This is a genomic window from Anabaena sp. TISTR 8404 (assembly GCF_056847745.1).
In genome coordinates this window covers 3,344,708-3,460,050 of record NZ_CP180578.1, presented here as the reverse complement: position 1 = coordinate 3,460,050, position 115,343 = coordinate 3,344,708, and the positions used below count along the sequence as shown (strand labels likewise).

Annotated in this window: 104 protein-coding genes and 1 pseudogene (2 of these 105 running past the window's edge); 72 read left to right on the top strand and 33 right to left on the bottom strand. The window is 40.2% G+C overall.

Features of this window, described 5'->3' with window-relative positions; translation table 11 throughout:
- The 3 genes from ACMX3D_RS14965 to ilvB form a co-directional block, all read left to right on the top strand.
- Positions 1–241 carry the 3' end of a hypothetical protein gene (locus tag ACMX3D_RS14965; RefSeq protein ID WP_482752182.1) on the top strand. It extends 326 nt beyond the left edge of the window, so the window shows 241 of its 567 coding nt (coding positions 327–567); its start codon lies beyond the left edge, outside the window; it ends in the stop codon at positions 239–241.
- 217 nt (positions 242–458) lie between these two features.
- Positions 459–1,721: an MFS transporter gene (locus ACMX3D_RS14960; protein WP_482752181.1), complete on the top strand. Its 1,263-nt coding sequence runs from the start codon at positions 459–461 to the stop codon at positions 1,719–1,721.
- A 243-nt stretch (positions 1,722–1,964) separates the two neighbouring features.
- On the top strand, positions 1,965–3,863 hold the full coding sequence (gene ilvB / locus ACMX3D_RS14955; RefSeq protein ID WP_482752180.1) for a biosynthetic-type acetolactate synthase large subunit: 1,899 nt from the start codon (positions 1,965–1,967) through the stop codon (positions 3,861–3,863).
- Positions 3,864–3,983: 120 nt separating this feature from the next.
- Here ilvB and ACMX3D_RS14950 read toward each other — a convergent pair whose 3' ends face one another.
- The 3 genes from ACMX3D_RS14950 to lepA form a co-directional block, all read right to left on the bottom strand.
- Positions 3,984–5,018, bottom strand: coding sequence for a cyanophycinase (locus ACMX3D_RS14950; RefSeq protein ID WP_482752179.1), 1,035 nt, complete (start codon positions 5,016–5,018; stop codon positions 3,984–3,986).
- A 164-nt stretch (positions 5,019–5,182) separates the two neighbouring features.
- Complete coding sequence (locus ACMX3D_RS14945) at positions 5,183–6,370, bottom strand: glycosyltransferase family 4 protein (protein WP_482752178.1); 1,188 nt, start codon at positions 6,368–6,370, stop codon at positions 5,183–5,185.
- A 373-nt stretch (positions 6,371–6,743) separates the two neighbouring features.
- Positions 6,744–8,555: a translation elongation factor 4 gene (lepA, locus tag ACMX3D_RS14940; protein WP_482752177.1), complete on the bottom strand. Its 1,812-nt coding sequence runs from the start codon at positions 8,553–8,555 to the stop codon at positions 6,744–6,746.
- A 591-nt stretch (positions 8,556–9,146) separates the two neighbouring features.
- On the opposite strand from lepA, the gene ACMX3D_RS14935 reads away from it, so the two are divergent.
- The 17 genes and pseudogenes from ACMX3D_RS14935 to ACMX3D_RS14855 form a co-directional block, all read left to right on the top strand.
- Positions 9,147–9,383, top strand: a complete 237-nt coding sequence (locus ACMX3D_RS14935) for a hypothetical protein (RefSeq protein WP_482752176.1) — start codon at positions 9,147–9,149, stop codon at positions 9,381–9,383.
- A 158-nt stretch (positions 9,384–9,541) separates the two neighbouring features.
- On the top strand, positions 9,542–11,299 hold the full coding sequence (locus ACMX3D_RS14930; protein WP_482752175.1) for an ATP-binding protein: 1,758 nt from the start codon (positions 9,542–9,544) through the stop codon (positions 11,297–11,299).
- A 370-nt stretch (positions 11,300–11,669) separates the two neighbouring features.
- Positions 11,670–11,900, top strand: a complete 231-nt coding sequence (locus ACMX3D_RS14925) for a NifU family protein (protein ID WP_229545212.1) — start codon at positions 11,670–11,672, stop codon at positions 11,898–11,900.
- A gap of 100 nt (positions 11,901–12,000) precedes the next feature.
- On the top strand, positions 12,001–14,235 hold the full coding sequence (locus ACMX3D_RS14920) for a glycoside hydrolase family 57 protein (RefSeq protein WP_482752174.1): 2,235 nt from the start codon (positions 12,001–12,003) through the stop codon (positions 14,233–14,235).
- Positions 14,236–14,519: 284 nt separating this feature from the next.
- Positions 14,520–15,611, top strand: a complete 1,092-nt coding sequence (locus ACMX3D_RS14915) for a protein kinase domain-containing protein (protein WP_482752173.1) — start codon at positions 14,520–14,522, stop codon at positions 15,609–15,611.
- Between the two features lie 61 nt (positions 15,612–15,672).
- Positions 15,673–16,518: an Rpn family recombination-promoting nuclease/putative transposase gene (locus ACMX3D_RS14910; RefSeq protein ID WP_482752172.1), complete on the top strand. Its 846-nt coding sequence runs from the start codon at positions 15,673–15,675 to the stop codon at positions 16,516–16,518.
- Positions 16,519–17,065: 547 nt separating this feature from the next.
- Positions 17,066–17,902: an endonuclease/exonuclease/phosphatase family protein gene (locus ACMX3D_RS14905; RefSeq protein ID WP_482752171.1), complete on the top strand. Its 837-nt coding sequence runs from the start codon at positions 17,066–17,068 to the stop codon at positions 17,900–17,902.
- A gap of 9 nt (positions 17,903–17,911) precedes the next feature.
- The gene (gene cls, locus ACMX3D_RS14900) at positions 17,912–19,354 is read left to right on the top strand and encodes a cardiolipin synthase (protein WP_482752170.1); all 1,443 of its coding nucleotides are present in this window, start codon (positions 17,912–17,914) and stop codon (positions 19,352–19,354) included.
- Between the two features lie 145 nt (positions 19,355–19,499).
- A complete protein-coding gene (locus tag ACMX3D_RS14895) occupies positions 19,500–20,783 on the top strand; it encodes a competence protein CoiA family protein (protein WP_482752169.1) in 1,284 nt (427 codons plus the stop codon).
- Between the two features lie 143 nt (positions 20,784–20,926).
- Entirely contained in the window at positions 20,927–22,156 is a 1,230-nt protein-coding gene (locus ACMX3D_RS14890) for a DUF4336 domain-containing protein (protein ID WP_482752168.1), read from the top strand.
- Positions 22,157–22,218: 62 nt separating this feature from the next.
- On the top strand, positions 22,219–22,896 hold the full coding sequence (gene bioD, locus ACMX3D_RS14885) for a dethiobiotin synthase (RefSeq protein WP_482752167.1): 678 nt from the start codon (positions 22,219–22,221) through the stop codon (positions 22,894–22,896).
- A 220-nt stretch (positions 22,897–23,116) separates the two neighbouring features.
- Positions 23,117–24,376, top strand: a complete 1,260-nt coding sequence (locus ACMX3D_RS14880; RefSeq protein ID WP_482752166.1) for a M20 family metallopeptidase — start codon at positions 23,117–23,119, stop codon at positions 24,374–24,376.
- Between the two features lie 122 nt (positions 24,377–24,498).
- Positions 24,499–25,293 carry a pentapeptide repeat-containing protein gene (locus tag ACMX3D_RS14875; RefSeq protein ID WP_482752165.1) on the top strand — a complete coding sequence of 265 codons (795 nt, stop codon included), beginning with the start codon at positions 24,499–24,501 and terminating at the stop codon, positions 25,291–25,293.
- A 9-nt stretch (positions 25,294–25,302) separates the two neighbouring features.
- On the top strand, positions 25,303–25,956 hold the full coding sequence (locus ACMX3D_RS14870) for a plasmid pRiA4b ORF-3 family protein (protein ID WP_482750093.1): 654 nt from the start codon (positions 25,303–25,305) through the stop codon (positions 25,954–25,956).
- Positions 25,957–25,973: 17 nt separating this feature from the next.
- Positions 25,974–27,395, top strand: a complete 1,422-nt coding sequence (locus ACMX3D_RS14865) for an ISKra4 family transposase (RefSeq protein ID WP_482750092.1) — start codon at positions 25,974–25,976, stop codon at positions 27,393–27,395.
- Between the two features lie 165 nt (positions 27,396–27,560).
- Positions 27,561–28,193 carry a tyrosine-type recombinase/integrase gene (locus ACMX3D_RS14860; RefSeq protein ID WP_482750091.1) on the top strand — a complete coding sequence of 211 codons (633 nt, stop codon included), beginning with the start codon at positions 27,561–27,563 and terminating at the stop codon, positions 28,191–28,193.
- 36 nt (positions 28,194–28,229) lie between these two features.
- Positions 28,230–28,463: pseudogene (locus tag ACMX3D_RS14855) on the top strand (pentapeptide repeat-containing protein); the annotation flags it as partial.
- Positions 28,464–28,467: 4 nt separating this feature from the next.
- Here the strand turns inward: ACMX3D_RS14855 and ACMX3D_RS14850 are convergent.
- The gene (locus ACMX3D_RS14850; protein WP_482752164.1) at positions 28,468–29,673 is read right to left on the bottom strand and encodes a patatin-like phospholipase family protein; all 1,206 of its coding nucleotides are present in this window, start codon (positions 29,671–29,673) and stop codon (positions 28,468–28,470) included.
- A 178-nt stretch (positions 29,674–29,851) separates the two neighbouring features.
- Between ACMX3D_RS14850 and ACMX3D_RS14845 the strand changes: the two genes are divergently transcribed.
- Positions 29,852–30,418, top strand: a complete 567-nt coding sequence (locus ACMX3D_RS14845; RefSeq protein WP_482752163.1) for a sugar O-acetyltransferase — start codon at positions 29,852–29,854, stop codon at positions 30,416–30,418.
- A 19-nt stretch (positions 30,419–30,437) separates the two neighbouring features.
- Here the strand turns inward: ACMX3D_RS14845 and ACMX3D_RS14840 are convergent, their stop codons facing one another.
- Positions 30,438–30,818 carry a calcium-binding protein gene (locus ACMX3D_RS14840; RefSeq protein ID WP_482752162.1) on the bottom strand — a complete coding sequence of 127 codons (381 nt, stop codon included), beginning with the start codon at positions 30,816–30,818 and terminating at the stop codon, positions 30,438–30,440.
- Between the two features lie 406 nt (positions 30,819–31,224).
- Between ACMX3D_RS14840 and ACMX3D_RS14835 the strand changes: the two genes are divergently transcribed.
- The 5 genes from ACMX3D_RS14835 (at position 31,225) to ACMX3D_RS14815 (ending at position 38,147) form a co-directional block, all read left to right on the top strand.
- Complete coding sequence (locus ACMX3D_RS14835) at positions 31,225–31,446, top strand: hypothetical protein (RefSeq protein ID WP_482752161.1); 222 nt, start codon at positions 31,225–31,227, stop codon at positions 31,444–31,446.
- Between the two features lie 313 nt (positions 31,447–31,759).
- Positions 31,760–33,619 carry a CheR family methyltransferase gene (locus ACMX3D_RS14830; RefSeq protein ID WP_482752160.1) on the top strand — a complete coding sequence of 620 codons (1,860 nt, stop codon included), beginning with the start codon at positions 31,760–31,762 and terminating at the stop codon, positions 33,617–33,619.
- Positions 33,609–36,128, top strand: a complete 2,520-nt coding sequence (locus tag ACMX3D_RS14825; protein WP_482752159.1) for a PAS domain S-box protein — start codon at positions 33,609–33,611, stop codon at positions 36,126–36,128. Before ACMX3D_RS14830 ends, ACMX3D_RS14825 begins: the two co-directional genes overlap by 11 nt.
- A gap of 192 nt (positions 36,129–36,320) precedes the next feature.
- Positions 36,321–37,286: an acetamidase/formamidase family protein gene (locus tag ACMX3D_RS14820; protein WP_482752158.1), complete on the top strand. Its 966-nt coding sequence runs from the start codon at positions 36,321–36,323 to the stop codon at positions 37,284–37,286.
- Positions 37,287–37,775: 489 nt separating this feature from the next.
- Positions 37,776–38,147 carry a TSUP family transporter gene (locus tag ACMX3D_RS14815; RefSeq protein ID WP_482752157.1) on the top strand — a complete coding sequence of 124 codons (372 nt, stop codon included), beginning with the start codon at positions 37,776–37,778 and terminating at the stop codon, positions 38,145–38,147.
- A gap of 96 nt (positions 38,148–38,243) precedes the next feature.
- On the opposite strand, the gene ACMX3D_RS14810 is transcribed toward ACMX3D_RS14815, so the two are convergent.
- Positions 38,244–39,497, bottom strand: coding sequence for an HhoA/HhoB/HtrA family serine endopeptidase (locus ACMX3D_RS14810; protein WP_482752156.1), 1,254 nt, complete (start codon positions 39,495–39,497; stop codon positions 38,244–38,246).
- Between the two features lie 364 nt (positions 39,498–39,861).
- Here ACMX3D_RS14810 and ACMX3D_RS14805 point away from each other — a divergent pair, with 364 nt between their 5' ends.
- Both ACMX3D_RS14805 and ACMX3D_RS14800 read left to right on the top strand, forming a co-directional pair.
- The gene (locus tag ACMX3D_RS14805) at positions 39,862–41,538 is read left to right on the top strand and encodes an alpha-amylase family glycosyl hydrolase (RefSeq protein WP_482752155.1); all 1,677 of its coding nucleotides are present in this window, start codon (positions 39,862–39,864) and stop codon (positions 41,536–41,538) included.
- Positions 41,539–41,608: 70 nt separating this feature from the next.
- Positions 41,609–42,352, top strand: a complete 744-nt coding sequence (locus tag ACMX3D_RS14800; RefSeq protein WP_482752154.1) for a hypothetical protein — start codon at positions 41,609–41,611, stop codon at positions 42,350–42,352.
- 307 nt (positions 42,353–42,659) lie between these two features.
- On the opposite strand, the gene ACMX3D_RS14795 is transcribed toward ACMX3D_RS14800, so the two are convergent.
- Positions 42,660–43,097: a TOBE domain-containing protein gene (locus ACMX3D_RS14795; RefSeq protein ID WP_482752153.1), complete on the bottom strand. Its 438-nt coding sequence runs from the start codon at positions 43,095–43,097 to the stop codon at positions 42,660–42,662.
- Positions 43,098–43,197: 100 nt separating this feature from the next.
- On the opposite strand from ACMX3D_RS14795, the gene modA reads away from it, so the two are divergent.
- The 3 genes from modA to ACMX3D_RS14780 all read left to right on the top strand — a co-directional run bounded on the left by modA (position 43,198) and on the right by ACMX3D_RS14780 (position 46,084).
- Entirely contained in the window at positions 43,198–43,992 is a 795-nt protein-coding gene (gene modA / locus ACMX3D_RS14790; protein WP_482752152.1) for a molybdate ABC transporter substrate-binding protein, read from the top strand.
- 590 nt (positions 43,993–44,582) lie between these two features.
- Positions 44,583–45,359 carry an MBL fold metallo-hydrolase gene (locus ACMX3D_RS14785; RefSeq protein ID WP_482752151.1) on the top strand — a complete coding sequence of 259 codons (777 nt, stop codon included), beginning with the start codon at positions 44,583–44,585 and terminating at the stop codon, positions 45,357–45,359.
- A 293-nt stretch (positions 45,360–45,652) separates the two neighbouring features.
- Positions 45,653–46,084: a hypothetical protein gene (locus ACMX3D_RS14780; RefSeq protein ID WP_482752150.1), complete on the top strand. Its 432-nt coding sequence runs from the start codon at positions 45,653–45,655 to the stop codon at positions 46,082–46,084.
- Positions 46,085–46,284: 200 nt separating this feature from the next.
- Here ACMX3D_RS14780 and ACMX3D_RS14775 read toward each other — a convergent pair whose 3' ends face one another.
- The gene (locus ACMX3D_RS14775; protein WP_482752342.1) at positions 46,285–47,223 is read right to left on the bottom strand and encodes a putative 2-dehydropantoate 2-reductase; all 939 of its coding nucleotides are present in this window, start codon (positions 47,221–47,223) and stop codon (positions 46,285–46,287) included.
- 234 nt (positions 47,224–47,457) lie between these two features.
- Between ACMX3D_RS14775 and ACMX3D_RS14770 the strand changes: the two genes are divergently transcribed.
- The 4 genes from ACMX3D_RS14770 to speB all read left to right on the top strand — a co-directional run bounded on the left by ACMX3D_RS14770 (position 47,458) and on the right by speB (position 50,470).
- Positions 47,458–47,859 carry a fasciclin domain-containing protein gene (locus tag ACMX3D_RS14770; RefSeq protein ID WP_482752149.1) on the top strand — a complete coding sequence of 134 codons (402 nt, stop codon included), beginning with the start codon at positions 47,458–47,460 and terminating at the stop codon, positions 47,857–47,859.
- A 196-nt stretch (positions 47,860–48,055) separates the two neighbouring features.
- The gene (locus ACMX3D_RS14765) at positions 48,056–48,391 is read left to right on the top strand and encodes a hypothetical protein (RefSeq protein WP_482752148.1); all 336 of its coding nucleotides are present in this window, start codon (positions 48,056–48,058) and stop codon (positions 48,389–48,391) included.
- A 517-nt stretch (positions 48,392–48,908) separates the two neighbouring features.
- Entirely contained in the window at positions 48,909–49,364 is a 456-nt protein-coding gene (locus tag ACMX3D_RS14760; RefSeq protein WP_482752147.1) for a response regulator, read from the top strand.
- A 68-nt stretch (positions 49,365–49,432) separates the two neighbouring features.
- Positions 49,433–50,470, top strand: a complete 1,038-nt coding sequence (gene speB / locus ACMX3D_RS14755) for an agmatinase SpeB (protein WP_482752146.1) — start codon at positions 49,433–49,435, stop codon at positions 50,468–50,470.
- 32 nt (positions 50,471–50,502) lie between these two features.
- On the opposite strand, the gene ACMX3D_RS14750 is transcribed toward speB, so the two are convergent.
- Entirely contained in the window at positions 50,503–50,775 is a 273-nt protein-coding gene (locus ACMX3D_RS14750; RefSeq protein WP_482752145.1) for a hypothetical protein, read from the bottom strand.
- A gap of 331 nt (positions 50,776–51,106) precedes the next feature.
- On the opposite strand from ACMX3D_RS14750, the gene ACMX3D_RS14745 reads away from it, so the two are divergent.
- Complete coding sequence (locus ACMX3D_RS14745; RefSeq protein WP_482752144.1) at positions 51,107–51,517, top strand: hypothetical protein; 411 nt, start codon at positions 51,107–51,109, stop codon at positions 51,515–51,517.
- Between the two features lie 153 nt (positions 51,518–51,670).
- The gene (locus tag ACMX3D_RS14740) at positions 51,671–52,525 is read left to right on the top strand and encodes an HIT family protein (RefSeq protein WP_482752143.1); all 855 of its coding nucleotides are present in this window, start codon (positions 51,671–51,673) and stop codon (positions 52,523–52,525) included.
- A 7-nt stretch (positions 52,526–52,532) separates the two neighbouring features.
- Here the strand turns inward: ACMX3D_RS14740 and ACMX3D_RS14735 are convergent, their stop codons facing one another.
- On the bottom strand, positions 52,533–53,426 hold the full coding sequence (locus ACMX3D_RS14735; RefSeq protein WP_482752142.1) for a 2OG-Fe(II) oxygenase: 894 nt from the start codon (positions 53,424–53,426) through the stop codon (positions 52,533–52,535).
- A 389-nt stretch (positions 53,427–53,815) separates the two neighbouring features.
- Positions 53,816–54,481 (bottom strand): class I SAM-dependent methyltransferase, encoded by a 666-nt coding sequence (locus ACMX3D_RS14730; RefSeq protein WP_482752141.1) that lies wholly within the window; start codon positions 54,479–54,481, stop codon positions 53,816–53,818.
- A gap of 62 nt (positions 54,482–54,543) precedes the next feature.
- Between ACMX3D_RS14730 and ACMX3D_RS14725 the strand changes: the two genes are divergently transcribed.
- On the top strand, positions 54,544–54,951 hold the full coding sequence (locus ACMX3D_RS14725; protein WP_482752140.1) for a hypothetical protein: 408 nt from the start codon (positions 54,544–54,546) through the stop codon (positions 54,949–54,951).
- 97 nt (positions 54,952–55,048) lie between these two features.
- Positions 55,049–55,822, top strand: a complete 774-nt coding sequence (locus ACMX3D_RS14720; protein ID WP_482752139.1) for a hypothetical protein — start codon at positions 55,049–55,051, stop codon at positions 55,820–55,822.
- Positions 55,823–56,006: 184 nt separating this feature from the next.
- Here ACMX3D_RS14720 and ACMX3D_RS14715 read toward each other — a convergent pair whose 3' ends face one another.
- Entirely contained in the window at positions 56,007–56,441 is a 435-nt protein-coding gene (locus ACMX3D_RS14715) for a SufE family protein (RefSeq protein ID WP_482752138.1), read from the bottom strand.
- A 141-nt stretch (positions 56,442–56,582) separates the two neighbouring features.
- Between ACMX3D_RS14715 and ACMX3D_RS14710 the strand changes: the two genes are divergently transcribed.
- The 6 genes from ACMX3D_RS14710 (at position 56,583) to ACMX3D_RS14685 (ending at position 62,813) form a co-directional block, all read left to right on the top strand.
- Positions 56,583–56,846 carry a hypothetical protein gene (locus ACMX3D_RS14710; protein ID WP_482752137.1) on the top strand — a complete coding sequence of 88 codons (264 nt, stop codon included), beginning with the start codon at positions 56,583–56,585 and terminating at the stop codon, positions 56,844–56,846.
- Positions 56,830–57,156, top strand: a complete 327-nt coding sequence (locus ACMX3D_RS14705) for a type II toxin-antitoxin system RelE/ParE family toxin (RefSeq protein ID WP_482752136.1) — start codon at positions 56,830–56,832, stop codon at positions 57,154–57,156. Before ACMX3D_RS14710 ends, ACMX3D_RS14705 begins: the two co-directional genes overlap by 17 nt.
- Positions 57,157–57,295: 139 nt before the next feature.
- Positions 57,296–58,846, top strand: a complete 1,551-nt coding sequence (locus ACMX3D_RS14700) for a YcjF family protein (RefSeq protein WP_482752135.1) — start codon at positions 57,296–57,298, stop codon at positions 58,844–58,846.
- Between the two features lie 688 nt (positions 58,847–59,534).
- Positions 59,535–60,182, top strand: a complete 648-nt coding sequence (locus tag ACMX3D_RS14695; protein ID WP_482752134.1) for a PEP-CTERM sorting domain-containing protein — start codon at positions 59,535–59,537, stop codon at positions 60,180–60,182.
- A 393-nt stretch (positions 60,183–60,575) separates the two neighbouring features.
- Positions 60,576–60,785 carry a hypothetical protein gene (locus ACMX3D_RS14690; protein ID WP_482752133.1) on the top strand — a complete coding sequence of 70 codons (210 nt, stop codon included), beginning with the start codon at positions 60,576–60,578 and terminating at the stop codon, positions 60,783–60,785.
- A gap of 267 nt (positions 60,786–61,052) precedes the next feature.
- Complete coding sequence (locus ACMX3D_RS14685; RefSeq protein WP_482752132.1) at positions 61,053–62,813, top strand: protein kinase domain-containing protein; 1,761 nt, start codon at positions 61,053–61,055, stop codon at positions 62,811–62,813.
- A 109-nt stretch (positions 62,814–62,922) separates the two neighbouring features.
- On the opposite strand, the gene ACMX3D_RS14680 is transcribed toward ACMX3D_RS14685, so the two are convergent.
- The 4 genes from ACMX3D_RS14680 to ACMX3D_RS14665 form a co-directional block, all read right to left on the bottom strand.
- Positions 62,923–64,593 carry a phosphatidylglycerol lysyltransferase domain-containing protein gene (locus ACMX3D_RS14680; protein WP_482752131.1) on the bottom strand — a complete coding sequence of 557 codons (1,671 nt, stop codon included), beginning with the start codon at positions 64,591–64,593 and terminating at the stop codon, positions 62,923–62,925.
- A 40-nt stretch (positions 64,594–64,633) separates the two neighbouring features.
- Positions 64,634–65,536: an alpha/beta hydrolase gene (locus ACMX3D_RS14675; protein ID WP_482752130.1), complete on the bottom strand. Its 903-nt coding sequence runs from the start codon at positions 65,534–65,536 to the stop codon at positions 64,634–64,636.
- A 112-nt stretch (positions 65,537–65,648) separates the two neighbouring features.
- The gene (locus ACMX3D_RS14670; protein WP_482752129.1) at positions 65,649–66,605 is read right to left on the bottom strand and encodes an alpha/beta hydrolase; all 957 of its coding nucleotides are present in this window, start codon (positions 66,603–66,605) and stop codon (positions 65,649–65,651) included.
- Positions 66,606–66,614: 9 nt separating this feature from the next.
- Positions 66,615–67,448 (bottom strand): alpha/beta fold hydrolase, encoded by an 834-nt coding sequence (locus tag ACMX3D_RS14665; RefSeq protein WP_482752128.1) that lies wholly within the window; start codon positions 67,446–67,448, stop codon positions 66,615–66,617.
- A 115-nt stretch (positions 67,449–67,563) separates the two neighbouring features.
- Here ACMX3D_RS14665 and ACMX3D_RS14660 point away from each other — a divergent pair, with 115 nt between their 5' ends.
- Entirely contained in the window at positions 67,564–68,493 is a 930-nt protein-coding gene (locus ACMX3D_RS14660) for a lysylphosphatidylglycerol synthase domain-containing protein (protein ID WP_482752127.1), read from the top strand.
- Between the two features lie 392 nt (positions 68,494–68,885).
- On the opposite strand, the gene ACMX3D_RS14655 is transcribed toward ACMX3D_RS14660, so the two are convergent.
- On the bottom strand, positions 68,886–70,085 hold the full coding sequence (locus ACMX3D_RS14655; RefSeq protein ID WP_482752126.1) for an argininosuccinate synthase: 1,200 nt from the start codon (positions 70,083–70,085) through the stop codon (positions 68,886–68,888).
- A gap of 397 nt (positions 70,086–70,482) precedes the next feature.
- Here ACMX3D_RS14655 and ACMX3D_RS14650 point away from each other — a divergent pair, with 397 nt between their 5' ends.
- The gene (locus ACMX3D_RS14650) at positions 70,483–70,701 is read left to right on the top strand and encodes a hypothetical protein (RefSeq protein WP_482752125.1); all 219 of its coding nucleotides are present in this window, start codon (positions 70,483–70,485) and stop codon (positions 70,699–70,701) included.
- Positions 70,702–70,982: 281 nt separating this feature from the next.
- Here ACMX3D_RS14650 and ACMX3D_RS14645 read toward each other — a convergent pair whose 3' ends face one another.
- The 3 genes from ACMX3D_RS14645 to ACMX3D_RS14635 form a co-directional block, all read right to left on the bottom strand.
- The gene (locus ACMX3D_RS14645; RefSeq protein WP_482752124.1) at positions 70,983–73,034 is read right to left on the bottom strand and encodes a protein kinase domain-containing protein; all 2,052 of its coding nucleotides are present in this window, start codon (positions 73,032–73,034) and stop codon (positions 70,983–70,985) included.
- 337 nt (positions 73,035–73,371) lie between these two features.
- Entirely contained in the window at positions 73,372–73,776 is a 405-nt protein-coding gene (locus tag ACMX3D_RS14640) for an ExbD/TolR family protein (RefSeq protein ID WP_482752123.1), read from the bottom strand.
- Positions 73,760–74,407, bottom strand: a complete 648-nt coding sequence (locus ACMX3D_RS14635) for a MotA/TolQ/ExbB proton channel family protein (protein WP_482752122.1) — start codon at positions 74,405–74,407, stop codon at positions 73,760–73,762. Before ACMX3D_RS14635 ends, ACMX3D_RS14640 begins: the two co-directional genes overlap by 17 nt.
- Positions 74,408–74,854: 447 nt before the next feature.
- Between ACMX3D_RS14635 and ACMX3D_RS14630 the strand changes: the two genes are divergently transcribed.
- The 11 genes from ACMX3D_RS14630 to ACMX3D_RS14580 all read left to right on the top strand — a co-directional run bounded on the left by ACMX3D_RS14630 (position 74,855) and on the right by ACMX3D_RS14580 (position 89,005).
- Positions 74,855–75,415 (top strand): pyridoxamine 5'-phosphate oxidase family protein, encoded by a 561-nt coding sequence (locus ACMX3D_RS14630; protein WP_482752121.1) that lies wholly within the window; start codon positions 74,855–74,857, stop codon positions 75,413–75,415.
- Between the two features lie 402 nt (positions 75,416–75,817).
- Entirely contained in the window at positions 75,818–77,107 is a 1,290-nt protein-coding gene (locus tag ACMX3D_RS14625; protein WP_482752120.1) for a serine hydrolase, read from the top strand.
- 140 nt (positions 77,108–77,247) lie between these two features.
- Positions 77,248–77,754, top strand: coding sequence for a GNAT family N-acetyltransferase (locus ACMX3D_RS14620; protein WP_482752119.1), 507 nt, complete (start codon positions 77,248–77,250; stop codon positions 77,752–77,754).
- 683 nt (positions 77,755–78,437) lie between these two features.
- Positions 78,438–80,954 (top strand): phosphoenolpyruvate synthase, encoded by a 2,517-nt coding sequence (ppsA, locus tag ACMX3D_RS14615; protein ID WP_482752118.1) that lies wholly within the window; start codon positions 78,438–78,440, stop codon positions 80,952–80,954.
- 189 nt (positions 80,955–81,143) lie between these two features.
- The gene (locus tag ACMX3D_RS14610; RefSeq protein WP_482752117.1) at positions 81,144–82,010 is read left to right on the top strand and encodes a formylglycine-generating enzyme family protein; all 867 of its coding nucleotides are present in this window, start codon (positions 81,144–81,146) and stop codon (positions 82,008–82,010) included.
- Between the two features lie 166 nt (positions 82,011–82,176).
- On the top strand, positions 82,177–82,614 hold the full coding sequence (locus tag ACMX3D_RS14605; RefSeq protein ID WP_482752116.1) for an element excision factor XisH family protein: 438 nt from the start codon (positions 82,177–82,179) through the stop codon (positions 82,612–82,614).
- Positions 82,584–82,943: an element excision factor XisI family protein gene (locus ACMX3D_RS14600; protein ID WP_482752115.1), complete on the top strand. Its 360-nt coding sequence runs from the start codon at positions 82,584–82,586 to the stop codon at positions 82,941–82,943. Before ACMX3D_RS14605 ends, ACMX3D_RS14600 begins: the two co-directional genes overlap by 31 nt.
- A 194-nt stretch (positions 82,944–83,137) precedes the next feature.
- Positions 83,138–84,607 carry a dolichyl-phosphate-mannose--protein mannosyltransferase gene (locus tag ACMX3D_RS14595; RefSeq protein WP_482752114.1) on the top strand — a complete coding sequence of 490 codons (1,470 nt, stop codon included), beginning with the start codon at positions 83,138–83,140 and terminating at the stop codon, positions 84,605–84,607.
- Positions 84,608–85,020: 413 nt separating this feature from the next.
- Positions 85,021–87,324 carry an ATP-binding protein gene (locus ACMX3D_RS14590; protein ID WP_482752113.1) on the top strand — a complete coding sequence of 768 codons (2,304 nt, stop codon included), beginning with the start codon at positions 85,021–85,023 and terminating at the stop codon, positions 87,322–87,324.
- On the top strand, positions 87,272–87,718 hold the full coding sequence (locus ACMX3D_RS14585; protein ID WP_482752112.1) for a response regulator: 447 nt from the start codon (positions 87,272–87,274) through the stop codon (positions 87,716–87,718). Before ACMX3D_RS14590 ends, ACMX3D_RS14585 begins: the two co-directional genes overlap by 53 nt.
- A 126-nt stretch (positions 87,719–87,844) precedes the next feature.
- Positions 87,845–89,005, top strand: coding sequence for a sensor histidine kinase (locus tag ACMX3D_RS14580; protein ID WP_482752111.1), 1,161 nt, complete (start codon positions 87,845–87,847; stop codon positions 89,003–89,005).
- A 112-nt stretch (positions 89,006–89,117) separates the two neighbouring features.
- Here ACMX3D_RS14580 and trmB read toward each other — a convergent pair whose 3' ends face one another.
- Positions 89,118–89,765 (bottom strand): tRNA (guanosine(46)-N7)-methyltransferase TrmB, encoded by a 648-nt coding sequence (gene trmB / locus ACMX3D_RS14575; protein WP_482752110.1) that lies wholly within the window; start codon positions 89,763–89,765, stop codon positions 89,118–89,120.
- 400 nt (positions 89,766–90,165) lie between these two features.
- Between trmB and ACMX3D_RS14570 the strand changes: the two genes are divergently transcribed.
- Positions 90,166–91,281 carry a metallophosphoesterase family protein gene (locus ACMX3D_RS14570; protein ID WP_482752109.1) on the top strand — a complete coding sequence of 372 codons (1,116 nt, stop codon included), beginning with the start codon at positions 90,166–90,168 and terminating at the stop codon, positions 91,279–91,281.
- 146 nt (positions 91,282–91,427) lie between these two features.
- On the opposite strand, the gene ACMX3D_RS14565 is transcribed toward ACMX3D_RS14570, so the two are convergent.
- A complete protein-coding gene (locus tag ACMX3D_RS14565; protein ID WP_482752108.1) occupies positions 91,428–92,639 on the bottom strand; it encodes an FIST signal transduction protein in 1,212 nt (403 codons plus the stop codon).
- A 371-nt stretch (positions 92,640–93,010) separates the two neighbouring features.
- On the opposite strand from ACMX3D_RS14565, the gene ACMX3D_RS14560 reads away from it, so the two are divergent.
- The 5 genes from ACMX3D_RS14560 to guaA all read left to right on the top strand — a co-directional run bounded on the left by ACMX3D_RS14560 (position 93,011) and on the right by guaA (position 97,746).
- The gene (locus ACMX3D_RS14560; protein WP_482752107.1) at positions 93,011–93,250 is read left to right on the top strand and encodes a CP12 domain-containing protein; all 240 of its coding nucleotides are present in this window, start codon (positions 93,011–93,013) and stop codon (positions 93,248–93,250) included.
- A 428-nt stretch (positions 93,251–93,678) separates the two neighbouring features.
- Positions 93,679–94,272 carry a DUF3177 family protein gene (locus ACMX3D_RS14555; protein ID WP_482752106.1) on the top strand — a complete coding sequence of 198 codons (594 nt, stop codon included), beginning with the start codon at positions 93,679–93,681 and terminating at the stop codon, positions 94,270–94,272.
- Positions 94,273–94,299: 27 nt separating this feature from the next.
- Positions 94,300–94,599 (top strand): DUF7734 family protein, encoded by a 300-nt coding sequence (locus ACMX3D_RS14550; RefSeq protein WP_482752105.1) that lies wholly within the window; start codon positions 94,300–94,302, stop codon positions 94,597–94,599.
- Between the two features lie 89 nt (positions 94,600–94,688).
- Entirely contained in the window at positions 94,689–95,804 is a 1,116-nt protein-coding gene (gene cbiD / locus ACMX3D_RS14545) for a cobalt-precorrin-5B (C(1))-methyltransferase CbiD (RefSeq protein WP_482752104.1), read from the top strand.
- Between the two features lie 319 nt (positions 95,805–96,123).
- The gene (gene guaA, locus ACMX3D_RS14540) at positions 96,124–97,746 is read left to right on the top strand and encodes a glutamine-hydrolyzing GMP synthase (RefSeq protein ID WP_482752103.1); all 1,623 of its coding nucleotides are present in this window, start codon (positions 96,124–96,126) and stop codon (positions 97,744–97,746) included.
- A 152-nt stretch (positions 97,747–97,898) separates the two neighbouring features.
- Here guaA and ACMX3D_RS14535 read toward each other — a convergent pair whose 3' ends face one another.
- A complete protein-coding gene (locus ACMX3D_RS14535) occupies positions 97,899–98,912 on the bottom strand; it encodes a hypothetical protein (RefSeq protein ID WP_482752102.1) in 1,014 nt (337 codons plus the stop codon).
- Positions 98,913–99,023: 111 nt separating this feature from the next.
- On the opposite strand from ACMX3D_RS14535, the gene ACMX3D_RS14530 reads away from it, so the two are divergent.
- The 3 genes from ACMX3D_RS14530 (at position 99,024) to ACMX3D_RS14520 (ending at position 101,111) form a co-directional block, all read left to right on the top strand.
- A complete protein-coding gene (locus ACMX3D_RS14530) occupies positions 99,024–100,190 on the top strand; it encodes a DUF58 domain-containing protein (RefSeq protein ID WP_482752101.1) in 1,167 nt (388 codons plus the stop codon).
- Between the two features lie 166 nt (positions 100,191–100,356).
- Positions 100,357–100,722, top strand: a complete 366-nt coding sequence (locus tag ACMX3D_RS14525; protein WP_229538637.1) for a ferredoxin thioredoxin reductase catalytic beta subunit — start codon at positions 100,357–100,359, stop codon at positions 100,720–100,722.
- A complete protein-coding gene (locus ACMX3D_RS14520; protein WP_482752100.1) occupies positions 100,719–101,111 on the top strand; it encodes a DUF309 domain-containing protein in 393 nt (130 codons plus the stop codon). Before ACMX3D_RS14525 ends, ACMX3D_RS14520 begins: the two co-directional genes overlap by 4 nt.
- 252 nt (positions 101,112–101,363) lie before the next feature.
- Here ACMX3D_RS14520 and ACMX3D_RS14515 read toward each other — a convergent pair whose 3' ends face one another.
- The 3 genes from ACMX3D_RS14515 to ACMX3D_RS14505 all read right to left on the bottom strand — a co-directional run bounded on the left by ACMX3D_RS14515 (position 101,364) and on the right by ACMX3D_RS14505 (position 105,963).
- Positions 101,364–102,713, bottom strand: a complete 1,350-nt coding sequence (locus tag ACMX3D_RS14515; protein WP_482752099.1) for an NAD(P)/FAD-dependent oxidoreductase — start codon at positions 102,711–102,713, stop codon at positions 101,364–101,366.
- 758 nt (positions 102,714–103,471) lie between these two features.
- Positions 103,472–104,257 carry an ATP-grasp domain-containing protein gene (locus tag ACMX3D_RS14510; protein ID WP_482752098.1) on the bottom strand — a complete coding sequence of 262 codons (786 nt, stop codon included), beginning with the start codon at positions 104,255–104,257 and terminating at the stop codon, positions 103,472–103,474.
- Positions 104,258–104,685: 428 nt separating this feature from the next.
- Positions 104,686–105,963 (bottom strand): ankyrin repeat domain-containing protein, encoded by a 1,278-nt coding sequence (locus ACMX3D_RS14505; protein WP_482752097.1) that lies wholly within the window; start codon positions 105,961–105,963, stop codon positions 104,686–104,688.
- A gap of 325 nt (positions 105,964–106,288) precedes the next feature.
- Here ACMX3D_RS14505 and ACMX3D_RS14500 point away from each other — a divergent pair, with 325 nt between their 5' ends.
- A complete protein-coding gene (locus ACMX3D_RS14500) occupies positions 106,289–106,759 on the top strand; it encodes a DUF4079 domain-containing protein (protein ID WP_482752096.1) in 471 nt (156 codons plus the stop codon).
- 62 nt (positions 106,760–106,821) lie between these two features.
- On the opposite strand, the gene ACMX3D_RS14495 is transcribed toward ACMX3D_RS14500, so the two are convergent.
- Positions 106,822–107,502 carry a DUF1997 domain-containing protein gene (locus ACMX3D_RS14495; protein ID WP_482752095.1) on the bottom strand — a complete coding sequence of 227 codons (681 nt, stop codon included), beginning with the start codon at positions 107,500–107,502 and terminating at the stop codon, positions 106,822–106,824.
- Positions 107,503–107,677: 175 nt separating this feature from the next.
- Between ACMX3D_RS14495 and ACMX3D_RS14490 the strand changes: the two genes are divergently transcribed.
- From ACMX3D_RS14490 to ACMX3D_RS14480, 3 genes are all read left to right on the top strand, one after another.
- Complete coding sequence (locus tag ACMX3D_RS14490; RefSeq protein ID WP_482752094.1) at positions 107,678–108,334, top strand: NAD(P)H-binding protein; 657 nt, start codon at positions 107,678–107,680, stop codon at positions 108,332–108,334.
- A 127-nt stretch (positions 108,335–108,461) separates the two neighbouring features.
- The gene (locus tag ACMX3D_RS14485) at positions 108,462–109,136 is read left to right on the top strand and encodes a glycoside hydrolase family 24 protein (RefSeq protein ID WP_482752341.1); all 675 of its coding nucleotides are present in this window, start codon (positions 108,462–108,464) and stop codon (positions 109,134–109,136) included.
- Between the two features lie 78 nt (positions 109,137–109,214).
- The gene (locus ACMX3D_RS14480) at positions 109,215–109,664 is read left to right on the top strand and encodes a hypothetical protein (protein WP_482752093.1); all 450 of its coding nucleotides are present in this window, start codon (positions 109,215–109,217) and stop codon (positions 109,662–109,664) included.
- Positions 109,665–109,793: 129 nt separating this feature from the next.
- Here the strand turns inward: ACMX3D_RS14480 and menH are convergent, their stop codons facing one another.
- Positions 109,794–110,606, bottom strand: coding sequence for a 2-succinyl-6-hydroxy-2,4-cyclohexadiene-1-carboxylate synthase (gene menH, locus ACMX3D_RS14475; protein ID WP_482752092.1), 813 nt, complete (start codon positions 110,604–110,606; stop codon positions 109,794–109,796).
- 112 nt (positions 110,607–110,718) lie between these two features.
- Here menH and ACMX3D_RS14470 point away from each other — a divergent pair, with 112 nt between their 5' ends.
- Entirely contained in the window at positions 110,719–111,246 is a 528-nt protein-coding gene (locus ACMX3D_RS14470) for a dihydrofolate reductase family protein (RefSeq protein ID WP_482752091.1), read from the top strand.
- A 23-nt stretch (positions 111,247–111,269) separates the two neighbouring features.
- Here ACMX3D_RS14470 and ACMX3D_RS14465 read toward each other — a convergent pair whose 3' ends face one another.
- The 5 genes from ACMX3D_RS14465 to ACMX3D_RS14445 all read right to left on the bottom strand — a co-directional run.
- Complete coding sequence (locus ACMX3D_RS14465; RefSeq protein WP_482752090.1) at positions 111,270–111,722, bottom strand: DUF3592 domain-containing protein; 453 nt, start codon at positions 111,720–111,722, stop codon at positions 111,270–111,272.
- Positions 111,723–111,826: 104 nt separating this feature from the next.
- Positions 111,827–112,795: a glutathione S-transferase family protein gene (locus ACMX3D_RS14460; RefSeq protein ID WP_482752089.1), complete on the bottom strand. Its 969-nt coding sequence runs from the start codon at positions 112,793–112,795 to the stop codon at positions 111,827–111,829.
- Positions 112,796–113,264: 469 nt separating this feature from the next.
- Complete coding sequence (locus ACMX3D_RS14455) at positions 113,265–113,903, bottom strand: heterocyst differentiation related protein (RefSeq protein WP_482752088.1); 639 nt, start codon at positions 113,901–113,903, stop codon at positions 113,265–113,267.
- Between the two features lie 363 nt (positions 113,904–114,266).
- Positions 114,267–115,070: a tryptophan synthase subunit alpha gene (gene trpA, locus ACMX3D_RS14450; RefSeq protein WP_482752087.1), complete on the bottom strand. Its 804-nt coding sequence runs from the start codon at positions 115,068–115,070 to the stop codon at positions 114,267–114,269.
- Between the two features lie 148 nt (positions 115,071–115,218).
- A protein-coding gene (locus ACMX3D_RS14445; protein ID WP_482752086.1) for a DUF3007 family protein crosses the window boundary here: on the bottom strand, positions 115,219–115,343 show its 3' end. Its footprint extends 187 nt past the window's final position; 125 of the gene's 312 nt are visible here — the last part of the coding sequence; the start codon falls outside the window, past its right edge — the gene reads right to left on this strand; it ends in the stop codon at positions 115,219–115,221.

Here is a 115,343-nt window from a genome sequence, read left to right as displayed (position 1 = left end):
ATGGGGTAATTTTCCCATTCATCGCTTAAGCCACGATTATTTTACACATTGGAGTTCCTCGTTACTGGGTAGTGGGCATAATAATTTTTACGCAGAACCAGCCGTTGACCATCTATCTATGTGGCGATCGCCCCAAACTGTTCAAGGTTGGTGGGTAGACTCTTCTTGTGAAGTTTCTCCCCAACAAATGCGCTTGACGGCTGCTCAGTTTTTGCATTTGTTGGTAAAACGCTATGAATAAAAATAGTCCGGAAAACAGTGTAGGCAAACAGGAGTGAGAAATAGAAGAGGCAAAAGAATTTTAGATTTTGGATTTTAGATTTTGGATTGGCAATTTTAAATTTTCGATTGTTTCATCCAAAATCGAAGTACCAGAAAGCTAAAATTTCATACTTTATACTTCACACTTCATACTTTTTCCTGCCCCATCTACCCTAGTCGTAATCATTGAGTAACCGATGTTTCCAACTGAACCTGCTGCTGTAAATAATGGGTTTAGCGCACTGCTAAAAAACCGTGGTTTCATGCTCCTGTGGATTGGGCAACTCATTTCCCAGTTGGCAGATAAAGTCTTTTTCGTTTTGATGATTGCCTTGCTGGAATTTTATCCAGCCCCACCGGGATTAGCAGAAAACTCGATGTACTCAACTTTGATGGTGGCATTTACCATCCCCGCCATTTTATTTGGTTCAGCAGGTGGTGTGTTTGTTGATCGGTTGCCAAAAAAGCTAATTATGGTAGGCTCCGATATTGTGCGTGGGCTATTAACACTGTGTCTGCCCTTTTTACCAAGGGAGTTTTTCATTTTGTTAATTCTCACCTTTGCTATCTCCACAGTCACTCAGTTTTTTGCTCCCGCAGAACAAGCCGCCATCCCCTTATTAGTGCGCCGAGAAAATTTAATGGCAGCCAACGCCCTATTTAGCAGCACTATGATGGGCGCGTTGATAGTTGGCTTTGCAGTTGGAGAACCGATGTTAAGTTGGGCGAAAAGCTTAATGGGAGAAGATTACGGTCAAGAAATTATTGTAGGCGGACTGTACATTTTATCGGGTGTGATTATGCAACCGATTAAGTTTAAAGAACACAAACCCCATCGAGAACATCGAGGATCTGTGAACCCTTGGGTTGAATTCACAGAAAGTGTGCGCTACCTAAAGAAAAACCGCTTGGTCTTAAATGCTATGCTGCAACTGACCACTTTATATTGTGTGTTTGCAGCTTTAACAGTACTAACAATTCGATTAGCAGAAGACTTTGGTTTAAAAGAAAAACAATTTGGCTTTTTCTTAGCAGCAGCTGGGGTAGGTATGGTGATTGGTGCAGGAATTTTAGGACACTGGGCAGATAAATTGCATCATAAGCCACTACCTTTAATTGGATTTTTAGCGATGGCGCTAGTTTTGGGAGTATTCACATTTACCCATAACTTACTACTGGCATTGGGACTGTGTGCATTTTTAGGCATAGGTGCTGCCTTAATTGGCGTACCGATGCAAACTTTAATTCAGCAGCAAACACCACCTACCATGCATGGTAAAGTGTTTGGCTTTCAAAATCATGCCGTAAATATTGCTTTATCAGTACCTTTAGCAATTACTGGCCCATTAACAGATGCGCTTGGCTTGCGTGTTGTCTTAGTAGCGATGAGTATGATAGTTGCAGCCGTCGGTGTTTGGGCATGGCAAAATACTCGCCGAGTTTTACAAGACGTAATTTAAAGAGCTTGATCATACTGATTCATTGTCTATGATTGAAGATAGTCAGCTTTACTCACAATGAGCAGAGCAATCTTATAGTTCATATTTTAAAAATAGCGATCGCCAACAGATTTGTTGCTTTGTAACTTCTATCTTGTGATTGATATTTAAAAATCGATAGGCATTTAATCTAACTTTTCAATTAAAATGAAATCTTAACTACAGAATTTAAGCGTTAACTTAGCTATTATCTGAGGTTCGACCGTGACCTTGAGCTTGCCTTCCCCGATTAGTCCTTCAAAAACTGAGAATCAAAACCAGTCGGCTGCTTCTCAATCGTCAGTTGTGGCACCCAAACGGGCAACTGGTGGTTTTGCTTTACTAGACAGTCTCCTACGCCACGGCGTGGAATATATTTTTGGTTATCCCGGTGGAGCAATCCTGCCGATTTACGATGATTTATACAAAGTCGAATCAACTGGTGCGTTGAAGCACATTCTGGTAAGGCACGAACAAGGCGCAGCCCATGCCGCAGATGGCTATGCCCGCGCTACTGGCAAGGTAGGAGTGTGCTTTGGTACTTCTGGCCCTGGGGCGACAAACTTGGTAACAGGTATCGCTACAGCCTACATGGATTCGATCCCAATGGTGATTGTCACGGGACAAGTACCCCGGAAAATGATCGGTACAGATGCGTTCCAAGAAACCGATATTTACGGGATTACTTTACCCATAGTCAAGCACTCTTATGTAGTGCGCGATCCCAAAGACATGGCACGAATTGTGGCTGAAGCATTTCACATCGCCAGCACAGGACGGCCAGGGCCAGTTTTAATTGATGTCCCCAAAGATGTAGCCTTTGAAGAATTTGATTATGTACCTGTAGAACCAGGTGCTGTTAAATTGCCTGGATATCGTCCCACAGTCAAAGGAAATCCCCGCCAAATCAATGCGGCAATTAAGTTAATTAAAGAAAGCCGCCGACCATTGTTGTATGTTGGTGGTGGTGCGATCGCATCTAACGCCCATGAAGAAGTTAAACAATTAGCTGAGTTATTCAATATTCCTGTCACTACCACACTGATGGGAATTGGGGCATTTGATGAACATCATCCTCTGTCTGTGGGGATGTTGGGAATGCACGGCACAGCCTACGCTAACTTTGCTGTGAGTGATTGTGATTTACTGATTTGCGTTGGGGCAAGATTTGATGACCGCGTGACAGGAAAATTAGATGAATTTGCCTCCCGCGCTAAGGTAATTCACATCGATATCGACCCAGCAGAAGTTGGGAAGAACCGCATTCCAGAAGTACCCATTGTTGGTGATGTCCGCAATGTTTTAGTTGATTTGTTGCGACGCTGCAAGCAATCTGGGATTAAACCCACACCCAACCAAAACCAAGAATGGTTGAATTTAATTAACCGTTGGCGGGAAGAGTATCCCTTAGTAGTACCACAACACCCCGACAGTATCTCCCCCCAAGAAGCAATTGTCGAAGTAGGTCGCCAAGCACCCAACGCTTTCTACACCACAGATGTCGGTCAGCATCAAATGTGGGCAGCCCAATTCCTCAAGAATGGGCCACGGCGGTGGATTTCCAGCGCTGGTTTAGGCACGATGGGTTTTGGCTTACCTGCGGCAATTGGTGCGAAAGTTGCCTTCCCAGATGAAGAAGTTATCTGTATTAGCGGTGATGCGAGTTTCCAAATGTGTTTACAAGAATTGGGAACAGCATCACAGTATGGTATTAATGTCAAGACTGTAATTGTCAACAACGGTTGGCAGGGAATGGTGCGCCAGTGGCAACAAGCCTTCCACGGCGAACGTTACTCTTGCTCGAACATGGAAGTCGGAATGCCAGATATTGAGTTGTTGGCAAAAGCCTATGGTATCAAAGGCATTGTAGTCAAAGAACGGGAGCAATTAAAAGATGCGATCGCCGAAATGTTGGCACATAACGGCCCTGTCATCTTGAATGTCCACGTCACCAGAGATGAAAACTGCTATCCAATGGTAGCCCCTGGTAAGAGCAACGCGCAGATGGTCGGTTTACCCAAGCAACCACCAACAAGTTCCGTAGAACCAGTTTGTTGCAGCCACTGCGGTAGCATGAATGCGCCTAACCATAACTTCTGTTCTGAGTGTGGGACGAAGTTGTAAGTTAAATAACGTTGGGTGTAGGGGTATAGGGGTGTACGGTGAAAACTATAAACTTGGGGTTGACTGGTTTAGATAGTGATTTCCAAGTTACTTGTTTCCCTTACACCCTTACACCCAGTCTTAATAGGGATCTGAACTAAATCTTCCTCGCTTCACGCTTCTAAAGTAATAACCTCGATTTGGTGGGTTTCTCAGGTCGAAAGTATCGCCGCTGGGAACTCGCCAAATTTTGTAGTCATGGTAAGTTAGTGGCGTTCGGGGTTTACATATCTCTGGCGGATGGTCTCCTAAGACAAAGTAGGCGGCGTTTCTTCCCATCACCTTAGCCAAACCGTATTTATCGACTACAAGCGATGTCTCCTCACTAATAGCTATCCCTAAAACACGGTTAGCTTTGCCATCCTGAATTTGTCGCGCAATAAAAGCCATGATTCGACCCATACGTTTGCGGCTATCGAAGTGGGTATCGATGATGGTTCCGCGCAAATGACCCCATTGAAAAAAGTCGTATGTAAAGGTGATATTTCGATAAGGGTCTTCGAGTATTTCTCTACTTTCGATACTATCTTCACAAGCGCAAGAATCGTAAACATACTCACTGTGAATCATTGCACCTGCACTCGTCCCGCCAATTGCACCGCCTCTGGTGTAGACTTCTCGCACAGCGTTCTCTAGTCTGGTATTTTTCCAACTGCGGATGTATTGGCATTGGTCTCCTCCAGCAAAGAACACTACGCCAGCTTTTCGCACTTTTTCCACAACATCATCTCGGTTGGCATCTTGGCGGTTACTTATTATGAGCGTCCTGACCGAGTTCACGCCTCTCATGCCATAAATAAGGTGATTGTAATCATCACTGCCGTATGTGCGGAGAACTACCACATCAACTTTAGCATCGCTGTTACTACTCCCGCGCACTTGATCAATCATCCATTGAATAGCCTTCTCGACATCAGGGCCGCCGCCTCCTAAGTTAAATACCGGGCCAGCTAAGCGGTGCTGGAGGGAAAGGGGCGGAACAACATCAACAGTGTTGTCAATGAAGTGGCGTTTCAGGTATGCTGTAAGACGGGTTATTAAACTGGCACCCATCCTTAACAACACAGTTCCCAAATTCTTCCAGAACTTTGCTATATCTGGGAATGCCTTCGTCATACTAACTTTTTAGAGCAAACTGCATTTACTGTTTACTCTCGCATCAGAAGGCTGAAAATTCCCAGCGTACAGAGCTTGTAATGTTTTTTAACGCAAATTAACCCAGAGTAATGCTTTATTCTCTACGTTTCTGGGCAGTATCCTCAGTTTTACTCTGTATTAAATTACCAGACAACTTGCGATCGCTCCTGCACAACTCGCTGATAAACTGATTCTGTTTGCTTGGCTAATTTCGGCCAGCTAAAGCGGCGTTCTAAATCTTCATAAGCGTTATCTACTAGCCATTGCCGATATCCGGGGTTTTTCAAAACCTCCAAAATTCCCCAAGCTAAAGAATCAGGGTTATTTACCCAGGTAACGATACCTGTTTTGGTATGCTGTACAACTTCCGGGAAACCACCAGTATTAGAAACTACTACAGGCACGCGAGATGCAAAGCTTTCTAAAGCTACAATGCCAAAGGGTTCGTAAAAGCTAGGGAATACAGCACAGTCTGCAATAGTTTGGAATTTATCTAAGTATTCGTCAGATAAAAAACCAGTAAAATAACATTTATCCCAAATACCCAAATCTGCGGCTTGGCGTTTAAGATGATCGGTATTGCCGCCACCAATAATCACAAATTTAACGTAACCACCCATTTGGGCCAGTACTTTAGGTGCAGCATTCAATAATACTGGTACACCTTTTTCATAAGTCATACGGCCGACATAGTAAACAATTTTTTCACCATCTTCGGCAAATTGGCGGCGAAAATCTTGAGCATGGAAATCTTGATGATGCTGTTTCTTTTCAGGACGGATACCGTTATATATGACATCAACTTTATCCCAAGGACTGTTGAGGGCGCGTCCTACTTCTCGGCGCATATAGTCGGTACAAACGATAACTCGCCAAGCATCAAAAGCGAGTAAGGTTTCTTTACCGTGAATGTAGCGTTGGATCTCGTTATGAATTCCGTTATAGCGTCCGTATTCTGTGGCGTGGATAGTTGCTATGAGAGGTATTTTAAAATTATGCTTGAGAGCGATCGCTGCATCTCCAACTAACCAATCATGGGCATGGATTAAATCAAACGGGCCTTCCTCTAAAATTAACTTACCACCGTGATGACCCATGCTTTGGTTAAGATTCACAACCCAGTGAAAAAAGTCGTTACTATGTCCTACCGGGACGCGATGCACATTTATGCCTTCAACTACCTCATACATCGGCGCTTGACCGAACTCTACGGTAATTAAGTGAATTTCATGTCCTAATTTGACTAGTTCCGGGTACAACTCAGCTACGTGTCTGGCAATACCGCCGACTATCCTTGGAGGAAATTCCCAACTTAATACAAGTATTTTCATTTACTAAAATCTCCAAAGTTTTATCAATTTCTCAAAAGCTAGATTTATTTCAAAATACAAGCAGAAGAAATCAACTGAGTAAGTATGTTTACTAAAGTTTTCTAATTTTTTAATAATTACAACGATAGATCACAGGGTAGCAAGGTTGGGTAGATTCGCAAATACCTCATGAAACTTACTAGATTAATTGATAAATTTCCTCTGGGGATGAAGTCTCTTACCCCTCTTTTGAGTTTTAATACAGCATTATTCTTTGCTTGTTTCCAGATTTAAGTAAAAACTCTCAGGAAATAAATAAAGGAATGTAAAGAGAATCTTCCCTTAGACATTCCTTGTTATTGCTTCGCTGTATGCAGTTAATAACAGCGTCTATTTAATTTTGATCTAAGCGCAACACAGCCATGAAAGCTTCTTGGGGTACATCTACTGTACCTACCGCTTTCATCCGCTTTTTACCTTTAGCTTGTTTCTGCAACAGTTTCTTCTTACGGCTGATGTCACCACCGTAACACTTGGCTAGTACATCTTTGCGTAAAGCGGGAATATGTTCACTGGCGATGACTTTACTACCAATGGCGGCTTGAATTGGCACTTTAAATTGATGGCGAGGAATCAATTCTTTGAGTTTCTCAGCCATTGACCGTCCGACGTTGTAAGCTTTATCACGATGGACAATCATCGCCAAAGAATCAACAGGGTCGCCGTTAATCATGATATCTAGCTTCACCAGCGGATTTTCGCGGTAGCCAATCAGATGATATTCCATACTGGCATAGCCACGCGATCGCGATTTCATCTGGTCAAAAAAGTCAGTTACAACTTCTGCCAAAGGTAACTCATAAGTTAGAGTGGTACGCCCTTGGGTGAGATATTTCATATCCTTGAAGACACCACGCCGATTCTGCGACAACTCCATCAACGTGCCGACGAAGCCCTCTGGCGTAATCATTTCTACTTGCACGTAGGGTTCTTCGATTTTCTCGCGGTCATTGGGAGCAGGCAAATGGCTTGGATTATCAATATATAATTCTTCACCCTTGACAGTAGTTACACGGTAAACAACTGATGGCGCAGTAATAATTAAATCCAAGTCATACTCACGTTCTAACCGTTCTTGCACAATTTCCATGTGTAGCAAGCCCAAGAACCCGCAACGGAAGCCAAAACCCATCGCGCTAGAAGTTTCTGGTTCGTAGTGCAGTGCCGCATCATTCAGTCTGAGCTTTTCTAAAGCTTCCCGCAAGTCTTCAAATTGGTCAGCATCAATGGGGAACATCCCACAAAAGACCATTGGGTTGGCTTCGGTGTAACCAGGTAAGGGTTCAGATGCTTTGGCATTAGACAAGGTAATGGTATCGCCTACCCGTGCATCGGCTACCGCTTTAATGGCGGCTGCCAAATAACCTACTTCCCCGGCGTGGAGTTCCTCGACTTGCTTTTGAGTCGGTGAAAGAACACCTAACTCGTCGATTTCATATTCTTTACCGGATGCCATGAGATAAATGCGATCGCCTTTTTTCACGCGCCCATCCATCACCCGGAAATACACAATTACGCCTCGGTAAGGATCGTAATAGCTATCAAAAATTAACGCTCGTAAGCGTTCATTCACTGTATCAGGTGCTGGCGGAATGCGTTCAACAATCGCCTCTAAAATCTCATTAATCCCGATTCCTTCTTTAGCCGAGGCTAAAATTGCCCCACTGCAATCAAGACCAATAATTTCTTCAATTTCACTAATTACTCTGTCTGGTTCTGCCCCTGGAAGGTCAATTTTATTCAGAACTGGAATAATTTCCAGATTATGTTCCAGTGCCAAATAAACATTTGCTAGGGTTTGCGCTTCCACACCTTGAGACGCGTCTACAACTAACAATGCCCCTTCACAAGCAGCCAAACTGCGAGACACTTCATAAGAAAAATCTACGTGTCCGGGAGTATCAATTAAATTTAATACATACTGCTGACCATCTTTAGCAGTGTAATTCATCCGGGCAGCTTGCAGCTTAATTGTAATGCCGCGCTCCCGTTCTAAATCCATATTGTCGAGAAACTGTTCCTTCATCTGCCGTTCGTCAACAGTGCCAGTAGCTTGTAGCAGGCGATCGGCAAGGGTGGATTTCCCGTGATCAATGTGAGCAATAATACAGAAATTGCGAATGCGAACTGCGGGAACGTCAGTCATATACTATCTTTGCTGAAGCAGCAACCAAGGTTATAAACAGCGATTTACTTAATGTATTTTAATGCTTTCTTAGGCAAGACGCTGCTATGAAGTATGAAGTGAGAAGTATGAAGTATGAAATTTCATCTTACCTTCTGCCTTTGGGCGAAAACAATTACTGTCTCTGACTTATGCTCCTATACCTTTATGGGTAATACCGTTTCAGACTTCACACTTCATACTTCATATTTCAGTTGCCTCTTAAGTAATTTGCAAATCTATATAAAGTCTCTATAATTAAGTCTATTTTTCCTTGCAGGTATTGATCAACCATCAGCGTACAATAAATATATATAAGTACATAGTGTAGGGATCGTGGGCAGTTACACCTGGTAAATGCTCGGATCTACTGATTTACTGACAAAACTTCTAGAGCATTGAAAGAGTGAGTTCTATGAAAATTGCCACTTAAAAATCTTATGCTGTTACTTTTGGTAAGATTTCGGGGAACTATGTAACTATACCTTTAAGATTTGTCAGTAAACTAACCCGAAACGTGAGTAGAACTACTTTACAAAGCTTTGACAAAACAAATTCAGAGTATATAAACCTATGAATATGAAAGAGAGAGCTACCGAAGGGGAGCAAAGACAAGCCGATAAGGTAGAAATTGCTGTCCGCTTAGATTCTGAACTATTAGAGCAAATTCAGCATCTTACCAATGATCCCAGCAAAGTAATTGAGGTAGCAATCCGCCAATGGTTACGGGGTGAGATTCCCAGAGATGACGAACTGACACGAACTCCTTATCGTACACCTGTACCGCCTAGAGGTGAATGGAATGATTGATAGCCACAAAAAAGCTTTTCATAGACAAGAAGACAAATGACAAGTTTGTCAATCATTGTTTTCATAACAGCTAAAACACCCAATGTAAGTATGCAGAAGCTCTCAGCAGCTTAAGCAAAACTGTATTGAGTTGCCACTTGTCTACCCAACTCGATTAAATGACTATTACTGCCAACTCCCAATTGCCAAACTTATTTTCTCAAAATCTGGAAGACACAGCTAATCATACGCATGACTCGTTACCGACTCTAGGCTCTGAGTTGGTATATACGCAAGATGGGTCAGGCCGCTACCTGACATTTTATTGGCAGCAAAGCGAAGTCTTGGGATTAAACCCTGAGCAAATATTGAATCACAGCTATGCAGATGAAACTTTTGCTCCAGTGGATAAGGTAGCCTATTTGGAACGATTAAACCGAATTTTAGAAAGTTTGGTGCCAGAAAAGTTTCAATGTTGGTTTCGCTACCAGCAAGAGTTGTGCGAGTTGGAATTAGTCATTTGTCCAATCATGCCGCCGCTAGGAACTGCCGCCACTACAGTTGTAGTGATGGGACGGTTATTGCAGGCAACAGTTGAGCAAAAACAACTCAGTAATCAACCAAAAGCACCTACACCAATCGAGTTGGCTTTACGTTCGCAGCAACATCAAAAACTGGTAAATAAAATTACTAGAAATATTCGGCGAACTTTAGACTTAGACATTATTTGGCAACAAACAGTAGACAGTTTGGGTAAAGCATTAAAGTTAGAACGTTGTATTATCTGTCCATATCAGCCCTCTAGCTCAAAAGTACGAGTTATTGCAGAGTATCATCAGCCAGAACGCACTTCCATGCTTGGCTTAGAAATAGATGTAGCTTCTGAGCCAGCATTTGCTCAAGCATTAGCCACTTTAGAACCAGTGGTGATGGAGGTAGCGAAATATGCTCTGTGTCCAGAGCAAAAAGTTTTAGTGGTAGCAACCTGTTATCAAGACCAAGCAAATGGCTTGATTGCCCTAAGTGTGCGCGATGAATGCTATCCACTGACAAATGCCGAATTAGAACTAGCAACAGAAGTAGCAGATCAATTAGGCACAGCGATCGCTCATGCTACTTTATATAAAGAATTAGAAGCAGCAAGGCAAAAAGCCGAAGAAGCCTCCCGCCTCAAAAGTGAATTTTTAGCCAACGTCTCCCATGAAATTCGCACCCCTCTCAACGGGATGATTGGCTTTTTGAAGCTAATACTAGAGGGTATGGCAGACGACCCAGAAGAACAACATCAGTTTCTCTTAGAAGCGCACCAATCATCAATCCACCTGCTGAACATCATCAACGACATTTTGGATATTGCCAAAATAGAAGCAGGCAAAATGGAATTAGATTGCGCTCCTGTCAATTTAGATGAGTTATTTTGTGGTGTAGAAAGTTTTATGCGTCCCCAAGCCGAAATGAAAAATCTCAGTTTTCGGATGCAAATTCCCACCACCTGCGATGAAATTGTTGTCCAAGGCAATTATCAACGACTGCTGCAAGTTATGCTGAACTTGGTAAATAATGCCATTAAATTTACCCATGAAGGCGGTATTACCATCACAGCTGACATTGTACAGAAAAAAGTCAAATTCCAAGACCAGCAATTTCCTGGGATGGTCAGAGTTAGAGTAGCCGACACCGGAATTGGTGTTTCCTTAGACAAACAAGATAAATTGTTTCAATTATTTTCTCAAGTAGATGGTTCCCGCACTCGCCAATATGGTGGCACAGGGTTGGGACTGGCAATATCGCAAAAGCTGATTGAGGCAATGGGCGGTGAAGTTCATTTCTACAGTCTGGGTGAAGGACTTGGCTCAACCGTCACCTTCACAGTACCTTTGTATCAGCAACCAGTAATTGTCTCATCAACTGACAATAACTTAGATTGCGCCTGTTAATAGGAACAACTCTTTCCCCTACTCCCCAACTCCCTCACCTCCCTGCACCCTTTTTTGATGACTGTATATGAAAACACTATATCTATGGGTGGACAGTAAGGTAAAGTTATGATAGATTTCTCCTCTATTCAATGGTAAGTTCACGAATTCCGTAAGACGGCTTGATGCTAGTAGTTGTTGAGTCGCTTGTTATTGTTTTGTCATCAACAGGAACGGTAAAAGTACGACAAGCAATCTAGCGACAATTAGATCTAGGATTGATTTAACTAAGCTAAAAAACAAAGTTATGGGTGTTGAGTTGGTAGTAGTGCCAAAAATCTACGAACAACTAATACCTAATAACCATCACTAACTTCACAGGTCTAAAACAATGGAACTGACAATTGACAACGTAGAAACCGTTTTAGATGAAATGCGCCCTTATTTGATGTCTGACGGCGGTAATGTGGAACTTGTGGAACTTGATGGCCCTGTGGTCAGATTACGGCTACAAGGTGCTTGTGGTTCTTGCCCTAGCTCCACAATGACCCTGAGAATGGGTATTGAACGCCGCCTGCGAGAAATGATTCCCGAAATTGCTGAAGTTGAGCAAGTCATCTAGGGACTAGTACAAAAAGGCTGAAGGATGAAGTCTCAAGTATAAAATTTCATCCTTCATCCTTCATACTTCATACTTTCCTTTTCCCTAATCACTACCGATTATGTCCCATCCACTTTATGTTGCCTTTATTTGGCATCAACATCAGCCGCTGTACAAATCTCCTGACAGCGGCGTTTCACTTTCATCTAACCAGCAGTACAAGCTACCTTGGGTGCGCTTGCATGGTACCAAAGATTATTTAGATTTAATATTAATCCTCGAACAGTATCCAAAGTTACACCAAACGGTGAATCTGGTTCCTTCTTTGATATTGCAATTAGAAGATTACATTGCTGGTACAGCTTTTGACCCTTATTTAACAGCCAGTTTGACTCCTGCGGAACAACTAACACAGGATCAGCAGGAATTTATTGTCCACCATTTCTTTGATGCCAATCACCACACGTTGATTGATCCACATCCCCGCTATGCCGAGTTGTATCAACAGAGACAAGAAAAAGGGCAAGCTTGGTGTTTAGCAAATTGGGGAGTGCAAGATTACAGTGATTTGCTGGCTTGGCACAACTTAGCCTGGATAGATCCGTTGTTTTGGGATGACCCAGAAATTGCGGCGTGGTTAAAACAAGGACGGAACTTTAGTTTAAGCGATCGCCAGCAAATTTATGCCAAACAGCGCCAAATTTTAAGCCGCATTATTCCCCAACACCGGAAAATGCAACAAACAGGGCAGTTAGAAGTGACTACCACGCCTTATACTCACCCGATTATGCCCTTACTGGCTGATACCAACTCTGGTCGGGTAGCTGTGCCAAATATGGCCTTACCAGAGCATCGCTTTCAATGGGCAGAAGATATTCCTCGCCACTTACGTAAAGCTTGGGATCTATATATAGACCGCTTTGACCAAGAACCAAGGGGTTTATGGCCTTCTGAGCAATCAGTCAGTCCAGAAGTATTACCGTATATTGTTAAACAAGGATTTAAGTGGATTTGCTCAGACGAAGCCGTCTTAGGATGGACACTGAAACACTTCTTCCACCGGGATGGCGCAGGAAACGTCCAGCAACCAGAAATTTTGTATCGACCTTATCGCCTGACAACCCCAGCAGGTGATTTGGCAATTGTCTTCCGCGACCATAGATTGTCAGATTTAATTGGCTTTACCTACGGGTCAATGCAGCCAAAACAAGCAGCAGCCAACTTAGTAGGACATCTGCAAGCGATCGCTAAAAAGCAGCGTGAAAACCCCAGTGAACAACCTTGGTTAGTCACCATCGCCTTAGATGGTGAGAACTGTTGGGAATTTTATCCCCAAGACGGCAAACTTTTCCTGGAAGCTTTATATCACAGCCTCAGCAATGACCCCCAACTTCAACTCGTTACTGTCTCTGAATTTATCGAAAAATTCCCCCCCACAGCCACTATCCCTGAAGAACAATTACACAGTGGTTCTTGGGTAGATGGCAGCTTCACAACTTGGATTGGCGACCCAGTGAAAAATCGAGCTTGGGACTACCTCACCCAAGCAAGAGCGGTACTAGCCAGTCATCCTGAAGCCACAGAAGAAAACAACCCAGCTGCATGGGAAGCTTTGTATGCCGCTGAGGGTTCAGACTGGTTTTGGTGGTTTGGTGAAGGGCATTCTTCCAATCAAGATGCCATCTTTGATCAATTATTTCGGGAACATTTGTCTGGCATTTACAAAGCCTTAAATGAACCTGTACCAGCTTATCTTTCTCAACCTCTAGAGGTGCATGAAGTTCGAGCAAACCATATTCCAGAAAGCTTTATTCACCCTGTCATTGATGGCAGAGGTGATGAACAGGATTGGGACAAAGCCGGACGCATAGAAGTTGGTGGTGCTAGAGGCACAATGCACAACAGCAGCGTTGTCCAACGCCTGTGGTATGGAGTAGATCACCTGAATTTTTATTTACGGGTAGACTTCAAAAGTGGTGTTGCACCAGGACATGATTTGCCACCAGAGCTAAATTTGCTGTGGTTCTATCCTGAGAAGACAATGCACAACAGCCCAATTCCCTTGGCAGATGTGCCGCAGCAAGCACCTGTAAATTATTTGTATCACCACCATTTAGAAATTAACTTGCTGACACAATCAGTGCAGTTCCGGGAAGCAGCCGAAGATTATCAATGGCAGCCCCGCTTTAGTCGCGCCCAGGTAGCTTTAGACACTTGTTTAGAGGTTTCTGTGCCTTGGGCAGACTTGCAAGTGCCACCAGATTATCCTTTGCGCCTGATTTTAGTAATGGCTGATAATGGGCGCTTCCGCGATTATTTACCAGAAAATGCATTGATTCCTATTGAAGTACCGTAGTAAAGTATGAAGGCTGAAGTGTGAAATTGCTTCAGCCTTGATATTTTGCTAATTTTAACTGTATGCTTCTGTCTTAATCTGCGGTTAATAATCAATTTATGCAAATTTGACCAACAGTTTAAGTAATCCGGATAAATTTTTGTAAAAACTATAAATTTTTGATTTAAATTTAAGGATGAGATTGGGAAATAGATCAGAATTTTGCAAAGAAGCCGTAATGATACTGGCAAAAAAAAATTTTTACAGTTAAATTGAAGACAATACAGAGTAGCTGTGTTTGAGCTATGAATCGCTTTTCTGGAAAGATTACTAATTTTCAAGACGAGTACAGTTTACAACACAATCAACTGGCTCAATTGTGTGGTTCCAAGCAGCTATTCCGCGATCGCTACATCATATTGCGAATTTTAGGTAGAGGTGGTTTTGGCATTACGTTTTTAGCCAGAAATGCCAGATTACCAGGAAATCCTCTGTGCGTGATTAAACAGCTTTGTCCGAAGACGACTAGTACTAAAAGTTGGCAAAAAGCCTGTGAAAGATTTGAAAAAGAAGCAAAAACTTTAGCGCAACTTGGTAGTCATTCGCAAATCCCCATGCTTTTAGACTACTTTGAAGGCAATGGTGAGTTTTATTTAGTGCAAGAATATGTGCGAGGCTGCACTTTAGCGCGAGAAGTCAGGCGTAACGGCACAAAAAATGAAGCAGAAGTTAAACAGTTTTTACACGAAATTCTGCCAATCTTACAATACATCCATCAAAATCGTGTAATTCACCGAGATATTAAACCGCAAAACTTGTTGCGCTGTGAAGATGATGGGCGGTTGGTGATGATAGATTTCGGTGCTGTTAAGGAGAAATTAGTTGATATTCCTGAAGAAACTGGGAATAAAACGGCAACAACTAATTTTGTAGGAACAATGGGGTTTGCACCTCCAGAACAGTTTGCGCTGCGACCAGTTTACGCCAGTGATATCTATGCAGTAGGAGTGACTTGTATTTATCTGTTAACTGGTAAAGGGCCATTAGATTTGGGACATGATACCTACACCGGTGAGATATCTTGGCAAAAAGAAGTGAACGTTAGTGATAACTTTGCCAGAATTTTAGAAAAAATGGTGAAGTTTTCTTTAGATGATCGCTTTAAGACTGTTGATGATGTCGTGAAAGCGTTAAATGTAGAAAGTAATTTACCAAATTTAACTAACTGTTTAACAAATAAACCGCTAAGTAGTAACCAGCATCAACCCAAACAACCACCTCCGCCAGCATACGTATCACCGACAACCAGAACTGCGATCGCTATTCGAGAATGGAAAGCTAAACTCAATAATAAACAGTTGCATCGTCAGTTAAATTCTTATTTAACTTCGGTATAAATAGTGATTTGCGCCAACTGATAAAATTAATAGTCGATAATCAGCCTATTTCGATATTTCAGTGAAACGTGACTCCATTTATTACCAGATTTTTAAACGTTTTCCGGCGTTGATTTTTGAACTCGTTAATTACCGTCCTGAACAGGCGCAGAACTATCGATTTGAATCGGTTGAGGTAAAAGAAACTGCGTTTCGGATTGATGGAATTTTCTTACCGCCAGAGGGTGCTACACCCAGAATTATCTTTTTTGCAGAAGTTCAATTTCAGAAAGACGAGGCTCTCTATCATCGCTTCTTTACTGAATCTCTGACATATTTGTACCGGAATCAATCTCAGTACGATGACTGGTATTGTGTAGTCATTTTTCCATCTCGCAGTTTAGAACCAAGCGATACAAGAACTCATCGAATGTTTTTGAACAGCGACCAAGTGCAGCGCATTTATTTGGATGAGTTAGGAGTTTTCAACCAGCAGCCAATAGGCATTAATTTATTGCAGTTGACCATTGCCTCCGAGAGTGAAATGGCGGAGCAAGCAAAGCAATTAATTCAGCGGGTACAATTAGAGTCAACTGACGCACTGCCGAAAAACGAAATCATAGATATTATTACCACGATTGCTGTTTACAAGTTTTCGTCTTTGAGTAGAGAGGAAGTAGAAGCTATGCTGGGTATAACTTTAGAGCAAACAAGGGTTTATCAAGAAGCAAAAGCTGAGGGTTGGGAAGAAGGTCGAGAAGAAGGCCGAGAAGAAGGTCGAGAAGAAGGTCGAGAAGAACGGGAAGCTGAAATGTTAAAAGTTACTGTTCCACTTTTAGTAAAAACAGGGATGACTGTAGAACAGATTGCTCAACAGCTTAATGTTACTTTAGAAGCTGTTCAGAAGGCTGTACAGCAGAGTGCATAACAGAAAGCACTCAAGCGATCGCTATTCATGGTAACTTACTGAAACAAAGCAAAATTTAAAAATGTAATTTTTTAAACGCAGAGTGGCGCTGAGGTTAGCGCAGAGAAACGCAGAGTATTTTTCATGCCAATTTGCTCATGTAATCACTGTTAAGTTAAAGTTAGGGCTTTACTTGCAAGCTCAAAAAGCGATCGCTGGACTTCGGAACACAAAGCTTTAAGTTCTGAACACGGCTTGTCGAGTAAAAAGAGTGAATGATTGACTTCGGAACATAAAATTTCGAGTTCTGAACACGACTTGTCGAGTAAAAAGAGTGAATAGTTGACTTCGGAACATAAAATTTCGAGTTCTGAACACGACTTGTCGAGTAAAAAGGGTGAATAGTTGACTTCGGAACATAAAATTTCGAGTTCTGAATACGACTTGTCGAGTAAAAAGGGTGAATGCTCTACTTCCAACCCTTATCATTTAACTAAAATCCTACTTCCTTTAGCTGCAAGGCAAGAGTCAAGAGTTAAGCTAGATAAAGTTTAATTAAATTTGAGTCATGTCTGACTTCAAAGAAAACGTCGCCTCTTTTGCCAGACAGTTTGTTCCCTCTTATCGGTTCATTCGTACTCACGAGTCTACCCTTGACAACAGTCATGAACTGCAAACAGAACTAAATCCTCACTCGATTAAAGTTTTAAACTGGAATATTGCTAAAAATAACTTTGAAAAAGCTTGGTTTAAAGATTTTTACCGCATTTTGAGGCAGTATCAGCCAGATTTAATCTTCCTCCAAGAAGTTCGTATGGGCGTGGGTGTAGAACAAATTATTGGTTTGACAAATTTTAGTTGGGCTTATGCTCCGAATTTTCTCGATGCTCATCATCAAACTTATTGCGGGATTTTAACAGCAACTAACATTAGTCCTCTCACTAAAAAAGCCATAGTCACTAAACACTATGAACCTCTGGTTAATACGCCCAAGGTTTCACTAATTACGGAATATCCTTTATCTAATCAATCAAAAACACTTTTAACTATCAATAGTCATTTAATTAACTTTGTCGATATAAACAAATTCAAAACTCAGTTACAAGAAATAGAGTTAGCATTATCCACACATCATGGGCCGATTATCTTTTCGGGTGACTTTAATACTTGGAATCGCCAAAGAGCAATTATTTTAGATAAGGCTGTAACTAAATTAGGCTTAAGACCAGTAGAATTTGCCATCCATGAAAGCAAGAAGATTAAAAGGTTCTTATTGTCACCCCCCCTAGACTATATTTTTTATCGAGGATTAACTGAAAAACAGTCCAGTGCTAAGGTTTTAGACGAAATTTATTCATCCGATCACAAACCATTACTGGCAGAATTTAGTTATGTCGATACGTAAAAAATAAAGATGCTTGTAGACATTAGCGTCCTCACGTTTTTGAGTGCGGCTACTGTTGTAGTTCATGCCTTGGGAATTGGCTATGCTGCCCATGCAGTTATGACTGTGCGTTCTTCGCGTGGTGCGATCGCCTGGAGTATTTCTTTAGTAACATTTCCCTGGCTGGCTCTCCCTTTATACTGGATTTTAGGCAGAACTAAATTTCACGGATATGCTGAAGCCCTGCGCTCAGTCTTTGCCCAACATCAAAAATTAGTTCATCAAGCTTATAGTGAAATTACTAAATTTAAAGTTGCAATACCAGCAAAATTAAAGTCACTGGAACCATTAGCGGAAACATTTACAGGCATTTCTTTTACATCAGGTAATGCTACCGAATTATTAATTGATGGACAGCAAACTTACACTGCAATGTTGAGTGCGATCGCTTCTGCAAAAGACTATATTTTGCTGCAATCTTACATTGTTGATGATGATGAATCAGGTAATGAATTTAAAGAAGCTTTAATTGCCCAAGCAAAACAAGGCATACGCATCTATTTTCTCTACGATGAAATTGGTTCTAACAAATTACCTCGCACTTATATCAACTCTCTACGTCAAAATTTAATTCAAGTAAGTGCATTTCACACTACTAAAGGTAGAGGTAATCGTTTCCAACTTAATTTCCGTAACCATCGCAAAATTTTAGTTGTCGATGGTGAAATAGCATTTACTGGTGGTTTAAATATTGGTAATGACTACGTGGGTAAAAATCGCCGTCTCAGTCCTTGGCGTGACACCCATATAAAACTGCAAGGGCCGACTGTTCAAAGTCTGCAAAGTTCTTTTTTGCAAGATTGGTATTGGGCAACGCGCAAAGTTATTGATGTTAATTGGCAAGTGCAACCTAACTGGGAAGTTAATCAAACTGCATTAGTTTTACCCACAGGCCCCGCAGATAAACACAAAGCTTGCCAACTTTTTTTCGTTAATGCTATCAATCAAGCACAATCTCGTCTTTGGATTGCCACTCCTTATTTTGTCCCAGATGATTCAACCTTAACAGCCTTAAAATTAGCAGCAATGCGCGGTGTCGATGTCCGAATTATCTTACCAAACCGTCCCGATCACTTATTTGTTTATCTGTGTTCATTCTCTTACTACAACGAAATGAAAGCGATAGACATCAAATTTTATCGCTATAAACATGGATTCATGCACCAAAAAATCATCCTCATAGACAATGATTTAGCAGGAGTAGGAACAGTCAACCTCGATAATCGCTCATTCTTTCTCAACTTTGAAGTTATGAGTTTCATTATCAATTCTCAATTTGTCAACAGCGTCGAGAAAATGTTGAAAACCGATTTAGCAACCTCCGTTGCCGTAAATTTTTCCGAGTACGACAAAAAACCTTTGTGGTTCAAGTTAGCTGTGAGAATATCTCGCTTACTCACGCCTTTGTTGTAACAATAGACCTCTTACATAAGTATTTTTTGTCTCGCGCAAAGGCGCAAAGTCGCCAAGAAAGAGTGTTTGCCAAAGCATATAATTTAATGAGAAAATAATATGGTAGCAACTGTTAAATGGTAACTATATTTAGTGAAAGTCAAGTATGACACCAATTGCATTTCATGTAGAAGGGCAAAAACCAATAAAATCAGAAGATTACAAAACTCTAGAGGAGCTAGAATCTGAGTATCCAGGATTAAAAATATGTCCTATCTGCCAAGGTGTTCTACATTTTGTTCCACAGTTTTTCAAAAAAGTGAACAACAGAAGAATAACTGTTGCCTCCTTTTTTAGACATGAAAGCGAAGAAGCTAATAACCTTTGTCCTACTCGCAACATGGGCGAATCAATTGAGCATTTATGGATAAAAGTTGAAACTCAGTGCAGGTATAAAGAAGCGGCAAGCTACGCCGGATTTAAAAATATAAGCATAGAAATCGAGAAAAATATTAATAATCCAAATGGTTATAATCGTCCTGATATTCTGATAAGAAATAACGATAAACCCATATTCGCTGTTGAAGTTCAAACTTCTGGCATCTCTGCACAGAAACAAGCAGATAGGTCATTTAGACACAAAGCAGCGGGTATTGATATAACAGACTGGCGATGTGGTGACAACAGCTATACGGCTGTAGAACGAGCAATACTGTGCTATGGTTTTGCACATACAACAGAGGTTTATAAAGACTCTTATGAAGAGTTATATGATAATGGTTTTTTTGAGCAAAAAATTATTAAAGAAAAAATTAGAAATATTGAATTTACACTTTACAATCCTAACCAGAATGGCATAAAAGCAACTATAGAAAGCCATGCCCAATTATTAGAAAAAGCTCTACAAGTGTCTACGGGTTCTAATATTTCTTTATTACCCGATGAAAAAGGAGAATCAAAAAATCGCAACCCCTTTATCCCTGAAGAACACCAAGAGTTATGTAAATCCTTAACTCCGGTTGTGGATCTGCTTAAATCAGGGATTCATCATGATGACCTTATTGGTTGGTACGTGAATATCCAAGGACAAGTGATAGAAGGTATTATTCATGCAATTGAACCAATATGTAAGAAAACAGTTTTAATCCAACCTTTATATAGTGAACAACGCCAAATTGTATCCATAGAATTAGTCAGTATCGTTAATTGGAAAGAAACCATCTGTGGCTCAACTATAGAAGAGACAGCGAAAACAACTCCAGAGCCAGATAAACTTGAACCCCAAACACCATTAATCTGGAAAGTTGGCAATCGCGTTTCATGGAAAAATGCACCATCCTGGTGGAATCCTTATGGCGAGGAAATCATCAGCATTGAAAATAATAAATGTATGATTAACTATTGGGGAAGCCCTATCGACTTGGCTCAATTATTTCCTCCGAGTATGTAGGTCGAACTCTTGCAAACTCTTTTGCGCCTTTGCGCCTTTGCGTGAGAAAAAAATTATCTAGTTTCTTAGCTCCAGAATTTGCTAAACTCCAACTTCGGAGATAACGAATAAACTTAAGTATTAAGATTCGGAGGGGTCGTAGGGTGGCTCACGATGAACGTGCAATAACAGAACAAATTCATCCCAAAGATATTTCCTGGCCATTCTGGCCAATTGTGCCACTCTACCCCTACGGCAGACGGCGAACAATTCGTAAAGAAGTCATCAAAAATACCATCTGGACTTTTGACCAATTGCAGGGCATCTTTTACGTTGTTGTGCCAATTCGCATGACAGTTGTCAAGCTAGATGCAGGTGGTTTACTTGTCTATGCGCCTGTTGCACCGACAAAAGAATGTCTTCAACTTGTGCAGGAGTTAGTTGCAGAACACGGTGATGTCAAATACATTATCTTGCCAACTATCTCCGGTATTGAACATAAAGTCTTCGTCGGCCCCTTCGCCAGATGCTTTCCCAATGCACAGGTATTTGTCGCCCCAAATCAATGGAGTTTTCCGTTGAATTTACCATTAAGTTGGTTGGGTTTGCCTGCGAAACGAACTCAAGTATTACCAGAAGACTGTAGTAAAGCGCCTTTTGCCGACGAGTTTGACTATGCAATCTTGAAGACGATTGACCTTGGCCCAGGTAAGTTTACAGAAGTGGCATTTTTTCATAAGCGATCGCACACTTTATTAGTAACAGATTCGGTGGTGTCAGTACCAGAAGAACCACCAGCGATCGTGCAACTTGACCCTTATCCTTTACTATTTCACGCCAAAGAAAAAGGTTCTGATGTTGTTGCTGATAATCAAGCAAATCGCCGTAAAGGATGGCAACGCATCACATTGTTTGCTTTATACTTCCAACCCAGCGTTTTAGAAGTACCTGCTTGGGGCGAAGTGTTCCGCGATGCCCTCAAAGCACCAGAACGTTCTCGCAAAGCTTATTTTGGTTTATTTCCCTTCAAATGGCAAGATAACTGGCAGAGGTCATTTCATGCCCTGCGCGGTGATGGACGTTTGTTTGTCGCACCAGTTTTACAAACTCTTATTCTTAACCGCGCACCCAGAGAAACACTTAACTGGGCTGATAAAGTGGCAAGCTGGGATTTTCAGTGGATTATTCCCTGCCATTTTGACGCACCAATTAAAGCCCAACCGCAACAATTTCGCCAAGCATTTGCTTTTTTAGAAAAGCAACCTGCTGCCAGTGCAGGTTTATTTAATACTAGTAGTTATCCTTTGCCAGCAGAAGATTTTAAAATTTTGCAGGAAATTGACGCAGGTTTAAATAAGACTAAAATTGTGCCGCCTGCAAAGGAGAAAGTCTGAGATTTGTAATTAGTGAAGATTTCCGCTATATTTACGTCTCGTAAGATTTTTAAAGCAGATTGTTGAATACATTACTAATTACTGGAACTGACACCGAAGCTGGCAAAACTGTATTAACAACAGCATTAGCAGCTTATTGGCAAAAATATTATCCGCAGCGTCACTGGGGAATTATGAAGCCAATACAGTCGGGAATTGGCGATCGCGAGTGGTATCAAAATCTGTTTAAGCTAGAACAATCACCCGCAGAAATTACACCTTTGTATTTTCAAGCGCCTCTAGCGCCACCCATCGCTGCCGAAAAAGAAAATCGTCAAGTTGATTTAGCTGTAGTGTGGAAAACTTTATGTGAATTGCGATCGCGCTATGAATTTCTTTTGGTAGAATCTGCCGGTGGGTTAGGTTCACCCATGACTAACGAATTAACTGTTGCTGACATCGCCGGAGAATGGCGCTTACCGACAGTCTTGGTAGTTCCAGTGAGATTAGGTGCAATATCTCAAGCAGTGGCTAATGTCGCATTAGCTAGACAGTCACGGATAAACCTCATAGGCATTGTACTAAACTGCATCCAACCTCGTACCGATGCAGAGATTGCCGACTGGACACCACCAGAGGTAATTGAATCATTCACACACATCCCGGTTTTAGGCTGCTTGCCTTATTTTGATAATCCAGCAGATTTAGATAAACTTGCCCATGCCGCATCCAATTTAAACTTAGAAGCGCTAAATATTTAAGAAAATATTAAACTGAGAACATAAGCCAACGTAAAGTTGATGAATTTAAAAACCCCTCTCCAAACCTCTCCCCTGCAAGGAGAGAGGCTTCAAAGGTTTAAATTTTCGTTGGTATATAAAGATATTTCAGCCCCTCTCCGCGTCGGAGAGGGGTTGGGGAGAGGTTCATCGAACTTACGTTAACTCAATCTCAGCCGTCTTCTACCAGTTTGTTGCTATCATGGTTTCCACATTCCCCAATTCTTATTCTGTTGACTTATCCCGTGTGCGACTCTCAATTCGCTCATTGCAACCACAATTAGTCGAGTGGCGGCGGCGGCTACATCAACAACCAGAATTAGGCTTTCAAGAAAAACTGACGGCTGAGTTTGTCTCCAGTCAATTGCAAGCATGGGGAATTGAACATCAAACTGGTATTGCTAAGACTGGCATTGTAGCAACGATTCAAGGAACAAAACCCAGCACTCAAAACTCAGCACTCAGCACTCAGCACTCAGCACTCAGCACTAAAAAAGTATTAGCAATTCGGGCAGATATGGATGCTTTGCCCATTCAAGAATTGAACGAAGTACCTTATAAATCGCAGCATGATGGAATTATGCACGCTTGTGGACATGATGGACATACAGCGATCGCATTAGGTACAGCATACTATCTCCAGCAGCATCGGCAAGACTTTGCTGGCACTGTGAAAATCATCTTCCAGCCAGCCGAAGAAGGGCCGGGCGGTGCAAAACCGATGATTGAGGCTGGGGTACTAAAAAACCCTGATGTGGATGCCATTATTGGTTTACATCTGTGGAATAACCTTCCTTTGGGAACTGTCGGTGTTCGTGCTGGTGCGTTGATGGCGGCTGTAGAGTTATTCAACTGCACAATTTTAGGCAAAGGTGGACATGGTGCAATTCCCCATCAAACTGTTGATTCAATTGTAGTTGCAGCCCAAATTGTCAACGCCTTACAAACTATTGTCGCTAGGAATGTTAACCCCATAGATTCCGCAGTTGTGACTGTTGGTGCGCTTCATGCTGGTACAGCCCACAATGTAATTGCTGACACAGCCAATATGAAAGGCACAGTGAGATATTTTAACCCAGCATTTGAAGGCTTTTTTAAACAGCGTATCGAGCAAATAATTGCTGGAATTTGCCAAAGTCACGGTGCAAACTATGACTTAAAATATTGGAGTTTATATCCCCCAGTAATTAACGATGCGGGGATTGCAGAATTAGTGCGATCGATTGCGGAAGAAGTGGTAGAAACGCCTGTAGGAATTGTGCCAGAATGCCAAACAATGGGCGGCGAAGATATGTCATTCTTCTTAAAAGAAGTTCCCGGTTGTTACTTCTTCCTCGGTTCTGCTAATCCAGAAAAAGACTTAGCATATCCCCATCATCACCCACGTTTTGATTTTGATGAAACAGTCTTACCAATGGGTGTGGAAATATTCATCCGTTGCGTGGAGAAATTTTTTAGTTGAGTTAATTGGCATAAAATTACTTTGCGTCTTTGCGCCTTTGCGTGAGCTTTTGATACCATCATCAGCAACGCTAAAATATGGAATCATTTATGTCTGAGAACAATACAGACGCTCTGAGAACTTTGTTAACAATCTTACCAATTATATTTATTCTTTCTTTAGCAGGAGTTGTTTTATTCTTTGTAAAAGTTGAGGGTTTAACAACAGAACAGAGGTTAGATTATGGCATTAAAGCCTTAACAACAACCGGAACAATTTTTGCCGGAATTGCTGTATTTATTAACGCTTTCTATGCAGCCAAGCGTGCGGAAGCTATGGAGAAAAGTGCTTTAGCTGCGAATGAAAGTGCCAAAGCTGCCTTAAAAAATGCTGAGGCTGCACTTAAAAACGCTGTAATAGCAGAAGATAAACAAATAACAGAACGCTTTGCAAAAGCCATTGAGCAGCTTGGAAGCGACAAGATTGAAGTACGATTAGGTGCAATTTATACGTTAGAAAGAATTGCTAAGGATTCCTCAAAAGACCACTGGACAATTATGGAAGTTCTTACGGCGTTTGTGCGAGAGAATGCGCCTAGAAAACTGGAAGAAGAAAACACCGAGACAGAGCAAATACCAAAAATTCGCACAGATATTCAAGCTGCACTCACTGTTATTGGACGACGTAATTGTGACAATGAGCAAGAAAATCAAAAGCTTGATTTAAGTAATATCGATATCCGACGAGCAAAACTAAATATGGCTAACTTACAAGGAGCATTCCTCAATTTTACTAACCTGCAAGGGATAAGATTAGAAGGAGCTAACCTGCAAGGGGCAGTCCTCAATTTTGCTAACCTGCAAGAGATAAGATTAGAAGGAGCTAACCTACAAGGAGAGCGAAAAATTTCGGGGGAGATGAGGGACAAGACGCGGTAAGATGACTCAATGATTGATCCGGCTGAAAGAGTCATATATCAATTAAAAGTGGTGCTGTTGAGCATCAGCCCCATGATTTGGCGGCGTATAAAAGTCAGCAGCGATAGCACAATAGAAGATTTGCATTACACGATCCAGTTGGCAATGGGGTGGGAAGATATTCACCTCCATCATTTCATCATCCACGGTAAGCAGTACGGGATTACCCAACCAGGGGGAACAGTATTTAGCGATCGCGCCTGTGAAGTAAAACTCTCGTCCCTTGGTTTGAGGGAGAAAGAGAAATTTTTATACGAATATGACTTCAGTATTTGCCCATTAATGGGTGCATGGCGTTATTGGTGGCGGCATCAAATCAGAGTAGAAGCGATACATACTCCAGATCCAACGCAAACTTACCCAATCTGCACTGGCGGTAAAGGTGTTTGCCCCCCTGAGAACTGTGGTGGCCCTTGGGGCTTCATGAAAGCAAGGGAAGAATTTTTTATTTCTGACGTGTTAGAGCGTTTTGCTTCAATGTTAGAGAACAAGAAATTTGACATGGATAGAGAAGAAGCAAGCTCGTTACTAACTTGGCTACTAGTGTATCAAAACTGTTTTGACCGTCAAAAAGTCAACCAAAATCTACTAAAATACGCTACCGGAGACAGAGAATTGATGTAATTGTTTAAGGGGATAGTGTGAAATTTAAAATCCAAGTAGTTGTTGAATCAGAATCAGGAGAAACCCAATTAATCCAAGAAGTTTTACAAATTGAAAAGGGTAATCTACAACCGGAAAACTTAGGACTATCGCTAGACCAAGGCAAAGAATTATTGCTTCAGACACAACGCAGCATAGTTAATCAACAAATTACAGAATATCAAAAACAGCAGGAATTATGCTCAGATTGTGGCAAGAAGTTATTGCATAAAGATAAACGAACAATCACACATAGAACACCTTTTGGTAAATTAAAACTGCAATGTCATCGATTATTTAACTGTGCTTGTAGTGAGCAAACAACTCGTAGTTTTAACCCAGTAGCAAACCTATTAAAAGAGCGTACATCACCCGAATTGCTCTACCTAGAATCAAAATTTGCATCCCTAATGTCTTATGGACTGTCTAGCAAATTATTACAAGAATTACTACCAGTAAAAGGAGAAATAAACGCTACATCTATACGCAACAATCTACACTCACTTGGTCAGCGTTTGGAATCAGAATTACCAGAAGAAGTCGGAATATTATTTGAGGGTTGCCAGAGAGATTGGGATAGGCTTCCCAGACCTGATTTACCGTTGGTAGTAGGTATGGATGGAGGATATGTTCGTTTCTATAACAGAAAAACTAAAACAGCAGGTCAGTTTCAGGTTATTGCAGGCAAGAGTATAAAAGCTGACGGTACATCCAAGCGTTTTGGCATGGTTTATTGTTACGATACCAAACCGCAACGCCGTATATTTGAGGTGCTAAAATCTCAAGGGATGCAAATGAACCAACAGGTCACATTTTTATCAGATGGTGAAGAAAGTATTCGTGACTTACAGTATTATCTGAACCCTAATGCAGAACATATACTCGATTGGTTTCACATCACAATGCGGATCACTGTGATGAAACAAATTGCCAAAGGTATAACTAAAGAAGATGTAGAAACAGGTATTTCGAGCGAATCAATCCAAAAAGATTTGACTTCTTTAAAGTGGTATTTGTGGCATGGGAATGTATTTAAAGCATTATCAAAAATTGAAGATTTAATGGATAGTGCCTGTGCATTAGCTTCAGATGATTATGATACTGAACCAAGCCTGGAAGCAGAAAAACTCTCTGACTATTTAGAGGAATTTGAAACTTACATCTCAAATAATGGTCAGTATATTCCAAATTATGGCGAACGCTACCGGAATGGAGAACGTATTTCTAGCTCGTTTGTAGAATCTACCGTCAATCAAGTGATTAGCAAACGATTCGTTAAAAAACAACAGATGCGGTGGACTCCAGAAGGAAGTCATCTCCTAATCCAAGTCCGAACTAAAGTTTTAAATGATGAGTGGGTTAGCAAATTCCAGCAATGGTATCCCGGATTTAAGGTCGATAGCGAACGGGCAATACGCTAAAGTCTTATGCTTTAAAAAACGCAAAGCAGTGTAATTAAATTTACTTTATAGTCAAAGATTTCTGTAGAAGACTGGCTTGGTTTTTATGTCTTTGTGCTTACCAACTTTCGTGTCTAAGTTGGTAAAATCAGCTCGTATACCCCAAGCTTTTTAGGGGTTTGGGTCATGATCAAGCAGCTCCTCCAAGTACCGAAAGTTGGTAAAACTCAAAAAGGAGAGCGTCAGTCGCCTAACTCTCACAAATACTCAGAGGTTAGGACTAGAGAACATTTGTTACCAGAAGAAGTTGAGTTGATGCGGTCAGCTATCAAAAAATCCAAGGGTCGCCATGCTCATCGAAACTCAACCCTAATTTTGTTAATCTATCGTCACGGATTGCGAGTGGCAGAGGTGGCATCTCTGCGCTGGGAACAAATAGATTGGAATGGTGGTACAATTTACGTGAAGCGGGTTAAAAAAGGTACTCCATCTACTCATCCTCTTTACTCTGAGGAAATTCGTTCTCTCCGCAAGCTTCAAAGAGATTATCCTGCTAGTCCCTACGTTTTCCAGTCCTCTCGACATGGCCCGTTGGCACATGATACGATCGCCGGCATTGTTGAACGAGCTGGTGAGTTAGCTGGTCTACCTTTCAGAGTCCATGCTCATATGCTAAGGCATGGAACGGGCTATTACTTGGCTAATCGAGGTATTGACACTCGGACAATTCAGAGTTACCTGGGACATAAAAATATTCAGCACACAGTTCGTTACACCGAACTTGCATCTACTAAATTTCAAGGTCTTTGGGATGATTAATGCCCATCTCCCCCGAAATTTTTCGCTCTCCTACAAGGGGTAGTTCTCAATCTTGCTAACCTGCAAAAGGCAACCCTCAAAGGATGTGAACTACAAGGAGCAGATCTGCGTTCAGCTAAACTTCAACAAGCAGGACTTAAAGGAGCTAACCTATATGGAGCTAACTTAACAGGAATTAAAGACTTAGAACAATGGCAGATTGACTCAGCGAAGGGCGATCGCACCACTATTCTGCCAGACTACCTCGAATATCCCAAACATTGGCAATAACTGTTTAACTAGTTCCCGTCCTACCTTCTTCGTTTATGCGTAAAAATTCCTTCAATGCAGTTTGTATTGATGGCTGCTGCATATAAGCTTTTGCTGCTTCGATTAAATTCTGAATATTCTCAGCACTGACATCATCAATATCATCACTTAATCGCTTACCAATCAGCTCTCTATCTAGCTTAAACTGCAAGCGTAGCATCTGGTGGTCTGGAATTATCTGGTTGGTGATGTACTCATGCACTCCAGACGAAGCATCAAACAATATACCAATAATTGGCTGCGCCCATTGTATCAAACCCCAGCCTTCGGCTTGTGCAAATGGGATGATGCGTGTGCGATCGCCTGTACCTATAGAAAGAATGGTAATATCTTCAATTGCATGGCCTAATCTTACAGCTTCAGCTACAGCACAAGCTGATGGGTTATTAGCCGCAACACCACCATCAATCGCAGAATAGATACATTTAATGGAATAGGTTGCAGTATTATCTGGTATCCTCTCCCAAGGCGAATCTAACAAAGCTTCTCGTGTATAACCTTTATATTTTTTAATAGTGCGAGTTTGACCTCTACCTGTACCACTCACAATTCTTATTTGTGTATTGTTATAAAGGTTTTCTGTATGGGAAGCATTACCATCTATCGTAATAGTATTTTCTGTAGCTCTTTCAACATTACCATTGACTGTTCTATCTAGTTTATGTGCTGGAAAATAAGTAGGCGCAGAGGCAGAACAAACGCAGATTTCCCACAGTGGTACATTGCCATAATCTTTGTCTTGCCGCCAACTTTTAAATATAATTGGTTCTCTAGCAATGGTGTCGTAGGAAGTAATTAATAATTTTGGTTCAGGAATATCAAATAATTTTGTCTCACCTAAATTTTCTTGAAGAACTTGAATTAAACCAGAATCAGAAAACTTTGGTGCAGATATCCCATATTTCAGGATGAGAGGAAGCCGCTGTAAAGAAAAAAGACTGCTGTAGGGGAAGATAATTGAGCTTTTTTGTGTGTATAAATCAATGATATTTTGGCTGTTGCGTCCTGTGGCGATCGCAGATGCTAAAATTGACCCTGTAGAAGTGCCTGCTATTAAGTTAAAATACTCATGCAAAGGTTGATTAATTTGCTGTTCAATAGCTGCCAAAATAGTTGCAGCAATTACTCCCCTAATTCCGCCACCATCCAAGCTTAAAATCCGAAAAGGCATATTCCTCCGAATTTCTTCTAAATTTTTTTACTTCGTTTAATAACCGAAAGCAAATTTCAGATTTATTAACAAGTTGTTGGTTTAAATTTTAAATTTCAAGATTATTATAATTTAAACCTAGCCTGGAAAATTGGTTGTAAATTATTAGGTTTTATTTAATAAAGCTGCAAAATTTCTTATGAAAAAAACAGAAAAACAAAAAATGTTGGCTGGCGAGTTATATTTAGCAGAAGATCCAGAACTAATGGCTGAGAATAGAAGAGCTAGTCGTCTTTTGCAAAGATACAACAGTACGATTGCTGACCAACCAGAGCAAAGACAACAAATATTACAGGAATTATTGGGTAAAGTAGGAGAAAAAATTACCATTGTGCCGCCATTTTACTGTGACTACGGCAGTAATATCTATGCTGGTAATAAATTATTTATGAACTATGGTTGTGTAATTTTAGACTGCAATATAGTTGAAATTGGTGATAACGTTTTGTGTGCGCCTTACGTGCAGATTTATGCTGCTTATCATCCTGTAGAACCAGAAATTCGTCTAACTGGTAGAGAATTAGCTGCACCAATTAAAATTGGTAACAATGTCTGGATAGGTGGAAGTGCAATAATTTGCCCAGGGGTAACAATTGGCGACAACAGCACAATTGGGGCTGGTAGTGTGGTGGTTAAAGATATACCTGCAAATGTCGTCGCTGCGGGAAACCCCTGTCGGATTATTCGCTATTTATCAGATAATTGAGCAGCTAAATGGCTATACTCTAGAATTTGTATCCTCTAGCAAGCCAATAGTGCCAATCTGCGATCGCTTCTTGGGTTTCATCATCTGCATCAATAGCCTGTATTTCTGATAATTTTGCAGAATAGACATCATCATCATTACCATTGATGTCAGCGACTTCCACATACATATCTTTTAAACACTCATCATCAGGGGCCATTCCTAGCACTTCGACTTGTTTTTTCTCTGTTGTCGATGTTTTGCGGGATTTTTTTGTCCACTTAGCCATAAACGGACAGTTCAAGGCTTCTTCTAAGTAATAATACCAACCCATCGCTCGATCTTCTTTATCTTCCGCATCAACAATAATTTCTGTGGCGATGCGCTGTTCTCTAGTTTCGTCGCGTTCAATATTAGACATAACAATAAAAAACTTGCGTATATTGCACCTTGATATGGTATATCGCTTTAGCTATTGACTGTCAATTTTTTTGCGGCTGTCTCATATAGCAAAGTGCTGAACTCCAAGTATCAACCCAGTATCTTCCAGGCTATGAGCAATCAACAAGTCCTCATCTAAGTGACTATGTACACATAATCCAAAATGGTATTAATTTCCGGGTTTTTCTCAGAAATCTAGAAATTTTTTGAAGTTAAGTGTTTTGAGAGCAGAGGTATGGGTAGTAAGTGAACTAAAAAAGTCTAGATACGCTAACATCTGCTGATATATTTACAAGTTATTCACTTTGCTTCTGTAAAATCTGAAATCAGTCTAAGAGAGATTGTTGTTTAAATTAATATTTGTAGTTTCCCGACGGTATTGGCTTATGGCTAACAAATTATATCTAGTAGCGATCGCTGCGCTGAATAAACACTCAAAACGCTATGAATTAACAGTTTGTACTGCTGAAGTTGAACCAGGGAAAGAAGATAAATTAGATGATAAAGTCAATCAACTTGCAACAACTATCTACCCATTAAATAAATTCTCTGAACTGCAAATAAAAACTCAACTTATTGATAAAGAAACTATCTTAAGGTGTATTTAATAAGACTTGTAATAAGCAGAGTGCAGAGGATTGACTAGAACAAAGGAGTCTGGCGACCGAACGCAGTGACTCCTCCTTGTAGGGGAGCCAGCACTGTGGTGAGGCAGTCCGCAGAAGAGGGGTTTTCCAGATCCCCTGAAAAGTCAGATATACTTCCTTTCACATATTCTTCACATTTTCCTGTTAGGATTTGTCTCTAAATTTGAGCTTAGAGACTAAAAACTATATAAACTGTTTTTTGAATGCAATATAATGTCAAAGCGCCTACCTGCCAAGACAAAATAGCCTTTCCAGAGTTTGCATATTCTCAGTCATGAACACCAACAACGAAGAGCAAGTATTTGAAGAACTTCTGGAATTTCTCAGGCGATCGCGGGGCTTTGACTTTACAGGCTATAAGCGTGCTAGTCTCATGCGGCGGGTACACAAGCAAATGTCTACTCACCATATTGAAACTTTTACTGAATACCTCGATTATCTGCAAGTTCACCCAGAGGAATTTGTGCCTCTGTTTAACACAATCTTGATTAATGTAACTACTTTTTTTCGAGATGCTAGTGCCTGGAAATATCTACAAACTCAAACTCTCCCCCACTTGCTCAATCATAAGCCAGAAAAAGCATCTATTCGGGTTTGGAGTGCGGGATGTGCTTCTGGAGAGGAAGCTTACACGCTGGCGATAATTTTAGCAGAAGTACTGGGAGTAGAGAAATTCCGCCAGCGAGTCAAAATTTATGCGACGGATGTAGATGAAGAAGCCCTCAATCAAGCTCGTCATGCCACTTATACCGCCAAACAACTCCAACCTGTCGCCCCAGAACTGCGAGAAAAATACTTTGAGTCAATAGGCGATCGCTTCGTTTTCCGTTCTGATTTGCGTCGATTAGTGATTTTTGGTCGCCACGATTTGGTGCAGGATGCCCCAATTTCCCGTCTTGACCTGTTGGTATGCCGCAATACCCTAATGTACTTTAATGCCGAGACCCAGGGAAAAATTCTAGATCGCTTTCACTTTGCCCTTCATGACACAGGTGTCTTGCTGTTAGGCAAAGCAGAGATGTTATTAACTCACACCAACTTATTTACTCCCATCAGTTTGCAACACCGTATTTTTCGCCGCGTCCCTAAAAACAACCAGCGCGATCGCTTTTTTCCCTTTCTACAAGTGGCAGAGGATGAAACAGGCACTTATGTAACCCAACACTTCAGCTTGCGAGAAGCTGCTTTTGATGCCCTTCCTATTGCTCAGTTAATTGTGGATTATCAAGGCCATTTGGTGCTGGCAAACGAGACTGCCAGAACTATGTTTAGCATTAACATATTAGATCAAGGCCGCCCTTTACAAGATTTAGAAATTTCCTACCGTCCGCTAGAGTTGCGCTCTTCCATTGAGCAAGCTTACCAACAACGCATCCCAATTTTAGTTACAGATGTGAGCCGCCATCTACGGGATAATCGAGTCCAATACTTAGATGTAAATATTGTCCCCCTAGAAGACCACGATCACGAAATTATCGGTGTAAGTATTACTTTTAACGATATGACCCGTTGCCATGAGCTGCAAACAGAACTCCAGCACACTAATCAAGAACTAGAAACGGCCAACGAAGAACTTCAGTCTAGCAACGAGGAACTAGAAACCACCAACGAAGAACTCCAATCAACTAACGAAGAACTAGAAACCACTAACGAAGAACTGCAATCTACCAACGAAGAATTGGAGACAATGAATGAAGAACTTCACTCTACCAACGAAGAATTACAAACTATCAATGAAGAGTTGCGCCTGCGTACCAACGACCTCAACCAAGTCAATTCTTTCTTAAATTCTATCTTGGCAAGCTTGCGGGCTGGAGTGATTGTTGTTGATCGCCAATTGAATATTCTGAGTTGGAATGAAGAAGCAGAAAATCTCTGGGGACTACGGCGTGAAGAAGTCCAATGGAAATCGCTCTTTAGTCTCGACATTGGCTTACCAGTGGAGCGATTACGAGAGCCGATTCGCAACTGTCTAGCAGGAGTTACAGAACACCAGGAAATGGTCATCGAGGCTGTTAACCGCCGAGGACGTAGGATTCAGTGTCACATTAGCTACAATCCCCTGCTCGACGCTGACCGGGAAAGAGCCGGAGTAATTTTATTAATCAAAGAGAGCCAATCTGATGACACCTGAAGATTTGCAATTAGACCAACAAATTGCAGCTGCTCAAGAGCGTTTAGAAAAAATTCAACAACAAGCAAATTCTGCATCTGCTTTTGGTAATGACTTGCTCTCAGTTGCGATCGCCGAACTTTCCATAGCTTTGGAAGAGTTAAGCGTGACCGCAGAAGAATTACGCCAACAAAACGAGGAATTAATAGACACTCGACAAATGTTGGAATTGGAACGTCAGCGCTACCAAGATTTATTCGATTTTGCCCCAGATGCCTACTTAGTAACTGATGAGCAGGGAATTATCTTAGAAGCGAACCACTCAGCGCAAATTTTGTTCAATGTCCGACAAGATTACATAGTCAATAAACCACTGATTTTATTTGTGGCTTTTAGAGATCATTCAGTGATTTACAAGCAACTGGAAAAGTTGAAAAAATTGCTGGCTGAAAGTGGGAAATATTTCCAGGTGAGAGGCCAACAAAAAAATATTTATTGGACAGCAAAGCACTTGCTGCAAGACCAAGAAGTTTCTTTAACACCACGACAAAAAGAATTATTGCCTGCTGCTGTTTCTTTGTCGGCGGAATGCGATCGCCAGGGATTAATTCGCTTGTATTGGTCATTCCGCGACCTGAGCGATCGCAAACAAGTCGAGGAGAAATTGCGAGTATCAGAGGCACAGTATCGCCTGCTGTTTGAAAATCATCCTAAACCTATGTGGATTTTCGATCCCGAAACTCTCGCTTTTTTAGCAGTCAATCAAGCAGCGATCGCTCACTATGGCTATTCTCAATCAGAATTTTTAGCCATGACCCTCTTGGATATTCGCCCGCCTGAAGACATTCCTGCTTTTGAGCAATACATAGAACAGTATCGGTTGAAAAATTTTATCTATTGTGGAGAGTGGCGACACCGTAAGCAGGATAGCTCCATCATTGATGTCGAAATTACCAGCACCCGCATTACCTGGGAAGGAAAACCTGCTGATTTTGTCATGGTTAGGGATATTAGCGCTCTCAAACAGACGCAACAGCAGATGCGTGAACAAGCAGCGTTAATCAATATTGTTACCGATGCCATTTTTGTCCAAGATTTAGCAAATCACATCTTATTTTGGAACAAAGGCGCAGAACGCTTGTATGGTTGGACAGAAACAGAAAGCTGCGGGAAAAAAACTCATCAGTTGTTTCACAAAGAATCCCATCCTCAAATTCAAGCCAGCCTGAAAGCAACTATCGAAACAGGTTCCTGGAATGGGGAGTTAGCGCAAATCACCAAAACTGGCAAAGAAATTATTGTTGATAGCCGCTGGACACTAGTACGCGATGAATTTGGACAACCTAAATCTATCCTAGTCGTCAACACTGACATCACAAACAAAAAACAAATGGAGCGGCATTTTTACCATACCCAAAGGCTAGAAAACTTGGGAATTTTAGCCAGTGGTATTGCTCATGACCTCAACAATATATTTGCTCCCATTGTAATGATTTCTCAATTAATCCCATCAAGATTACCAAACGTTGATGCGCGAACACAGGAACTTTGTAAAACATTAGAAAATAGTTCCAAACGCGGCTCTAATTTAGTACAACAAATTTTGAGCTTTGCTAGAAGTTCCGAAGAAAAACATATTGTATTGCAAGTTAGCCATTTGCTCCGAGAAGTAGTACAAATTATCAAACAAACATTTCCCAAATCTATAGAAATCAAAACCGAAATTCCGACAACAAACACTCTAGAAATTGTGAAAGCAGACCCCACACAATTGCATCAGGTATTCATGAATCTTGTAGTCAATGCTCGTGATGCTATGCCCAATGGCGGTATCCTCAAAATCTCGGCTGAAAATCGGTTGATTGATGCAACTTATGCTGGAATGTCTGGTGATGTTACTCCAGGCAGCTATATTGTTGTGACTATTTCCGATACAGGAGTAGGAATTTCGCCGGAAATCTTAGAGCGCATTTTTGAGCCATTTTTTACCACCAAAAAACCTGGTCAAGGTACAGGATTAGGTCTTTCTACAGTTTTAGGGATTGTGAAGAATCACGGTGGTTTTGTGGAGGTAAAAAGCGAATTAGCTAAAGGTTCACAGTTTCATGTTTACTTGCCAATAGCACAAGAAACAACTACTGAGTCAGTTATAGAAGAAGAAATAACTCCAGGCAATGGTGAGTTAATTTTAATTGTCGAGGATGAAGAATTTATCCAAAAAACTACTAAATTAACTTTAGAAAACAATAATTACAAAACCTTAATTGCTAATGATGGCATTGAGGCACTTAGCCTTTATCCTAACCACAGGGCAGAAATCAGCGCAGTGTTGATGGATATGATGATGCCGAATATAGATGGATTAATGACTACCCGAATTTTGTGTAGCATCAATCCAGATATAAAAATTATTGCTACCAGTGGTTTATCTACGCATCGTCAAAAGTTGCTAGAAGCTGGCGCAAAGGCTTTTTTAGCTAAACCTTACACAGCCAAAGATTTATTGCGGAGTTTATCGCAAGTGATATAGCAATCCTATTTGATTTACAAACTACTCGTGGAGGTAGGGAACAGGGAACAGGGAACAGATTTGTTTGGATTGTAGAATTGCTATATATGCCTTGTTCGTAACTCATTTAGGATTGCTATAGCAATAAATAAATAATTTGAGAGCTGCTGTAATTCGCTATTCTAAGCAATAATCTTGACAAGAACAGCAGTAATGACTCACCACATTTTACAAGCTACCAAAGAAACAGTGCATCTTGGTGGTTTTTCTCATCTCCTCAAACCAGCACTTACCATTGATTCTGGCGACACCATTGATGTGGAAACTTACACTGGTTACTACGTTTACGAAAAAGCGCCACCAGAATTCTTCACTCCAGAATTTGTGGATATTTGCCAAAATCTGCCAGCAGAACGCAAAATTGCTGGGGGGCCGCATTTACTCACTGGGCCAATTTACGTGCGCGGTGCCGAACCAGGAGATATTTTAGAAGTAAGATTAGAAGCGATCGCACCTCGGTTACCTGTTGGTTTTAATGCGATTCGTACAGGTTGGGGAGCCTTAAGCGAACAATTTACCCAACCTGCATTAAGATTTATTGGGTTAGATTTAGCCAATAATATCGCGGAATTTCCGGCAAATAGTGGTATCAAAATTCCCCTCAAACCCTTTTTTGGTATCCTGGGTGTGGCGACACCAGAAAGCGATCGCAATTCTATTCCACCCGGTAATTATGGCGGTAACATCGATAACCGCGAACTGCAAGCAGGCTCTCGCATATTTTTGCCAATTTACGTCCCTGGAGCATTATTTTCGATTGGTGATGGACATTCTGCTCAAGGAGATGGCGAAGTAAATGTTACTGCCATTGAAACCTCGATGAACGGTAGAATCTCTCTCACACTCCGCAAAGATTTGTCACTCACAACCCCTATTGCTGAAACCCCGACAGACATCATCACAATGGGTTTTGCCGCAACTTTAGACGCAGCCTTAGAACAAGCTTTAAAAAATATGATTAATTTTCTGGAACTTTTTGCGAATTTATCAGCAGAAGATGCCTATGTTTTATCTAGTTTAGCCGTCAATTTTCGCATCACACAAGTTGTGAATAGTCCCCAAAAAGGAGTTCATGGTATGTTACCCAAATCAATCTTGTCACATAAAATTAGTTTGTAAGAAAGTATTGAGAATTCAGAATCCAGTAGCCAGAATAGTGAAAAAGGTGAGAGATGATAGTTTGATCCCAACTCAAAAAATATTTGCAACACATCATCAATTATCTTTTCGTCCTGACTAAAAATGGCTAGAATTCTGACTCTTGACTTCTGTATTCTTAATTCTGACTTTTCACGGGATCTGGAAAACCCCTCTCCAAACCTCTCACGCCAGTTGCTACAACGGGGAGACAGCCGCGTGGGCGGGTTTCCCGACTTGATCGGACTGTCGTGGGAACCCCCCTTCGGGTTCACAGTCGCCTGGGTCGGGAAACCCTCCCGCAGCGCTGATTCACCGCAACGCACTGGCTCCCCTACAAGGAGAGAGGCTTTAATTTTCCCCCTTCCCTATGAGGGAAGGGGGTTAGGGGGTTAGGTTTCGTGTTAGTTTTTCCACATAAGGTGAAAAGTCAGATTCTTAATTCTGTGATTCAACAACAAATATTCTGGTATGTCTAATATTCTTGTACAAATGTTGCTCATTGGTCTGGCGGCTGGCGTTGCTGGTGGTATGTTTGGCATTGGTGGCGGTGCAATTATGGTGCCAGCAATGGTACTGTTGGTAGGAATGGATCAAAAATTTGCCACTGGAACTTCTATCGCCGCCCAAATCTTACCCATTGGTATTTTAGGCGCAGCAGTTTACTACCGTAGCGGTAACATTAATATCAAATATGCGGTCATGATTGCTGTTGGTTTAGTTATAGGTAACCTCTTTGGTGCATTATTTGCCAATCAGCCATTTATTAGCAGTGAAATAATGAAGAAGTTGTATGGCATCTTTTTATTAATCATTGGTGCAAGATATTTGTTTTTCCGCTAATCATTAGTTTAGAAAAGGGGTGTAGGGGTATAGGGTGTAAGTGAGTAATACCCTTACACCCCCACACCCTTACCCCATGAAACCCATCAGTCCTATTTATTGCACTTGTTGAGATGGGAAAGCACCAGGACGCACAGATAAGTTCACGGTTTGTCCATTACGACGTAACTCTAAGCGCAAATCTGCACCAATTTGGCTTTTATCAACTGCCTTCTGCACACTCTCCGCATCTGTAACAGGGTTACCATCAAGCTTTTGGATAACATCACCCGCACGTAAGCCTGCTTTGGCTGCTGGTGAATTGGGCATCACTTTAACAACTAAGACACCTTTATCTTCATCAATACTCAAACCACTATTAGGATCAGAATTAATATTTTGTTTTAGTTGTGGTGTTAACCCAATCATCTGAATTCCAAGGTAAGGATGCTCGACTTTGCCTGTAGAGATCAGTTGATTGGCAATACGTTGCGCAGTAGAGATAGGAATAGCAAAACCTATGCCTTGCGCTCCTTGAATAATTGCTGTATTCATGGCAATTACCTCACCACGGGCGTTGAGTAGCGGCCCGCCAGAGTTCCCAGGATTAATTGCTGCATCAGTTTGAATAAAATCTACACGCTTATCAGATGCACCAATTTGGTTGCTACTGCGTCCAGTAGCGCTGATGATACCTGTTGTTACTGTATTATCTAATCCTAAAGGATTACCAATCGCGATCGCCCATTCTCCTGGTTGCAATTGGTCTGAGTTACCCAAGCTGACTGTCGGCAAATTGTTGGCTTGGATTTTGACGACCGCCACATCAGTTAAGTCATCTTTTCCTAATACTTTACCTTGAAAACTCCGCCCATCCTTGAGGACTACTGTTACTGTATCAGCACCATCAACGACGTGAGCGTTGGTCAGAATCCGACCATCACCACTAATAATAAACCCGGAACCAGTACCCCGCTCTACTCTTTCTTGGGATTCTGGGAGTTGTGAACCAAAAAAGCGGCGGAAAAATGGGTCGTTGAACTCCTCTGGTAATTGGGTTTTCACAGTACGTGATGAATTAATCCGCACGACTGCTGGCCCTACTTGTTTTACTACCTGAGTCACAAAATTAGGATCTGTGCCAGGTACTATTGGCGGTGCAGCATTGACTCGGCTCAATGCCAAATTTGATGCACTTTCCGACACCTGCGACGAATGGTTAGCGAGATAACCACCTGCCAAGGTCATACCAGATCCTAGCAACACTAGGGATAGAGAAGCTGCTGCTTTCTTCCAAGGTGCTTGTTTGCGGTATTTGGCATCAGAACTGCTATTTAATGGGTAATTTTCGTCTGGTATTTGATTTTGCATTGCTGTCTGAAAGGGTGTTTGAATTATCTATTACTAATGTAGACAGCGTTTATTGCACTTTTGTTACAGGTTTATAGCATTAATGTGAAAATGTGAAAATTTTCCTAGTCTAGTAGGGGGTGTTACAGCGATGAAAGGATTTGGGCATTCGAGAGGTCAGGATTAGCCTTAATGCACCATATTTCTCGGTACATAACGCGCTGCTAGAACGCATCCTAATTTTGTTACTAAAGCTTTTTTAGGCTTTTCCAACAGCCTTTTAGGGAATTAATTTTTTTATATATTATAACTTCCGAAAGAAGTTTTTTTTGATTTTAAAGTTCAGAATAAAAATATTAAATAAGCAATTATATATCTAATTAAAATGGCAAATTTAATTGAATTTAAATTGTTTGCACCCCGTAATGAGCAAGCAAGTTTAAGTGGCTCATTTTCACAAGGGCAAGATATCACCTTAGAAAAAAATGATCATGGCTATTTTCAAACACAGATTCCTTTAGAAGATGGAATTTACTCATATAAATTTTGGGTACAAACCAAAAGCCCCCAGTTTAAACTTAATGAATGGGTAGATGTAATTGACCCTTACGCTACAGATATTGATGAAGCCAGAGAATTCGGTGTAATTCAAATTAAAAATGGTGAACGAATTGTTGACACATATCTTTGGCAGTATGATGAGCATCCGCTACCGCATAATCAGGAATTAGTCATATATGAAATGCATATTGCAGATTTTACAGGACATGAAAATGACCCTGATAAACGAGGTAAATATTTAGGAGCGATCGCCAAACTAGATTATCTTTGTGAATTAGGAATTAATGCCATCGAGTTAATGCCAGTGAATGAATATCCTGGTGATTATAGCTGGGGTTATAAAGTTCGGCATTTCTTCGCCACTGAATCTAGTTATGGGACTACAGAAGATTTAAAGCGGTTTATTGATGAATGTCATGGTAGAGGCATTCGAGTTTTTATTGATGGAATTTATAATCATACAGATGAAGAATGTCCGTTAATGCTAATTGACAGGAATTATTGGTATTACGAACATATGCACTATCCTGAAGACCCAGATAATTACTGGGGGCCAGAGTTTAACTATAATAATTATGATGAAAGTTTAGATATCAAACCAGCCTGGAAATATATTGGTGATGTAGTGCAATTTTGGATTCAAGAATATCATATTGACGGGATTCGGTTTGATGCAGTACGCCAATTAGCTAATTTTGAATTTTTAGAATGGCTGGCGCAACAAGCAAAACAAAGTGCAGCACCAAAGCAGTTTTACAACATTGCTGAACACATTCCAGATACCAGCACTGTAGTGAAACCAGATGGGCCGTTAGATGCTTGCTGGCATGAGAGTTTCCACTATTTTATTATTCCCCTAATTTGTGGTGAAAAATTTGAATTAGCAAAAGTTATATCAGTGTTAGATCCTAGACAACAGGGTTATGTTAAAAACACTAATGTTATTAATTATTTAGCAACACATGATCGTGAACGTCTGTTGAGAGAATTAGGCGATCGCGGTATTTTCGATCAAGACGCATTTACCAGGGCTAAATTAGCAGTCGTCATCTTAATGACAGCAATGGGTGTACCAATGCTATGGATGGGAGATGAATTTGGCGAATACCAACAAAAAAGCGAAAGTGTAACTAAACCCAAAAAAATTAATTGGTCTTTATTAAGCAATGACCAAAATCTTGAGTTATTTGAGTATTATAAAAAGCTCATTGCTTTACGCCAGAAAAATTCCGCTTTGCAAGCTGACAATATTGAGTTTTTCCATACCAATACCGAGGCTAAAGTATTGGCATATATTCGTTGGGATAATCAAGGTTCTCAAGTCGTTGTCGTACTTAACTTTTCTGACCAACATCTCATTGATTATCGGATTCCAGATTTTCCCATTAGTGAATCTTGGTGGGATTGGTTCGACAACCTTCAAGTGGAAGTTAGCCAGGATGCTTTAGTGACTAATATTCCAGCCTATACAGCCAAGATATTCATTTCTCAATCACATTAAAACTGGGGTTGGCAGTGATTTAACTTTGTGTTAAGGTCTCGGCTTGTACAGGGTTATCTACTTCCAATTCATGATTAATCGTCGCCAATTGCCCAAATATTTGGGATTTTTATGCTGCTTAGTAGGATTAGGAATTGATTTAGCAATTCCGCAAGTTCTTGCCCAAACTACTATACAGACATCTTTCGCCAAAAGTGTGACATTTACCTGCAATGACACTGAAGCCACTATCAAAGCGAAAAATGGGCCGAAAGTATCTATTAGCGGAAAAACAATCTACATTGGTTATCAACAAGTATCATCTGTAAATAAAGACCCCCGCATCATTCGATTTGATAAGGGTGTGAAAAAATGGTGTCGCAGTGACTACGAAACAACCCTTGATGATGGTACAGGCTACGGGTTGTTATGGGATGGCGGAAGTGTTTTGTATGGCGTTTTCTCTTCAACTGGTAGTCAGACTGGTAAAGATTTTCGCCGTTTTGCTCAGAAAGGTTGGCTGACTTCCTATGGTAGCGGTGGTGGTGCAAAAGTAGCAGTTATCGCCAGGATTAATCCTACCAATGGTGATGTTTCTTATGCGACATTTGTCACTGCCAAAAAGCCTAATGATGGTAAAACTAATTCTTTACTTGTCACGAACTTGTCATGGAATGGCACAACTTTAAAGGTACTTGCAGATTCGTGGTGGTCTCCTCGGCGTGCGGATCGAAATTCCATGACTTGCGCTGGTTCATCGCCTTATAAATACACAGCCGTATTTACTAGCGATTTAACAAAGGTTAACTCGGCTTCTGCTGTTAATTGTAGTTAAGAAGGCAGAAGACAAATACGCTGTTCAGTCAGCGATGAACATTACAGCAGAATTCAGGAGTCAGAGATTAGTCTCGTAGGGTGTGTATTCAGTGAGAGTACGGCACCGCAAATCTCTAGCGGTGCGTTGTGGACTATCGTCCTAACGCACCCTACAAAACTAAGTAATCAATCAAACAGAATTCATTACATTATGTCATTGCGAATGCAGCATATTCTTTTAAAGAAGCGCTCAGCCGTTGTTCTCGCAATGACAATTATTTATCCAAACTTGATATTACCCTCTATATATTTCAATCATTCCATGTCTATTCTCTAGCAATCACAATATCGTTAGATTTAATTACCGCATAGGCTTCTTCTCCCTCCGCTAGTCCCAAATCTTCTGCGGATGTTCTGGTAATCATGGAGGTTAGTTCCACTTTGTGAACAATTTCTAGTGTCACTTCACAATTAACCGCTCCAGTGACAACTTTTTTCACAACACCTTTGAGAACATTACGGGAACTAACTTTGAGAGGCTTCTTTGGACTACTAATTTCTAGCGCAGGTATTTCAGCATTTTCTGGACTTACCTGTTTAGTTGGTGTAGGTACTCTTGTTGCTTGGTGCTTAGTAAGACCACGCACAAGTTCTCGCAGAATTTCGGTTTTGGTGCGCTGAGAGTCTTGACAGAACTCTTCGAGGATTTTTCGCTCCTCTTCCGATGTTTGAAATGTGATCCATCCTTGTTCTTTTCTTGGCATAATGTTACCAATTCAGTTGGTAAAGACTGGAATGACGCTTGGTATGATCCTACCCAGCGCCATCAAATTGCAGAAGAATCTATTGCTACACCATTTCTGTATGAAAAGAAGACAAATTATTGCCTTTCTTGGCACAGCACTAGCTAGTTTATTACTTGCTGTTTGTTCAACATTAATTGTACATTCTACTGTTACAGCACAGTCGAATGTAACTTTACTTGTTTCTGCTGCTGCTAGTTTGAAAGACGCACTGGAAGAAATTAAACCGATTTATCAACAGAATAAACCTAATGTCAATATAAATTATAACTTTGGCGCTTCTGGGGCTTTGCAACAACAAATTGAACAAGGCGCACCAGCTGATGTGTTTATTTCAGCAGGGAAAAGGCAAGTAGATGCTTTAGAACAAAAAGGACTGTTGATTCCTGGTACTCGCTCGGTTTTGGCTAAAAACCGCCTTGTCTTGGTTATACCCAAAAATAATACTGGCATTACCAGCTTTTACAATCTCAAAGAACCTAAAATCAAGCGCATTGCTATTGGAGAACCCAGGAGTGTGCCGGCTGGTCAATACGCACAGCAAGTTTTGCAAAAGTTAGGTATTTGGTGGCAAGTAACTTCTAAACTAGTTTATGCCAACAATGTGCGTCAAGTTTTGGCTGCGGTGGAAAGTGGCAATGCTGATGCAGGTTTAGTTTATGCTACTGATGCCAAAATTTCTGACAAGGTAAAAGTAGTTGTTGCTGCTGACGAAAAATATCACTCGCCAATAATTTATCCAATGGCTGTTGTTAAACGTAGTAAGAATGCCAATGCTGCCAAGGAGTTTAGTCAATTTTTATCCAGCAATGAAGCTAAGGCTGTACTTAAAAAATATGGTTTTATACTGCCATAAACAATAGGACTTACAGCAGTTTGCATGTTTGTGGAATACTGTAGAGACGTTACATGTAACGTCTCTACATGGGTTTGGGTTTTACCCTTGTACCTCATTCATCCAAAACATGCTGTATATCATTAACTACTTCACTTGACATTGCTAATGCGAGGCGACGCATTAGCAATGCGAGGTGACACATTAGCAATGTGAGGCGACGCATTAGCAATGCGAGGCGACACATTAGCAATGTGAGGCGACACAATCACAATGTGAGGCGACGCATTAACATTGCTGATTCAGAAACTTGTGTGTACACAATAGCTTGCTAAGAGAATGTTTGAAAAGTCGAGAAGGATACAAAAAACCCCTCTCCAAACCTCTCCCCGAAACGGAGAGAGGCTTTGAAACCCCCATTCCCTCGTGAGTGTTGGGTGGTAGGGGGTTAGGTTTTTAAGATTCCGATGTTAACAATAATACTTTTCAAACATACTCTAAGGGCGATGAAATGATTTTGCTAACTTTCATCCCTAAAACCCTAAACCTTGATTTTTCATTTACCTGCGTTGGTCTTGGATAATAAAGGCAGGTGTTACTTCGGTTTGGTTATGTACTTGACTTGGTTAGACAACAATAGTTGGCTAATTGAAATTGCTTCTCAACGGATACTAGTTGACCCTTGGCTAGTTGGTTCGTTAAGTTTTGGCTTAGACTGGTTGTTTAAAGGTTCTCTGAAACAAGAACGATTAATTCCAGAAAATATTAATTTGATATTGCTGTCTCAAGGTTTGCCAGACCATGCACATCTACCAACCTTGAAGCAACTTGACCGCAAAATTCCGGTTGTGGCTTCTCCTAACGCTGCTAAGGTTGCTCAAGATTTGGGTTACACTTCTGTGACATCTCTAAGTCATGGTGAAATTTTCACTTTGAATAATCAAATAGAAATTAGGGCTTTGCCTGGTTCCCAAATTGGCCCTACTGTTGTAGAGAATAGTTATTTACTCAAAGAATTAGATACTAATTTTACGCTCTACTACGAGCCGCATGGATATCATTCGCCACAACTGAAACAATTTGCACCTGTTGATATAATCATCACACCAACAGTTGACTTGGCATTGCCTTTAGTCGGGGCAATTATTAGAGGGACAAACAGTACGTTAGAAGTAGCTAAGTGGTTGCAGCCGCAATTTATCCTACCCACCGCAGCAAAAGCAGAGACAACTTATGAGGGTTTAGTACCGAACTTTTTGAAGGATGTGGGTACGGCGGAAGATTTGCGTGTTTCACTTCAACAGAATAATCTGACTACTCAGGTGATGGAACCTAAACCAGGCGATCGCATTGAGTTAGCTTTACAAAAACGTGCAATAACTTGCTGATCTGTACGTGGGCGATCGCATACTATCACAGCATAGAGAAGGCGATCGCTAATTTTAGCTCATCAGAAAAGTTTTCTTTGATATTTACCACCCATTTTTGATAAATGTTTTTGCGGTTTTTCTGGAATCAAAAAACTCTTGTTGTAGTTGTATTTCACAATCATCACTCAGTTGGATGAATCAAAATTCAACTACTTAGATGAATTAAGTACAGCAGGTCTGAAGTTATAAAACAGAAATGTTAGTACTAGCGCATTTGTCCTTACTTGTAAACCGCACCGCAGCCTAAGCCTATGAAACTCTCAACCTTAACAGCTTCTTTTCTTAGCCTCGCTTCTGTAATTCTTTCCGCAGGAATTGCGGCGGCTGAAACAGGTACGGACAAAACAACTTTTAATGACGCTAAAATTGCTAGTGCCAGACATGGACAAGTAATAACTACAGCTATTAACTCTTATATGTCACCTAGTAATGTTACTGCTTTCCATGTAATTCAACCTTTTAATCTTGTTTATCTTGCTTATCAAGGTAATCTCAAATCACAAGGTATTCCTAGCGGTAGTACTCTGATATTTCAGCACCAAAGAGGTAATCTTCACGCAGAAGATTTAGTCAAAGCTGCTATTAATGCCAACAAACTACCAGATCAATTTTTACAAGATCCAAGTTATCTGAGTGCAGTTGATGTACAACTGACATCTTTACAAAAGACATTTTTGCGCTAATTTATAGCAGGGAACAGGGAACAGGGAACAGGTTTTAAAGCCCCTCAGTGTCTATGTTTGATAATTAGTCTTTGTCATTATCTATGCTTCGACTGCTATATATAGAATTGTTGACTGTTAACTGTTAACGGTCAACAACCCTGTAAAGTAATTATGCTATGAATATTTGCTTTAACTGAATATTGAATTTTTTATATAAATTACTGTTTATTTCTCGCATCCAAAAACTTTAACTGATTGTACAAGCAGCTAATTTGCGGTAAAAATACGTCTGCTGCTTGCGCTTTGCGTAATGGATTACCAACGATTGCTTCTACTTCTAAAGGGCGATGTTCGTCATAATCAATTTTCATGCTGGTGCGGTAAGGCTTCATCTTGACTGTGTAATCAAGCATTGTTTGAATAAAGCTGTCAGCAATAATACGTCCGGTACTTTTTGCGCCTGTGGCTACTTCATACATCAATTGTTCCACTAATTGACTGGTGTGGGAATTTGCCATTAATTCATCGGTTCTGGCGTTAAGAACAACAGACAACCCATTATAAGGGATATTCCAGACTAATTTTCGCCAACGTGCTAATAGCAAGTCTTCCGTTAATTCAATTGATATGCCAGCATTTTGAAAATCCTCGGCAATTTGCTGTATTCTACTGGTAATGCCCGCAGGTTGATAGTTAAGAGTGTACTCTCCTAAAACAATTTGTCCATAATCTAAGTGACGAATATGCCCTTTTCCTACTTTGTTAGAACACAAAAAACATAAGCCGCCAATTATATGGATATTTCCAACAATTTGGGCAATTTCTTCTTCTATACCTAATCCATTTTGTAATACTAATACCACCCCATTATTCTTAATCACAGGTGGTAATAATTTTGAGAGTAAATAATTTTGTGTGGTTTTGAGTGCAACTATTACGACATCGCATTGTGGCATTTTATTAACATCGTCATAGGCGTTAACTTGTGGTAAGGTGAAGTCGCCATCTTTAGATTCGATGATTAAACCAAATTGACTGACGTGTTCGTAATCACTCTTGAGTAAATAGTGAACATCCAAACCAGCTTTTTGCAGTTTGGCCCCATAAAACCCACCTAATGCACCTGTTCCGATGATGGCATACTTGCGATCGCGCATTTCTTCTACCAAAGAATTTTCTAGGATAATCATAAACCGATGTCTGTTACCCTTCACCCCAATGAGGAATTTGGTGACATCAGAGTCAAGCAGAATAAATCATAACTATCGATGAGAATCTATGAATTAGATTGAGTTTTACTTATGGCAATTTTATTACTTGACTTTTTCGTAAAAAAAATTAAATCGCTTTAATATAAATTAAAATTTTTAACAGTGAATAGGTAACAAAATATGGCTGATATTGTTGATATTGCGGTTAGTAACGATGCTTTTAAAACCTTAGTAGCTGCTGTACAAGCTGCTGGCTTAGTCGAGACATTAAAAAGTCCAGGGCCGTTTACTGTTTTTGCACCAAATGATCAAGCTTTTGCCAAGTTACCACCAGGAACCATACAAACCTTGCTGCAAAATATTCCTCAACTGACAAGAATTTTAAAGTATCACGTCGTATCTGGAAAGCTGACCAAGGCTGATTTAGCCAAACTTGGGATAGTTACATCTGTAGAAGGTTCAACCATTAAAATAGATTGTTCTGATGGGTTTGAAATCAAAAATGCCACTGTCTTAGCAGCAGATATCGATGCTGACAACGGGATAATTCATGTTATTGATACAGTAATTTTGCCGGGTTAATTCACTTATGGTGGGTACAACCCACCTGAATTATTTCAATTGTTGAATATTAACTATTAGTAATATTTAATTAATTTAATTACTTTAACTTATGTTACATTGTCGGAGTATATACTTTCATTAGTGCTAGTGTTAGTTAAAATACATAAAAATATATTTAGTTTATATAAACTGTTAATACTATCTAACTAAATTGATGATTGATTTTCATACCTTAGCAGAATTTTCTCGAACCAATTGTGTTGGTATTTGTGCATTTCTCGTACCAGCCAACTTAATTACTACCCTATCAACCATCATTATGACGTTGCTACGTCGCCCCATCTATCAAGTGCAGCCAGTTGTTGTAATTGCCAGTATTTTTGCTTTAGCGATGGCACTGCACGTATATAGTTGGTTTGTTATCGGGATAGTTATGGCTCCTACTTATATTTTGTTGTCTTTAGCCATTTCTTGTTTGTTGATGAATTTTGGAGCGATGATTGTCTACAAACGTTTTGTTAGCAACACTGGACTTTCTAAAAGCATTTAATTCTGTATTCACTTGCCAAGAAATTCAGATATGTCATCCAAGGACATATATTAAAGATAAACACAGATTTATTATGAGAATGAATCTTGTTTATCTGTATTTTTTTTATCTATTCAAAATATTCTATAGGAATCCGAATTGATTACTGAAAATCCTTGTGTAGTTAGGGAACTCTTAACAGGGAACGGAGAACAGATAAGAGGAAAGTTAGATGTGTACTGATTTTTTTCACTAATCAAATATGAGTCCTATAGAAAATAAAAACCTACAAAAATCAAGTATAAAATCATCAATTTTTTTGGAGATACAGCTTATTTCACGTAAGTGAAGTTCACCATTTAAGCCTCAAAGCTAGGTATAGAGTCTTATTCTGAATTTTGGCTCCTGACTTCTGCTGTATATGACTAATGTCGTGGTAGCTTGATTATGAGTTGCCCAGGAGTAGTCAGTATGCGGCTGACTACTCCTGGGAATTCCTCCGTAATTGATTAGGCCAACTAGGGAGGCACAGCTTATCATGGCAAATAATTATGAGGATTGGCATCTCCAAGAAGATATAAAAAATGACCAATCTTTAGATGGTTTGCAAATTCTCGTAGTAGATGATAACGAGGATAGTCTTTTTTTAACTACTTTTATTTTAGAAAGCTATGGTGTGCAAGTAACAACAGCAAAATCAGCTTTAGCAGCATTGGAAATAATTAAAAATTTAAGATTTGATGTTTTAATTTTTGATATTGCTATGCCAAAAGTAGATGGATATTCTTTACTTCGCAAAGTTAGACAAATGTTGGGATCGCAAAACATTTATACACCTGCGATTGCTTTAACGGCTCTCAACTCGGAAGAGAGTTACAATATGGCTTTTTTATCTGGGTTTCAAAGCTATATCCATAAACCTGTAGAACCTAGTATTTTAATAGCTGAAATTACGAAACTTTTGAGATTTTCTGAAGGGGGAAATGGTGAATAATCAGTGCGATCGCTAAAATACATACAGACAGGATAATTTCTAGCCAGGTAAATCTATAACTGCGATCGATGATTAACCAACTCCAAGACTATAATCCCAGTGGTGTAGGTGAAATTAATGGCAACCTCCTTGGTTTGCCATTTGATTACAACTCAGCAAACTTAATTGTCTTTGCAGTACCTTGGGAAGTTACCGTTTCCTATGGTGCAGGTACAGCAAACGGCCCTCAAAGAATTTTGGATGCTTCAATTCAACTGGATTTATTTGACTTTGACAATCCTGAGGGTTGGAAACAAGGAATTTTTTTGGTAGAAATTCCTCAAGATATTTTAGAAAAAAATAATTACTATCGCACCTTAGCTGCCCAAATTATCGAAAGACTAGCACAAGGTAAATCTTTAACAGATACACCAGATTTATCTTCTGTTATGACAGAAATTAATCAGGCTTCCCAACAGGTGAATCAATGGTTGTTTACCCAATGTCAGGAAGCCATAAATCAAGGAAAGCAAGTTGCAGTCATTGGCGGTGACCACAGTTCTCCATTAGGCTATTTCCAAGCATTAGCAAGCAAATATTCCAATTATGGCATTCTGCACATTGACGCACATGCAGATTTACGAGATGCCTATGAGGGATTTGAATTTTCTCATGCCTCTATCATGTTTAATGCTTTGAAACTACCGCAAATCTCCAAGTTAGTCCAGGTAGGTTTACGCGATATTTGTCATGATGAAGTACAAATGATTGAGCAATCTCATGGTCGCATAATTGCCTATTATGATCCTGCTATTAAGCGAAAACTTTATGCTGGAAGCACATGGATTGATATCTGCCGCGAAATTATCAGTCATTTGCCAGAATATGTCTACATTAGCTTTGATGTAGACGGTTTAGATCCGAAACTTTGTCCGAATACAGGTACTCCTGTGGCTGGTGGCTTGGAATTAGAGGAAACCTTCTGTTTATTTCGTGAACTAGTGAATAGCGGTAAAAAAATTATTGGCTTTGATGTTTGTGAAGTTGGTGATGCAGAGTGGGATGGCAATGTAGGTGCGCGAGTTGTATACAAACTGGCGAATTTAATGGAATTATCTCAACGATGAGAGACTCATAAAAAACTTTCAGCAAACAGCCGCTAAGATACTTTTGGTTGATACCACAGGGATACATTTAATGCTGAACAGTAGTAATCTCCATCACTAATTTGTTGCTTGTGGTCAGCTATCCAATCATAAAGTTGTGCCGCTTTTGCTAGTGCTACCCGTTCGGAACGGTAAAGTCGCGGACTAGGACAGAAGACTTCGCCATTGATGTGTATCCCTGCAATCAACCAATAGTCACTGCTTTCACCCTCTGGTAAAATTTCTAGAAAACCGCTACTGTAAGGCTCGATTATTCCCATATTCATTTGCAAGCCAATCGAACGCTAAAAATATAGTGTGACAACAATCCTCTATTAATTTATCGAGGGTTTTCCGAAATAAAAGTAGTGTAAGCTCTATTTGTTATGCGTCAGATATTTGATCTATGATTAACCATATGTGAAATATATTTAGTACCGTAATTTTGATGACAGCTTTCAGAAAATACCTACTTAATTTTCACAATTAGTATATTGCTGTCTCAAATTGATTGCTTGATTTATTTAGATATTTATACCTACTCTACAACTGTGCCTCATATTTATAGCAGCAAGTATTTAAGCAATTAAAAATATCGTAACGAGAGGATAAATTACATTGACTGGTAACACACTTCTACAACGAATCAATCAACATCAATATCTGCGTGATTTACGAAATAAATTACTACATCTTCACCGGATGTTATTGGATATAGAACGTATCAACTATGAACAGGAGCATGGACGAGTATCTAATAGTCAACTCTTTCAGCTTGTTATTGCTGACGAACAATTTGCTTGGCTACATCGGATTTCTGAACTAGTTGTGCAAATTGATGAAACTTTGTCATCTGACCAACCCATATCATTGGAAGATGTACAAAATTTGATTGCAAATACCCGCATTCTCGTTGTACCTTCAGAGGTAGGTAATGAGTTTGCCAGAAAATATTATGCTGCTCTCCAACAAGAACCTAGCGTTGTTTTAGCACACGCCGCAGTTTCCGAACTTCTGGCAACTAAGTAAAATTAGGAGAAATCGAGGATATGTGCTGTGAAACGTTTGACGGTGCATATCCTTTTTTTACTGTTGACTGTTAACGGTCAACCAATTTTAGGATTTTGCTGTTTTAACTTATCAGCTGTGCTAAGACAGGAATGCTCTAAAAATTAGCATTCTATGCAGCAGCAAAAAAATCAATATAGTTATCTTACAGCTATAGAAAGAACTTACCTGTCATTTCCAGCAAAGTTTTTATTAAATCAAAACCTACTTCGAGGCAAAATACTAGATTTTGGTTGTGGTTTTGGTAATGATGTTAAATTGTTGCGCGAAAAAGGCTGTGACATTACAGGTTATGATCCTTATTATTTGCCACATTTTCCTTATGGGCAATTTGATACAATAATTTGCTTTTATGTTTTAAATGTTTTGTTTTCTGAAGAACAAGCTCATGTGCTGATGGAAGTATCACACCTGTTAAAACCAGGCGGTAAAGCTTATTATGTCGTGAGAAGGGATATTAAAAAAGAAGGATTTAGAGAACATTATGTGCATAAAAAACCTACATATCAATGTTTTGTAAAATTGCCTTTCAACTCAATTTATTTGGATGAAAGCCGAGAAATATATGAGTATATTCACTATAATTACCAGCACAATTCATCTAATCAATGTATATTTTGTAATCCTTACAAAAATCTAAGATTGTTAACGGAATCAGCAACTGCTTATGCTATGTTTGATGGTTATCCTATAAGCAAAGGACATGTTTTAGTAATACCCAAACGCCATGTTAGTAATTATTTTGAACTACCTTTTAAAGAGCAATCTGCTTGCTGGCTGATGGTGAATAAAGTTCAAGAGATTCTAAAAACAGAATTTGCGCCTGATGGCTTTAATGTGGGAATGAATATTAATCGAGAGGCTGGTCAAAATATTATGCACGCTAGTATTCATATTATCCCCCGCTATAAAGGTGATAATATGGGTGCTAAAAGTGGTATTAGAAATGTTATACCTAAAAGAAAATAATTACGAGCTATTCAAGATATTCTTGCCAAAACAGACATTGCCTTTGTCTTGCAGCGAGGTTTTGAGATAATTTAAGTAAATCTTGATGTGGCAGAGAATTATTAATATAGAATAGCTCTTTTTTTCTTCTAGAAGTGTAATCAAAAAAGATAGTAAATCTATCTGAAACTTCTGGTGGCTTGCCTCTATGAAAAATACTACCAGTGCCAGCAAATATTACTGTACCAGAATTCCCAATACAGGATTTGTAATTAGCTGATGAAACAACCTTTTGCATGGTTTGGTTGGGTATATAGCCGGAGGTATATTTTAAACTTTGGGCTACATTTGAGGTTAAAGATGGAGGAAGATATTGAAAAGGCCCCTGATTTTCTGCCACATCATTAACATAAACTATTATTTTTAATACTTTGCGGTCTTCTGAATCTATATGCCAAAGTCTAGAACCTATTTCTAATTTATTAGCGATGTCTCTACGAAAATATGCACCATGATAAGCTACTGGTAAACCAAGATAATGTTCAACAATATTCAGTAAACGTTGTTCTAGTCCCCACAAAAAAATTTCAGGATATTCCATTATTTGCTGTGAACTAGCATGAATAACAAATTTATCGGAATTACTGTTAATATCTGGTTTGATTTGAGATGCAAGATGTTTGGCTGTTTGCAGGAGTTGATGATTAGATACAATTCCTAAATTATCTAATGAAGTAACTACAACACCTTCATTATTAATTTTTTCAACTAATTCTAGGTCATCTTTTGAAAGAATAGGCAAATTCTGCTTATGCTGATTAACTGCTATTTGATAAGCAATGTTCGCCTGATGTTGCATAAATGGTATTTGGTAAATTTTTTTAAGAATTCTTTTTTGAATTTTTGGCAATAGCAAATTCATGTTAGTTCCTTTTCATGAAATATTTATTACTGATGCGTTGGATATCAAAATATATCAATTTAAACTTTTTAGAGTCAAAATTGATGATAAAACAAGTTGAATTATAAAACCCAAAAATTCTGTAATCTTAGAGTAAATTAAATAATAGCCTTAGAAAAATATTTTTCCTAAAACTAAGCTTGCCAGACATTTCATAAAGTTACTTAACTAAGCTAAATTACATCTCATACTTTAGTTATAGCTTTGAGGAAATAATTATCTATATAAGTAAATTTAACTACTAAAAAAAACATAAAAATAGGGAGATGGGCAATACTCTAATGATCACTTCATCTCCCTATAAATCTAAAAATAAGTAGTTAGTTATATCAATGTGCCACGAGGATGTATTAACCTCGTTTGAGAGCTAAAGTCAGTCCATCACCAATGGGAACCAGTGAGAGAGTGACTCGTTCATCATCTCGCAGCTTTTGATTAATAGTACGGATAGCTTGAGTACTGTTATCTTGAATTTGGGGGTTAGCTACTTGCCCAGACCATAAAACATTATCGATCGCAATCAAGCCACCAGGGCGAATTAATTGCAAGCATCGCTCGTAATATCCATCATAATTTTCCTTATCGGCATCGATAAAAGCAAAATCAAAGGTTCCAGCTTGTCCTGCCGCCAACAGTTGATCTAAACTTTCTAAGGCTGGTGCTAATCGTAGGTCAATTTTATCGGCTACTCCGGCTTGCTGCCAATATCGCTGTGCGATCGCTGTATACTCTTCACTAACATCACAAGCAACGATTTTACCATCAGCAGGTAGGGCTAAGGCGACCGAAAGCGAACTGTAACCTGTAAACACGCCAACTTCTAGAGTCTTTTTTGCACCTAATAACTGTATTAGCAGTCGCATGAACTGTCCTTGTTCTGGCGAAATCTGCATATTTGCCCTAGGATGTTTGGCAGTTTCGTAGCGTAACTTTTGTAAAATTTCTGGTTCTCGTAAAGAAATTGATAACAAGTAATCGTAAACTTGGCTATCAAGTCCAATAGTCTGTTTTGTCATGATAGATGGCAGAATTTAAGGCATATACCGCTATACTAACGCTGGAGAGTAAAATATCGAAGATGGTGCGATTCTTGATCACAACGATTTTGTTGGTGTTGTTAACAGCTTGTGGTAGTATTGGGCTGCTGCCAACTAGCGAGTTAGTACGAAAAGCGATCGCACTTGGGTTAGAACAAACCAAACAAGAACTTAGTCAAAAATTAGATGTAGATTTTCAGGGATTTGAAATTAAGCAGCTAAAAATTGCCGAAGAAAAACCCCTGACAATTCAAAATTTACCAGCCTTTCGCGTTAAGGGAAAATACGATTTAATTATTAAGCTACCGCAGCGACAGTTGACGCAACTGCAACAACCCTTTGAACTTTATATACAAATTCAACAAGAAGGTAAAACTTGGCGTTTATTATTACCAGATAAGAATAACAAAGATACTCAAAGAGTTTGGCGCAGTTATCTGATTGAATAATTAATATGTGCAAGTAGCCAAACCAGCACAATCATTCCGTATAAATGCCCAGTTATCGCCATGATTGAAGTAATAGCTTCACTGGAGTCATGGCAAAATGTATTTTAACTTTTTTATTAGTTCAATTGTGGGAATTGTTGCAATATTACTGTTAGCATTTGGCGTATTGCAATGGTTCCATGTACCCGCAGGTAACTTTTTAGATTGGATAATTGGCGGTGCAAGTTTTTGGTGGTTATTGGTAATTGTAACTGTACCTTGGAACGTGCATTTTCAAGCTAAAGAAGTTTTAGCAGAAGCAGCACAATCTTCCGAAAAAGGTATTGCTGTAGATGGGAAACAAGTAAAATATGTCCAATTATTAGCCAAGCGATCGCTTTGGTTAGCCGTTGCCTTACACTTATTCTCAGCCGTTGGACTTTACACCCTCGCCGCCACTGGAATTAGCGCAGTAGGTTACATCAGTTCCGGTGCTGCTTTATTATTAACAATTTTGCGTCCCGCTATCCGCGCCTACGAATATTTGTATGCACGGTTAACCATGATTAGCCAAGAATGGAAATATCCCCGCGAAGATATTTTTGAACTGCGGAATCGCTTCTCTGAATTAGAACAAAAAGTGCAATCTATAGAAGAACAACTCAACCCAGAAGAATCATATTCTTTACCCGCAACTCAACAAAGGTTTGCTGAAGAAACACGCAAAGAACTGTCAAGAATTTTAGCTAATTTAGAAGAATTACGTGCGACAAATCAAACAGAACATGAACGGTTAGCCAGAGAAGCTAGAAATGCGATCGCGCAACTTTCTACTGATGGGCAATTTCTTGATCATGTCCGTGAAATTATTCGATTTTTCAAAACAGCTTAAGCAGCCTTGGCGATTGGAAATCGCGGCTACACAGACAAAACCCGCCTGCGCGGGTTGAAAAACTAAATTGTGAGTTAGTCCACGTAAGTGGACTTTAACTAGTCTTTTCAACTCAGCAACGCCAGTTCGCTCAAGTCGGGAAACCCGCCTACGCGACTGGCTCCTCAGCACTCAGCACTTTCAACTATTGCTCTAACTTACATTCCAATGCTTTTTTTTGCATAGTTTTAAATATGTTGTAAAAACCGTTAGCACGGGAAGGTGTCAAGCTGACATTTAAACCAGTTGCTTGAATAAAATCTGGTGTGAGTTGGACAATTTCTGTGGGACTAAGCCCATTTAAACCTTCAATCAATAGTGCGACTAATCCCTTAGTTAACTGAGAATCAGATTCTCCTTGAAATACAACTTTTCCATCATCACAGGTTGCGGTGACATAAACCTGAGAAACACAACCAGGGACTTTATTTTCTGGTACTTTGTCAGCTTCTGGGAACTCTGGAAGCTTCTGTGCGTACCAGATAAGTTGTTCATAGCGCCGCTTGGGATCGGAAGCACGTTGAAAGCGCTGGACGATTTTAGCGAGAGCAGGTGGCAAAGAATCTAAACTAGAAGACATAACAGAAGCTGCAAATAATTCGGTCTCACCTTGAGTGTAAATTATCTAGAGAGCGATCGCGTTCATGATGAGCAAGTCTATATCCAAGCTCTACAAATAGAGAATGTAGAATAAAAGCAACTATCAATCTGATTGCAACTCATGCTCAAAACCATCCCAGGCATTTATCAGAATGGGCAAATTCAACTTAACGAGTTACCGCAAGATGTCAATGAGCGATCACAAGTCCTCGTTACCTTTCTTGATCCTGACAAAATAGATCCCAGCAAACTACGCCAGCTGATTGATCAATTAGAGACAATTGCAGGTATTCAGCAAGGCTTCGAGGAACTGAACACAAGTCAAACCCGCCCCATTGAAGATTTCATCCAACAAATGCAGCAAAAGTATGGCATTTCAGGTTGAGATTACACGCATTGCAGAAGCTCAAATTGAGAAAGCTTATCAATGGTATCGAGAGCGGAATCCTGAATTTGCTGATCGTTGGTTTCGAGGATTAATGAATGCGATCGCTACTTTACAAGATAAACCTGAACGCTGTGCTTTAGCAGTTGAACATGAGATTTTTTCAGAGCCAGTCCGCCAACTTCTTTACGGAAAATCTAAAAACATATACCGAGTGCTGTTTACGATTCGAGATACAAAGGTTTTTGTGTTGTATGTACGCCATAGTTCCCAAGCACCACTGACATTAGATGAGCTAGAGGAACTATAAAGTAAGAATTTTGAGCGATCGCGTTCATGATGAGCAAGTCTATGACCAAGCTCTACGAATTAGGAGAAAACTGCCACCTCTCTCCCCTGCTATCTAAAATGTACAATTTAGGTGTGTCACAGCTTAACCACCGCTACCCATGCCTTTATCGCGTATAGTCACGCTGATTGTTGGTCTAATCGTCATTTTGGCAATGAGCCTGTGGCTGATAGATTCCCTATCGCGCCTTTATTGGCAGTTGTCTTATTCGCCGTTGCTGGGCAATTTGCTGCTGTTGCTGCTGGTTGTCTTGATTGGCGGTTTAGTTGCTGCTTTTGTTTATTACGTGTTGGTGCTTCAGGCTGGCGAAAAACGTTCTCGCCAAGGACGCAGACGAGTGACACCAGCGCAAATTCCGGCAGCTAAATCTGATGCAGCTTCTTCCACACTCCAAGCTGTGCGCCAACAAGTATCGCAAATTCAAGATGAAGTAGCACGCCAAGCTTTATTAAGTCGATCGCGGGAAATTGAAGCCAATTTAGCACGGGGTGAAATTCAAGTTGTCGTGTTCGGCACAGGAAGTGCAGGCAAAACTTCCCTTGTCAACGCAATTATGGGGCGGATGGTAGGTCAAGTAAATGCGCCAATGGGGACAACAACAGTAGGCGAAACTTATTGTCTGCGCTTGAAGGGATTGGAACGCAAAATTTTAATTACCGACACACCCGGAATTTTAGAAGCAGGCGTAGCGGGAACTGAACGAGAACAGTTAGCTAGAGAATTGGCCACAGCCGCAGATTTATTGTTATTTGTTGTAGATAATGACTTACGACGCTCCGAATATGAACCATTGCGGGGTTTAGCAGAAATTGGCAAGCGATCGCTTTTGATTCTCAACAAAACTGACCTCTACACAGACGAAAATAAAGAAGTGATTTTAGCGCGGTTACGAGAACGCGTCCGGGGCTTTATTGGGGCTAACGATGTGGTGGCAATCGCAGCTAACCCCCAATCTGCTCAACTAGAAACAGGCGAACTCTATCAACCAGAACCGGATATTGTACCGTTGCTGCGGCGGATGGCGGCTGTGCTGCGGGCGGAAGGCGAAGATTTAGTCGCAGATAACATTTTGCTGCAATCTTTACGGTTAGGTGAAGAAGCACGCAAACTCATTGATGCCCAGCGTCGTCGTCAAGCCGATAAAATTGTCGAGCGCTTTCAGTGGATTGGGGCTGGTGTTGTCTCGGTTACACCCTTACCAGTAGTAGATTTACTGGCCACAGCCGCCGTCAATGCCCAAATGGTTGTGGAAATTGGCAGAGTCTACGGCTGTGAGTTAAACATGGAACGAGGGCGGGAGTTAGCTTTATCGTTAGCAAAAACTATTGCCAGTTTGGGGATAGTTAAAGGCGCAATTCAATTAGTGTCTACAGCTTTGCAGCTGAATGTTGCCACATTTATTATTGGTAGAGCAATTCAGGGCGTGACAGCGGCATATTTAACGCGAATTGCCGGGAAAAGTTTTATTGAATATTTTCGCCATGATCAAGATTGGGGTGATGGCGGGATGACCGAGGTTGTACAGCGACAATTTCAAATTAACCGCCGAGACGAGTTTATTAAAGCATTTATTCAAGAAGCGATCGCCAGAGTTGTCAAACCTCTACAAGACAAAGCAGAAGCCCTGGAACAAGATGAAGAAGCTCAGTAGCACCTTGAAAACAGAGGCTAAGCTAATCGTCATTATAAATTGCACTATTTTCATGGTAGTAAAAGCTGCAAACCCTCTCCCTTGCTCCCTGCTCCCCTGCCTGCATAGCTATTGGTTATTTTTTTAATTGGAAGTCTCTAGCCATGATTGTAAACTTTCCGCTAAGTAAATTTAGCGTAATTACTGACACCCATTCTGGAACCAGTAGTTATAAATCCTTGTAGAATCAAATACCGAGGTAATTTTTACCTAGATACTACTGAAAGTAGAATTTAATCTTTTCGTAAAAAACTCCCATTTTTATTGCCGTTTTTTTTTTCTACTGACAGTATGGAAATGTGCAAAGGCAACAATAACAATCAAGCTTCACTAAACTAGGGAGTCAATTAGAGATGCAAGCTTAATCACCGTCGTAGTCACAAAAACATTACTGACATTGACAACAAATTATTCAACCTCATGATTTTGATTTCAGTAAATTTGTGTAATTATTACGCAAATATTTAAAAATCACGTAGAAAAAACTACGGAGGTTACAAAGCTTGCTAATGTAGAAATTGGCTAAAGATTCAAACTTTGAATCAGTTTTAACTGATGCGATTACGTGATTTCCCACTTCCTATAGCTAGAGATGTATTCTCTGGTACAGAAGTAACTTTGCAAAAATTTTGTCAGCACTCCCCAATTTATGAAATCTACTGTTGGAGAACCTCAATTCATGCTTCTAAAATCTTACAAAAAATTATCTCAAGCTACTGCTGTTACTGCCCTTGGTATTGCTATGTTAGCATCTGTAGGCAATGCTCCTGCCAATGCTGCAACCTTCAATTTTTCTGGGCAATTTGAATCCCTAGCACTTCCTGGTTCAACAGGAGTAGCTCTAGCTTTACAGAATGGCTCTTTTGATGGAACTTATACAGTAGATGTAGCCCAACTACCAACTACTACACAAGTCAATTTGACCAGTTGGCTCGTAAATGTACGGGATGCTTCTAACAATATTTTGAAAACCTTTTCTAGTGCGATCGCTGGTAACACTGGTATAGCTGTTAACGATGGTCTTCGCTTTACCAATTTTGTCGCTGCATCAACAGGTTCAGAAACAGCCAGTTTAGGAGTGGTATTTGCTCCTGGATTTACAGGCTCACCTGGAAATGGCCCAACTGATGGTCTTTTCAGTAGTGTAGTATTCTCCACTACTTCTGGTTCTATAGTTGCTGGACAACTCCCCATCAAATCTGCATCTGTACCTGAACCTGTTTCTACTGCTGGTGTTGCAGTTGCTGGTGCTATGGGTTTGTGGATGAAGCGGAAGCAAAAAGCTCCTGTAGCATAGTTGCATTCCTGAAAAACAGGGATAATTCATAAACTGGATTACGTTGATTGCAGAGTTCTAAATTTTTTACGCAAATACGCACAGGGGTTCCTTCTCTCCTCGTAAGGAACCCTTTTTCTTTTGCTTATTTATTGGTTAGGAATAACTCCAGAGACGAAAAATCAAGGGTGTAAGGGTGTATGTATCCAAAGCCTTTACACCCCATAGCGTTCGGCTGACGCTGACGGCGAAGTTCTTTCACCCCTAAACCTAATCTCCAGTGGTTCATTTTGTGAGGCGATCGCTAGTCAAGGGACAACTACAGATATTGATGGTAATACACAAAATAGTAATTTAATTTTTACAGGACGAGGTGGTTTACCTCCCACTCCTGAAGCATTTCTGAGTGCAGATGTGATTTGGTCAGATATTCGGACTTTACCAATTTTAACGCAGTCTAATGCAGATAAATTAGTTGTTCTATCACAATTGAAATCAAATCTGCGCAAAATTATCCCTACTACCAATTGGGTTTTTCATGACAAAGGTGAAGTCACCTTGATTTCTCATTCATCTATTGTCAATAATATAGATTCTACTTCTGTTAACTGCTGGAAACCGTAAAAGCCAGGGCTAATATTTTGATCGTGAAAACACTGCATCATTTGCTAGTTTCTCGATACTATGGAAAATATTCCAGATTCAAAGTCTAATTTATATGTATATGTAATACAAATAGCAAAACAATTTTATTTTGTTGATGAAAATACGTAAAAATTAACAAGCTAGGATGACGGTAATCAAAGCTGTAGTGATTTATTTTCAAGGGCTTCCGGAAATAATGGGTGGATGTCAGAAAAGTTATAGGAGGACTTACTAAGTAACCAACTTATGAGCCACTACATGATCGGTAAAGTACTACAATCGCGGTACCAAATCGTTGAAAGTCTGGGTGCAGGTGTATTTGGGCAGACATATACTGCTATAGACATAGATTACCCAGAAAACCCTAGATGTGTTGTGAAACAGCTGAAAACTAGCAACTTCCAAACCAGCTATTTAGACACATTAAGGCTACATTTTCTCACGGAAACGGAGACTCTCAAACGTTTGGGTAGTCATCCGCAAATTCCCGAACTCATCGCCTGCTTTGAAGAAAATGAGCGGCTTTATCTAGTACAAGAGTTTGTGGAAGGTCATGATTTAACAGCAGAGTTACCAATTAATCAACAATGGGGATGTCTTTGGACGGAAAGCGAAGTTGTAGAATTTTTAGAGGATGTTTTGAAAATTTTAGAATTTGTGCATTCTCAAAGCGTCATTCATTGTGATATTAAACCAGAAAATTTAATTAGACGCTGTGTTGATGGCAAACTGGTTTTAATTGACTTTGGTTCTATCCAGTCTGTTAAGTTTTCTCTAGATACCGAATTGCCAATCGATTGGATTCCTGTCACCTCATTGGGTTACATTCCACCAGAGCAATTTATTGGGCAAACACGACCCAACAGTGATATTTATGCTTTGGGTATGATTGCTATCCAAGCGTTAACAGGTTTAGAACCTCTACAATTTAAAGTTGATCCTCATACTAATGAAATTATTTGGCGTTCGCCAAACACTCCGGTTAATGATTATTTAGCTGCTATTCTCAGCAAAATGATCCGTTATGATTTTCAAGAACGCTTTCAGACTGCGGGTGAGGTGCTGCGTGTACTCAAACAAATGAGACGAGAAACCCAGCCATCGCAAATTTTGCCAACAAAATACCAAGAGTCATCATCAATGGTTGGTACGAGTGATGAGACTCGGCAAAATCCAACCTCTGACAAATTATCTCCAATCATGACAGGGATGAAAGTCGGACTGGCGGCTAATTCTTTGTTGATGGGATTTGGTGTATATTCTTTACTAAATAATTCTCCGGCATATTCAGAAACTGAAACTTTATATAAAGCAACAGAAAACTATCAAGCTGGAGATTTGCAAGGTGCGATCGCTCTAGCTAAATCAATTCCCTCCCACAGCAATGTTTACCCAGAAGCACAAGCCACAATCGAAGTATGGCAACAACAATGGCTGCAAGCTGCGGAACAATATTTATTAGCAGAACAAGCCTTGAATGAAAGTAGATGGTCGGATGTATTAAAGACTGCTACTAAAGTTCCAGACATTTTATATTGGCAATCGAAAACAGACAGACTCGTTCAACAAGCACGAGTTAATATCGAAACACAAACACAAAGTTTACTTGCCAAGGCTTATGAAAAAGCTGAAGCTAGAGATTTTTCAGCAGCTTTAGAGTATTTGCGCCAAATTCCCCAAGAAAGTTCGGCTGGCGCTATAGTGCAGAAAAAATTAGCTGAGTACAATCAAAAACGGCAGATTAGAGCCGCTTACTTTTTACAAAATGCTTATAAAAAAGCAGCTTTTGGTGATTTTGATGGTGCTGTTAAATTTTTGCGCCAAATTCCTAAAGACACCAAAGTATATGCTCAAGCTCAAACTAAACTACAAGAATATACTCAAAAACAACGTCTGCAAACTCAAAGTCAAAATTTAGCTTTCGATCTAGCTTCTCCTAAACAAAATACAAATAAATTGATCAATGCGCCTTTTGAAAATGACTTGCAAGAAGTCAATATTCGTTAGTAAAAGAAACCAAAGGAGGTGAGTTACGACGCTAAAAGAATTTCTCGGTAGAGCAAAGTGCTGAGGAGAAACCCAGTATTCTCAATGCTTTGAGCAATCAATAAAGAAATTAGGCTCCTGGTTTGAAATAATCGAGGAGGCGATCGCCTGAATCGGCACGAATCAATGCTACAACTACATCGGGTAAGGCCGTTAAACTAGGGTATACCAAATAACGGGGTTCCCAACTAGGGCGAAATTTGTCTTTGTAGGCGTGTAAGCCTTGGAAGTTGTAGAAGCGGTTCAGATGTTCGTAAAGATAGTGCAGACCTTTCTCTAGGCGGCGTGACTCTGGATTTTCACCAACTCCAGCCAAGGCGGAAAGTCCAAAATTAAAAGTGTCGTAGCCCTCTTCTTTAAAATGCTGAAGCAGAGAAATAAACAAAAAATCCATCATCCCGTTTTCAATGGACGAACGATGACGCATCATGTCAATCGTAATTTCATTTAGCTGATACTCTGGCAAAACGTTGGTAAAAGCAGCAATCCCACCATCAGGAGTATGCACAACAGCAATTTCGCAATTACGCAGATAAGCTTCGTCAAACCATCCTAAAGAAAAGCGTTTTTCGGAACCTTGCGCCATCTTTAGCCATTCATCACTAACAGATTTCAGTTGATGTAACAAGTCATTGGCGATTGGTGGTTGATAAAAACTAACTTGATAGCCGAGTTTTGTTAACCGATTAATTGATGGGCGAAAGTTTTTACCCGCCTTACCTTGTAAAGTAAAGTTTTTCAAGTCAACGATCGCCTCTTCGCCAATCTTGAGTATCCTAAATCCCAGAGAAATATAAAGGTCGATATCGTCAGGTAAAGTTTGATAAAAGGCAGGATACCAATCATGACGTTGGCAAAACTGCTGAAAACTCACAATTACTTCTTGACGGTCTTCAATTGGGCCAATGGGGTCTCCCAGGGCGATCGCACCTCTACCTTTGGGTACATAAGCAATTACACTCTTACCAGAAGGGCTAAAAAAGTAACTTTTATCATTTAAAAGGGTAATTGCTGCTAAAGACGAGCAACCATACTTTTCAACAATTTCTTTGGTTTTTTGTCGCTCAATAGAAGTTGCAGAGTTCTGCAAAAACACAGGCTGCAACAGCATTACTACTGCAAAAGTAATCGTACTGGCAGCAATAATATAAATAGAATTAGCAAAAAATTCACCAAATCTAGTTTTTGATTGTAATCCCCAATTATCTTCAGTAAAAAACATTGCCAAAGTCTGAAGTATGGCATCTTTCCAATTAAAATTTTCTGTAAATTTGCCATCTAATAAATAAAATCCAACTGTTCCGTATGCCAAAGTAAACAGCAAAGCACCAACCAATACTCGCACACCTCTAGCAATTGAGGGTCGGTCTGATTTAGCTGTAAAAACATGGCGCATCAGAACTAGTTGCCCCAGTAAAATACCTGATAATATACTTTCTTCGTAATCTAAGCCTTTGATTAAATGGCTAAAAATAGATATGACTAGTAAACTAATTGTCAGCAGCCAAGCCACCCGCTTGCGGCGCAATAAATTAGTCGCTAATGTCAACAAAACAAAGCCTGTTAATGCTGCAAAAATATGACCAGTAGCCCGAATTTCAAACGGTAAAAATTCTTTTAGCCAATGATTACGTCCATAGAGGTTCGGTGTGACTGCGGATAGAAGATTTACTATTCCGACTAACCCTGTCAGGACAGCTACACTCCAAAGTCCAATTCGAGTTTTTAAGTTGTTAGTCATCTTAAATAAGTATGTTTTATCGGCGTAAATCTTCATTTAATTATTTTTTAAATCTTTTAAATTGTTCTCCTACATAAGAAAGAGAATCTTTCAAATGCTTGTGAAAGTAATTCCAGCCAACATCTGCACCTGATAAACCATGACCACCAGGAAAAGCATAGAATACATTAGCAATATCTAACTTATCTAAGACTTGGTGAAAACCTTGAGTAGAAGCCAACAAATTAGGGTCATTCAAGCCTGCATCAAGATATACACGTAGTCGCTTTCTATCAGAAATTGATAACTGTTGGACTATTTGTAACGGACTATTTTGCGCTCCACTGTTATCGGTAAAATAACCGCTATGACTAAATAATATATTGAAGTTGTTGAGATAGCGTAACCCAATATTAAAGGCTCCCCATCCACCAGAAGATAGACCACCTAACGCCCAAAATTTTGGTTTTTCTAGAGTCCGGTAGCGTGACTTCACAACTTGAACTAATTCCGCACCAATTAAAGTCTTAATTTTGCCATTCGGCCCATCATAATAATCGGGGTCATATAAAGGACTGGAACCGCGATTATCATTGCTATCTGGCGTAATTATAATTGATGGTGGTAATTTGCCACTTTTATACAATTCATGTAACACACTCATGATGGCATATTTATCAGCATAAGCACGAGCATCATCATGACCACCATGTAATAAAAAGATAACTGGATAGAGAGTTTGGGGATTTTTTTGATAGTTAGGAGGTAAAATTACGCCATATTGGCGGACTGTACCCATAGCTTTAGAATTGAAAGTTTCTAACTGAAATTTTAAGCCTGTATCTGCTTGTTGATGGGGTGGATCTAGTTGGGGCGCACCTAATACAAAAACATAGTAATATGCTGCACCAGTAAGAATAGCGATCGCACCTGCTAAACCCAGAAAAATTTTAGAAATTTTCATATATTTATCAGCTGGGAAATCAAGAGGATCAGATCCCCGACTTCTTTAAGAAGCCGGGGATCTGGTTGTTCACATTAATCGATAACGAAATTTAAGACTACTGCCAGCAAGATTAATGATTATGTTGATTTTTTGGCTGCTTAACGCCTACATTATCAGCAGCATGGGCGATTTCCGCAATCCGAAATTGCTCACCTACAAAGGTCAGAGAATCTGCTAAGTGTTCCCGCCAATATTGCCAAGTATGACTGCCAGGAAACTGTCGAAATAAATTGTAAACTTTTTGTTGGCTCAGAACTTGAGAAAATTCTTGAGCATCATTTAATTCTTCGGTATCAGATTTGCCTGAATCTAGATAAATTCGTAGTCTTTTTTTTGCTTGCGGTGGCAGAGTTTTGATATATATAATCGGGCTATTTTGCGGGCCGCTTTTATCTTTAAAATAACCACTATGACTAAATAAAATAGAGAAGTTCTGCAAATTGTGCAATCCGACATTCATTGCACCCCAACCACCAGAAGATAATCCACCCATCGCCCAAAAATCTGGATTGGGTAGGGTGCGATAGCGGTTCTGCACTAGTTTTACCAGTTCATATCCCACTGCTGTAGCAACTTTACCATTGGGGCCATCGATATATTGGGGATCAAAATAGGGACTAGAGCCGCGTTTGTCGTTACCATCGGGCGTGATAATAATACTGGGTGGTAATTTACCTGTCGTGTATAAGTTTGTTAGCGTTTTGAGTGCTTGTCCTTTTTTGTCGTTAAACCAATCAAGAGGTTCACCGTGTCCACCGTGGAGAAGAAAAATTACGGGGTAACGTTGTTGGGGATTTTGTTCATAACCAGGGGGTAACGATACACCATAGGTGCGTTTTCCTCCCATAACTTGGCTATCGTAGGATTCAATTTTGTAGGTGAGGGGAGTCGCTAAAGCTTTAGCATCTGGCTGTGCTGGTAGGTGGAAAGCGGTTATTTGTGGTGGTTTAGCGGCTACACCTTGGGAATATTTACAGCCAACTAAAGTTAATACCGAAATTAGTAGTAGGATTTTTTTGTAATTCATATTGAGAAATTAAGAATATACTTGTTGGTTTAACCAATCTGCGATCGCTTGATTCACTAACTCTGCACACTCTGCCATTACCAGATGTCCGGCTTGGGCAAAATGTATATGAGTACCGTTTACAAAGTGACTCGCTAACTCATCTCCCATTTTTTGAGTAAACATAGGGTCTTTTCCCGCAGTAATTACTAAAGTGGGAATATGCAAATTCTGCGGTAGTGTATGACGGACAAAAAAGTTATAGTCCCAAAAAATTTCTAAGGCTTTGTAAGCATCAAAATCAGTTGGTACTGGGTTTTCGGCAAAAAACCGTTCCATAACGCTGTGACGGTAAGAAGTGGCGAGGAAGTTATTGAAGGCTTGCACACTCGGTAAATGGTAAAGATATCTCCCACCCCAAGCCATCAACTTCATCAGGGGAATTTCCCACCAAGGTGCTAAATCGTGAGTACCACCAGCAATGGCAATCATTGCACTCACTGGATAATGTTGGGCAAATTCTAAACCAATAGGAACGCCATAGCTATGACAACATAACACAGGCGAATTGATGTCAAATTTGTGCAACAATCGCTTTAAATCTCGGCAATGTCGCCCAATAGAATAGCGCGAGTAACGGCTAGACTGTCCATGTCCAGCTAAATCATAAGCGAGAACTTCCCAACCTTGATTTTGAGCAAATTCATACTGCATTCTAAAGTTAAAATGATTGCCCATTCCGCCGTGAATAAAAACTATCGGCGGAGTTACACCAGGACTATAGCAAACTTGTAAATTTACACCTCGCCGCAGGTGAATTGAGTAACCAACTAAGGCATCTTCAAAACAGTCATCATCCGTCATGGAAAGCTGCTACATTACTTGTTTAAAATTTGATGGTTTTACATCAAGAGCTTAAGCCTGCGATATGACAATGCTGTGTCAAGTTAATGGAAAATTTGCGAATAGGATTTAAAGAATGCTGAAAAAGCTGCGACTCAACATTAGTTCTGTTTTTGGCTTGTTGTTGCTGGCGCTTTCTGTATGGGCGATCGCTCATGAACTACGCGAGTATAATTATCATGATATTCTGGCGGCGATCGCTGCAATTCCCAAACAGCGTTTGATTTGGGCAATTGGGTTAACAGCTTTCGGCTATTTAGTGATGGTTGGGTACGATATTTTGGGCTTTGCCTACATTCATCGTTCCCTGCACTGGCGAAAAATTGCTTTGACTAATTTTATTAGTTCAAGCTTCAGCAATACTGTCGGTTTTGCTTTGTTGACTGGTAGTGCTATTCGCTATCGTTTTTATTCTAGATGGCAAGTATCACGAATTGCGATCGCCCAAATCATTGCTTTTGTTAATTTCACTTTTTGGTTGGGAATGTTTGCTGTTGCTGGATTAGTCTTTTTGATTAATCCGCTCAAAATTCCTACGCCATTACACTTGCCATTTAACACCGTGCGTCCTATTGGTGTGATATTTATCGGCTTAATTATGAGTTATTTAATCGGCAGTTTTGCTATTAAACAAACATTAATTATTCGCAATCATGAATTTCGCTTTCCATCTTTTCAGATATCCCTGATTCAAATAATTATTTCTAGTCTTGACTGGATATTGGCAGCAGCAGTTCTTTATGCTTTATTACCTAATAGCACACCTTTATCTTATTTAGACTTTTTAGGAATTTATTTACTGGCAATGTTTGCAGGTGTTGTTAGTAATGTTCCTGGTGGTTTGGGTGTATTTGAAACAGTAATTTTATTAATTCTTTCAGCTAAATTTTCTGCGGCGGCAGTTTTGGGTTCAATGCTGGCCTATCGCGGCGTATACTACTTTTTACCTTTGGTTTTAGCAACAGGTTTATTAATAGTTGATGAGATTATGGGTGGTAGAAGGTAAGAGTAAAATCTGTTGCCAAATTAGGGATGCTTTTTGTAGGGTAGGCATTTTGCCTACCCTACAAGGGTTATGTTTAATTTAACGTGAATTCAACAAGCCTGTTTTAACCTCTTCCCCAACCCCTCCTCACAAGTGTAGGTTTTTCATAATTTGATGAGTAATGACTCTAAAAATCATGAGTTAATTGGAGTTGCATACCCCTACACCCCAAATCAACGTTTTTGAGGCAGAACGTAAAAAACCTACACCTGTCAGCCTAACCCCTCTCCGAAGCGGAGATGGGCAGAAATATTCTTCGTTATCAAAGCCTCTCCCCCCGTGGGGGAGAGGTTTGGAGAGGGGTTTTCATACCCGTCGAACTCACGTTAATTTAGTTAAGCAAATTATTCAGCTTATCTATCTTGTTGCGCCCAAATGCGTGTGGGGAGACCCCAAACATAAATAAAGCCTTCAGCTGCTTTGTGGTCAAATTGGTCTTCCGCGCCGTAGGTGGCTAAGTCGGGGGTATAAAGTGTGTTGTCACTCCAACGACCGACTATGGTGGCGTTACCTTTGAAAAGTTTCACCCGCACTGTTCCAGAGACGCGTTCTTGAGTTTGTTGAATGAAAGCATCCAGGGCAGCTTTCAGAGGACTGTACCACAAACCGTTGTAAACCAATTTGGTATAAGTGTCTTCAATACCGCGCTTGTATTGGGTAACATCTGCGGTTAAAGTGAGGCTTTCTAAATCACGGTGTGCTTGAATTAACACCAACATTGCAGGTGATTCGTAAATTTCCCGTGATTTGATTCCGACTAAGCGGTTTTCAATCATGTCAATGCGACCGATGCCATGATTGCCTGCTAACTCGTTGAGTGTTTCAATTAATTCAACGGGGTTTTTGGCTGCATCGTTGATAGTTGTGGGAATACCTTTGACGAAACCAATCTCAATATATTCTGGTTCATTGGGGGTATCGGCGATCGCCTTCGTCATCTGATAAATTTCTTCTGGGGGTTCTGCGGCTGGATCTTCCAACACACCCGCTTCAATACTGCGACCGAGCAAGTTTTTATCAATACTGTAAGGCGAAGACTTTTTCACAGGTGCAGGAATGCCAAACTTTTCCCCGTAGGCGATGGTTTCTTCGCGGCTCATGCCCCATTCCCGCGCCGGTGCTAAAATTTTGAGGCTGGGATTTAAGGCAGCACAGGAAACATCAAAGCGTACCTGGTCATTACCCTTACCAGTACAACCATGTGCGATCGCATCAGCACCGTATTTTTCTGCTACTTCTACTAATATCTTGGCAATTAAGGGACGAGCAAGGGCAGTTCCCAGCGGATAGCGATTTTCGTAAAGTGCATTCGCTTGAATAGCAGGGAAAGCGTAATCTTTAACAAAGCTGTCTTTGACATCAATCACCAGAGATTCACTAGCACCGGATTTGAGGGCTTTTTCTTTGATTGGTTCTAATTCATCTCCCTGGCCTAAATCTGCTGCGAGAGTAATCACCTCTTCCACACCCCACTCTTGCTTGAGGTAAGGAATGCACACAGAAGTATCTACACCACCTGAATAAGCTAAGACAACCTTTTTGGCGCGACCCATTGGTTTCTCCAGTTAGGAAAACAAAGAATGACTCATTATTATATCGGACTAGTATAGGCAGATTTGCGGATGTTGCAGGAGGCTAAAGGACTTATGTCTTGCACTCCTCCCTAACGAATGGAATTCGCGGCTATACAAACCTAGTCCGCACAGGCGGACTAACGCAAAATTAAGAGTTTGAAACCTGGATAGGCTGGTTTTGCCTGTGTAGCCGTGACTTTAGTCGCCTGGTGCAAGACTATATCAATTCTCGATGACATTATATTTGGAAATTAAAATTTTAAGGTTCACGCAGAGGCGCAGAGGCGCAAAGGTGCAAAGAAGAATGCTAAAGGTATTGTAATTGTCTTTTGTTAAGTGCGATCGCTCATTTATCCCCAAAATAACCTGAAAGGTGATGCGATCGCACTCTCATTTCAACCTCAAAGGTTCAACTTTCGACCTCAGAACTTCAAATTTCAACCTCAAAGGCTCAACGTTCAGCCTCAGAACCTCAAACTTCGACCTCAAAGGCTCAACTTTCGACCTCAGAACCTCAAACTTCAACCTCAAAGGCTCAACTGTCAGCCTCAGAACCTCAAACTTCGACCTCAAAGGCTTAACTTTCATGTTCTGAGGCTGGGACTTCAAGTATAAAACGCGATCGCTGATTCCATCAATTAAAATCAATTGAATAAACCTTTCCCTAATCTCTATGAGACGCGAAAAGGTGCAGACATATTCTAAGCCCCGCCTCGGAATGAATTCTGAGTCTCATAGCACAAGTCCTCTATAGAGGACTCAAAGAGAAATGTATTCCAGTCCACTGAAGTGGACTTTTGCTATTAGCCTGGAACTTTAGTTCCAAGCGGGATATGGTGATGAAATTTTTCGACTTGTATTTGCACCGTAGCCAGCTTACTGTGATATTCGCCAAATCTTAATGGTATTATCCTCGCTGCCGCTAATAATAGTCTTACCGTCAGCAGTGAAAGCGACGGATGTCACAGTATCTGTATGGCCTGTCAAGGTATTGATAACTTCCCCAGTCGCTAAATTCCAAAGTTTGATGGTACGATCGCGACTGGCACTAGCTAAGGTCATACCATCTGGGCTAAAAGCGACACAAGTAACGCTATTAGTATGGCCTGTTAAGGTGCGGATAACTTCACCTGAGGCGACATCCCAAAGTTTAATGGTGCGATCGCGGCTGGCACTGGCTAAGGTAGTACTATCAGGACTAAAAGCTACTGATGTAATTGTATTGGCATTTCCTTTGAGTGTGCGGGCTGGGTCTTCTTGGTAGAGATGCCAAAGTTTAATTGTCTTATCAAAACTACCACTGGCTAAGTTACGACCATCTGGGCTAATAGCCACTGAACGCACCCAAAATTTATGTCCTTTGAGTGTGCGAATTAACTTTCCTGTGCCTAAATTCCACATTTTAAGAGTGTTGTCATCGCTACCACTCACCAAAATTTTCCCATTAGGAGTAATAGCTAGTGCCTGAATTGAATCAGTATGTCCTTCTAATGTGCGGACGATTTTACCTGTAGTCAAATTCCAGACTTTAATTGTTTTATCATCACTACCACTCACCAAAGTTTTGCCATTGGGACTGATAGCTACAGCATTTACTTTTTGCGAATGTCCATTGAGAGTTAATATTTCTTTTCCTGTGGCAATATTCCACATTTTAATGATGCGTTCTCCCTCACCACTACTCGCAATTGTTTGTCCATTGGGACTGATGGCTACAGATACAACAAATTTTGCTGTACCTGTGAGGGTATTAGCTAAGGAAATATTTCTAGTCGGAACATTGGATGACTGACCGAAAACAACTTCATTATGAGTAGAACTGTTATTTTGCGGCTTTAGTCTCGATAACAAACTAGCTTGAATCTGGCGATATTGTTGATACCAAGAATCACTAAATCCGAATAACAAAATGAAAGCAGCCGCTAAGACCAAAGTTTTGATAAAAGCATATTTAAATGAAAAAGTTGAATTTGGAGTCACTTGAGTCACAAGGAATTTTCCCGATGACTGGCCTGCGGCTGGTAGGGCGCGTGGTAGTGTGGGAATCAAATCTTTGATAACTTCATCGGCTGATTGGTAGCGTTGGCTTAAGTCTTTTTGCAACAACTTATTCATCACGTTATCCAATTCTGGAGACAACGGACTACGTAAATATTGCCGCCAATTGTTCGCCCAACCATAGCCATGTTCCATCCACAATTGAAAAGGCGATATTCCTGTTAGTAGATGAAAACAGGTAGCCCCCAAACTAAACAAATCACTAGCTGGATAAGCTTTACCGTCTCTGATTTGTTCTAGTGGGGAGTAACCGTGAGAACCAATGGATGTGCCACTTTTATTTTTGACTTTCTCGGTTAATTGCTTAGAAGAACCAAAATCAATCAAACTTAAGCGCCCATCATAACGACAGCGAATTAAATTTTCTGGTTTAATGTCTCGGTGGATGACACCGCGATCGTGAATGAATTTGAGTACAGGTAATAAATCGAGTAAAATTGCTTGAATTTCATTCGCTTTATAAACTCTGCGCTGTTGTAACTCCTTTAATAAGTTCTGCCCATTAATAAACTGTTGTACTAAATAAAGGCATTTATCTTGTTCAAAGTAAGCAATGAGTGTGGGAATTTGCGGATGTTCGCCAAGTTCTTGCAATCGCTTGGCTTCTTCTGCAAATAACTCCATTGCTTTTTTCTGCGACCAAGTTCCTTGAAATTTCGGCGCTAATTGCTTAATTACACAAAGTTCATTGAGTTTATCGGTATCTTCTGATAAATAAGTTCTGCCAAATCCCCCCTCATCGGAAAGTACCCGAATCACACGGAAGCGATTTCTTAACAGTGGCACCAAAGGGGTGCTACAAGTTTGGCATAATTGCTTGCCTTTAGGATTTAAGGGATTTGGGCAATCGGGATTTAAGCAGCAGATCATTATCTGACAGGCGCGACTGCATAAAAATTTTTACTAAGTTAACCCCGATATTTCGCTTAATTACAATTGACTCTCACGTATTCATGGTAGACAGCGCTGGTACTGGAAAGTGGGGAATTACTTATATAGTCAATCTTGGTAAATGCTAATGAGTTTTCCTCAATGCTGGAAAACCACGAGAGTCATAAAATTAATTTTATCGATTATATATTAACTTGCTCTACCAAAAAACGACATTCGTTATTCTTCACGTCATATTGGTAGCAACTATAGCAGGAGGCAGGTTGAGATTGTCATTAGCCATTTGTATTGACAAAGGACTAATGACTAATTTTAGCTAAGGCTTTTGAGTTGCGATCGCCAACTTTGCCCCTGGGATTTGTCGTACCTTATCCATCACCGCCACTACATTACCATGAGCAACTTGTTGATCAGCATTCACAACCACTAATGCTTCTTGGTTATCGCCTACCAAGGTACGCAATTGTCCTACTAAACCATCAATAGTAGTTGGTTGGCGGTTGACACTCACGTTTCCATCTTTATCTACTGTGATGGTAATTTTGGCAGGAACTTGCTGCTGTCTGGCTGTCGCCGCTTTGGGTAAGTTAACTGGTAAACCTTCTGAGCGAGTTAAAAACAGTGTTGACATAATAAAAAATGTCAAAATCGCAAATATCACATCAATCATCGGTACGATGTTGATTTGTGGTGGTAAATCTGGCTCATCTTGTAGACGCATAGGTTCTGTCTCCTCGTTCATAGCGACGGCGATAGAGCAGTTCTAATTGTCCACCATATTCTTGCATTGCCGCAATTTGGCGTTGGTATAGCCCTCGAAAGGTGTTGGCAAATAAAAGTGTAAAAATAGCTACGATTAATCCTGAAGCTGTGGATACCAGCGCTTCACTAATACCTGCTGTTACCCCTGCGGTTTTTGTACCGCCCACATCACCTAGGTTTAGTGATGCAAAAGAAACAATCAATCCCAATACAGTACCCAATAGACCTAAAAGTGGTGCAAGACCAATAATTGTGTCAAAAATATTTTGAAACCGTTTGAGAACGGGGATTTCGGCTTGAGCTTCACTTTCTAGTGCGAGACGAAATTCTTCTGGGGTTGGTTCTTCTAGTTGCAGTGCAGCTAAAAAAATGCGTGCTACAGGCAAATCTGCATTCTTTTGCAATTTATCTAACGCACCAACAACATTATCGAGGCGGTAGAGATTCAGCACTTCTCTAACTACACGGTTTTGTCGGGTATTAATCCGATACCAAAAACGCACTCGCTCAATAATTAAGGCTATTCCCACCACACTAAACGCCAGCAGCGGCCACATAACTACGCCACCTGCTTCAAACAACTTATACATGGGCAATATCTCTAAGAACTAAATGGACAACTTTACAGTTAGACTATCAGTTTCCGGTACTAAATGATATATCTTATCAATAAGGAAGATACAAGATAAAAAATTTTGTCAATTTAAGTTTATTTTTGATGACATGATATGTTGTTACTGGCTCAAAGAATAACTAGCTCAAAACCTTGCTTTTTCTGTATGTGTATCCTCGTCAATCTGCTAATACCCAGCTAATAGATTCTCTAATTTTATTGCTTGACTTTTGCGACAAACCATTTTATCTGGAATCAATAACTAATAAGAAATTGCAACAGTCAGGCATCGCCCAGAATCATACAAGTTTGTAGCACTGGTCTAGAAGCGATCGAGTTAGAGTATAAGCGATCGCCCATATAGCTTGACGGCTGACTGTTAATAGTCAACCGTCAACCATCAACATTTTATTCTTGAGCGTCTATGGCTAAACTATTCGACTCAATAACTGAAGAATTGCAAGAATTTATTGCGGCTCAAAACCTTTTCTTTGTAGGTACTGCACCGCTCAGTCCTACAGGTCACGTTAATTTATCTCCCAAAGGTCTTGATTGCTTCCGCATCTTATCACCCAACCGAGTAGCGTATCTAGATTTAACAGGCAGTGGTAACGAAACTTCAGCCCATCTTCAAGAAAATGGTCGCATCACCTTAATGTTTTGCGCCTTTACTGACGCACCACGCATTTTGCGACTTTACGGTACAGGATACGTAATTTTACCAAGTTCCCCTGATTGGGACTTGATATCTTCTGTGTTTCCTCAGTTACCAGGAACACGGCAAATTATCGTCGCTGATATTAAGCGTGTGCAAACTTCCTGTGGTTTTGGCGTTCCACTTTACGAATACCAAGGTCAACGCCAGATATTAGTAGATTGGGCTAATAAAAAAGGGGAACAAGGAATTCGGGAATATCAACAACAGAAAAACACTATCAGCATTGATGGTTTGCCAACACCATTGAGTGAATTATCTTCAGGCTAAAACCCCATGACATAGATTTGAATCCCTGTTGGCAGGGAAATTCAAAATCTTTCTCTCTTGCTCCCCTACCTCTTCTGGTCAATGGTCAATAGTTCAAAAACACTTGATTTTTGACCGTTGACTAGAGCTTTTTGACAAAAATAATCTTGATACGTAACATTCATCATTTTTTACGTCCTAATAAAAAGTTTTCAGGAAATAACTTCAGAAACCTATACTTGTCAGTCCCAATTTTTTCCCTGATTCCTAATTAAATTTTTGGTAAAGGAACTATTCTGTGGTTTGCGTGTCTTGACGTAAGGATTTGCCACGAATTATGATTCGAGTTTATTCCGGATCAACCGGGACAGCCTCGAAAATTGGTGCAAGTAAATTCAACTGTCGCTCTAAATAATCACACGCATGAGATTACGCTTATTTCTGCTTAGCGTTGTCAGTATTGTCCTGCTTTCTTCTCCAGCACGAGCATCTCGCTTAGAATCTTGGAGTTTTGATACCGCGCAAAATCAACTCAACATTACTACCAACTCTGGTGTTAAGCCGAGAGCATTTTTAATTCAAAATCCCACGCGGCTGGTTATTGATCTTCCTGGTACAGAACTGAATAAAAATACAGTTCGGCAAAATTTTGGTTCAACAGTACGGGAAGTTCGCGTTGGGAAAGTTGATGCTAACACGACAAGGGTAGTAGTTGAATTGGCACCAGGATATACCGTAGACCCTGGAAAATTGCTGATTCAAGGTGATTCTTCTACTCATTGGATGGTGAAATTTCCATCGCTAGAACGCATTGCGAACCCCATAGATAACACTGTTGCTTCCTCTAGTGAAGAGCAGATTCCTGTTTCAGTGAGTGATGTTTCTTTGTTTGCTGGAGTTGTACCTTTAGGTAAGGAACTACCACAATTGCGATCGCGGGTGCAAGCGTTGGCATCTCGTTATCGTTCCCTTGACCCAGGAATGTTCTTCTTAGATTTAGATACAGGTAACTATCTAGATTTAAATGGCGAGAAAGTTTTTCCAGCAGCTAGTACAATCAAGTTTCCCATCTTGGTAGCGCTATTTCAAGAAGTCGATGCCGGCCGAGTTAAACTCAATGAAACCTTAGTTATGCGGCGTGACTTAATAACTGGTGGTTCAGGAGAATTTCAATACAAGCGTGCTGGCAGTCGTTTTAGTCTGTTAGAAACGATGACTAAAATGATTACCATTAGCGATAATACTGCTACCAATATGATTATTGACCGATTGGGTGGTAAGGCTAAGTTAAATCAGCGTTTCCGCAGTTGGGGTTTGCAAAATACTTACATTCAAAATCTCTTAGGCGACTTCAAGGGTACTAATAAAACCAGCCCCAAAGATTTAGTCAGACTGTCAGCATTAGTTGCTAACAATCGCTTGTTGACTGATTCCAGTCGTGGCAAAGTCTTGGATATTATGCAGCGTGTTCATAACACCAAGTTATTACCAGCTGGTCTGGGTAAAGGCGCTGTAATTGCTCACAAAACAGGAACTCTGGGAATTGTACTGGGTGATGCCGGGATTATTCAAATGCCATCTGGTAAGCGCTATTTAGCAGGAATTTTTGTGAGAAGACCTTTTAATGATTTAAAAGCGAGAGATTTCATCAGTCAAGTATCTCGAATTGTTTATGGCTATTTAGAGCAACCAACAGTAGCCAGCAAGTCTTAATTCTTTCGATGTAAAAAAGAAAAATTTTAATTGACGTAGGCCCCTGATATTAATATCTAGGGGTTTTTGCATACACGTTCACAAATAGATGGTATGTTTTTTAGCGATCGCAGCATTCTACCCTTAGCAAAATTGAGAATATGGATTATTTTATTCGTCTCCTCACGCCACAAGATGAACCTTTTTTATGGCAAATGCTATGCGAAGCGGCGCATATACAAGCAGAAGGTAAAACACTACAGGATGTGATGAATAATCCTGATTTAGCTAAGTATGTTCAATGCTGGGGACGGAAAGATGATTTAGGTTTCGTTGCTATCTATAAAAGTAGCAGTCAACCAGTAGGAGCCGCATGGATAAGGTTGTTGACTGGGGAAAATCCAGGATATGGCTATGTTGACGATCGCACACCTGAACTAGTGATCGCAACCCTCCCAGAATACAGAAATCAAGGTATGGGTACTAAATTACTGACTCATTTACTCGCCGCAGCCAGAACATCTTACCCTGCCATATCACTCAGTATTAGAAGCACAAATCCTGCTTTGCATTTATATCAAAGATTCGGTTGGCAAGTTGTACCTAATAGCGAAACTGTTAACCGCGTTGGTGGTATCTCTTTCAAGATGAAACTAGATTTTGATTAACTAGCACCTCATCAGCAAAATCAGCAGATAAAAAAATGTATTTATCTAATTATTAATTTGCACTAGTATTGCCTTGCTTGCTCTATGTATTTTTCGGAAATGGTAGTGACTTAATTAGGAAATCTAATTTTCTAAATTTGGTACACCTAAAGAGCAAAAACCCCCTGCTGGACATTCAGACTCATTAGGTGTCAGGGTAGGTTGCAAAATCAACACTGGCCGATCGCCATTCGCAATCAGACTTACTCCTATCTATCAAATAAAACAAACTAATTTTTTTACTACCCCTATTCAGCAACGTCGTAATAGGACTTGCTAAAGTAATTCGTAATTCTAACCCACCCAATCAAGTTTAGATAGAACAGTGTAATTACCCATAACATTTTTAGAGATATTGCAATGCAATGTCTCTTTATTTTTCGTTACATTATTGGTAATTGCTGAGACAGTTACTGACTTATGGAGTATTTGTAGACACTGTAGGCACTATTTTAAGGAATGATGCATATCATACCCAAAATCTGGATTTATTTGTTATCGTGATCCCAAAGGAATTATTAAGCACCAAAAAGATATATCAGACGCTGATTCAGCGCCAAAATACCTGCTAGGTGCGAGATAGAAAATTATTCACTAAAATTTAAAGCTCATTCACCAGAGTATTTATTTGGGAGGTAACACTTATGGTTACAGTATCTCATCAAACTTTGTCTTCATTTTCTAAAGAGCGATCGCTCATTCTCTGGTTTGATGAGGTAGGCATTAAAGATATACACCTAGTAGGTGGAAAAAATGCCTCCTTAGGAGAGATGATTCAACAATTAACTCCCAAAGGTGTGAATGTCCCGACGGGGTTTGCGACTACTGCTTATGCTTATCGTTATTTCATTCAATCAGCAGGATTAGAAGCAAAGTTACGCCAACTTTTTTCTGACTTAAATGTTGAAGATGTAAACAATTTACGCGAACGTGGAGAAAAAGCGCGATCGCTATTATTGCACACACCATTCCCAGAAGATTTGCGTCAGGCAATTGCTAAAGCTTATCAAAGTTTATGTGATAAATACCAAACAGAAACAGATGTTGCTGTTCGTTCCAGCGCCACTGCTGAAGACTTACCTGATGCGAGTTTTGCCGGACAGCAAGAAACTTATTTAAATATTGTTGGTGTTGATGAAGTAATTACAGCTTGTCATAAATGTTTTGCTTCTATATTTACTGACCGCGCTATTTCTTATCGCCATACAAAAGGATTTGATCACTTTAATGTGGCTTTATCAGTTGGTGTGCAAAAAATGGTGCGTTCTGATTTAGCAACATCAGGCGTAATGTTTTCTATTGATACAGAAACCGGGTTTAAGGATGCAGCTTTAATTACCGCCGCCTACGGTTTAGGAGAAAACGTTGTTCAAGGTGCAGTAAATCCCGATGAATATGTAGTATTTAAACCAACATTAAAAACAGGTTTCCGCCCAATTATTGATAAAAAACTAGGCAGTAAAGAAATCAAAATGGTTTATGTTCCTGCCTCGGACATAGATTTAATTGCTTGTGCTAGTGATAGCGTCCATACATTAACAGTTAGGTCAGATGATAATTGTAAGTTAACCAAAAATGTACCCGTTCCTGAAAGCGATCGCACTAAATTTGCCCTGAATGACGAAGAAATTTTACAACTAGGACGTTGGGCGTGCGTAATTGAAGACCATTATTCTCAAGTTCACGGTAATTACACCCCAATGGATATTGAGTGGGCAAAAGATGGGATCAGCAATCAATTATTTATTGTGCAAGCGCGTCCTGAAACTGTACAGTCACAGAAAAAAGGAAATGTTTTACGTAGCTATCGCTTGGGAACGAGTAAAGAATCTACCCCACTCCCTCTTGTTACCGGACGTGCAATTGGTGAAGCCATTTCTCAAGGGAAAGTCCGCTTAATTTTAGATGTCCACAACATCGACAAATTCCAACCAGGGGATGTGTTAGTTACCGAGAGAACAGATCCCGACTGGGAACCAATTATGAAACGCGCCAGTGCAATTATTACCAATGCTGGCGGACGTACCTGTCATGCTGCAATTATTGCACGAGAATTGGGTGTGCCGGCGATCGTTGGTTGCGGGAATGCTACACAAGTTCTAAAAGATAATCAAGAAGTCACAGTTTCCTGTGCTGAAGGCGAAGACGGCAAAGTTTATCCCGGCTTATTACCCTTTGAAGTCAAAGAAGTTCCTTTAGAAAACTTGCCTCGCACCCGCACCCAAATTTTAATGAATGTAGGTAATCCCCAAGAGGCTTTTAGTTTATCTGCAATTCCTAACGATGGCGTAGGTTTGGCGCGGACGGAATTTATCATTGCTAATCAAATTCAAATTCATCCAATGGCGTTGCTGCATTACGACCAATTAGAAGATGAAAAAGTAAAAGCAGAAATTGCTAAAATCACTGCACTTTATGATGATAAGCCGCAGTATTTCGTGGATAAATCAGCCCAAGGCATAGCCAGAATTGCCGCAGCATTTTATCCTAAACCTGTGATTGTGCGGATGTCGGACTTTAAGAGTAATGAATATGCCAACTTGTTAGGCGGGAAACAATTTGAACCAAGTGAAGAAAACCCGATGCTGGGTTGGCGAGGTGCAGCACGTTATTATGATGAAGGCTATAAAGCTGCTTTTGCCTTAGAGTGTCAGGCTATCAAGCGAGTCCGGGATGAAATGGGTTTAACAAATGTCATTCCTATGATTCCATTTTGCCGCACTCCCGATGAGGGGCGTTTGGTCTTAGCAGAGATGGCAAAAAATAATTTGAAACAAGGCGTTAATAACTTGCAAGTTTATGTTATGTGCGAGTTACCAAGTAACGTAATTTTGGCAGAAGAATTTGCAGATGTCTTTGACGGCTTCTCCATTGGTTCCAATGATTTGACTCAACTAACCTTGGGTTTAGACAGAGATTCCGCTTTAGTCGCCAGATTATTTGATGAACGCAGTCCCGCCGTTAAGCAAATGGTGAAAATGGCCATAGAAGCCGCCAAAAAACGCGATCGCAAAATCGGTATTTGTGGACAAGCACCCAGCGACTACCCAGAATTTGCCCAGTTTTTAGTAGAACAAGGAATTGATTCCATCAGTCTAAATCCAGATTCGGTACTAAAAACAATGCTGGAAGTCGCAAAAGTCGAAAGTCCTGAATCTTAAGTAAAGCGATAAATTTCAGATTTTAGAGACTCAGATCCCAGACTTCTTTAAGAAGTCTGGGATCTTCTTGTTCACTAATGATTTATGACTGCTATATTATGTCCGGTTGATTATGAAACCATTTCTAAATTATATGTAGGGTTTGTTAAGCGTAAGCCGTAACTTATTTCTCAACTCTAAGAAAATACTTTGTTAAAAGAATTTGAATTTGAAACGGTGAAATTCCAATCTGGAATCAAAAGAGTTACTCGCACCAGCCAAGCTAGATATTTTATAGAAGATCTGGGGTTTGGCGTAAATCTAGAAATGGTCGAAATTCCTAATGGCACATTTTTAATGGGTGCTGCTGAAAATGAAGCAGAAGGAAATGATGATGAACTCCCCAGACATCAAGTAACAGTTCCAACCTTCTGTATGGGGAAATATACCATTACTCAAGAACAATGGGAAAAAGTTGCGGCTTTTTTCCCTAAAATCAATCAAGATTTAGATCCAAGACCCTCTTATTTTAAGGGTGATGATCATCGTCCTGTAGAGGGGGTTACTTGGTATGATGCTGTAGAATTTTGTGCCAGACTTTCTCAAAAAACAGGTCGTAATTATCGCTTACCAAGTGAAGCAGAATGGGAACATGCCTGTCGCGCTGGTACAACGACTCCCTTTCATTTTGGTGACACCATCACAACTGAAGTCGCCAACTATGATGGTAACTACACTTATGGTGCAGCCCCCAAGGGAAAGTATAGAGAAAAAACAACGCCAGTAGGCAGCTTTCAACCCAATTATTTTGGACTATACGATATGCACGGGAACCTGTGGGAATGGTGTCTGGATGATTGGCACGCTAACTATGAAGGTGCGCCAACAGATGGCAGTCCTTGGTTTGATGATAATAAGAATCTTTCTCAAAAACAAGAACGAGCCGTTCTGTGGGGCGGTTCCTGGAATGACATTCCTACTGTCTGCCGTTCCGTGTCTCGCAGCTATAATTACCGCGACTTCCGCTACGTCATTTTTGGTTTTCGTGTTGTCTGCGAGGTTGGAAGGATTTTCTGATAGCACTTTATACTTTTACTTTTTACACTTTACACTTGTTCTTTTTCCCTTCCTTTATTGCCTGATGCAGACTCGATTTTTTTTGCATCAAATACTGTACTGCCATACTAGTACGCGTTTCTACTTCTGGTATTACAATCATGACAATCGATAGCTTAAACCATGTATGCCAGTTAGAGACCGCTACCATGAGAACGTCAAGAACGCCCTCATTAAAGATGGGTGGACGATTACTGATGATCCCTTTCATTTGAAATGGGGAAAAAAGGACTTATATGCTGATCTTGGTGCAGAAAAGTTGCTTGTAGCAGACAAAGGAACGCAGAAAATTGCTGTTGAAATTAAAACTTTTGGTGGAGACTCAGAAGTTGCAGACCTCGAACAAGCGATTGGTCAATATTTTACATACCTTTCTGTAATCTCTCGCAATTACCCAGATAGGGTTTTGTATATTGCTGTTCACGAGGATGTTTTTACCGATATTTTTGAAGAAGAGCCACTTGGTAAACTGATATTGGAAGACTATAAAATTCCTCTCATTGTTTTTCATCCAAAACAGGAGGTAATCATCCGGTGGATACGATGGAACAATACAGACAGCTAATTTGCCACATTCTTACTGAACATACAAAAATTCCTTACTCTTACGGCAATATTCAGTATGAAACTATCTTTGATAAAGAACAAGACCGCTATTTGGTGATGATTCTCGGTCGAGAACCAGTACCAGAACTATCGCCAACTGCAACTCGTCGTGTTCACGGTTGTCTGATTCACGTTGATATTATTGATGGTAAGATTTGGATTCAACGTGATGGCACAGAAGAGGGAGTAGCAGCAGAACTCGTCAATGCTGGTGTACCGAAAGATAAGATTGTTTTGGGGTTTTGGTCTGAAGAACTACGGCAAGATTCAGAATTTGCGATCGCTTAATATTCTAATATTCAGTACTATTAGGGTGGGCAATGCTCACCCTAAAAAATTTTCTGACAAAGCAGAACAAAGGAAAAATATAGCAGTCGAAGCAGATGTTAGGACTATATTGATTGCTGAAACCACTGATAATACTGAGTTTCTACTCAGCACTCAGCACTCAGCACTTCGCTATAACTAAAGACTATTGACTAATGACTAAAAACAGGTTCTACATTGAGTTAGCAGGTATATTTTTATTCTCACTCGCTGTGAGGTTTTGGGGGTTAGATAGGTTTAATACTTTAGTTTTTGATGAAGTTTACTACGCTAAATTTGGTAATAACTATCTCACCCATGTTCCCTTTTTTGATGGTCATCCACCATTAGGGAAACTGATAATTGCCCTAGGTATTTGGTTGGGCAGTCATGTACCATTTTGGCATGAGAGCGTGAATGGACTCACAGGTTCACTGCGATCGCCTTGGGATTATCGTTGGATTAATGCTTTTTTAGGTTCTTTTATCCCTTTACTCATTGCTGGGATTGCTTATCAATTGAGTTCTCGTCGCAGCTTTGCCTTAATTGCGGGTTTCTTCACTGCTGTTGATGGCATATTTATCGTTGAGTCTCGCTATGCACTTATCAATATATATATAGTTTTATTTGGTTTATTAGGGCATTGGTTGTTTCTGTTAGCCTTAAATAACCAGAAACAAAAACGTAAACTATTTTTAATAATTGCTGGGATTGCTTTTGGTTGTTCTGTAGCCACTAAGTGGAATGGTTTATTTTTTCTTGGTGGTGTTTATTTTTTGTGGATATTTGCTTGGATATGGCAAATATTAGTGAAAAAAATCAATGGAATTGATAATTTATCTAATGGTTCTGAAGAAATCAATCAACAAGCGTCTTCACCACTGCAAAAACTCACACAATTGTATACTTGGCAAGTTGTATTATTTTTAGGCATTCTCCCGCTGACTGTTTATAGTTTAATTTGGATTCCTCATTTACAACTAGATAAAAAATATGGATTTATAGAAGTCCACAAGCAAATTTTGGCTTTTCATGAACGTCTAGGTGGTAATAATGCTCAAGTACATCCCTACTGTGCAGCTTGGTATAAATGGCCTCTGTTGACACGACCAATGGCATATTATTACCAAACCGGCCAAAATGCTACTGATCCATTACCTGTTTTAGGGCCTGATTTACCATCTGGTACAGGAAAAATTGTTTATGATGTTCATGCAATGGGCAATCCTTTTTTGTGGTGGTTTGCTGCTGCTGCCATTCTATTCTTGATGGGGATGCTAATTGTCTCGATGGTAATTTATTGGCGGCAGCAAAAACGTTTTACCTTACCGAAAAATTTCACTGTCGATACATGGATTGCCTTGTATTTAGTTGTAAATTATACTACTAACTTAGTACCTTGGATGCGGGTGTCGCGGTGCGCTTTTATTTACCACTATATGACGGCTGTGGTATTTGCATTTTTAGCGATCGCTTGGTTTGTCGATCAATGTCTTCGTAGCTATTATCGTCCATTGCAGGCGATCGGTGCCACCATTTCTGTGTTTATTTTAGTGGCTTTTGTATTTTGGTTGCCCATTTATTTAGGTTTACCTATTTCATCCGAAGGTTATAGACTACGGATGTGGTTTAACTCTTGGATTTAAAGCAATTTAAGATTAAAATAAGTGTCATCTGTTACCTATCACCTATTAATTCTTAATACTGCTACATATATGCAGGGTAGCTAATCGCATATTTTTTACATTTCTTATCGGTATTTATAGAGCCTGCCTGTTAGACTAAAAACGCTAAGTAGGATATATAAAAGCTCAACAAGGCAACAGAGGTATCAAAAGTTAGGCATCAGAAAAATCAGAATAGATGAAGAAAAATCAAGAAAAGTTTTATAATTCATCATTCTATTTTGAAACTGTAAAAATTTAGTAATTACGTAGATTTAAAGAGTAGAAATTATATAAGCTTACATCTAGGAAGTGTCATAAAGTTAATCAATTTAATAGGTACAACCTATATAGGCGCTGCTTTTGATGCTCCCTAGAAATAGAGGAGAATCCTAATGGAATTAAACTTACAACTTCCTAGCATTAATGTAACTAGCCTAAAAGAAGCTCCGATTCACACATCTCGGCAAATACAGCCTCATGGAGTTTTATTAGTGTTGGCAGAGCCGGAGTTACAAATATTACAAGTTAGTAATAACACTTGGAATGTTTTCGGCATAGAACCGGAACAAATTTTGCAAAAAAAACTCGAAGATTTACTCGACTCATTTCAACTAGAAAGGATTAAAGCTGGGTTAGCAGAAGATAATCTCGAATTTATCAACCCAACAAAACTTTGGTTTAGAAAAAAAGGTGATGAATACGTAGTTTTTGACGCAGTGTTTCACCGGAATCCAGAAGGGTTGTTAATTCTAGAATTAGAACTAGCATTTTCTCAAGAAAATATCCCATTCTTAAGCTTTTACCATCTGGCAAGAACTTCTATTAACCAGTTAGAAAAAACCTCAAATCTGCGAGATTTTTGTCAGATAATTGTCCAGGAAGTGCGGAAGGTAACTGGTTTTGACCGGGTAATGCTATATAAATTTGATCATGATGGACATGGTTCAGTCATCGCTGAAGAAAAGCTAGAACATCTAGAACCTTATTTAGGCTTGCATTATCCTGAGTCAGATATTCCGAAGCCAGCCCGAAAATTATTTGCATCTAATTCTATTAGAATTATCCCCGATGCTCAGGCAGAGCCAGTACAATTAATTCCGGCTATTAATCCGGTAAGCCAACGTGCATTAGATTTAACTAACTCAATTCTCCGCAGTCCGGCTGCTTGTCATCTGGAGTACTTACACAATATGGGTGTGGGTGCTTCTTTGACTATCTCTTTAATTAAAGACCAAAAACTTTGGGGATTGATTGCTTGTCATCATCAAACACCAAAATTTGTCTCTTACGAATTACGGAAAGCCTGCGAATTTTTAGGACGAGTCATATTTGCAGAAATTTCCGCCAGAGAAGAAACCGAAGATTATGACTATCGCATGAATTTGACACATATTCAATCATTGTTGGTTGAATATATGTCTCAAGAAGAAAACTTTATCGATGGTTTAGTCAAACATCAACCGAATCTTTTAGATTTAACTAGCGCTCAAGGTGCGGCTGTTTGTTTTGGTGACAACTATACATTAATTGGTGAAACTCCTTCAGAAGAAGACCTGAATTTTTTGGTGCAGTGGTTAAAGAATAATGTCGATGAAGAAGTTTTCTATACCAATTCTTTGCCACAGGTTTATCCAGATGCGGAAAGGTTTAAAAACGTTGCTAGTGGTTTATTAGCGATTCCTATTTCCAAGCGGAATTATGTTTTGTGGTTCCGTCCAGAAGTAATTCAAACTGTAAATTGGGGTGGTGATCCTAATAAAGCGTTTGAAGTTAGCCAGACAGATGGAAATGTGCGTCTGTGTCCGCGCAAATCTTTTGAATTGTGGAAAGAAACAGTTCGCTTAACATCTTTACCTTGGCAACCTGTCGAAGTTAAAGCCGCGCTAGAATTGCGCAAAGCAATTGTCAATATCGTATTGCGCCAAGCGGATGAATTAGCACAATTAGCGCAAGATTTAGAACGTTCCAACGCCGAATTGAAAAAGTTTGCTTACGTCGCCTCACATGACTTGCAAGAACCACTCAATCAAGTGGCGAATTACGTGCAGTTGTTGGAAATGCGCTATAACGAAGAACTGGACGAAGATGCCAAAGAGTTTATCAGTTATGCTGTTCAGGGAGTCAGCCTGATGCAGACGTTAATTGATGACGTATTAGCATACTCCAAAGTAGATACACAGGCGATCGCATTTCAACTGACTGAAGTCGAAACAGCCTTAGGACGCGCCCTCGGTAATCTCAGACAACGCATTGCAGAAACGGGAGCAATTATTACCCATGACCCCTTACCAACAGTAATGGCGGGTAGTACCCAGTTAATGCAACTATTTCAGAACTTGATTGCCAACGCCATCAAATTCCGCAGTGATCAACAGCCAGAAATTCATGTAGGAGCCGAGAGATTAGAAGATGAATGGTTGTTCTGGGTACGCGATAATGGTATAGGCATAGACCCAAGATTTAGCGATCGCATTTTTGTGATCTTTCAACGTCTACATACACGAGACGAGTACGCTGGTACAGGTATGGGTTTGGCTATCTGCAAAAAGATTGCCGAATGCCATCGGGGTCGGATTTGGGTAGAATCACAACTTGGTGAAGGAGCTACCTTCTACTTTACAATTCCAGTTGGAGGGCGCGAACGTGAGCGTAGAAACGGAAAACAAGCTCAAAACCATCTTTTTGGTCGAGGATAATAAAGCCGATGTTCGCTTAATCCAAGAAGCATTGAAAAATAGCTCAGTGCCTCACGAAGTAGTGACGGTCAGAGATGGCGTAGATGCTATGGCATTTTTACGCCAAGAAGGTGAGTATGCTGATGCGCCCCGCCCTGACCTGATTCTGCTAGATTTGAACTTACCGAGAAAAGATGGTCGGGAAGTATTGGCAGAAATTAAAAACGACCCCGTACTCAAACGTATTCCCGTAGTCGTGCTAACAACCTCAAAAAACGAGGATGACATCTTTCACAGCTACGACCTACACGTCAACTGTTACATTACTAAATCCCGTAACCTCAGCCAACTATTTCAAATCGTCAAAGGCATCGAAGATTTTTGGCTGTCTACCGTCACCTTACCGTCAGAGTAAGAAGAAGTATGAAGTATGAAGTATGAAGTATGAAATATTTATTTTTCAGCTTTTAGCCTTTATACTTCATCCTTTCATCTTCTGCCTTCTAACTCAACACTTCCCAGGGGTTGAAACCGGAAAACTATGGCTGGAAGCTTAGTAAAAATCTTGTTAATTGAAGACAATCTGGCAGAAGCTAGGTTATTGCAAGAGTTTTTGCAGCAAGCCGATGCTAAAGAATTTGTGCTAGTTCATGTCAAGCGATTGCAAGAAGGACTCAATGAACTTAGTCGCAGTAACTACGACATTATTTTGTTAGACCTTACCTTACCTGACAGTCAAGGATTATCTTCTCTGCCAGTGTTGATTAATTGTGCGCCTAGTGTGCCAATTGTAGTACTAACAAATACCAACGATGAAGACCTGGCAATTGCAGCAGTTAGAGAAGGAGCGCAAGATTATTTAGTCAAACGTCAAGTCAATGTTAATGGCTTGGTTCGTTCTATATGTTATGCGATCGAGCGTAAACAGCTTTTAGAAACATTACGCCAAGTTAATCAGACATTACAAGTACGCGTTGACGAACGCACTGCGGAACTGGTGAAAGCTAATGAAATCAACCAGTTCAGATCAGAATTAGTTTCTATGCTTTCTCATGATATCCGCCAACCGTTAAATACCATTCTTTTAGCAGCAGGATTACTGCAAAATAATGAAGATAAATTAACTCAAGAAAAAAAACGTAATCATCTGCAAATGATTCGTGCTGCTATCAAGAATATGGCACAAATGTTAGATGAAGTGTCGTTAATTGGTAGGGCTGATTCTGGTAAATTTCAATGCGACCTAGAGCCATTAGATTTAGAAGTATTTTGCCATCAATTAGTTGATGAAGCGCAATTAACTCTTAAGGAAAAAAATCTAAATCTGGTTTTTGCTAGTTATGGAGAATTAGGTGACGCAGTTTGGGATGAAACACTACTGCGCCATATTTTAGGCAATTTACTTGGCAATGCAATTAAATATTCACTCCCTGATGGCAGAATTCAGTTTGAATTAATTAGCCAAGAAAACTCTGTTATGTTTCGCTTTCAAGATTGGGGAATTGGTATTCCTAAACAAGACCAAAAGCGAATGTTCCAGCCTTTCCATCGTGCAGAAAATGTCGGTAGAATTCCTGGTACTGGCTTAGGACTGGCAATTGTAAAAAAGTGTGTGGATGCACATGGTGGCGAAATTATGGTAAACAGCGAAGTTGGCGTTGGGACAACATTCATTGTCAATTTACCTTTGATCAAGCGCTAAACTTACACCCTTATACCTTTTCACTTTAAGTTTGCATACAAATAGGCCGCAGGGCGCAGGGGAAAAGAGTAAACAACCAATGAATTTGTATCAGGATTTTCGTGAAATGGTATTACTTAGCACTCAGCACTTTTTGAAACAAAGCCCGATAAATTGGTTCACCTTTGTTTTGGGTCGCTATTTCTCTTTCTGTGGGGACTGGTAGGGGATTTTCTGTTAACCATTCCTCTGTACCAACTCGCACAAACGCAGGATTTTCTGCAAAGCGATCGCACATTTCTACAGCAACAAATTTCATATCTGATTGCAGAAATACAACCCCACCAACAGCTAAATAATTAGCTAATTCTGCCACTAAATTTGGTTGCACTACACGGCGTTTAGCATGACGAGTTTTAAACCAAGGATCGGGAAATTGAATGGTAACCCGCTGTAAAATTCCTAGAGGTAAGTTAGATAACAGCGGTTGTAACGAGTTATTTGCATTGCAATACAAATAATGCAGGTTGGTTAAACCCAACTCAGAACGCAACTGATTCGCCTCCACTACCAACGGTTCTCGAATTTCTAAACCAAGAAAATTCCATTTAGGTTCTACCTGCGCCATTTGCAATACAAACCTACCTCTAGCACAGCCAATATCTAAGTGCAGTGGTTGATTGGGTTGTACATAAACTTTTTCCCACTCAAGAGGATTAACTGGGGTGCGATATTTTTGGGCAAGTGGGTTAACGTGTTGGCGCACTCTAACAGGTGCCAAAGTGGATACTCCTTGATTTCTAGATAAAAAACTAAGTATACGATTATATAATAAATTTTCTTTTAAAGTTAGATACTTGATAAAGTATTCAATTTAAAACTATCAAATATACTCTATTTATCAAGATAAATTTTAAAACCATAATTTATTAGTAACTGGGCAATGTTTGCATACGATTTATTTTCCAATAAGTTCTATATTTTTATGGTAGCTAATAAAAATATAGAACTTATTAATGATTCATGAATAACAATATCCCCGACTTCCTAAAGAAGTCGGGTATCTAAGTCTTATATACAAATGTTAAGCAATGGTTTTCCAGCAGAGTTGACAGAGCAAAGGTTATACTTTGTGGAAAAGGCTTTTTTTAACCCGTATTTTTAAAATTGTCTGCAAATCAATGACTCTCAATTTTCGCTTTGCTGTAGTCAGCGACTTACACATTGCGCTTCCCCACACAATCTGGGATCATCCCAGTCGTTTTCATTTGGTGGAAGTTAGTATTCCGGCTTTTGAAAGTGTTATCGAACATTTAACACAACTTGATTTAGATTTTTTGTTGCTCCCAGGTGACTTAACCCAGCACGGTGAACCAGAAAACCATCTTTGGTTACAACAACGCTTATCTAAGTTGCCTTTTCCGGTTTATGTGGTTCCAGGTAATCATGACGTTCCTGTATTAACAGCAGATCAGCAATCCATTGGTTTGCCTGATTTCCCCTATTATTACCGCAAGTTCGGCTATGACAATCCTGAGCAAATTTACTACACTCATCAAGTGTTACCTGGAGTGCGGCTGATTGGGTTAAATTCTAACTATTTCAATCAAGAAGGTCAGCAGTTAGGACGCTTAGATCAGCAACAACTAATTTGGTTAGAAGAGGTTCTCGCAGCAGCAACTGAAGAATTAGTGCTGGTGATGGTGCATCACAATGTAGTTGAGCATATACCTCAGCAGTCACGCCATCCAATGGGCAACCGCTATATGTTGCAAAATGCACCTCAACTGTTAAAACTGCTCCGTCAGTATAAAGTCAAGTTAGTATTTACAGGTCATTTACACGTTCAGGATATTGCCTGTTCAGATGGGGTGTACGATATCACCACTGGTTCTTTAGTGAGTTATCCTCATCCTTATCGAATTTTTGAGTTTCGCCAAGATAACTACGGCAGAGAATGGTTACAGGTTTTATCTCATCGTGTAAAATCTGTGCCTGATTTTCCTAATTTGCAACATTTATCTAAACAATGGATGGGCGATCGCTCTTTGCCGTTCTTAATGAAATTTCTGACTTATCCACCATTAAACTTACCATTAGAGCAAGCTCAAGAAATAGCTCCCAGTCTGCGTGATTTTTGGGCAACTATAGCCGATGGCGATGCTTTGTTTGACTATCCGCATTTTCCCCAAGACGTGCGTCATTACATTCAAGCATACAGTGCGATCGCTCGCTGTGGTACTCCTCACTTCATTGATAACAACAGCACCCTCTTGTTGGAAAAGATGGGGGATTAGGGGTGTAAAGGGTGTGGGGGTGTGAGGGAAGAATTTCTTACTCAGCAACGCCACTGAGGGAGTCGGCGGAGCCGACGACAGTTGCTACAACGGAGGGAACCTCCGCAACGCACTGTCTCCCCAACGCAGTGGCTCCTCAGCACTCATTACTTATTTTGACGGCAAATGCCAAATACGGAGGTGTAACCATGTAGAAAAGTATTACCGCCTACAGGGCCAATTTCGCCTCCACAGAAAAAGCCGCCTATAGGGATATTTTGGAAGTAGCGCCTAAAGAGTGAGGAATCAAAATTGGGTTTACCATAAAGTCCTTCACCTCGACCCACGCAAGCAAACATTAAAGCTGCAATCGGCGAGGATGTAGGATTTTCTTGGTTGTGATATTTTTCCAGCAGAAATTCCAAGTCTTCTGCGGAGGCTTCCGCATCACGTAAATGAAATTGTAAACGTTGACCAGGGCGAACGCGATCGCCAATTGCGATCGCACCTCCAGTTGGGTCTACCCCTAAAATACTGCGAATTAAAAAGTCTCCCTGCTGCAAAGACAGCTTAAACTCATCCATCGCCACACCGACAAACAAAGAGTGCTGTGCTAAAGTCCGCTCTTCATCACTCAGACTGTTAATTAAATCTCGCAGTACTACCAGTGGTACTTGTTCATCCAGTTCTAAAATAATATTGCGCTCAGCTTTGGTAACTTGCATTGGCTTACCGATTGGACGACAGCCCTGAGCCACAATAGTTTCGAGTACAATATTGCCAGTCAAAGCTAAGCCTACAGTACCTTCACGGTAAAGGCGATCGTTACAAAATAAAGTTGGCCGACTACCCATACCAGCGCCACTGGCTTGTCCCCCAACAATCACTGAACCAGGATAAGCAAAGTCTAGTCCTTGCAAGAGTTCGTTGATTCCCGATGAAAAGGAACTAGACAGCAAAATGAACTGTGGTCTGGCTGATGGTTGTACACCAATCAAATTAATCCAAGTATCTGGTGAACTATCTAAATCTGGTAATTCTTCCGCCAAAATATGAAAAACTTGCAGGTTTACTCCTGGCAAATGTGCTAATGTCAGGCTCAAAGCCGCTTCTGCTTCTATTTCTTGGGTTTGTCCCTCAGTTGTAGTACCAATCACACCACCACCACTACAACCAATCATGACAGGTATGGAAAGTTTTTCTGCTAGCAAAGGTAAAAGCCGGGAATATTCACTAGCAAAAGCAGATGAAATAAATACCAGCCCTAAATCCGCTGGTGCTGTTATGGAAGACGTAGTTTGTTGCACCGCATCTGTCACAGCGGCTTCTAGAGAAGGACGGGTTGATAGGGCATTAGCCCACTGCATTTGATCTGCCATGAAATTTCATCTCTTCCTTTTGTCGTGCTTTTAGCCCAGGGTTTTGACGAGGCAAAGCCGCCTATCAGACTGCCTTCCCGCAATGCTTCACCTCCTACATAGCTGCCTTTAAAGACAGATATTCTATCAATTCTTGTTACATGCAATAAATATAGTTTATAGATGTACTTTCGCAGTACGGACTCTATAAAATCTTAAAAGATAGACAAAGATACAGGATAAATATCCTGGTTTGCCGTAGTTATCAGTCATCAGGCCTTCACACTGAGTAGATCAACATAATTAGGTAGAATGATGAGTGATAGTACAGAAAATAGAAATTTTTGAATTTTTCTATACTAGTATTAACAACACACAACGAAATGAAAGCTATGAGCGAAACCAAGGCAAAAGTTGACATCCAAGAACAAATTCAACAAGAAGTAGAACAAGCTCGTGCTGTCTGTGATATCTCAGGTAGCAATTCTGCTGAGTGTGCAGCCGCTTGGGATGCAGTTGAAGAACTACAAGCTGAAGCTTCTCACCAGCGTCAAAGTAAGCCTAAAAACTCACTAGAACAATACTGCGATGACAACCCAGAAGCGGCTGAGTGCCGGGTTTACGATGAATAGACATTGAGTGGGTCAAGTTCTGTTCATCCAACAGGCAAGCAACCAAAATCTGTTTACTGAAACCTTGTACTTTATGCTCTTTGGGGTACGTTTTTTAACTGACCCTGAATACAAGTAGCTACTTGGTACAAGCTACAAAAGTAAAAGATCTGTAAGTTGCTTGTTTTTTTTTACCGACAAAAGGGTAAATTTCACCCAAATGAAGGATGGAGTGAGTAACCAAACATCAATAATATTTAGCTATTTAAAGAGTTTTCTATAATTCCAAAATTTCCCTATCCACAACTACTGCCTGTTTCCTCTTTCCTGTTTTGTTGCTTAATTAGGTAATTTATTTTGCAGGGATATTTAAAGTATTTGCTGAAGTATCCGCTATATTAAATATCTGTTCTTCATGCAAACTTTGTATTTATCGTCTGGCAAAAACAATGGAAGACGTTTGGTTCCGCCCCTATGTTTGGGCTGATTATCGACTGGCAGTATTATTTACGCTGATTATTCCACTAATCCTGCTAATTTGGGCATTTGTACAAAAGGCAGAAGGGATACAACGCCTGTTAATGATTTACTGGCGGGTTGCTAGTCTTTTGGCAATTACAATTTACTTAATGATTGCTGCGTATCCAGTCAGCTTTATTTCCGGTTTAGCAGCACGTATTCTGATTCCTATTTCTCTATGGTTTTGGGTGGATCTCAATGAAGAAATTGAGTATCAACCTAGTAGCCCGCTAAAGTTGATTTTTACATCCTGGCGCTGGGCTGTGACAGTTTATAGCCTGCTGGGTGCGATCGCTTTTATCCCTTTTATCGGTTGTGCCTTTTCGGAAACAGCAATTAAAACTCCTTATTGTCGAGTTTGGTTTGAAGCCCCCTTACTCTTTAAAGAATATTTCCATCACAATAGTAAGCCTGCATTTCTCGGATTTCTGGGCATCGCTTGTTTAGTCATTTATGTGCTTTATTTAAGCTATTTTGTTCTCATTAAGCTTGGCAAACAAGGACGTTCAGCCACACATCATTAATTAATTCAATCGCAAAGTTCCAATTTGATGAATAATTCCATTGGCAAGCGCCTAGAACAGTACACCGCTAAACGCCCCCAAGAAGTTTTATTGATCACGGTAGAAATAGCCGATGAGCAAGACAAAATTGCGGTTTTTAAAGGTTTTTCGAGTTCTTTGATGCGCCCCACTGCTTTTGATCCTGATGTTCCAGTGCTATTAGATGAAGCCACAATTCTCAGTATCGATCGCATCGCCAGTCCTTATAATCCAGAATCACCTCGTTATATTCAAAAAGGCATCTCTTGGGAAGCAATGCAAGCTTTGTTGTCAGAAGTCGGGGTGTGAAGTATGAAGTATGAAGTGTGAAGTATGAAGTGTGAAATTTTGTCCTTTTGTCTTCTGCTTTTTGACTATGGACTATTGACAATTGACAAATGACCAAAGCTGGATACACTTTACCCGTCTTTGCTTGTGCTGCGGCTGTGGCGGCGTTACATTGGTTACGCCAGCGTCAGTCTTTGCAAACTGTAGCGGTTGATTTAATTGCACCACCGCAAATCGCAGAAATACCAATCGAACAAGTAGCAGGGCTATCTGAAAATATAGCTTTAGCAATTACTCGGAGTGACCCTGGTGATAATCTTGACCTCACACGGGATACACCGATTTGGGCAATGGTGGAGTGGGGTGGTGAAGCAGAAAAAGCAGTAACTATCAAAGGTGGCGAAGGAATTGGCAAAATTCTCAATGCAGATGACCAGCCTGCTATTTATAGTTATGCTCAAAGGTTATTGCAAGAGAACTTGCAGCGAATATTAACAACGGGTGAGAAAATCACTGTGACGATTATTTTACCGGAAGGGCGATCGCTGGCTGTACGGACTTCCAATGCTGCTTTTGGCGTAGTTGAAGGACTTTCGCTGCTAGGTACAACCGGGATTTCCCAACCTTTAAGTTCACCTGATCAGTTAGCGGCTTTTCGGACGGAATTACAACAAAAAGCCAGTCGTTTTGCAAGTTTAGTATTTTGCATTGGTGAGAACGGCTTAGATTTAGCGCGAAAACTCGGTATTAATCCTGAACAATTGGTAAAAACTGCTAACTGGTTAGGGCCGATGTTGGTTGAAGCGGATGCTTTGGGCGTTAAAGAAATCTTATTGTTTGGCTATCATGGTAAGTTGCTGAAACTAGCTGGGGGAATTTTTCATACCCATCATCATTTAGCTGATGGGCGGCGGGAAATTTTAGCAGCCCACTGTGCTTTGGCTGGGATAAAGTCATCAGATATACAAGTAGTATTTAACAGTGCAACGGCGGAAGCGGCACTAAAATATCTTAGAGAATTAGATGATTATAGTGGTAGTGATTGGGTAAATCAAGTTTATGGTGCGATCGCCGAATCGATAGATACGCGTTCTCAAGAATACATGCAAAGCCATAATAACCGAGGCACAAAAGTACCAACTTGTGGCTCAATTTTGTTTGATCGCGATCGCAAAATTATCATAAAGAGCAAAACTGCTTGTTTCTTAATCGAAAAATTATGTTAACTTATTATGAATAATCATTAATAATCCAAATAAATAACTTTTTCAGTAACCACTCTAGGGTAAGTTATTCCTTCTAATACCATGTCAGATTGATTGGCCGAGCAAACGCTTTATAACCCGCGTTTGTAGGGGACTCGTTTACCATTTACCAGCCCATAGCAAAGTGCTGAGTACAAAGTGCTGAGTGCTGAGTATAAACCCAGTTCATTCAAAACTTTGAGCAATCAACACTCCCCTAATCTATGTGACTAAGGCTATAGATGGTATTTTTGTCAGACTACTGTGCAACTATCTACTACTTCATTCACACTCCCCCATCATGAATACAGCGGTGACTCTACTAACCGAACAAGCGCCTCAACCAGTAGAAGAATTGGGGCGGCTTGAGCGTCAAATGATTGTTATTCTTGACTTTGGTTCTCAGTATTCCGAACTGATTGCCAGACGCATCCGCGAAACTCAAGTATATTCTGAAGTTCTGTCTTATCGCACCACAGCCGAACAATTGCGGCAACTTAACCCCAAAGGCATCATTCTCTCTGGCGGGCCGAGTTCAGTTTATAGCGAAAAAGCTCCCCATTGTGACCCAGAAATTTGGCATTTAGGAGTTCCTATCCTGGGTGTGTGCTATGGGATGCAGTTGATGGTGAACCAACTCGGCGGAGAAGTAGCAAAAGCTGATCGCGGTGAGTATGGCAAAGCCTCATTATATATAGATGACCCCACCGACTTATTAACCAACGTCGAAGATGGCACAACCATGTGGATGAGTCACGGAGACTCTGTGGTTAAAATGCCGCCTGGTTTTGAAGTATTAGCACATACAGAAAATACTCCCTGTGCTGCCATTGCTGACCACGAAAAGAAACTGTATGGTGTGCAGTTCCACCCCGAAGTTGTACATTCCATTGGTGGTTTAGCACTGATTCGCAACTTTGTTTATCATATCTGCGAATGCGAACCCACCTGGACAACCGCAGCATTTGTAGAAGAAGCTATTCGGGAAATTCGCGCTAAAGTTGGCGATAAACGCGTACTTTTAGCATTATCTGGGGGAGTTGATTCTTCTACCTTAGCGTTTTTATTGCATAAAGCGATCGGTGATCAGCTGACTTGTGTATTTATCGACCAAGGCTTCATGCGCAAATATGAGCCAGAACGGTTGGTGAAATTGTTCCAAGAACAGTTTCATATCCCTGTAGAATATGTGAATGCCCGCGATCGCTTCTTGGATACCATTGCAGGTATTACAGATCCCGAAGAAAAACGTCGTCGCATCGGTCATGAATTTATTAGTACATTTGAAGAAGCATCCAAGCGCCTCGGCCCCTTTGATTATTTAGCCCAAGGCACACTTTATCCAGATGTCATCGAATCTGCGGATACCAACGTTGACCCCCAAACTGGTGAACGGGTAGCAGTCAAAATTAAAAGCCATCACAACGTAGGCGGTTTACCCAAAGATTTGCGATTTAAACTAGTCGAACCCCTGCGGAAATTATTTAAAGATGAAGTCCGCAAAGTTGGTCGTTCTATTGGTCTACCAGAAGAAATCGTTCAACGCCAACCCTTCCCCGGCCCTGGTTTAGCCATTCGCATTATTGGCGAAATCACATCTGAACGTTTGAATATTCTCCGGGATGCCGATTTAATTGTGCGGCAAGAAATTAATCAACGTGGATTATACAACGAAGTTTGGCAAGCCTTTGCTGTCTTGTTACCAATTCGCAGCGTTGGCGTGATGGGTGACAAGCGTACTTACGCCTATCCTATAGTTTTGCGGATTGTTACTAGTGAAGATGGCATGACCGCAGATTGGGCGCGTCTCCCTTATGATGTTTTGGAAGTAATTTCCAACCGAATTGTGAATGAAGTTAAAGGTGTGAATCGCGTGGTTTACGACATCACATCCAAGCCACCTGGAACGATAGAGTGGGAGTAATAAGTGGACGATGAGTAAAGCGAAATTTAAGTGAAAAATTGAGGTGGGAAATTCCCACCTTTTTTTTAAGTGTCGCGCAAAGGCGCAAAGACGCAAAGAAAAGTTCACAAATAACGAATTTTGATAGTGATAGAAACCTCAAATTAGGTTTATTAACCTCGATACTGACATAAAGGTTCGCGCAGTGCATCTTGAATTACTTCCTTAATATGTGGTACATCCAATTTGCCACGTGTCGGCCCAGCAAAACGTGGATCATACATGACAACATGAATCAGGCTGAGTGCAGGCTTCCAGTTTACTTCTTTCAATACTTGTCGAAAACCTTCAACATGGCTACCGTCATCTGGCGTTCTGGCTCCATTCACCCATGAAAATGTGCGAGTTTGCCGCTGATCTGAAAAGATACCTGTTCGCAGCTTATCGCCAAAAGCAGCTGCTTCAATCAAAATATTGTCATGATGCAGCGTTACATGAAATGGCACATTGTTAGCGTCTGTTTGCCGATTCAAAAGTATAAATCCTAGCATTTCCAATCCTTTGGGTGCATAGAAACGCTCTTCATTAAATCCGATCTTCAGACCACCAAACAAATGAGCTGTCTCAAATAAAGCTCTACGAATTATTCCTACTCTGGGTTGTGCTTGTCCAAAAAGTTCAGGATCAGGTGTTACTTCAATTTTTGTTCCTCGACCATTACCTTGTTCAATAATCTTGGCAGACCCTTGAGCAATTCCTCTACTAAAGCGTTGTTCCCACAGCATTCCAAAACGCCAACTTTGTACAGTTAGTTGAATACTAGTTGCATTAATCGGAGCCAGCCCAACACCCCGTCTAATTATATGAACGTGGGGAGTGTGTTCATCGTATGAGCGTGTCTGATGGATACGAGTTAACAATTTAGTAGCAAGGCTAACACCATCCATATCACTAGGTTCATCAAATGGGAGTCCTGGGCCGTCATCTACAACTGAAATACTTGCTCCATTCAAACTTACATTTACAAAGGTTGCTTGTTTTGCCAAGTAAGCGTCAAGGACATTTGCTACCAGTTCATAAACAAACTGTTCTGTACCTTGTACTCCTGTACTTCCAAAGTACATAGCTGGTCGGCGACGAATTGCTTGGATTTCTTCTGCGTGACTCAGATTTTCCGACATTGACATTTTTGAATCTTAAAGATGATGCTTGCTAATTATTATGAGTGTTCTGCTACTGAAATAACCTCAGCACTATACACCTGTGAACTTCCGGTGATGTTGGGTTAAAAAAGAAACATGAAAATCATTAAACCTATCATTAACTGGTTAGAAAATCGTGCCAGTACCCCGACATATAGCGGTTGGGTACTCGCAGGAATTGCTGTTTGTTTTTTTGGCGCTGCTGTCAATACGATGGCGGGTTGGCTGTATGCGATTAGCGGTGTGAGTGTAGCATTGTTAGCTGTTGCAGCAGTTTTCCCACCGCGATCGCTTGTTGGTTTAACTATCACCCGCAGTTCTATTCAACCTGTCTCTGCTGGCGATGACTTAACTGTAGAATTAGAAATTCACAATCCCACAGCACAATCTGTTAGTTTGCTACAAGTCGAGGATATTTTGCCTTTTGTTTTGGGTAAGCCAATTAAACAGGCGATTGAAATTATTCCTAGTAAAAATAGTTACCGTTGGGTTTACTATCACCCTACCCAGCACCGAGGTATTTATCGCTGGCACAATGTCGAATTAGCTACTGGCGCACCTTTAGGTTTATTTTGGTGTCGTCGTCAGCGAGATTGTAAGGCGATCGCAATTGTTTACCCGACTGTATTACCTTTAACTACTTGCCCATTAGTTGATGAAATGGGGCAAGAAGAAAGCAAAAAAGGCGATTCTATCAATAGACCGTTGCAGACTGCAACATCAGGATTAGTGCGATCGCTCCGTCCCTATCGCATCGGCGACCCCACTCGGCTAATCCACTGGCGAACTAGCGCCCGTTATGGTGAATTAAGAGTTAGGGAATTAGAAGTTGTTACAGGCGGACAAGAAATAGTTATTGCCTTAGACAGTGCTGGTAAATGGCAAGAAAATGATTTTGAGCAAGCAGTAATTGCCGCAGCAAGTTTGTATTTTTACACACAACGTATGGGAATGCCAGTCAAACTGTGGACAGCATCGACAAGTTTACTAAAAGGTGATACTACAGTCTTAGAAACTTTAGCCGCCACAACATTTCAAGAAGATGCCAGCACCACAGAAACACCAAACTATCCTTTAATTTGGTTAACTCAAAATTCTCTGACGCTAACTTCTCTACCGCAAGGAAGTCGTTGGATTTTGTGGCAAAATAATGATCCCTCAGATCAAAAATCAGTGATAGTTAATCATGATTATCCTGGTATTGTTTTGCAAAGCGAACAGGCTCTGCAACCTCAACTACAAAAACCTTTACAAGCATTGTAAAGGAGTATTTTATGTATTCAATATTTCATTGAATGCTGGTATAGTTCGGTTTTTGTGAAAATATCGTCATTGAATCTGATCCGGTTGGGGAGATATCCCCAGTAACAGCACCTTGAGGCTGAGGTACAATGCAAAGAAATATTTAAATTATGAGCGCCCGATCCACATGATCACATCAGAAGTTAACACACATTCCAGCGATAAAAGCCTAGAGGCAATGCGGCATTTTTCCGAACAATACGCCAAGCGTACTGGAACATACTTCTGTAGTGAACCTTCAGTTACCGCAGTGGTAATTGAAGGGTTAGCCAAACATAAAGACGAACTGGGTGCGCCTTTGTGTCCCTGCCGCCACTACGAAGACAAAGAAGCTGAAGTCAAGGCTACATATTGGAACTGCCCTTGTGTGCCTATGAGAGAACGAAAAGAATGCCACTGTATGCTGTTTTTGACACCAGACAATGAGTTCGCTGGTGAAAGCCAAGAAATATCTCTCGAAACTATTAAAGAAGTACGAGATAGTATGGCATGAGCGAAACTATGCCCCAAGAGTTTTGGCAAGGTGTAGAACAGTTCAACTCTGGACAGTTTTACGCCTGTCATGACACTTTAGAGGCTTTGTGGATTGAAGCCACTGAACCCGAAAAGACTTTTTATCAAGGTATTCTCCAAATTGCTGTAGCGTTGTATCATCTAAGAAATGGTAATCTGCGAGGTGCAGCCATTTTGTTGGGAGAGGGAAGTAACCGCCTGCGTCGTTATCCAGATAGTTATGGCGGTATTAATGTAGACGAGTTATTAAGCCAAAGTGCAGAATTATTAACAGTATTACAACAAACAAGTGTGAACGAAATCTCCGCAGGTGAATTACTGGAAAATCAAGACCTGCCTATACCCAGACTTGTGCTATCTCAGGATTAGTCAAGATTTATCAGGTGATTAGGAATGAGGAATTGGGGAATAGAAAAATCTATTCCCCAATTTTTTGAGTTGCAATACCTATCCCGTCTCGGAATGAATTCCGAGTCTCATAGCGAAAGTCCACTCAAGTGGACTAGATAAAATTTTTCTTTGAGTCATCTTTAGAGGACTTTCGCTATTAGCCTGGAACTTAAGTTCCAGGCGGGATATGGGATCAGCGTGAAAATATTCGACTTGTGTACTTTTGCCTTTCTAGACGTTCACTGTTTGTCTAGTTGGCGTTGGTTTGTAATAGTCATTTCTTACTTGTAGTGGCAATTCTTGACCAGTAATCAATCTTGCGCCACGTTTGCGGGTGATATAGTTCCATACCCACTGAATCATAACTACTAGTTTGTTATCAAACTCAATCAAGAAGTAGATATGAATTAGTAGCCAGAATAACCAAGCAAAGAAGCCTTTGAGTTTGATAAAGCCTAAATCAACAACGGCTAAATTTTGCCCAATCATGGCTAAACTGCCGCGATCGCTATAATTAAACGCAGGCAAGGTATTACCTTTGATTTTTTCCTTAATTAATTTGGCAACGTATTCTCCTTCTTGCATGGCGACTGGTGCAACGCCAGGTAGCGGTTTGCCGTTTTGATGGGAGAAGTTTGCTAAGTCGCCAACTACATGAATATTGGGATAGCCTTTGATACTTAAGTCGGGTTCAACAATTACTCTACCAGCGCGATCGCACTCTGCACCTGTACGTTCTGCTAAGACTTGACCCATTGGTGAAGCTTTGACACCTGCTGCCCATAATACTGTTTTTGCAGCAATTTCTTTCACTTCATCGCCTTGTTTGAGGGTGACAACATCGTTTTCAATGTTGGTTACTAAAGTTTTTGTCTGAACGGTGACACCCAATTGTTGTAATGATGCTTCTGCTTGTTGAGATAATTCTGGTGCAAAAGGTGGCAGAATCCGATCTAACCCTTCTAACAATAAAACTCTCGCTTCTGAAGTGTCGATGTTGCGAAAATCTTCCTTGAGGGTTTGATAAGCGAGTTCAGCGATCGCACCTGCTAATTCTACTCCGGTAGGGCCACCACCAACAATCACAAAAGTTAACCAAGCCCGGCGTTTTTCGGGATCTGTTTCTTTTTCAGCTGCTTCAAAGGCTGAGAAAATCCGGCGGCGCATTTCTATCGCATCTTCTACGGTTTTCAACCCAGGAGCAAAATCTTCCCAGTTATCTTTACCAAAATAGGAATGCTTCGCACCTGTAGCCACTATTAATGTATCGTATGGTATCGCTTGATCACCCAAAAAAACTTGTTGTGCTTTGGGATCAATATCATTGACTTCACCGAGCAACACTTTTGTATTTTTGCTCTTGCTTAATACCGAACGCAAGGGTGAGGAAATATCGGCGGGTGATAGTGTACCTGTAGCAACTTGGTACAGCAATGGTTGGAACAGGTGAAAATTACGTTTGTCAATCAGCGTAACGTTAACTTTAGCCTTAGCAAGTGCCTTTGCCGCATACAGTCCACCAAAGCCACCACCAATGATCACAACTTGATGGGGTGGGTGATTCTCAAGGGAGTCTACCATAAGAAGAAATATTTCCTAGTGTTACGGATGCTGTAACTATTCTTAACAAAAAAGTATCAAACTTGTCATATATTTTTCTGTTCATCTGGCACAAATGAAAAAAAGATAAAAGTAAGCCAGACTACAGTGACAAAGTGATAGATATTACATTGATATATTGCCCTCTTAGCTCTAATGCTTATCGTCCTTTGCATAACTTTTATCTCAGCAGAGGGCGCTATTTAAAGTATGAAGACAAGGTAAAACTGTATCTCTCTCCTGCTTGCCTGCGAACTTAACGATAACGTGAGTTCGACGGATTTAAAAAACCCCTCTCCAAACCTCTACCCTGCAAGGAGGAGCTACTGCGTTGCGGAGGTTCCCTCCGTTGTAGCAAGTGGCGTAGAGGCTTCAAAAGCTTCATTGTTCGTGAATAATCAATTATCTTCAAGCCCCTCTCCGCCTCGGAGAGGGGTTGGGGAGAGGTTCATCGAACTCACGTTAACGATAAGTGATAGGTGATAGGTTACAGTTAAAGAAAAAAGTAGGTTGGGTGGAGACGCACAAGAGATACTGGTAGCAACACGGCAAATATATACTGCGCCGTAACCCAACACCAAATTATAATCTTTTGAGAAAATATTGTGACAGGTAAAATAATTGCAATTTTGCGATTTTATTCATGGCATTTGTTGGGTTCTACTTTCACCCAACATAAGGATGAGGCGATCTTACTCAAACAATATCTTTTCTCTGAGCAGTCCACGCGTGGAAGGTTGTTAGCTGTCAATCCAAATTTGAGCGAAACGTTCAGCCGTCCATCCAACAATATCTGACACTTGGCCATCACCAATTTCTACGATTCGCTTAGTGCCATCTCTACGTTCTACTACATCAACAGAGAAAAACTGGCTCTCAATCCGCTTGGCACACTCAAAAACAATGTTTGGAATTTCTTCATCTGGTAAAGCGGCAAAAGGTTTACCAGATAATATAAAGTAACGCTTTTCGGTTTCTGGGACAAAATCTTCAAGCCGCCGTACACAAATACCTCCCTCAATCGTGCCTCGAAATTTTTGCATCTCGGCAACTACTGTTTTGATTTGTGAAGGTTGACTAATTATGGAACCAACTGAGGTTTTGAGAGACTTAACATAATCTTTGATAAAAAATCCATTCCAGCCAAGTTGGTTCAACTGGTTCTCTAAATCATCCTCGACGGAATAAAATTTAGTCTCTGGAGTTAAATCCGTAATTAAGGGATACCAATTAATCAAATAATGTGTAGCTAAATACTCAGCCTTAGAAGTTAAAACACTTGCCCCTGTACTTTCTACGACACTAACTAATAATTCATAATCTCCGGGCGCGAGTATCCAACCCCGATAGACAACTTTTGAACCAGAAGTTGGGACTGGAATAATCTTTGACGAAACTGTCCCTAACGACTCTAAAGAAATAACACAAGTTGCAAACCCAGCATTTTGCATACAAGCAACTTGCTCCGAGTAAGCTGCATCCGCTTTTTTAGGATTAAAGTAATCGCTAGGAAAAAGGAATATCACAATATCTCAACCAAATATATTTAATTTGCTGATTATACTAATTTTTAAGTATATTTTCTTTTGAAAAATAGGTATAAAATAAATCCAGTACAAGAACTCGTTGCAATTGGGCGGCGATAGCGGTAACGAGTTTGTCGATTCAAGAGGACTCATCGACTAAAACTCCTATAGCTTTGTTTCTGCTGTTGCATTTCTTTCTGCTGCGCTTCAATTAAAATTTCATTCTGTTGTCTGATTGTAGAGAATTGGTATAAGTTCTGACTCATTTTCAACAGACAATCTTTGTGCGTAATACCATTTCACAAAAAATCTGATACAAATACAGACTGTGTAGAGACGCGATATATCGCGTCTCTACAAAATTTATCTTTATCATGATTAACGTGAAATGGTATGAGTCCTAGATAAGTCTTTCACCAGACACGATATTATTCTTGCGCCCCAGCTTTTTGCAAAATCTTGACTATATCTTGATACCCATTAAATTCTGCCAGCATCAAAGCGGTATAGCCACCACGGTTCTTCAAATTCAAATTTGCACCAGCTTGGAGTAATATCTGCACAGTTTCAGTGTGACCCCCGGAAGCAGCCCACATTAATGCTGTTGCGCCAGCCATGTCTTGAAAATTGACATTTGCGCCTTTGGCTAGTAACAGTTTAATGATTTCTATCTGATTGCGTTTGGCAGCCTTGAGTAAAGCAGTCTGACTGTCATTTCCCAGAGTATTAGGATCAGCGCCGTAGTCTAATAATACTTTGACTGTTTGAGTGTGTCCCAAGGATATTGCAGTTATTAAAGGAATCTCTGCTTCTCCATAAAGATTTGCACCAGAATGAAGCAGTGCTTCGAGAATTTCACTGTGTCCTTGCAATACTGCAACTAATGTGGGACTATCGCCTAATTTATTTCTGATTTGGACATTTGCACCCCGACTGAGTAACACTTGCACTACTTCAAGATGGCCTTCAACAACGGCAATATGTAATGCAGTTTCACCGTCTTTGTCTTGCAGATTAATTTCTGCACCTTTATCTAGTAAAGCAGATGCGATCGCACTATTACCGGATGCAGCAGCAGCTGATAAGGCTGTACCACCATCACTGTTTTGTAAGTTGACATTTGCACCAGCCGCTAACAATGCTTGGACAATATCTAAATTTCCCAAATCTGCCGCAATCATCAACAGTGTCTCACCATCTTCATCTTGAAGATTTACATCTGCGTCATTTTGTGATATAAGTTGCACAACTGCTACGTGTCCCTGCTTCACTGCCAATTTTAAAGCAGTGTCATCATCGTTATCAGCAATATTTACATCAGCACCAGCAGCAAGTAATATCCGCACTATCTCCACATAACCTTTAAGTGCAGCTGCCATCAATGCGGTACTGCCATCTTCATTGATAGCATTAACCTCAGCACCTCTCGATATTAAAAGCTGCACAATATCTACTTGTTTATTACTCGCAGCCAACATCAACGCTGTTAACTTATAGCGTTTTCTTGGCAAGTTGATATTTGCCCCCGCATCTAAAAGCGATCGCACAATTTCGGTGTAGCCTAAATTAGCAGCATACATTAACGCCGTCGTCCCGGAGCGATCGCACGTATCCACATTTGCACCAGCAGCTAAAATCTCATTCAGCCGCTTGATATCTCCACTTTTCGCAGCCTTCAGTAGCAAGACATCGTTGTTTTCACTCATGAATTAAATCCTGCCCAGGCAGTTTTCTTATCTATTCCCCAAATTTAGTTTGAAATTCTTTCAGTACTTTTGCAATAGGGCTAAATTGAGAAAGTCTATCTACCCCATATCCCGCCTGAGAATAAATTCTCGGTCTAATAGCACAAGTCCGTTTCAACGGACTGAAATACTATCCTAGTCAGATTTATCTGACTTTAGCTATTAGTCAAGAAATTTATTTCTTGGCGGACTCCTAAATTAATTACGAATTACCAACTACGAACTACGAATTGCCCTTAGACTTATGCTAATTTTTATTAAGATTTAAGAATTGGGCGAGAACACGATGAATCTGGAACTGTCTCCCTCGGTGAAATACTGGCTTAACTTTTTTCACCCGCTAATTATGTGGGTACTTTTAGCGCTTTCACTTTATGCTGCTTATTTGGGATTGCAAGTACAGCGTACCAGAAACGCTCAAGGGGAAGAAAAGAAAGAACTAATTAAAGGCAAATTTAACATCAAACACTACCAAATCGGGTCTATCATCTTAGCTTTGATGGTAGTAGGCGCAGTTGGTGGGATGGCTGTTACCTATATCAATAACGGTAAGTTATTTGTCGGGCCACACTTGCTTGCAGGACTAGGAATGACTAGTTTAGTTGCATTTTCTGCTGCTTTATCTCCTTTCATGCAAAAAGGAGCCAATTGGGCAAGAGTAACTCACATTTTGTTGAATTTCGTGATTTTAGGTCTATTTACTTGGCAGGCTATTACTGGCGTGCAAATTGTCCAAAGAATTCTTTCTAATGCTTAATTAGTCAATGGTCAATAGTCAATGGTCAAAAAATTTTGGACTATTGACTATTGACTTTTTACTCAGCGCTTTTTCTTGGAATGATCAGGAAAAGGTATTCCCAAAGACTGATGAAAGTCTTCTTGAACTTTGCGTGTTAAGCGGCGAGAGACTTGGCGGACAATTTGATTAAGTAAGCGATCACCTGTAGATTGAATGAGAGACTTGGGTAGTCGTTGTATAAATCTGGGAAAGTGCAGATAAACTTTTAAATCTAAATCCCATTCAACTCGCGTTACCTCACCGGAAATCATAGCAGCATCATCAGATTGATACTCTTTTAATTGCATCGATGCTCGATAATCTACGTCATAACCTGGTGCTTGATAATCAGGAATGGGGATCGTCCGAATGCGATATACTCCGTCTTCCGGTGGTAAAAGTTCTAAACCAATTTTAGGCTCCACTTCATAACCAAAAGAGCCAAAACGACCAATAATCAAAGCGTAGCCATTTTCTCCCAATGGCTGTACCTTCATTGGTTCAGCGCAACGTGTAAACCACGACGAATGAGCATTGAGATATTCAGCAACTTGATGTACTGGGGCATACATCTCCATAAAATCGTTGTAGCAACCGCAAAATTGGGTTTGTGTCCCAATTGACTCTGTAACTACATCATCAGTTTCTACTAAGTTGGATTCAACAGGTAAAACAGTGTCTTTTATATCAAAGGATTGATATTCGCCGTTTGTTGAAAGCATCAATTGCATTCCCCTCTGAGTTGGCGTTTGGCTATATTAATGATTCCCAGCTTACTTGGGTGATTTCGCACGCAAGATCTTATTTTGGCTGAAATTTCAAGATTCTGTCACGAACTTTATGAAATTACTAAAATACGGATAAATCACATACTAGTTTTTTAGGATAGCGGTTCTAATGAAAGCATTTGTAGCAGGGGCCACAGGTGAGACAGGTCGCCGAATTGTCCAAGAGTTAGTAGCGCGTAACATTCCCGTGCGTGCGTTAGTGCGGGATATACAGAAAGCTAGAGCGATTTTACCTCCTGATGCGGAGTTGGTTGCTGGCGATGTGTTGCAACCCGAAAGCCTTGCTACTGCATTAGGAGATAGTACTGTATTGCTGTGTGCAACGGGGGCAAAACCAAGTTTTGATCCGACTGGGCCATATAAAGTAGATTTTGAAGGTACTAAAAATTTAGTGGATGCTGCTAAAGCTAAGGGAATTGAGCATTTTGTTTTAGTTTCTTCTTTGTGTACATCTGTGCTATTCCATCCCTTGAATTTGTTCTGGCTGATTTTAGTTTGGAAAAAACAAGCCGAGGAGTATATTCAAAAAAGTGGCCTCACCTATACAATTGTGCGACCTGGTGGTTTGAAAAATGAAGATAACTCTGATGCTATCGTAATGCAGAGCGCAGATACATTATTCGATGGGAGTATTCCTCGACAAAAAGTCGCTCAAGTTTCTGTCGAAGCACTATTTGAGCCAGCCGCACGCAATAAAATTGTCGAGATTATCGCTAAACCAGAAGCGAGTGTAAAAACCTTTGGGGAGTTATTTCAGCAATGCTGAGTCCATAGTTTGTAGTCAATAGTTAAGGCAAATTACCCTTGACTATTGACTATTGACAATTGACCATTAACAAAAACAAAGGAGTGATTCTCTGAAAGATTTTAAACTCAAAGGCGTTGAACAATTAATTGGCCCGATCGCAGCGCTGCTGGCTTTTGTATGCTTATTGCAGTGGTATCTTTTTGGAGACTTGCGATCGCCTTCCGATCCTGTCTTTAATAATAATCAACCACCCCTAGTCATGAAAGGCGGCGACCCTTACATTCGCGCCTTGATGCGAACCATTTCCGCCAGCGAAGCTAATGGTAACCGTCCTTACTCTTTGTTATATGGTGGACAACAAGTAACAGACCTCAGTCGCCACCCAGAAATCTGCGTCACCATCGTTACTGGGCCAAATACAGGTAATTGTTCTACCGCAGCGGGAAGATATCAAATTATCAACACTACTTGGTATAACATTGCCCCGCGCTATCATCCCAACCCTATGAGGATGGTGTTTTGGACTTCTTATAGTTTTGAACCAGAATTTCAAGATGTAGTGGTTTACCGTTGGTTGAATGATATCAAAGTTTGGGGAGTTGATATTTCTCAACTGCTGCGTCAAGGCAAAATCAATGATGTTTTGCGGCGTTTATCTCCAACTTGGACAAGTCTAGGATATGGAATAGAAACTAATTCCATCAGTAGTTCTTTACCTCAGATTTATCAGAAAATGTTACGAGAAGAATTAGCCGCAGCCAATCAACCACCGTCTGTAAATAAAACACCAAATTCAACACTAATACCTAAGACAAATTGATCTAAATATTAATTTAACAATGGCAATACGACTAAGGTAGCACTTACATTAAATTTAAATTGATGATGAGTATTTCCCATGTCCATCAAAAGAAAATCTAAAATCACAGCAAACCCTCAAAGAAAAAAAACTAAAATTTCGCAGAACAAAATCAAAGTCAATTTTGCTGAATTATCAGCAGCATCAAAACGCTCGTGGGGAATTCCCAGCTATTATGAATCCTATACATACGAGTGTATTGCTTGTGGTAAATATTCAGAATTTCCCGCAAGTCTTCAACAGCAGTGGTATGAAGAAAAGAAAAAATACTTTTGGATGCGCCCGAATAAATGCCCTGTATGTTATGCAGAGTCTATAAAACTAAAGCGTGAAATAGCAAATTTTTCTGAATTATTAAAAACATCATTGACTATACCTGAGTTAACAGAGATGTTAGCTAAAGTCGAACGATTTAGCATCCTGAATAATAAGAAATGTGACTGGTCGCTTTATAATCGCATCAAAAAAATACTACAAAGCAAGGTATAGTCATCCATCCGTTATTTAAAAAACAATTTTACCAAGTTACTATTTATATGTATTCACCCTAGACTTATTCTTCAAAACAGGTAGAATGTCAACAATCAAACAAAAATTAAAGTAATTGAAGTTTATATATTAATATATTGTCAAAAAATCTTGAATATGCTGCACAAACTCTTTAGTATTCTCTAAGTGAATATTATGCGCAGAATTACTAATTATTTTTAACTGAGTAAATTTGCATAATTCAGCTATTTTTGTATTAATATTTATAAATTTTTCATCATTAATACCTACTAGTAAAAGTAAAGGTACTGTATTAGCCTTAAGCTTCTCCAATAAAGAAGTTTGACTCCCAGTTCCCATCAATCGTAGTGATTTAGCCAACTCAAGCGGTTGATTTTGTAACCTACTATCCAACATTTTGTCAAAATCGGGATGATTTTTGATAGCACCAAAAATTGGCTGATTGTACCAATTTAGTAAAAACTCTCGAAACTCATTTTTAGAAACACATCTTGTTAGGTTCCTCGCTATTTGTTCATCTTTTTTCACACGTTCTAATCGTTCTTGTTCTGTAGCCAAACCTGGAGAAGCTGATTCTAACACAACCTTATAAAAACGTTCAGGAAAATGCAGGGTGAGGTATAAAGCTAATCTTCCACCCATTGAATAGCCAACTAAAAAGCATTTAGGGATATTCAACTCATCTAATAAATTAATTAAAGCTTGAGCAGTTTGTTCAATTGTATAGTATTTATCTTCACCTAAAACTTGAGTTTTCCCATGTCCGGGAAGGTCAAGTGTGAGATAAGAAAATTTTGTACCTAATAATTTTATAACTTCATCAAACTCATCCAACTGCCCAATAAAACCGTGTAATAAAACAATATATGGTTTATCTGTATAGCTAATTAACTTATAGTTAAATTGATAATTTTTCTGCATATTTTATTTAGTATAAACATTTACTCAAAAACAAAAATATAATTTTTTCCGTAAGGTCATCATATGCTAATGTATTATCTCTAATCAAGAGTTACTCAATTCCAGGGATATTATGCGAAAAATTAGTTTATTTATTGCTTCTAGTTTTGACGGATATATTGCTAGAGAATCAGGTGAAATAGATTGGCTATTTACAGACCAAGACTATGGTTATACAGAATTTATTTCTGAAGTTGATACATTAATTATGGGTAATAAGACTTATCAGCAAGTATTAGGATTTGATGAATATCCATATACTGATCAAGAAGTTTTTGTACTTTCTAATACTCATCAAGGTAAAGCAGAAAATAACGCAACATTTGTAAATGCTGATTGGCATGATTTTATTACAAATCTGCGTCAATCTAACGGTGGTGTGATTTGGCTAGTTGGAGGCGCACAGACAATCCAGTATTTTTTGAAGCATAATTTTATTGATGAAATAATTCTATCAATTCATCCAATTATATTAGGCAGTGGTATTCCCTTAATTATTAATGACTCAAGTCTAGAAACAAAACTTGAGTTGAAAAATGTTAAAACTTATGATTCAGGTTTAGTGCAAGTTACTTACCATGTGAAAATAAAATTAAATTAATATATAATCATCTGCCCATCACTTTATTTTCTAGGCAGGAATGATTTAACTAATGGAATTCCTCCGATTAATACAAAAATTGAACCAAAACCAATAAATATAGTCGGGATAATCCATAAATCTGACTCAGAATTTATCATTGCAGATTCTGGCTCTTGAGGATTGTAGAGAATTTCTACTTTTTGACCTTTAGTATATGCTGGAGGATTACTACCACTATCAGCTTCAAATTCTATTGGTTTACCAGAGTTTGCAGTAAATTTGATTACTGGATAATAAGCAGTAGAAGCACCGCCGTCACTGTTTCTAGATGTATGTTTTACCAAATCAATCACAGTTCCTTGGGTGGAGATAGATTTGCCGAAAAAACTGCGAGTATTCAAGGCAAGTATGATGCTTATAATTACAAAAATACTACCAACCCCAGCGAATACAGATCCAAATGTGCGAAAAAAAGCTACATCTTCATTTGCCATATAATTTTTAACAATTAGGCAGATATTTACCTTTGAGTACTAAAATTTTGGTACATGATAATTGATATTGTTGATTTAACAAAGGAAATTTTAGAAAAGAATATTTAGTTTTGGCGATCGCGGCGATTATAAGGTAAGTCAAAATTAATGATGGGGCCTACTGGCACAATACCATTGGGATTCAATTCTGGTAAGCCTAGATAATAAAGTTGCTTGATATGACTGATATTACACCATTGCTTGACACCTGGATATTGATATAATTCTCGGCAATAGTTCCAGAGATTGGGATGCTCAACTAACCGCTTCAAATTACATTTAAATAAACCATAATATGCCAAGTCAAATCGAAATAAAGTAGTAAACAAGCACCAATCTGCTAATGTAATTTCTTCACCGCAGAGATATGGTTGTTTACCTAAGACTTTTTCCCAATATTCCAATGCGAGAAATAATTCTTTTAGTGCTTGTTCGTAAGCAGTTTGAGATGCAGCAAAACCTACACGATATACACCATTATTTATAGGTTGGTAAATAGCATCTATGGTTTCATCAATTAAAGTTTGCAACGATTTTGGATAAAAATCTACCATCTTCTCCGCGAAAAAATTAAATTCTGTATTCAATATTTGAATAATTTGGCAAGATTCATTATTGATAATTGTTTGTGTGTGTTTATCCCACAACACTGGGACGGTAACTCGCCCGGTGTAAGTTGGATTAGCCTTAGTGTAAATTTGCCAAAGATAATCAGCTTGGTTAACTTTATCTCGAATACATCCTGGTTTATCTGAGAATTTCCATCCTTGGTTGCTAATTACAGGATCAACAATAGAAAGACCAATAACTTTATCAAGTCCTTTCAAAGCGCGTAATAAAACAGTGCGATGCGCCCAAGGACAACCCAAAGAAACATACAGATGATATCTACCTGCTTCTGCTCTAAATCCACTTGCGCCATCAGCTGTAATCTTATGATGAAACTGCGTTGGCGTTCGCTGAAACTCGCCGTTTTCGTTACGTTCTGTCCAGACAGTTGTCCACTGGCCGTTAACTAATCTACCTAATGCCATATTTTTTCCCTGTATGAATTTGTGTTCTCATCCAAAGTGTCAGCTGCCATGCTGAAATATAAAGTGAGTTGGCGATAGTTTAGCAGGCTTTTGACATGGTTTTGCGCGATCGCCTGTGCAACTACCCATCAACTTTTTTACCTATAGTGATGGCGTTGCTTCAAACAGCTCAAGCTTTGGCTGAATCATCAGACACAGGGATATATAGATTGAAACAGATTATCCTAAATAGAACATAAATAAAAAAACTAAGCATCAAGGCGAATATTTCACCTTATGCTTGATCTAACTCGCAAGTGTTTTATCAAGAAGAATTCAGGAATCAGAATTCAGCATGATTTTTGTACAACTGTGTACTGTGTGATGAATATTAGTTTAAAACCTTATCCCTTGTGGGCAGAACTAGTATTAAATATTATTCCTTGTGAAAACTTCATCCCTTTTCTGTATTCTGGCTCCTGTTGGATAATTAATGCATTTCGTCGTATTCTGGCGCTTCAACTCTTCTCGCTTCTGCACGAGAAGGTGGGAGAAATTCAGCCCGACGCACAGGAACTAAAGGTGTTGTAGAACCTTGATAAGGATGAATTACCTGTACTGTCCGAGTCGGACGGTTGCGTGGCCCAAACAAAGCCAATACTCCAGCAACTACAATACCACCACCCACAGTCAGTGTCGCGCCTCCCACAGCCCAAACAATGGGTGAAGACCACCAAGCATTTTGAGATTGGAATGCTTCAGACGCTACTTTTTGACTCTGTTGTTGAGCTAATTGCAACTGTTGAGCATTGAAATTATCGAGTAGCCGTTGGTTTTGCACCCTTAACTGTTCGTTATCGTTTTTTAAACGGTCGAAATCAGCTTTTAACTGACTAAATTCAGCCCGTTGTTCAGGACTGGACACATTAGGTGGCTGAGGATTGGGATAGGGTTGTCCGTAGGCTGAAGGATATTGCACTGGTGGCTGTAGCTGGGGTGCAACTACAGTGGGTAATTGGGGGGTAACAGCGAAGTTTGGTTGTAAGGGATTATTTGTTCCCTTGAGCAAAACAAGAGCCGCCAGACCAGCCACAGCGACTCCACCGATAAATGCCATGCTCTCACTCATCGCCTTTGTCCCTCAACTGCGACGTAATTATTTGTGACTGACACACTCTCACACTCATAATATGTATACTTACTCAACTTCACCTAAACACTCAAAGTATAAGCGGCAGCATCAGCTAGTTTTTTTACAGCCTGCAATCTGCTGTTAATATTCAAGACTATAAACGTCAAATTGTCTACTAAACCAGGGTAAAAAAACTACACTGTTATACATTCTTAATCTACTTTTTCTTAGGTGGCAAGAAAGTGATGGGTCAAGAGTCAAGAGTCAAGTATCAATAGATCAATAATTCACCCCCACTCCCTAACGCCACTGAGGGAGTCTGGCGACCGAACGCAGTGGCTCCTCCCCATTTCCCATTCCCTATTCCCTATTGCGTAGAGCAGTTTTGAGACTTTGGCAAAATTCAGCGATCGCCTTCAGCCCTTCTTCTGGAGTACCTTCTGCTAAACGTTTGACAAAAGCACTACCGACAATTGCTGCATCTGCGCCCCAATCTCTTACCTGACGGGCTTGCTCAACTTGCGAAATTCCAAAACCAACACCGATGGGTTTATCAGTAACATTGCGTATTTGTTGAAGCAAATCTGACACTCGTGTTTCTATTTGCGATCGCATCCCTGTAACACCAGTGACACTAACCAAATAGATAAATCCTTGGGAAGAACGAGCTATGGATTCAATTCTGTCAGCAGAACTAGTAGGCGCTACCAATAAAGTTAAATCAATCCCAATCTCACTAGCAGGTTTGAGCAAACCACCCGCTTCCTCAAGTGGTAAATCAGGTACTACCAAACCTGCTACCCCCACCGCCGCAATTTGCTGGAGAAACTTTTCAATTCCTCGGTGCAGAATTGGGTTGTAATAAGTAAATAAAATAATTGGCGCTTGCAAATTGGGAGTAACTCCTTGCAGCATTTCGAGAACAGCTTCTAATTTTGTTCCTTTTTGCAAAGCACGAGTAGCAGCCGCCTGAATGACTGGCCCATCTGCAAGCGGATCAGAATAAGGAACACCCAGTTCAATCATGTCAGCACCACTGCGATCAAGAATTTGCAAAGCAGATGCAGTGGTTGCTAAATCTGGGTCACCAGCAGTAATAAACGGAATCAGAGCGCACTCTTGATTCCGTCTTAAGGTTTCAAAGCGATCGGAAATGGCGGTCATTAGTCAACAATCAAAAGTCAAGGGTCAATAGTCAAAAGAAATGACTATTGACTATTGACTCATAAAATGATCACTTTACAAAACTCAGTGCTGAGCGCTGAGTACTTCTTAATTTACTCAGCACTCAGCACTCGGAACTCAGCACTTTTTACATCTGAGATTGCTTTTCTTGTTCAATCTCAGCTTGAAGTTTCGCTAGTTCTTCCGGCGTAAGTTCGTCCAGTCGCTTTTGGAAAAAAGCTTGTTCGTACTCTTCCCGTTGTTGATGGTAGG

Coding starts and splice junctions, on each gene's coding strand:
- ACMX3D_RS14960 (WP_482752181.1), top strand. CDS start 459: ATGTTTCCAACTGAACCTGCTGCTGTAAATAATGGGTTTAGCGCACTG.
- ACMX3D_RS14950 (WP_482752179.1), bottom strand. CDS start 5,018: ATGACGAAGGCATTCCCAGATATAGCAAAGTTCTGGAAGAATTTGGGA.
- ACMX3D_RS14945 (WP_482752178.1), bottom strand. CDS start 6,370: ATGAAAATACTTGTATTAAGTTGGGAATTTCCTCCAAGGATAGTCGGC.
- lepA (WP_482752177.1), bottom strand. CDS start 8,555: ATGACTGACGTTCCCGCAGTTCGCATTCGCAATTTCTGTATTATTGCT.
- ACMX3D_RS14935 (WP_482752176.1), top strand. CDS start 9,147: ATGAATATGAAAGAGAGAGCTACCGAAGGGGAGCAAAGACAAGCCGAT.
- ACMX3D_RS14930 (WP_482752175.1), top strand. CDS start 9,542: ATGACTATTACTGCCAACTCCCAATTGCCAAACTTATTTTCTCAAAAT.
- ACMX3D_RS14925 (WP_229545212.1), top strand. CDS start 11,670: ATGGAACTGACAATTGACAACGTAGAAACCGTTTTAGATGAAATGCGC.
- ACMX3D_RS14920 (WP_482752174.1), top strand. CDS start 12,001: ATGTCCCATCCACTTTATGTTGCCTTTATTTGGCATCAACATCAGCCG.
- ACMX3D_RS14915 (WP_482752173.1), top strand. CDS start 14,520: ATGAATCGCTTTTCTGGAAAGATTACTAATTTTCAAGACGAGTACAGT.
- ACMX3D_RS14905 (WP_482752171.1), top strand. CDS start 17,066: ATGTCTGACTTCAAAGAAAACGTCGCCTCTTTTGCCAGACAGTTTGTT.
- cls (WP_482752170.1), top strand. CDS start 17,912: ATGCTTGTAGACATTAGCGTCCTCACGTTTTTGAGTGCGGCTACTGTT.
- ACMX3D_RS14895 (WP_482752169.1), top strand. CDS start 19,500: ATGACACCAATTGCATTTCATGTAGAAGGGCAAAAACCAATAAAATCA.
- ACMX3D_RS14880 (WP_482752166.1), top strand. CDS start 23,117: ATGGTTTCCACATTCCCCAATTCTTATTCTGTTGACTTATCCCGTGTG.
- ACMX3D_RS14870 (WP_482750093.1), top strand. CDS start 25,303: ATGATTGATCCGGCTGAAAGAGTCATATATCAATTAAAAGTGGTGCTG.
- ACMX3D_RS14860 (WP_482750091.1), top strand. CDS start 27,561: ATGATCAAGCAGCTCCTCCAAGTACCGAAAGTTGGTAAAACTCAAAAA.
- ACMX3D_RS14850 (WP_482752164.1), bottom strand. CDS start 29,673: ATGCCTTTTCGGATTTTAAGCTTGGATGGTGGCGGAATTAGGGGAGTA.
- ACMX3D_RS14845 (WP_482752163.1), top strand. CDS start 29,852: ATGAAAAAAACAGAAAAACAAAAAATGTTGGCTGGCGAGTTATATTTA.
- ACMX3D_RS14840 (WP_482752162.1), bottom strand. CDS start 30,818: ATGTCTAATATTGAACGCGACGAAACTAGAGAACAGCGCATCGCCACA.
- ACMX3D_RS14835 (WP_482752161.1), top strand. CDS start 31,225: ATGGCTAACAAATTATATCTAGTAGCGATCGCTGCGCTGAATAAACAC.
- ACMX3D_RS14830 (WP_482752160.1), top strand. CDS start 31,760: ATGAACACCAACAACGAAGAGCAAGTATTTGAAGAACTTCTGGAATTT.
- ACMX3D_RS14825 (WP_482752159.1), top strand. CDS start 33,609: ATGACACCTGAAGATTTGCAATTAGACCAACAAATTGCAGCTGCTCAA.
- ACMX3D_RS14820 (WP_482752158.1), top strand. CDS start 36,321: ATGACTCACCACATTTTACAAGCTACCAAAGAAACAGTGCATCTTGGT.
- ACMX3D_RS14815 (WP_482752157.1), top strand. CDS start 37,776: ATGTCTAATATTCTTGTACAAATGTTGCTCATTGGTCTGGCGGCTGGC.
- ACMX3D_RS14810 (WP_482752156.1), bottom strand. CDS start 39,497: ATGCAAAATCAAATACCAGACGAAAATTACCCATTAAATAGCAGTTCT.
- ACMX3D_RS14805 (WP_482752155.1), top strand. CDS start 39,862: ATGGCAAATTTAATTGAATTTAAATTGTTTGCACCCCGTAATGAGCAA.
- ACMX3D_RS14800 (WP_482752154.1), top strand. CDS start 41,609: ATGATTAATCGTCGCCAATTGCCCAAATATTTGGGATTTTTATGCTGC.
- ACMX3D_RS14795 (WP_482752153.1), bottom strand. CDS start 43,097: ATGCCAAGAAAAGAACAAGGATGGATCACATTTCAAACATCGGAAGAG.
- modA (WP_482752152.1), top strand. CDS start 43,198: ATGAAAAGAAGACAAATTATTGCCTTTCTTGGCACAGCACTAGCTAGT.
- ACMX3D_RS14785 (WP_482752151.1), top strand. CDS start 44,583: ATGTACTTGACTTGGTTAGACAACAATAGTTGGCTAATTGAAATTGCT.
- ACMX3D_RS14780 (WP_482752150.1), top strand. CDS start 45,653: ATGAAACTCTCAACCTTAACAGCTTCTTTTCTTAGCCTCGCTTCTGTA.
- ACMX3D_RS14775 (WP_482752342.1), bottom strand. CDS start 47,223: ATGCGCGATCGCAAGTATGCCATCATCGGAACAGGTGCATTAGGTGGG.
- ACMX3D_RS14770 (WP_482752149.1), top strand. CDS start 47,458: ATGGCTGATATTGTTGATATTGCGGTTAGTAACGATGCTTTTAAAACC.
- ACMX3D_RS14765 (WP_482752148.1), top strand. CDS start 48,056: ATGATTGATTTTCATACCTTAGCAGAATTTTCTCGAACCAATTGTGTT.
- ACMX3D_RS14760 (WP_482752147.1), top strand. CDS start 48,909: ATGGCAAATAATTATGAGGATTGGCATCTCCAAGAAGATATAAAAAAT.
- speB (WP_482752146.1), top strand. CDS start 49,433: ATGATTAACCAACTCCAAGACTATAATCCCAGTGGTGTAGGTGAAATT.
- ACMX3D_RS14750 (WP_482752145.1), bottom strand. CDS start 50,775: ATGAATATGGGAATAATCGAGCCTTACAGTAGCGGTTTTCTAGAAATT.
- ACMX3D_RS14740 (WP_482752143.1), top strand. CDS start 51,671: ATGCAGCAGCAAAAAAATCAATATAGTTATCTTACAGCTATAGAAAGA.
- ACMX3D_RS14735 (WP_482752142.1), bottom strand. CDS start 53,426: ATGAATTTGCTATTGCCAAAAATTCAAAAAAGAATTCTTAAAAAAATT.
- ACMX3D_RS14730 (WP_482752141.1), bottom strand. CDS start 54,481: ATGACAAAACAGACTATTGGACTTGATAGCCAAGTTTACGATTACTTG.
- ACMX3D_RS14725 (WP_482752140.1), top strand. CDS start 54,544: ATGGTGCGATTCTTGATCACAACGATTTTGTTGGTGTTGTTAACAGCT.
- ACMX3D_RS14720 (WP_482752139.1), top strand. CDS start 55,049: ATGTATTTTAACTTTTTTATTAGTTCAATTGTGGGAATTGTTGCAATA.
- ACMX3D_RS14715 (WP_482752138.1), bottom strand. CDS start 56,441: ATGTCTTCTAGTTTAGATTCTTTGCCACCTGCTCTCGCTAAAATCGTC.
- ACMX3D_RS14710 (WP_482752137.1), top strand. CDS start 56,583: ATGCTCAAAACCATCCCAGGCATTTATCAGAATGGGCAAATTCAACTT.
- ACMX3D_RS14705 (WP_482752136.1), top strand. CDS start 56,830: ATGGCATTTCAGGTTGAGATTACACGCATTGCAGAAGCTCAAATTGAG.
- ACMX3D_RS14700 (WP_482752135.1), top strand. CDS start 57,296: ATGCCTTTATCGCGTATAGTCACGCTGATTGTTGGTCTAATCGTCATT.
- ACMX3D_RS14695 (WP_482752134.1), top strand. CDS start 59,535: ATGAAATCTACTGTTGGAGAACCTCAATTCATGCTTCTAAAATCTTAC.
- ACMX3D_RS14685 (WP_482752132.1), top strand. CDS start 61,053: ATGAGCCACTACATGATCGGTAAAGTACTACAATCGCGGTACCAAATC.
- ACMX3D_RS14680 (WP_482752131.1), bottom strand. CDS start 64,593: ATGACTAACAACTTAAAAACTCGAATTGGACTTTGGAGTGTAGCTGTC.
- ACMX3D_RS14675 (WP_482752130.1), bottom strand. CDS start 65,536: ATGAAAATTTCTAAAATTTTTCTGGGTTTAGCAGGTGCGATCGCTATT.
- ACMX3D_RS14670 (WP_482752129.1), bottom strand. CDS start 66,605: ATGAATTACAAAAAAATCCTACTACTAATTTCGGTATTAACTTTAGTT.
- ACMX3D_RS14665 (WP_482752128.1), bottom strand. CDS start 67,448: ATGACGGATGATGACTGTTTTGAAGATGCCTTAGTTGGTTACTCAATT.
- ACMX3D_RS14660 (WP_482752127.1), top strand. CDS start 67,564: ATGCTGAAAAAGCTGCGACTCAACATTAGTTCTGTTTTTGGCTTGTTG.
- ACMX3D_RS14655 (WP_482752126.1), bottom strand. CDS start 70,085: ATGGGTCGCGCCAAAAAGGTTGTCTTAGCTTATTCAGGTGGTGTAGAT.
- ACMX3D_RS14650 (WP_482752125.1), top strand. CDS start 70,483: ATGCGATCGCACTCTCATTTCAACCTCAAAGGTTCAACTTTCGACCTC.
- ACMX3D_RS14645 (WP_482752124.1), bottom strand. CDS start 73,034: ATGATCTGCTGCTTAAATCCCGATTGCCCAAATCCCTTAAATCCTAAA.
- ACMX3D_RS14640 (WP_482752123.1), bottom strand. CDS start 73,776: ATGCGTCTACAAGATGAGCCAGATTTACCACCACAAATCAACATCGTA.
- ACMX3D_RS14635 (WP_482752122.1), bottom strand. CDS start 74,407: ATGTATAAGTTGTTTGAAGCAGGTGGCGTAGTTATGTGGCCGCTGCTG.
- ACMX3D_RS14630 (WP_482752121.1), top strand. CDS start 74,855: ATGGCTAAACTATTCGACTCAATAACTGAAGAATTGCAAGAATTTATT.
- ACMX3D_RS14625 (WP_482752120.1), top strand. CDS start 75,818: ATGAGATTACGCTTATTTCTGCTTAGCGTTGTCAGTATTGTCCTGCTT.
- ACMX3D_RS14620 (WP_482752119.1), top strand. CDS start 77,248: ATGGATTATTTTATTCGTCTCCTCACGCCACAAGATGAACCTTTTTTA.
- ppsA (WP_482752118.1), top strand. CDS start 78,438: ATGGTTACAGTATCTCATCAAACTTTGTCTTCATTTTCTAAAGAGCGA.
- ACMX3D_RS14605 (WP_482752116.1), top strand. CDS start 82,177: ATGCCAGTTAGAGACCGCTACCATGAGAACGTCAAGAACGCCCTCATT.
- ACMX3D_RS14595 (WP_482752114.1), top strand. CDS start 83,138: ATGACTAAAAACAGGTTCTACATTGAGTTAGCAGGTATATTTTTATTC.
- ACMX3D_RS14590 (WP_482752113.1), top strand. CDS start 85,021: ATGGAATTAAACTTACAACTTCCTAGCATTAATGTAACTAGCCTAAAA.
- ACMX3D_RS14580 (WP_482752111.1), top strand. CDS start 87,845: ATGGCTGGAAGCTTAGTAAAAATCTTGTTAATTGAAGACAATCTGGCA.
- ACMX3D_RS14570 (WP_482752109.1), top strand. CDS start 90,166: ATGACTCTCAATTTTCGCTTTGCTGTAGTCAGCGACTTACACATTGCG.
- ACMX3D_RS14565 (WP_482752108.1), bottom strand. CDS start 92,639: ATGGCAGATCAAATGCAGTGGGCTAATGCCCTATCAACCCGTCCTTCT.
- ACMX3D_RS14560 (WP_482752107.1), top strand. CDS start 93,011: ATGAGCGAAACCAAGGCAAAAGTTGACATCCAAGAACAAATTCAACAA.
- ACMX3D_RS14555 (WP_482752106.1), top strand. CDS start 93,679: ATGGAAGACGTTTGGTTCCGCCCCTATGTTTGGGCTGATTATCGACTG.
- ACMX3D_RS14550 (WP_482752105.1), top strand. CDS start 94,300: ATGAATAATTCCATTGGCAAGCGCCTAGAACAGTACACCGCTAAACGC.
- cbiD (WP_482752104.1), top strand. CDS start 94,689: ATGACCAAAGCTGGATACACTTTACCCGTCTTTGCTTGTGCTGCGGCT.
- guaA (WP_482752103.1), top strand. CDS start 96,124: ATGAATACAGCGGTGACTCTACTAACCGAACAAGCGCCTCAACCAGTA.
- ACMX3D_RS14535 (WP_482752102.1), bottom strand. CDS start 98,912: ATGTCAATGTCGGAAAATCTGAGTCACGCAGAAGAAATCCAAGCAATT.
- ACMX3D_RS14530 (WP_482752101.1), top strand. CDS start 99,024: ATGAAAATCATTAAACCTATCATTAACTGGTTAGAAAATCGTGCCAGT.
- ACMX3D_RS14525 (WP_229538637.1), top strand. CDS start 100,357: ATGATCACATCAGAAGTTAACACACATTCCAGCGATAAAAGCCTAGAG.
- ACMX3D_RS14520 (WP_482752100.1), top strand. CDS start 100,719: ATGAGCGAAACTATGCCCCAAGAGTTTTGGCAAGGTGTAGAACAGTTC.
- ACMX3D_RS14515 (WP_482752099.1), bottom strand. CDS start 102,713: ATGGTAGACTCCCTTGAGAATCACCCACCCCATCAAGTTGTGATCATT.
- ACMX3D_RS14505 (WP_482752097.1), bottom strand. CDS start 105,963: ATGAGTGAAAACAACGATGTCTTGCTACTGAAGGCTGCGAAAAGTGGA.
- ACMX3D_RS14500 (WP_482752096.1), top strand. CDS start 106,289: ATGAATCTGGAACTGTCTCCCTCGGTGAAATACTGGCTTAACTTTTTT.
- ACMX3D_RS14495 (WP_482752095.1), bottom strand. CDS start 107,502: ATGCTTTCAACAAACGGCGAATATCAATCCTTTGATATAAAAGACACT.
- ACMX3D_RS14490 (WP_482752094.1), top strand. CDS start 107,678: ATGAAAGCATTTGTAGCAGGGGCCACAGGTGAGACAGGTCGCCGAATT.
- ACMX3D_RS14480 (WP_482752093.1), top strand. CDS start 109,215: ATGTCCATCAAAAGAAAATCTAAAATCACAGCAAACCCTCAAAGAAAA.
- menH (WP_482752092.1), bottom strand. CDS start 110,606: ATGCAGAAAAATTATCAATTTAACTATAAGTTAATTAGCTATACAGAT.
- ACMX3D_RS14470 (WP_482752091.1), top strand. CDS start 110,719: ATGCGAAAAATTAGTTTATTTATTGCTTCTAGTTTTGACGGATATATT.
- ACMX3D_RS14465 (WP_482752090.1), bottom strand. CDS start 111,722: ATGGCAAATGAAGATGTAGCTTTTTTTCGCACATTTGGATCTGTATTC.
- ACMX3D_RS14460 (WP_482752089.1), bottom strand. CDS start 112,795: ATGGCATTAGGTAGATTAGTTAACGGCCAGTGGACAACTGTCTGGACA.
- ACMX3D_RS14455 (WP_482752088.1), bottom strand. CDS start 113,903: ATGAGTGAGAGCATGGCATTTATCGGTGGAGTCGCTGTGGCTGGTCTG.
- trpA (WP_482752087.1), bottom strand. CDS start 115,070: ATGACCGCCATTTCCGATCGCTTTGAAACCTTAAGACGGAATCAAGAG.